This window comes from Stenotrophomonas sp. STEN033, assembly GCF_056856655.1.
Window position 1 is genome coordinate 1 of the sequence record NZ_JBXFWM010000009.1, and the last position, 102,592, is coordinate 102,592.

Here is a 102,592-nt window from a genome sequence, read left to right on the forward strand (position 1 = left end):
TTTGGGGGGCTGGTTTTTTACGGGGCTGGCCCTAGCCGAGTTTGGTTGGGCTCTACACGGCGCACTGGGGGCTGACCTCGTCAACACCGGGCATAAAAAAAGCCCCGCTATGCGGGGCTTTTTCTCAGCGCGCCATCGCGCGAGTCTGTTCCAGCTCCACCTGCAGGGTGGACGCCAGTTCGTCCCGGGCCACTTCGAACTGCTGCTCGCGCAGCAGGTCCTTGACCGCCACCACGCCACGCGCAAGCTCATCCTCACCGGCAAGCACCACGAAACGGATGCCCGCCTTGGCGGCGTACTGGAACTGCTTGCCGATCTTCTTCGGCTCCATCTGCACTTCGGTATTGATACCGCCAGCACGCAGACGACGGGCGATGTCCAGCGACTGCGGCATCGACACCTCGTCCATCAACGCCACCATCGCGTGTACGCTGCTCTCGGCAATGCCGTCAATCAGGTTGGCTTCGCGCAACTGCCAGAACAGGCGGGTCAGGCCGATCGAGATGCCCACGCCCGGCAGCTTGGACTTGGTGTAATGGCTGGCCAGGTCCTCATAGCGACCGCCCGAGCAGATCGAGCCGATCTGCGGGTGATCCACCAGGCTGGTCTCATAGACGGTGCCAGTGTAGTAATCCAGGCCACGGGCAATAGAGAAATTCAGGCAGTAAGCGGTCTCCGGCACACCCAACGCCTTGACCAGTTCCAGCACCTCGCGCAGCTCGGCGGCACCGGTACGCAGCGATTCGCTGGCCGACTCGCCGGCCGCAGCCAGCACCGCGTCAATCTGCGCCAGCGCTTCGGCATGCGAGCTGGAACGCACCTCAACGAAGGACAGGATGCGCTCAACCGCGTCGGCGGGCAGGCCGAAATCCGGTCCAACCAAAGTCTCACGCACGTAGTCAGGCCCACGCTTGTCGAGCTTGTCGACCTCGCGCAACACCAGCGCCTGCTGGCCGGCATCAACCACGCCCTGCGCCTCGAAGAAGCCACGCATCAGCTTGCGGTTGTTCAGCTGTACGGCGAAATTGCCGATCCGCAGTTCCGAGAACACCGCATAGATTACCGCCAGCACCTCAGCGTCATAGCGGATGCTCAGGGTGTCCTTGCCGATCACATCGACATCACACTGGTAGAACTCGCGGAAACGGCCGCGCTGGGCACGCTCGCCACGGTAGACGCGCTGCATCTGGTAACGACGGAACGGGAAGGTCAGGTCGTGCTCATGTTCAGCCACATAGCGCGCCAGCGGCACCGTCAGGTCGAAGCGCAGCGCCATTTCCGGCAACCCACCCTTGTCTGCCGATTCAGCGGCATTGGCCAATGCACCGGTGGACTGCACGAAGTACACCTGACGCTCGGTCTCACCACCGGACTTGGTCAGCAGCACGTCCGACAGCTCGAACACCGGGGTTTCCACCGGCAGGAACCCGAAGCGCTCGTAATTGCGGCGGATGACGTCCAGCATGCGCTGGAACGCGATCTGCTCGCGCGGCAACAATTCCATGATGCCGGGCGGGGTACGGGGCTTGATCACGGGCAAAACTCCTGCAACTCAAAGGGGAAACGGTCGCCAATTCTAGCCGCACACCGCCCGTCTGGCCGCATGAAGTATAATTTAGGACACTATTCCCCCTGTCCCAGACATGTCCCGGCCAGCCCAAGGCACCGAGCAATCCCCCGTTTCGTCCGTTGCGGCAGAAAGCAATGGCGTGCGCGAGTGCCTGCAGTGCTCGGTCCGCCACCTGTCCGTCTGCTCGGCCCTGTCCTGCGACGAAGTGCACGCGCTGGAGCAGATCACCGTCTCCACCCCGGTCGCGATGGGCAGCACGTTGGCCCGCGCCGGTGAGCCGCGCACTTATGTCTATACAGTGACCGAAGGCGCGCTGCGCCTGGTCCGCACCCTGGCCGACGGCCGTCGCCAGGTGAACGGCTTCGTGCTGCCGGGTGATTACCTGGGGCTGAGTGGCAGCGACCACCACCGTTACGACATCGAGGCCATCGCCGACAGTCGCGTCTGCCGGGTCCCGACCACACAGATGCGCGATCTGCGCCAGCGTTACCCGCACTTGGAGCGCAAGCTGTTGCAACGCGCCTGCCAGGAGCTGGACGCGGCCCAGGACAATGCCCTGGCATTGGCACGTCTGCAGCCACCAGAACGGCTGGCCGACTTCCTGCTCCGCCTGGCCGCCCGCGAGGCGACCATGAACGGACGCAGCAGCAACCGGGTCTCGTTGCCGATGGGCCGCGGCGACATCGCCGACCATCTGGGCCTGACTATGGAGACGGTGAGCCGCACCTTCACCAAACTGCGCCAGCAAGGCCTGATCGCCTTGCCGCATCTGAATGTGGTGGAGATCCTGGATTTTGCCGAGCTGCAGAAGCTGGCCAACGACGAGTTCTAAGGCCTCACCTGTAGAGCCGAGCCGTGCTCGGCCGAGACGTACAGGAAGCCTCTGCCGAGCATGGCTCGGCACTACATGAGCAGCCTACACCGCCTTGTAGGAGCGCCGTTAGCCGCGAAGCTCGTAAATCTCCAGATCACGGAGATTGGTCGCCGTAAAACGTCCCCGGCTTCGCAGCCTATGCCACTCCTACAACTGGGTTTATCAGTTGCACCTCTGCCGAGCATGGCTCGGCACTACCTCAACGAAGCAGCTTTTCGCGCAACACGGCGTAATCCGGGGCGCAGGGTTCGGCATGGGCTGGACGCTTGAGCAGTTCGGCCAAAGCTGGCGGCACTTCGACTTCGCGCCCAATCAATGGCTCGACCACCGATTCGAACTTTGCAGGGTGCGCGGTAGCCGCCACTGCCCAGTGCTGGTCCGATGCTGCGCTGCCACTGGCACGCAGTTGCTCGAGCACATGTACCGCCGTAGCCGTATGCGGGCAGAACACTTCGTCGTACTCACCATGGCGGTGAGCGATGGTCTGGCGGATGCTTGCATCGTCCACTGCCTGCGAAGTGAACGCGTCACGCAACGCAGCATCATTGCCCCTGTACAGCCAGCGCAAGCGCTCGAAGTTACTTGGCGCACCGACGTCCATGGCGTTGGCAAGGGTCGCCAGGCTGGCCTTCGGCTTGTATTCGCCACCGTTGAAATAGTCAGGCAATACGCGGTTGGCATTGGTCGCAAGCACGATGCGCCCCAACGGGACCCCCAATGCGCGCGCCAAGACGGCGGCCATCGCATTGCCAAGGTTGCCGGTGGGAATGACGAAATTCAGCAGCGAACCGTGCGCCGCCTGATGACTCAGCGCGGCATGGGCGTAATAGCTCATCTGCGGCAGCAAGCGACCCAGGCTGATGCTGTTGGCCGAGCTCAGCGGCACCTGCGCCTGCAGGTCGCTATCGTTCAGTGCCTGCTTGGCCATGGCCTGGCAGTCATCGAACGAGCCAGATACACGGAGCGCGCGGATATTGCCGCCCAGGCAGCCAAGCTGATGCGCCTGACGCGGCGATACGCGCCCATCCGGGTACAGCACCACGACCTGGAGATTGGGCTGGTTGTGGAAAGCGGCAGCCACCGCAGCACCCGTGTCGCCAGAAGTTGCAACAACAATAGTCAGAGGACGCTCCTGCCCTGCGCGCAACCGTGACAGGCTGGCAGCAAGGAAGCGCGCGCCGAAATCCTTGAAGGCTGCGGTGGGGCCGTGGAACAGCTCAAGCACATGATCGTTGCGGGTCGCCAAGGCCTGCAGAGGCGCGGGGAAATCAAAGGCCTCGTCGCATATCGTCGGCAACTCGGCCGCCAAGGCATCATCTGCGAAGAATGGTTGCAACAGCTCGTTGGCGGTCGCCGCGAGCGTATCGCCCAGCCGCAAGGTGCGCGCTAACGGCATTGTTTCGGGCACGTACAAGCCACCATCAGGCGCCAAACCGGCGGCGATGGCCTGGCTGAGGGTGGCGGGAGGGGAAGCGTTGCGGGTGGAGATGAAATTCATTTTGAAATCCGCGAAATGGTTGGTGTGCTGCTCTGGACTCGAGACCCCCGCAAGGGCCCCCTCACCCCAATCCCTCTCCGATGGGAGAGGGGCTATCAGGCTTAGAGCAATCTGGCGCCGGGGCTGTTGATCGGGCTTACCCAGCTTTGGCTGTCGAAACCCGCTGCTGCAAAGGCTGCCTGCACCTTGGGCGCAGCAGCCAACGCAGCATCACGGTCCTCAAACCAGGCAAAAACACTGGGACCTGCGCCTGAGATGCTGGCACCCATCGCGCCGGCAGCAAGCGCAGCGGCCTTGGCCACATCGAAACCGCCAATCAGAGGCGCGCGACGCGGCTCGACCAGCACATCGACCAGGCCTGCCCGCACCAAGCCCGCATCACCCGCATGGCAACCGGCCAGCACCAGGGCCAGATTGCTGCTCTGGGCGACAAACTCCTTCAACGCATAGCTACCCTGCAGCGCCTCGCGTGCGCGGCGCGTCTCCAGCACTGCATCCGGATGCACAAGCAGGCTATGCCAATGCGCTGGCACCGGCACCGGCACCAACCGCTCCAGCGTGGAGAGCACCAGCCCCCCCAGGAACATTGGGCCCAGGTTATCGCCATGACGACTGCCGCTGGCCACTGCTTCGCCTTCCAGCGAATACCTGTATAGCTGCTCGCGACTCAGCGGCACATCCAGCAACGCGTTGGCCGCGACCAGCGCTGCCACGCAGGAAGCAGCCGACCCGCCCATGCCCGAACTCAGCGGAATACCCTTGTCGATCTCCACCTCGAAGCCGAACGGTAGTGCCAAGGCCTGGCGCAACGCGATCAGCGCTGCGCCGGCGGTATTGCTGGGCGCGTCCAGCGGCAACTCAACCGCTGTACCGCGAATGGCTACGATCCGTACTTCCGGCGCATCGATGCGACGCACCGTCACCGTATCGCCAACATCGGGCACGGCATAACCCAGCAGGTCAAAACCGACCGCCACATTGGCCACCGATGCCGGCGAAAATGCCCGCGCCTGGCGTGCCGCGGAATCCATCAAGCCGTCACTCACAATCGCGCCCCCTCGCCTGCCGCCACCCGCAACACGTCGGCAAACACACCGGCCGCGGTCACTTCCGGCCCTGCGCCCGGTCCCTGCACCACCAACGGATTGTCACAGTATCGACGCGTGGTGAACTGCACCACATTGTCGGTCAGGCGCAGATTGGCAAAAGCATGATCAGCGGGCAGCTCAACCAAGCCGACACTGGGCTGCTGGCCTGGCTTGAACTGGGCGACATAGCGCAGCACGTTGCCACGGGCGCGCGCGTCAGTCAGGCGCTGGGCGAAGCCGGCGTCGACTTCGTGCAGGCGCGCCATGAAATCCTCCACACTTGCCCCCTGCAGGGCCGCAGGCACCAGGCTCTCCACCGCCACATCTTCCAGGCTCAGCTCATAGCCCGCTTCGCGGGCAAGAATCACCAGCTTGCGGGCCACGTCGACGCCGGACAGGTCATCGCGCGGATCCGGCTCGGTGTACCCCATTCCGCGCGCCTGCGTGACCAGCTCAGAGAACGCTACGCTGCCATCGTATTTGTTGAACAACCAGGCCAGGGTGCCCGAGAAAATGCCGGCGATCGCGGTTACCTCGTCACCGGTATCAACCAGGTCACGCAACGTCGTTATCACCGGCAAGCCCGCACCTACCGTCGCTTCGTAACGGAAACGCGCACCCGTGGAAGCAGCCGCCTCGCGGATCGCCTGATAGCGGGCGAGCGGGCCCGAGCCTGCTTGCTTGTTTGGCGTCACCACGTGGATGCCGGCCGCCAGCCAGCCCGCATATCGGTCAGCCACCTCGGCACTGCCGCTGCAATCGATGATCAAGGTATGCGGCAGCCGCGCCGACAGCAGGTGCTCGGTGAACAGATCAAGATCGTTCGGCAGCGCCGCGGAATCAAACGCGGCCTTCCAGTTGCCATGGATGCCGCGCTGATCGAGCACCATGCGATTGCGCGATGCTACTGCCCGCAGGCGCAGATCGAGCTTGGCCCTGGCCAGCAATGCAGATTCGGAGGCATACAGTTGCTCAAGCAGGGCTGCACCGACATTGCCCGGTCCGATCAGACCCACCGAGAAGGTCTGTGGCGACAACCAGAACCCCGCATGCGCGGCGCGCAGCGCCTTGGTGGCGTCGCAGGCTTCGATGGCAACCGAGATATTACGTTCGGATGAACCCTGCGCGATGGCCAGGATATTGACCTGCGCACGGCCCAATGACTCGAACAGGCGCGCGGCAACGCCGGGCTGGCCAGCCATGCCATCACCGACTGCAGCGAGCACGCTCACCCCGGTGGTGAGTTGCACGCGTTGCACCTGTCCTGCCGCCAGCTCATGGGAGAACGCCTGGGCCAGCGCATCGCGGGCAAACTCCGCTTCGGCCTGCTTCACCACGCAACAGATCGAATGCTCGGAGGAACCCTGCGAAATCATCACCACCGATACATGCGCATTGCGCAGGGCCGAGAACACGCGCTCGGCCGTACCCGGCACGCCGATCAGACCGGTGCCTTCGACATTGAGCACGGCCAGATCCGGGCTGAGCGTCAGCCCCTTGATTGGACCATTGCTGGAACTCTCCGCGGTGATGCGGGTACCCGGATGATCCGGATGGAAGGTGTTGCGGATGATGATCGGCAGCCCGCGCTCGATGGCCGGCGACATGGTCTGCGGATGTACCACCTTGGCACCGAAATAGGCCAGTTCGCAGGCTTCGTCGTAGCTCAGGGCATCCAACTGCACCGCCTCGGGCACCACCCGCGGGTCGGCCGACAGCACGCCATCCACGTCAGTCCAGATGTGCAGCTCATCGGCGGCGAACAGGGCAGCGAAGATCGCGCCCGAGAAATCGCTGCCATTGCGTCCCAGCGTGGTGATATTGCCCTTGCGATCACGGGCCACAAAGCCAGTCACCACCAGGCGCCGCGCCGGATGGGTTTCGCGCCACAAGCCCAACTTGGCGGCACTGGACTTCCAGTCGACATCCACGCCGAGGTCGCCGTGGTTGACCACCAGTACGTCGCGCGCATCGAGCACATCGGCGTCTTCGCCCAGCGCCTGCAGGTGATGACCCAGCAGGTGCGCCGAGAACACCTCGCCCAAGCCCTGCACACGGTCCAGAACTTCCTGCGGCAACTCGCCGATAACTGCCAACGCCGCCAGAATCTCGCGCAGGCGTTCGAACCGCGCATCCAACCACTCGATGGTCACGCCAGACTGCTCGCCCAGCAATGCCGCAGCGGCCCCACGATGGCGCGCCCGCAATTCATGCCAGCGCTCATCCCAGGCCGGATCCGCCGCCGCGGCAGCCTTGGCCAGGCCAATCAAGGCATCGGTCACCCCCTTCATCGCCGATACCACCGTGACCTGCACGGTCTCCTCGCGCGCCAGCAACAGCTGCGCCACATGACGGTAGCGCTCGGCATCGGCAACGGAGGTCCCGCCGAATTTGTGCACAACGGTGCGAACAACAGCGTCCGCGGCAGGATCGGCGGGTAAAACAGCAACTGACGACATCGGAAGAACCTCGGCTGGAGGCCCCGACACGCATCTGGATGGGGTTCCCCCGCATCCTGATCCGGGTGCGGGGCCGTGGTTTTCGGAAGTTACGCGAAGACGACGGGCCGCACCGGGCTAATGGTGGCGGTAATAGTGGTGGTGGTAATGGCGCCGCGAATCCCGGACGCACTCGTCCGACCGTCGAAAGGCGACGTCGAGACAATGGCGCTGGGCTGCGGGCTGTTCATGCCTTTCAAGAGACTACAGCCAGGATCAGGCTGTCAAGTGCTGCATTGCAAAAAAGCAGATCAGCGCAACGTCGCCCAAGCTGCAGCTAAAAGTTGCAAATGTCATCAAGCGTGAACGTCGGACATCTACCCGGCAAGCAGCATCCAACGCTCGGTCGACTGCAATGCAGGTGATTGGCAGCCCCCCTGACCTGCCTACTGCAACCGACAAGCGAAAGATCGGTCACAGCCGGACTTTCGCCACCTGACTGCGCAGAATCCTCAGGCCGAAGCCACCGTCGGCACCTTGGGACGGTGCGCGGCAGCACTCCAGATCACCCCAGCCAGCAAGCAGAGTGCGGCAAGCACTTCGACCGCCACCGGCCAGCGCTGCTGCCACAGGAAGCCGTAGACCAGTCCAAACAAGGTTTCAAACACAATCATCTGCCCGCCCAGGGTCAATGGCAGGGCACGACTGGCCCGATTCCAGCAAGCGTTGCCAAGGATGGAGGCAAACACCGCGACCGCTGCAGCCATCGCCCAGAAGCCCAGCCATTCACGCCCACCATGGCCGGCCCCGCCATCGGCAAACGCCAGGGGAGCAAGCAGCAACGCCAGGCCACCGGTAGCCACGCCCGTCAGCAGCGACCAGTCATGCCCCGATACGTTGGGAACCTTGGCCAGCCAGCGGGTATTTCCCACCGAATAAGCGGTCCACGACAGCAACGCACCCACCCCACACAGCAACCCGATAAACCGTTGCGTGACCGTCGCTTGCACGTGGGTCGAGGCGATGGCCTCGTAACCCATCAGCACCACGCCTGCCACGCACAGCAGCAAGGCAGGCGCCAGCCGCGACAGCGGCACCGCCCCGGGCTCACGCGCGCCCACCACCGCCACCAGCACCGGCACCATGCCGACTATCAGGGCCGCAGCCCCGCCCCCGCTCCATTGCACGCAGATGGACAGCAACACGAAATAGACCAGATTGCCAAGCAGGCTCAGCCAGGTCAGCGCCTTCCAATCCGCCTTGCCAATATGAGCCCGCAGCGCAGGCCAACGCGGCACCAGCAGAATCACCGCAACCAGGCCATAGACCAGGTAACGCGCCGCGGCCAGCTGCAGCGGCGAGAAACTCCCGAGCACGGCCGGCGCAAGGAACACCAGGCCCCAGAGCGCGCCGGAGGCCACGCCATTGCCAATGCCAAACAACATCCGTTCTTTCATCAAACCACCCGACGTTCAGCGACATCGCCAGCATCCAACCGCCGGCCCACCCTGTATTGTCCCAAGCTACGCGACCTTGGACGCAAACTACGCGTCGAAGCCGCGCCGATAGCGCCCCGGGGTGATTCCGTGCGCACGGCGCATAGCCCGGGTAAAGGCACTCTGGTCGGAAAAGCCGGCTTGCTGGGCGATATGCGCCAGCGACTGCCCGCTCTCGGCCAACTGGCGCTGCGCCCATTGCAGGCGCTGCTGTTGCAACCAATGTCCCGGCGTGACGCCATGTTGGCGTCTGAACACCGCATGCAGTGCCGTCAGCCCCATGCCTGCCACCTGCGCCATCCGCGCAAGCGGCCAGTCCTGGCCAGGCGCTGCGCGGATCTGCTCGCACAATCGCTGCAAACCCACACTGTCGCCCGCGGATCGAGCGGGCTCCGCAAACAAACTGTCCAGCAGCAAAGGTAATAGATGTCTGGCGACCGCTGGAGCGACGCTATCGCCTGTGCCGCCGCTCATGTCCACGAATCCGAGCAAGCTACGCACCGCCGTCGAAACAGCCAGAAATGGACGGGTACGCCCGTGATCCAACTGTGACCGCCCCACCATCGCACTGTCGCAATCCACGATCAGAAATCGATTCTGGCCGTTGCCGGCCTGCGCGTGCACCGCCCCCGGAACGATCACCGCGCCGCGCAGGGCATCCAGACGACCACCGCGCCCGTCGATTTCCAGCTCCAGGCTGCCGTGCAGCGGTAGCACCAGCTGCAGATGATCGTGACTGTGCGAATGGCCTGCCGGGCCATAACTACGGAAACTCAGAGCTTCATCGCATTGCATCGGCATGCGCACCGGGACTGGCTGGCCGCCCGCGGCGGTCACCACGGACTGCACGGAAAGATGGTGACCCCGACACGATTCGAACGTGCGACCTGTCCCTTAGGAGGGGACCGCTCTATCCAGCTGAGCTACGGAGTCAAAAGACAAGCGCCAAGATTACAGGCAAGCGCCGCCGCCAGCCAGTATTTCCCGTCAAGAGGAGCGCAGCCAACCATTCACGCTGAACTTGAGTGACGCCAACAGCTATCCTATCTGGAGCCCATACAGACAGATGTAACTCGCGCACCTCAGCCGCGAAGGGGGCCGCCAAAAGATCAATCTTGAGCTTATGGGGCGCATAGGTGGCAGCACCAATATCCTTCTGAAGACCAACGATCATCTCCAAGTCCCCAGCCTAGATCGTAATGAAGACTTCGTTGCCAGCGAGGCCCACCAACCCTGAGCAATGAGCTTTCGAACTAGGCAGATTTCACCGAGCAGAACATTTGATGCAGAGGACCTCCAAAAGCAACGTCATCTTTGTACTTCTCGATACCGGCGAGCCGCGCGGCACTCCAGTAGATGTATGACCCCTGCGAACCAAGTTGCCGACTGTATACGCGATCGCATATCAGTTCGAGTTTTACCCGACAACGTTGTTGCTTATCGGTGCAGTCGGCGACACCCGCTGGAGCCACTTTGTGAACCAGCTACTGCCTTTTGCTGCCGTCATCAGCGATGCGGTTAGTTTTCGCAATTTCCGCATTTCAACTAAAACTCTTCGTCAAGCGCAAAGGCGCACTTGCTAGGCCCCGAAGGCAAACCCTGCCGACGACCGTGATACATGTCTCTGCTAACCACATTGAAAACGCGGCTCTCTTTCGTACTCTATTCGCGCCCTATCCACATAGTCTTTTACGAACTCCATCATCCATGAAACGGATCTCTTCAGGAACAAGATTATGAGGGACATTTTGATCTGCGGCGGCGCAGGCTATATCGGCAGTCATATGGCGCAATGGGCTGCCGCGCACGGTTATACGGTTACCGTGCTCGACAACCTCTCAACCGGGCATGCGGGCGCCGTTCGCTGGGGCGAGCTGATCCAGGCGGACCTACTGGATACCAGCGCCCTTGAGCGTGCCTTCAAGGGGCGCCGCTTCGACGCAGTCATGCATTTCTGTGCCCGCTCGCTCGTTGGCGAATCGGTAAGCAGACCCTACGAGTACTACACCAACAACGTCACTGGCACGTTGAACCTACTGGAGACAATGCGTCGTCATGAGGTGAGCAAACTGGTGTTCTCCTCGACTGCCGCTGTTTTTGGGAACCCCATCCACGATGTCATCGACGAGAACCACCCGAAGGCTCCGATCAATCCCTATGGCGCCAGCAAGTTGATGGCCGAACGCGTCCTCGCCGACGCCGCGCACGCCCATGGACTGCGCTCGGTGGCACTGCGCTACTTCAATGCAGCCGGCGCCCTGCCCGAGCACGGCATCGGCGAGGCGCATGCCTGCGAGACCCACCTCATCCCCAACGTACTACGCAGCGCGCTGACCGATGGCCCGGCGTTGAAAATTTTTGGCGATGACTACCCCACCGGCGATGGCACCTGCGTGCGCGATTATGTTCATGTGCAGGATCTTGCCCAGGCGCATGCGCTGGCCTTGGACTTCATGGGCGAGCATGAGGGCGCACATGCCTTCAACCTGGGCAATGGCCAGGGTTTTTCCGTACATGAAGTAATTGCCGCTGCCGCATCCGTCGTGGGCAAAGCCATTCCTTTCGAAATCGCGCCACAACGGGCGGGCGACCCGCCCAAGCTAGTAGCATCCAGCAGCAAGGCCCGCGAACAACTCGGGTGGCGGCCGCAGTGGACCGCGCTGACTCCCATCCTGGAAAGCGCGTGGCGATGGCACCGTGCGCCCCCCAGCTGGTTCCCCAGCCAGAACTGATCGGCCATTCCGCACCGGGAGACATTGCAGGAGCGCCGTGCGCACCCGCGCAACCGTGGTCATCGCGGGCAGGCGGCAGACAAGTGCACAATGGCGGGATCGGCCGTCTTTCAACGCTGGCCTGCCCGCCCGGACGCGCTACGCGGCAATCGCCTCATCGTGGAACCGACAGCAACCGGCTGCCACATCGGCAGCCGACCGCAGCGCCTTCCCGAATCAGGCGATGTCGAGCACTGGGAACGATTTGACCATATCGTCCAGCGCCTTGATCTGCGCCAGGAACGGCTCCAGCACGTCCAGCGGCAATGCGCTGGGGCCATCGCAGCGCGCGTTGTCCGGGTCCGGGTGCGCTTCCAGGAACAGGCCGGCAATGCCTACTGCCATGCCAGCGCGGGCAAGTTCGACGACCTGGCGACGACGGCCACCGGAGGCTTCGCTGCCGGCGTCACGGCGCTGCAGGCTGTGGGTGACGTCGAAGATCGCCGGCAGGCCTCCAGTGGCTTCGATCATCTCGCGGAAGCCGAGCATGTCCACCACCAGGTTGTCATAACCGAACTGGGCGCCACGCTCGCACAGGATGATCTGCTCGTTGCCCGCCTCACGGATCTTGCTGACGATGTGCTTGATCTGGGTGGGGCTGAGGAACTGCGGCTTCTTGATGTTGACGGCGCGCCCAGTGCGGGCGATGGCGGTGACCAGATCGGTCTGGCGCGCCAGGAAGGCCGGGATCTGCAGCACGTCGACTACTTCCGCCACCGGCGCGGCCTGGGCGACTTCATGCACGTCGGTGATCACCGGCACGCCGAAGCGCTGCTTGACCTGTTCGAAGATGCGCAGCCCTTCTTCCAGGCCAACGCCACGGAAAGAGTTGATCGAGGAGCGGTTGGCCTTGTCGAACGAGGCCTTGAACACGTACGGGATGCCCAGTTTGCCGGTGACCTGCACATAGCGCTCGGCGGCATACAGGGTGGAGTCGAGGTCCTCCAGCACGTTGAGCCCGCCAAACAGCACGAAAGGCAGCGTGTTGCCAACCACTACCCCATCGGAAATCGTCACGTTCATCTGTCTATCCTGTTGAATCCGGGGAAACCCCTGCCAAGGGTGGCGAATATGGCCGAAAAACGCCAAAAGCGACAGCGCTTGCCTGCAGCACAGCCCCGTCCGCACAGCCGCCGGACCCGGCACACGCCGTCCTATCGGCCAGACCAACCCCCGACGAGGCCAATCGGTTCACTCTGATACTATGTAGTACTCATTCCGTCGCCCCACCCGCAGTTTCCGACGGCGCCAAAATCACGTTAAGAAACAGGAGTTTGAATGTCTTCCGAGCTGCTCAAGGCCTTGGCTCTGGATGCCACCAACGCTGGCACCTACATGGGTAACGGGGAATGGTCCGCCGCAACTGGCGCGGGCGTCCTCAAGCCGCAGAACCCGACCACCGGCGAAGTGATCGCCGAGGTCCAGGCCACCACCGAGGCTGATTACGAAACCGTCATCGCCCGTGCGCAGGAAGCCTACAAGGTATGGCGCACCACCCCGGCCCCGCGCCGTGGCGAAGCCGTGCGCCTGTGCGGTGAAGCACTGCGCAAGCACAAGGACGCACTGGGCTCGCTGGTCGCGCTGGAAATGGGCAAGTCCAAGCCGGAAGGCGACGGTGAAGTGCAGGAGATGATCGACATCGCCGACTTCGCGCTGGGCCAGAGCCGCATGCTGTACGGCTACACCATGCATTCCGAACGTCCCGGCCACCGCATGTACGAGCAGTACCACCCGCTGGGTCTGGTCGGCATCATCTCGGCCTTCAACTTCCCGGTCGCGGTGTGGAGCTGGAACGCGTTCCTGGCCGCCATTTGCGGCGACATCTGCATCTGGAAGCCGTCCAACAAGACCCCGCTGACCGCCATTGCCACGATGAAGATCTGCAATGACGCGCTGAAGGACGGCGGCTTCCCGGACCTGTTCTTCCTGATCAACGACGCCGGCACCGCACTGTCGGAGAAGATGGTCGACGATCGCCGCGTGCCGCTGATCTCCTTCACCGGTTCCACCCAGGTCGGCCGCACCGTCAACCAGAAGGTTGCCCAGCGCCTGGGCCGCTGCCTGCTGGAACTGGGCGGCAACAACGCCATCATCATGGACGAGACCGCCGACCAGAAGCTGGCCGTGCCGGGCATCGTGTTCGGCGCCGTCGGTACTGCCGGCCAGCGCTGCACCACCACCCGCCGCCTGATCGTGCATGAATCCATCTACGACAACGTGCTGGCCACGCTGATCAAGGCCTACAAGCAGGTCGAGGGCAAGATCGGTGACCCGACCGACGCCGCCAACCTGATGGGCCCGTTGAACAGCCCGGAAGCCGTGCAGCAGTTCCTGGCCTCGATCGCCAAGGCCAAGGCTGCCGGCGGCACCGTCGAGACCGGCGGCACCGCCATCGACCGCGCCGGCAACTTCGTGCTGCCGGCGATTGTCACCGGTCTGAAGAACAGCGATGAAATCGTCCAGCACGAGACCTTCGCGCCGATCCTGTACGTGATGAAGTACAAGACCCTGGACGAAGCCATCGACATGCAGAACGGCGTGCCGCAGGGCCTGTCCTCGTCGATCTTCACCCAGAACCTGAAGACCGCCGAGAAGTTCCTGTCGGCAGCCGGCAGCGACTGCGGCATTGCCAACATCAACATCGGCACGTCCGGTGCGGAGATCGGTGGCGCCTTCGGTGGCGAGAAGGACACCGGCGGTGGCCGTGAGTCCGGCTCGGATGCGTGGAAGGTCTATATGCGCCGCCAGACCAACACCATCAACTACTCCGACTCGCTGCCGCTGGCCCAGGGCATCAAGTTCGATCTTTGATGATGCCTGCCCCGGCCTTGGTCGGGGCGTTGAAGTGGGAGAGTGCTTAGCTGAAAAGCTTCCCCTCACCCCAACCCCTCTCCCGCGCGCGGGAGAGGGGCTTAATTCGCTGATACGGAGTTCCCGATGAGCATCCCTGCACCTCGCCAGACCAGCAGCTACGCCGTGATCAGCCTGGTCGCCGGCATTCTTGGCTGGACCCTGTTGCCTGCCATCGGCAGCATCTGCGCCATCATCTTCGGCCATATGGCACGTGGCGAAATCCGCCGCAGCAACGGCCAAATGGACGGTGACGGTCTGGCTGTGGCCGGCTTGGTGCTGGGCTGGCTGGCTACTGCGCTGTGGTTGATCGGCATCATCTTCTTCATTGCCATCCTTGTGTTCTTCGGAGGCCTAGCGGGCCTCGCGGCGATGAACTCCTGAGGCTGGCATGGGACAACCCGATTCAACCCAACGTTTCAGCAGCCGGGTAGCGGACTATGTGCGCTATCGACCGGGTTACCCGTCCACGCTGCTGGAGTGGCTGCACCGCGATATCGGCCTGCCCCACTCCGCCCTGGTCGCCGATATCGGCGCTGGCACCGGTATTTCCAGCGCGCCGTTCCTGGCTGCTGGCCATCCGTTGATCGCAGTGGAACCCAATGCCGCAATGCGCGCAGCCGCCGATCAATGGCTGCACCCCCAATACCCCAAGTTCCAATCCGTCGGCGGCACTGCCGAAGCCACTACGCTGGCAGATCACAGTGTCGATCTGGTCGCAGCAGCGCAGGCGTTCCACTGGTTTGACACGTCCGCCGTACGTCGGGAATGGACTCGTATCCTGCGCCCGGGTGGCCTGGCGCTGGTCTACTGGAACTCGCGCCTGCTCGATGCCTCGCCGTTCCTGGCCGGCTATGAGCAACTATTGCTGGACTACGGCACCGACTACACCGAAGTCGCCGAACGCTACCAGGACGACCAGACCATGCGCGACTGGTTTGGTCCGGGCCTGCGCGGTCTGGTGCAGCTGCCGAACGTGCAGCACCTGGACTACGACGGCCTGCGTGGTCGGCTGCTGTCCTCCTCCTACGCGCCGCAAGCCGGCCACGAACGTCACGTCCCGATGCTGGAAGCCCTGCGGCGCCTGTTTGATGCGCATGCGGTCGATGGCAAGGTTGCCTTTGAGTACCAAACCCGCGCCTTTGTTGGCACGCTGAACTGAGCTTATGTATTCCATTGCCCGCCCGTTTTTGTTCACCCTTGATGCCGAGCGCGCGCACGGCCTGGGCCTGTCCGCGCTGGATCTTGCCTGGCGCACCGGTACCACGCCGCTGATCGCCGGCCGCATCAAGCCACTTCCCACCCCGGCGTTTGGCCTGAGCTTCCCCAACCCGGTTGGCTTGGCAGCTGGCCTGGACAAGAACGGCGAACATATCGAAGCCCTGTTTGCATTGGGCTTCGGCTATGTCGAGATCGGCACCATCACCCCGCGCCCGCAGGCCGGCAGCCCCAAGCCGCGCCTGTTCCGCCTGCCGCGGCACAACGCCATCATCAACCGTATGGGTTTCAACAACCTCGGTGTTGATGCGCTGGTGAAGAACGTGGAGGCGGTCAAGCACCGCCCCGGCCCGCTCGGCATCAACATAGGCAAGAACAAGGACACGCCAAATGACGATGCGCTTTCCGACTACCTGATCTGCATGGAAAAGGTCTACCCGCTGGCCGATTACATCACCGTCAACATCTCCTCGCCCAATACCGCCGGCCTGCGCGAACTGCAGGAAGAGCAGGCATTGCGACGCCTTGTAGCCGGCCTGCGTGAAGCACAGGAGCGGCTGGCCGCCAAACATGGCAAGCGCGTGCCGATGCTGGTCAAAGTGGCACCGGACCTGAGCGATCGCGACATCGATGCGGCAGCACGCGTGCTCGGCGAATTGGGCGTGGATGGCGTAATCGCCACCAACACCACCATCGGCCGGCCCACCGTGGAAGCCGATCCACTGTCCAGGGAAATTGGCGGCCTGTCCGGCGCCCCCTTGCTGGGTCAATCCACCCTGGTGCTGCGCCGGCTGCGCGCGCGCCTGCCCGAATCAGTGCCGCTGATCGGCGTTGGCGGCATCAGTTCCGGCGCCGATGCCGTGGCCAAGATGGCGGCTGGTGCTGCGCTGGTGCAGTGCTATAGCGGCCTGATCTTCCAGGGCCCGCGCCTGATCGGCGATTGCGTCGATGCCATCCGCCGCCGTCGCGAGTCACCCTCCGGGGGCGCCGTCGCACCGCTATGACGAATGCCGCAACTGCCTGGTCACTGACCGAGAACGCGTCGCTGCGCCACCTCAACACTTTCCACGTGGATGCCCATGCCCCGCGCATGCTGCGCATCGCCGATCCCAATGCGCTGCCCGAGGCCCTGGCCACCATCGGCGATGCCGACCTGCTGGTACTTGGCAGCGGCAGCAACGTGCTGCTGGCCGGCGATCCCCAGGATGTGGTGCTGGTATTCGACAACCGGGACATAACCGCACTTGAACACCGCGCCGACCACACCATCGTCCGCGCGGGCGCAGGTGTGATCTGGCATGAGCTGGTGATGTGGTCGTTGAACGAAGGCCTGTCCGGGCTCGAGAACCTGGCATTGATCCCCGGCACCGTCGGCGCCGCACCGATCCAGAACATCGGCGCCTACGGTGCCCAGGTCGGCGACTTCATCCAGGTCGTCGAGGCCTGGGACCGGCAGGAGCAGGCCTGGGTGCGCCTGGACCAGGAAGCGTGCCGCTTCAGCTACCGCGACAGCCTGTTCAAGCACGAGGCTGATCGCTACCTGATCGTCGCCGTCGAGTTCCGTCTGCCGTTGCTGCACGAATTGCAGCTGGACTATGCAGGCATCCGCGAGGAGCTGCAGGCCATGGGAATCGAATTGCCGGTCTCGGCCGACGTCGCCAACGCCGTCATCGCGATCCGTCAACGCAAGCTGCCCGACCCCGCCGTGCTCGGCAATGCCGGTAGCTTCTTCAAGAATCCCATCCTGCCGGTTGAACAGATCGATGTGTTGCTGCAGCACTACCCGGCGCTGCCCGTGTTTCCCGGCAACGATGCCAGCAACCGCAAGATATCGGCGGCGTGGATGATCGAGAAGGCCGGCTTCAAGGGCCAGCGCGAAGGGGATGCAGGGGTTTCGCCCAATCATGCGCTGGTACTGGTCAATCACGGCAACGCGACCGGCGCCGAATTGCTGGCATTTGCCCGGCGCGTGTCGGCCGCCGTGCTGGAAAAGTTCGGCGTGCCGATTGAACCCGAACCGAGGCTGGTCGGCGCCCGCTGGTGAATACTGCCTTGGCTGCACCCCGCTCCACCGCCATGCGCGCTGCCCTGCTGATGTTCGGTAGTGCGATGGCTTTTGGTTTGATGGCCGTCGCCATCCGTCTTGCCACCGACTACGTCCCCACCCAGGAAGTAGCGTTCTTCCGCAATGGCTTTGGCCTGCTGGCGCTATTGCCGATGCTGCTGCGGCCCGGCCACGCGCCATTGCGCACCCAGCAGTTGCCACGTTATTTCCTGCGTAGCGTGATTGGCCTGGCCTCGATGCTGTGCGCTTTCTGGGCAATCGGCCATCTGCCACTGTCGCAGGCTATCTCCCTGTCGTACTCAACGCCGCTGTTCGTCACCATCGCTGCGGTGTTGTGGCTGGGTGAGAAGGTCCGTATCCGACGCTGGGCGGCCGTCATCACCGGTTTCATCGGTGTGCTGGTGATCGTGCGCCCGGGCGCGCACAGCTTCGAGCTCGGCAGCCTGGTCGCGGTATTGGCCGCGGTACTCAGCGCTCTGGTCGCCATCCAGATCAAACAGCTGACCCGCGTCGACGGTCCCGATACCGTGGTGCTCTACACCTATGTGTTCTGGGTGCCGCTGTCGTTGATCCCGGCGCTGTTCGTCTGGGTCTGGCCGAACGGCATCGCCTGGCTGTGGCTGGTCGCCACCGGAGTGATGGGAACCCTGGGCCAACTGCTATGGACCCGTGCCCTGAAACTGGGGGAAGTCTCCGCACTCACGCCCATCAGCTTCACCCAGCTGCCACTGGTGGTAACGATGGGCTGGCTGCTGTTCGGCGAGACCCTGGACCGCTGGACCGTGATTGGAGCGCTGATCATCCTCGGCGCCAATGCCTATATCGCCCACCGTGAGGCGGTATTGGCGCGACGCCGCGAGAGCCTGCAGAACGCCCGCGCCGGCGATACCCCCGCCTGAGCGGGCATCGGGGTTTCAGGCCTGCAACAGCAGCACCAGCAACGGCGCCGCGGCGACATTCAACACCCCAGCCATCACCATCACCAGCCCGGCGATCGCGCCCTCGCTCTCGCCCAGTTCGCGCGCCTTGGCCACGCCCATGCCGTGTGCGCCCATGCCAAACAGCGCACCACGCGCCATCGCGCTGCGTATCGGCAGCAGTTTGAGCAGCACCTGCCCACACAGAGCACCGCAGATACCTGTGATGATCACGAACACTGCTGTCAATTCCGGTATGCCACCAATGCGTCCGGACACATCCATCGCAAATGGGGTGGTCACCGAGCGCGGTGCCAGGCTCAACCTGAGTTCCGGTGACAGATGCAACGCCGTCGCCATGAGCCACGCAGAAGCGATCGCCACACCACTGCCAACCAGCACACCTGCCCCCAGCACCTTCCAGTGCCGTGCGATCAGCGTCCGTTGCTGGTGGATGGGCACCGCGAATGCAACCGTCACCGGTCCCAGCATCGCCACCAACCAATGCGTACCACGCAGATAGTCGTGATAGCTCGCATGCAGCAGGAACGCCAACCCCAACAACGCCAGCGGCGCGCTGATCAGTGGGGATGCCCATGCCTTGCCGCTACGTTGATAAAGCCGCTTGGCCAACAGATAGCTGAGCAGAGTGGCCATTGCCCAGAACAACGGCCACAGCAATTGCGTTGCCGGCCGGACCACCATCTCAGTGAGCATCACGTCCACTCCATCGCAACAACAGCTCGACGGTAACGGCAGTGGTCGCCATGACCAACACGGTGCCACCCACCACCACCAGCAGCAGCTTCAGTCCCAGCCAGCCGAACATCTGGCGGTTGTCCAGCAGGATCATTGCCGCGGGGATGAAGAACAACAGCATCTCCGCCAACAACAAGCGCGCACCCCGCGCAAACGACAGCGGCGACCACCAGCGCAGGGCAAACACCAGCAGCAATGCGCCCAACCCGACAATCCCGCCCGGCACGGGCAAACCGAGCTGCCGCACCAATCCCTCTGCCAGCAGCCAGAGCGCCACAAGCGCAGCAATCTGCAGGCACGCACTGCGGCGGAGCCCGCGCCGCAGACCCAGCCGGCAGCGCCGCCAGAACAGCATCAACGTTTCCATGCCTTCTATGTACGCCTGGCCGATCCATAATTAAAATGAATTCACTGCATTCACTGGATTCCTTTTGGGAATGGACATCAGACAACTCTCCATGCTGGTGGAAGTGGTGCGGCAAAATGGCTTCTCGGCCGCGGCCGAGACCCTGTTTGCCACCCAGCCAACGATCAGCAAGGCGATCCGCCAGTTGGAGGACGAAATCGGCGAGGTGCTGCTGGAGCGCTCCCGCCACGGCGTCCGGCTGACGCCAGCCGGACAGATTGTCTACCGGCGCGCCCTGGCCCTGCTCGGCGAACGCCAGGACATGCTGCGCGAGCTTGAAGAACTACGCGGACTGCGCCGCGGCGAGTTGCACCTGGGCCTGGCCTCGTTGGGCAGCGACATCCTGTTTGCGCCGGTGTTCGCCCGCTTCCGCCAACTGCATCCGCAGATCGAACTGCACGTGCTCGAACGCGGCAGCGAAGCATTGGAAGAGAGTCTGCGAGCCGGCGAAATCGAACTGGCGGCCAGCCTGCTCCCGGTCGCCGATGACCTGCAGTGGCAGCCCGTACGCACCGAGCCACTGGTTGCCTTGCTGCCTCGCGATCACAGCTTGGCAAACGCAGCCAGCCTGCAATTGCAGGACCTCGCAGAGGTCCCCTTCGTCCTGTTCGAAAAAGGCTTCCTGCTGAACCGGCATATCATCCGTGCCTGCCAGGCACGTGGTTTCAGCCCCCGCGAAGTCACCCGCAGCGGCCAACCGGATTTCATCGTAGCGCTGGTCGCGGCGGGTCTCGGCGTCGCCCTGTTGCCCCGCATGATCGCCTCCGCCCGCCCGCGCGCGAATGTGGTGATGGTGCCTCTGGATGAGCCTGAGCTGGACTGGAAGATGGTGCTGGCCTGGCGCCGCGGTGGCTATCTGTCCGCAGCGGCGCAGGCATGGTTGCGCCTGGTGCAAGCCGAGCACGGTGATGGACGCTGATATTCAGGCCATCGACACCCGTCGCAACCGCTGCGCTACCTGCGAGGCATTGACAGCTTGGTCGTACAGGAATCCCTGGCCAATCCGATAACCGGCCTCGATCAATATCTGCCGCTGGCTGGCGCTCTCCACGCCCTCCGCCACCAGGTCCAGACGCAGGCTTGGCCCCAACTTGCCGACCGCCTCGACGATGGCGCGTATCGATGGCTCGTCCACCATGCGCGCAACAAAACTACGATCGATCTTGAGCACATCGATCGGGTAGTCGCGCAGATGTGCCAGCGAAGAATGGCCGGTACCAAAATCATCAAGCGCAATGCGCATGCCCGCCTCTTTCAACAGCCCCAACGCACGCGCAACGAAGGCAGAACCACGATCGGTGAGAACCTGCTCGGTGACTTCCAGCTCTATCTGCGTCGGGTCGACGTCAAAGCGTTGCAGTTTCTCCAGCAGGGTCTCAGCGAAATCATCGCGTAGAAATTCCACCGGCGCGGTATTTATCGCTATCGGTGGAACCTGCAGACCCTGTGCCTGCCACGCGCAGATATCGGCCAATACCTGTAGATGCATCAACTCCGCCAGCCGCGAGGCCAGCTCGTAATCGCGAAAGGCCTCGTCGAGCAGGCAGGCTTTTCCCATTGCGTTGTCTTCGGCACTGGGCCAGCGCAGCAGAGCCTCGTACCCCACCACGTGGCCATCCTGCAGGTTCACTTTCGGCTGGTAGTGCGGCACCACGCCACCATCACGAACCAGTTGGCGCGCCTTCAACCGCTGATTCGCCGCAAGCTCGGCGATGGCCATCAATCGCCGGCTGTACAGGCGTACCCCGCCGCGCCCATTGGCCTTGAGGTCATTCAAGGCTGTATCGGCGGCCTTGAGCAATTCCGCCGGTTCCTGCGCGTCACGTGGATACAGCGCGCAACCGATGCTCATTCCGGTACTGATCACCTGCCCCGCGTAGGTGACTGAACTTTCCGCCAACAAGCTGATGCATCCTGCGATCTGCAGCAGTTCGGCTTCGCCGGCAACATCCTCAAGCACCACGGCGAATTCATCCCCCCCCAGTCGCGCCACCGTAGTCGTCCCGCTTACCTGCGCCGCCACCCGCTTGGCCAGCACACGCAACAGATGGTCACCCGCGGGGTGCCCAAGCGTGTCATTGACGTGTTTGAAATGATCAAGGTCGATGATCATCAGGCCCAGCGTTCCGCTGCGCCCACGCTGGCGCTGCAGACTGTTTCGCAGCCTGCGGTTGAACGAACGCCGGTTTGGCAGGCCGGTGAGCTCATCAATCTCACAGGCAATACGCAGACGTTGTTCCGCCTGCTGTTGTCGGCTGACATCACGCGACACGCACAGGACGCCGTTCACGCCTCCATTCCCATCGAACATTGGCGTGAGAATATTGTCCCAGAACTGTGGCTGCGCACCTTCGGCGCCGGTCTGTCCGGCAAAACGCGCAGGTCGTCCGCTGCCCGCCATCGAAAGCGCACGTTGCCCCTTTTTTTGAAACGCAGCGGGCAGCAAGTCCGTCCATTGCATGCCGAAGGTTCGCTCACCCAGCAGCAAACCGGCCACCAGGCAGCCGGAACGATTCATGTGACGCACCGAGCCATCGATGTTTATCACCGCGATGCAATCCAGGCTTGCATCGAGCATGCGATCCTGCAGGTCCAGGCTCTCCTCCAGCGCGTGGCGAAGACTTCGCCTGGCACTGACATCGGTCATGGTCACTGCCTGCAATGGCACCTCCGCGCCGGGGCTGCCCAGGCGCACCTCGAACCAATGCTCGGCACCAAACTCATCCTGCAAACGACACTCGAACGCTGGTGCGTGCCCATGCTGCAGGAACTCTCGCCACGCACCGATCGCCTGACCACGCTCTCCCACGTGGACACGTGCCAGCCATTCGCGTGAACTGCCCAAAGCGGCATCATCGCCAAAGAACTGGCGCCATCGCAGATTGGCCTGCACGGGCACGCCATCGTGGATCATCGCAGCCATCTGCGGCAGCGCGTCCAGCACTGCCTGCAACTGCACATATAGATCCGCCAATCGACCCCTCCCTGGAGACGGTTGAGCACTCTCGTCCCAAAGCATTGCACTTCCCCCTGATGCACTGCCGGCCTGGCCCCAGGCAGCGCGCTCATCATGCAGCACCACGAACGCTTCAGGAGTGAAGAAGGTGTCGTGATCGCCACGCGGGAAAACGATTTCAGCTGCGTGACAGGCTGTAGGTAAACCCCCATCCGCCCCGAGTCCGCGCCTGCGGACGACACCGGCGTTCGGCGTTCACGTTTCGACATTCACTCACACGTCCCGTGCCTGCCGTCTGGCAGTCACACATATTGCGTAGCCGGGGGCATCTGACCACTACATGGCCTTTTGCAGTATCGCTGGCGTGATGCCTGTGTTCGTTTCCGTATTACCCGTCATCGCTGTTTACCCACGCGATCGACAAATTCCCATTACATCGATTTCACACTTTCATACGTGCAGAACGGTGTCCACGCTGCTCATGTCAGCAGCAAATCCGGAAAAGATTGCGGTGCAATCATTCGTGACTCCCTCCCCTTCCCAGCAAAGTATGAATAGGTTGGTGTGCCTACAAGGCCTGCCTACCAATGCGGTCGTACGGTATCCAACGAAGATTGGATCCGGCGGAAAGGCGCGCGTGCAACCAACCGGGCATCGTGGGGAGCTACCGCAGCCATAGGCCTGCGTGCCAGCAATGTGCGCGAAGAGTGGCAAACAAGCCGATGTAGATCATCCACGACCAACACTAATTCCCAACTGCGCCACACACTTTTCGCCGCGGATGCGCTGGGAAATACCTACAGCCAAATCCAATTGGCCGTCCTAATCTTCCCAACCTGATTCGAAGCTGCAAGGCCACACGGAAAACAAACAGGCAACGTGCCCGGAAGCGCAACCGGCGACCCATTACCCCCTCGTCGGCAATCGCGGTTCACGTGCAACCCGCTGGCACCCTGGCATCGCCGATGCATTCGGCTGGCGGCCAACAGCGCAACGCGAGGGTGTCGGAAATCCAACAGTGCAGGTATCACCTTCCACATGCAGCTCACGCACGACCTGCACCACGGAGGGTGAAGCGCCTGTCGCACAGTGACGCTCATGGGCTCCCAGTTCTCCGCGACGCATTGCGCAGCTTCAGAAACAGCGGCTTCACCAACGCGCTCGCTTGCCATACCTGGAGCGGGTCTCCCCAACCGTCATGCCGCAAACAGCATGACCCAACCACCGCCTGCGACATTGAAGTGCGGCTCCTGGCAGAACCGCATGGCTATCAGCCGCAACCTCGACCGGAGCAGTGTCCTGACGCTCTGCGGGCATCGCAGCGGTTCGTCCACACGCCAACGCTTGGCTACGAGAAGTGTCGGCATACATCCCCCAAATGAATAGGAAACCCAGATGATCTCCACCCTTCCCTCCCTCTTCAAAGCCACCGCACTGTCCCTGGCACTTTCCGGCCTGCTCGCTCCGGCTGCACAGGCCGCATCGGGCACGGTCACCTTCAAGGGCGAGATCGTCCAGTCCACCTGTGACGTCAGCACCGCAAGCGCAAACCAGACGGTCACGATCGGCACCTTCCCGACCACCTTGTTCAAGGAAGCCGGCGACGTCTCCGCGCCCAAGAGCTTTGATATCACCATGGAGAACTGCAAAGCAGGCACCTACACGCTTCGCTTTGACGGCACCACGCCAACCGGCCATCCGGAGCTGCTGTCGGTGAGCAAGGCCGGAGGCGTCGGCATCGAGATCCTCGACAACCAGGACAAGGTGTTCCCGATCAACCAGGAACTGGCTGATCCGGCCCTGGTAACCGTCAACGCTGATGGCAAGGCCACCGTCAACCTGAAGGCACGCTACAAGTCCTACGAAAAGGAAGTTCGCGCCGGCGTCGCTGACGCCAACTCGACCTTCTCGATCGAGTACCGCTGATCCATGCCGCAGGGCTGATGACGCACCCAGCGTTGTCGGCCCTGCATTCGGCTAACGCCGTGATCACCTGCACCCACCCGCTATCGAAACCCCAATGACTTCACTGCCCGCCCGCGGCCTTCCGCCAGCGCGATGGTCCTTCTTGTTGCCCCTGCTTTTCATCCTTTCCTTTCCCGCGGCCGTCCATGCGGCAGTGCAGGTGCAGGCCACCCGCGTCATCTATGACGCTAAGTCAGCCTCCGCTGCCGTCACGCTGGCCAACAAGAGTGCATTGCCCTATCTGGTCCAAACATGGCTGGATCAGGGCGAGGACACCCTGCCCATGCGAGACCTGCCGATGGTGATCACGCCGCCGCTGATGCAGTTGGCCGCTGGCGAACAAGCCGTCGTCCGTATGATCTACGCAGGAACCGGTTTGCCCGAGGACCGGGAATCCCTGCTATGGATCAATGTCCAGGAGATTCCGCCGAGCGCGGACACGGAGAACGTCCTGCAGGTGGCCATCCGCACCCGCATCAAGCTGTTCTACCGACCGGCCGACCTGGATACCACGCTGGACCAGGCCAGCCGCGAGCTGCAGTGGCGCATTGATGGCCAGCAACTGCAGGTTCGCAACGATAGTCCGCTGCATATCACTTTCGCGCATCTGCAAGGGCTGAGCACTGCCGGCATTGGCAGTGAAATCGACCTGGACATGATCGCTCCGGGCCAAACGCAGTCGGTGCCCCTGTCAAAGCTCAAGCTGGCCGACGCGCAGATGCTCCGCTTTGGCTACATCAACGACTACGGCGGCATCACCGATGTCACCGATGTCGCCATCCAGCGCTGAACCGCTCTCCGATCCACTTCGCGATTTCCATCATGCTCGGCCCCATCCCTGATACGAAGCGGCGCGCCCGCCGCGTCCCGCGCCTGGCACCCTTGGCTGTCGCCTTCAATGCGCTGGGAATTGGCGGCGCGCTTGCTTCCCCACAGTTCAATCTGGACTTCCTGCGCGGCAACACCGATCAACGCGATGTCGCCGCGCTGTCCAGTCCGGGTGCAATCCTCCCCGGCACCTACCCGTTCGCGGTCTACCTCAACGGCAATGAAGTGGCACGTGAAGATGTCACTTTCACGATGGCCGCGACCGGTCAGGCCGAGCCCTGCCTCAGCCATGCCCAGCTCACCCGCTGGGGGGTGGATCTTGCACACGCCGATGCAGCGGCGGATGCCTGCCAACCACTGGCAACCCGCATCGTGGATGCAGGGCTCAGCTACAACGGCAACCAGCAGCGCCTTGATCTGCGCATACCGCAGGTGAATCTGATCAATCTGCCCCGCGGCCACATCCCTCGTGCATTGCGCGACCAGGGCATCAATGCCTTGCTGATCGACTATGCGCTGAGCGGCGCGCACAACAAACAACGGCAGCAAGGTCGTGACAACTACTTCTTTGCTTCGGTAAACAGCACGCTCAACGCCGGCATGTGGCGGTTCCGCCATACCGCCAGCGCCAACCGCAGCAATGGAAACAAGACCACCCGCTGGAGGAGCCAGGGCTTTCTTGCCGAAACCGACCTGGGTTCCTCGCACAGCCGGTTGGTGCTGGGTGATACCTACACCGCGTATGGTGTATTCGACAGCATCCGCTTTCGCGGTGCGCAGATTTCCAACGACGACGAGATGCTCCCCTACAGCCAGCGCAGCTACGCGCCGGTTGTACGCGGCGTAGCCGCCAGCGCCGCGCGCGTCGAGGTACGCCAGGACGGGCGTCTCATCCACGCGTTGAACGTCGCCCCCGGGGCCTTCCAGATCGACGACATCGTCCCAAACCGCCTCAGCGGCGAACTGGATGTCTCGATCATCGAGGCCGACGGCTCGCGACAACGTTACAAGCAATCGTTTTCTGCCGTGGAGACAATGCTCCGGCCCGGCCTGTTCCATTACGAACTCAGCGCAGGCGAGCTCCGCAATGGCTACGAGCACTACCGGCCGCGCTTTGTGCAGGCGAGTGCCGCCAAGGGCCTGGCCTCGGACATCACCCCGTATGCAGGCCTGCTGTTATCGGAACAATACAGCGCTGTAGCCCTGGGCGCGGCACAAAGCCTTGGCCGGCTTGGATCGGCATCCATCGACATAAGCCATGCCCGCACCCGCCTGGCGCAAGGCGGGACCAGCAGCGGCCAGAGCGTCCGGTTCCTGTATTCAAAATCCTTGAATACGCACGGTACCGAGTTTCGCCTGGTGGGTCATCGCTATTCCACCTCCGGCTATTACGACTTCAGCGATGCCTCGGCGGAACATGCGCAGTGGCAGCATGGCTACTATGAAACCAGTTACGAGGACCCGGTAGCCGCTTCGGATTTTCCCACTGCATGGCAGCAACCCCAGCAACACCCGATCCGTAGCCAGCGCTTCCACAACAAGCGCAACCGCCTTGAGATCGCGTTGAACCAACGCATCTCCGATACCTACTCACTCAGCGCCAGCTACAACAACCAGAACTACTGGGGAACCAACACGCGTGAGCGCGAACTGCAGTTGGGCCTGAACGGGCAAATTGGCGCAGTCAATTTCGGCACCTTCTTCCGTCATAGTCAGGGCCGCTATCGTCACGCCGACCGCTCTTTCGGCCTGACCTTGTCGCTTCCGCTGGATAGGCTGGGGCCGCGCCGCACCAGTGGTTCTGCCTCCTACAGCCATTCCCGTTATGGCGGTGCCAGCTATCAATCCGGCATCAATGGCACCTTGCTGGACCGTGATCGCCTGAGTTACGGCGTCAGCGTTGGCAAAACCGACGCCGGCAATGTTGGTTCGGCCAACCTGCGCTACGCCGGCAGCAAGGGAGTCGCCACCATCGGCGCCACCCATGCATCGGCCTATTCGCAGATCAATTGGGGGCTGCGCGGCGGCTGGGTACTGCACCGCGACGGCCTGACGTTTGCGCAATCACTGCACCGGACCAACGTGCTGGTACACGCACGCGACGGCGCAGGGCTTGGTCTGGAGAACCAATCCGGGGTCCGCCTCGACCGCCGCGGCTACGGCCTGGTCAGCGGCATCAGCGCCTATCGCCTGAATCATGTCGCCCTGCGCACCGATGATCTCGGTGCCGATATCGATGCCAGCAGGATCTCCAGGAACATCGTCCCGACCCGTGGTGCGCTGGCGCGCGTTGACTTTGAAACGCGGCGCGGCCTCAGCGTGATGGTCCACCCCATCCTGATCGAGGACATCCGCGTTCCCTTGGGAGCGACGGTATTCGGCAATGATGGACTTGGCCGTGGCATCGCCGGCCCCAACGGCGAGATCTTCGTCAGTGGCGTGCACCCAGGCGAACGCCTCTCCGTCCGCTGGGGCGTCAAACCTGACCAGCGCTGCGAGATGCAGCTAGGCCCTGCGCAAACCCTGGAAGCTGACAGAACGCTGCCCGGCTACCGCCACATTGAACTGCACTGCCTTCCTCCAGGCCAATCAATCAAAGACTGACGATGAAGAATTTCCTGTTCCGCGCACTGACGGCACTATTGCTCCTGCCTGCGCTGCCCAACCTCGCCTGGGCACTGTCCTGCAAGGACGCCATGACCGAATCGGTCAACCAGGTCATCCCCTTGCTTGATGAGATCACCATTTCAAAGGGCGACGCCGTCCGCGGCCGACTGCTGTGGCGATCGGAGGATTACACCGTAGGTTTCCGTTGCGTGGACGCACAGGGTGCACCGCAAGGTGAGGATGCATTCTTCTACTGGGACCCGGACAGGACGGTTGCCCGAATCCACCCTTCCATCGAGGTTGGCGTGACCATCAAACACGTGGACCACAAGATCGACGGAGGCAACCCGAGAATGCGGGTGGGCAAAGGCACCACGCCACCGGCGAACCGCCAGAACTGCAAGATGTACTGGAACCATTCCAAGGCAAAGAAATGCGCCACGTCATTGATGCTCAATGTCACCTTTTCCGTCTACATCAAGGCAACCGGCAGCCCACCGCCTCCGAGCGGACACATCAATAACCACGGCGTCTACGATCTTTTCCAGGTCGATGGTGAGGGCGGCTTGAACACCTCGCCAAACTCAAATTTCCGCGCCGGCATCTCCGGGCTTGGGCAGATCCACTTCATTGCCTGCAATCCAACCATCTCCGTGATTGGAAACGCGGGAAACACCGTGAACTTCGGCCGCATCCCGGTTGCGGACATCAACAATGGCGCCATCCAGGCACAGGTTCCTTTCCAGATCCAGGTCGACATGACCCAACCCGGGTCCGGCAACGAATGCAGCAATCAGATGCTGGTTGCATCGATCAGCACGCTCAACAGCGTCAAGGACGGCAGCCTGATCCTGCCCAAACTGAATGGTGGATTCGGCATTGCGATATCCCGGGCGGATATGCCGGGACGCTTCATCCAGTTCAAGCAGTCGATGCCACTGGGGCCCGTCAACAACGCCTTGATGAACTACGATTTCCTCGCCTCGTTGATCTGGATAGGCGACAACGCCAAACTCGGGCCATTCTCGGCAACGGCAACCGTCAACGTTACGTTCCGCTGATACCTACCTGGAAACAGCAAGGGCGTCGATCTGCATCAACGCCCTCGCCTGTTCTACGCTGACACCTCAGCGCTGCATCATTCCCACTCGATCATCAACAGCTCACGCAAGTCCGCGTGGTTAAAGGGATTTGCTTTGATCGACATAGGCCGTTACCGTCGCTTTTACCGTCAGAAAAACAGGTCCTTTGCTGGTGCGGGTTTACGCGGCATCGGCTCATCATCAATCAGCGCTTAGGATACCGCAGCAAGTCGCGTGGCGAGCAAGTCGGCCTGCTCGGCAAACTTCTTCGCATCGGTCTTCTGCAACTGCGCCAGGTTGTGCAGCTTCCAGCGGATGCCCGGCAGTTGTTCGAGGTGTGCGATGTCCAGCAATGACCACTCCGGCGTGCCAGCGGCCAGCGACATCAGAAAGCGCCGCTCATCGCTATCCAAACCCTGCTGGATTTCGCGCACCATGCGCTCGCGCACGGCGAGCAGCGCATCGAGCGACACCGGCTCGGTCGTCATGCCCTGGAAGTTGTGCTCGTAGTCGTGCCGGATGTCCCGCAGCGGCGTGAACAACACTTCATGGATCGGCCGATTGCTGCTGGCCAGATAGACCACGAAGGCGCGCCGGATACCGGGCGTGATGCCCTCGTGCGCAAAGAGCTGCATCACGTCGAACAGGTCACGCGGGTGCTGCCGATCGAGCGCCGCCACCAGCTTGCCGCCGTACACATCTTCCAGCGACACCACCGGAATCTCCAGATCAGCCATCAACACGTCACGGGCCATCGGCGTCAGCGAAGCGCGGTGCACCTGATGCACCGTGCCGCGCATGACGAAGTTGACTTCGACCTTGACCTGAGTCGAGCCGCGACGCACCAGCAGCTTGGTCTCCCCTGCCGCCGCCGCTGGCGCGTGTGTCTGGAATCCCCGCTTCTTCAACCGCTCGGCAGCTCGCCGGATCGCCTCGTTGATGCGCGCCAGTGCCTCGTCGCGCGGCAAGGTGTGGTCGGGAAAGACCAAATCCAAATCCACCGACAAGCGCGGCATCTCACGCACGAACAGATTGATCGCCGTACCGCCCTTCAATGCAAAGGTGTCGTCCGCGAACACCAATGGCGCCACCTGCGTCAGTAGCCGCGCGGTATCGAGATAGGTCTGGTTCATGGCTTGAGCACCAGCAGGCCATCGGCCGAGCGGGACACCCAGGGCCGGTCGCTGCCGGTCGGCAGTGTGGCCGGGTCGAGCTTGGCCGCCCAAGGCAGCGACGCCTCGCGGCCGAGTTGCAGGCACAGCCGCACGGTCTTGACGTTCGTGCAGCGTTGCAACAGCTCGCGCAGCACATCCGCGCGCAGGCTATAGGCGCTCTCCACCAGTTCACGGGCTTCCTGCAAAGGCTGGCGCACGCCGACCTCACTCAACAGTTCCAGCAAGGCGCGCTCCGGTGCCGACACCTGCGGTGCCCCGCTGCGCTGCTCGAACTGGCCGACGTGCAGCAAGGCGGCCGGCTGCTCGTCGAACAGCCGTTTGCGGTGGTATTCGGCCGGGAAGCGTTCGGTGAACCATTCCGGCAGACGTGCGGCCTTCCAACCATACAGATGCAGCACCGGCTGCTGCGACACGTACTGGCGCACGCCATACCAGTCCAGCGCCGACTTGCCGCCGACGTGCAGCCCCTCGAATTGGCGCTGCAACAGCAGCAGACTGGGATGGAGCGCCGGGGGATCGTTCGGACGGCAGAACACCCCACGCGCCAAGCGCGTAAGCCACCCTGCCCGGACGTAGTGAACAGCCAAGTCGGCAGAGATGCCCAGCGTCGCCAAATCCTCCGAGGTCAGCGGCGTTCCCGGCGCCAACCGGGTGTAGAGCACATTTAGCTTGCTTGAATTAGTCGTAGCCATGCTACGATATATACATCTTTTCCAATCGATCGTCAATTTGATATGGAGGAACCAATCGTAGACTGGATACGACAATGTAATCTTATCCAAATAATCACCCTTTCGGCATAGCCGTGCGGGAAGAAGGTCGGGTGTCATCTCCCCTGCCCCGCCGGAATCCTCGATCCCCAGCGATAAACGCCTCCAGCATGTGCGGGATCAGCGTCATGGCATCGACCGTCTCGCCATACGCCTGCGCGTGCAGCGAGGCGTAGCGGTCGAGGTCGGCTTTCAGGCTAGCCGGGCAGGCGAAGGTCAGCTTGATGCTCTCGGTCTTGGGCAGCGGCCCGAGCCGCAGCTTCTTGGTTGTGCTCATTGCATCGCCCCCCGTTGGAAGAACATCGGCTGATAAGGTCGGAACACCAAATCGCGGTTGACGATGATGCGCACCGGCAAGCCCGGCCGGGCGGTCAGCGTCGGCTGGATATTCATGTTGCGCCGGGTGATTTCCTGCCCAACTTGATTGATGCTGTCCTGGGCGCTGTCGCGCCCCGCGATGACGATGCGGTTGCCGTCCTGCCGGTTCTCCGGCGCGGCCAGCTCGGCGCCCACACCCAGCAGCGTCGTCAGCACCGCGCCCGCGACGATGCGATTCCAGTGCCAGTTCACGTCATCCTCCAGGCCGGCGTAGCCGGCCGGATCGGTGCCCACTAGGTTGTCGAGCGTCAGCGAAGACGTGTCGGGCAAGATGATCCGGTTCCACACTACTTGCACGCGGCTCTGCCCGTAGCTGACCTGGCTGTTGTAGCGCCCAAGGATGCGCGCCCCCTGCGGAATCAGCAGGAACTTGCCCGTGGCTGTGTCAAAGACCGGCTCTGTCACCGTGGCGATCACGTCGCCCGGCAAGTCCGACTTGATGCCTGTCACCAGCGCGCCCGCGATCACGGTTCCAGCCATCACCTGATAGGGCGACGCCGGCAGCGCCAGATTGCCGGAATTGCGGGTTTCCGTAGAACCGGCTTTCAGGAACGCCTCTTTCTGGTCTTGCCGGTTCTGCACGGCGGTCGGGTCGGCGGGCTGGGCCGCCGTCGAGGCAGGCCCGGCAGCGAGAGGATCGAAGGCCGCGAGCGTGCTTGCAGCACCCGGCGCTGCCTGCGCGACCGTGGCGGCGGTCTGACCTTGGCCGCCCGAGCGGAAGAACACCGACGAGGCCGCCGCCGCGTCCGCCTCCTTGCGCAAGGCATCCTCGGGATCATGGCCTGGCGGCGCATAGGCCGGCGTCACCGGCTGCTGCGAAGCGACGATGGCAGGGCCAAGGTCGCCTGGTAACGGCGGCCCTAATTCCGGCACTTTTGGCGGTAGCTTCGAGTAGTCCGAAGGCAGGCCATCCAACCCTTCGGACTTCGACACACGATCGACGTTGTAAAGCTCGGTCTGTTCATTGGCCCCGCGCCGCTGCGGTTGCAATGACCAGATCGTGGCCCCGAGCACGGCGACCGACAGGCCGCCAACGAGGACGGCCAGCACGCGCCGGTTCAGGCGCATGACGGGGCGTGGCTGGGCGCGCAGCGGCACCGCCTCGGGCGCAACCTTGCCCGCCTGCGGCGTGGCGAGGTCGGTAGTGTCGTCTTGGCTCATGGTCAATTCCTCCGCGCAACGCCGTCCGTGCGCTCGATCCGTACCACGTCGCCCTTGTCACCACCCAGGCGCAGTTCGGCCGCGCCGAACAGCCGATCCACGATGTAGTACGGCGAGCGGAAGCGGTAGTTCACCAGTTGCCCATCACCTTGTGGCCCAATGACGAACAGCGGCGGCAGCTCGCCTTGCGCGATATCAGGCGGGAACTGGATATAGACCTTCTCGCCGTCATCGAAAGCGCGCAGTGGCTTCCACGGCGGATTGCTACCCGAGACGGTGTAGCGGAAACGGATCTTCTCCAGCGACAGCCCGCTATCGACCGGCGCGGCGGCACTGGCCGCCTGCGCCTGGCGCTGCAAGGCCAGCATCTTGTCCTTCGGGTACTCCCAGGACACCGACGCCATCCACGTCTTCTCGGTCGAGGTCAACTCGATCAGGTAGGTGCGTCGGCTGGTCGTGATGACCAGATTGGTCTTCAACCCCGAGCGAATCGGCTTGACCATTACGTTCACGCGCAACGCATCACCGCTGCCGCTCGATGTGTCGCCCACGATCCAACGCACGGTATCGCCGGCGGCGACCGTCACCAGCTCCTCACCCGGCTGGAGCGCGATTACGGTCACGCGACCCACGGCCGCATAGACCTGATACAGCGCACCATCGGTATAGGGCCACACCTGAATCGCATTGACGTAGCCCTCGCGCGTGGGCGCGATGCGTGCCTCGGCGTTGGCCCGAGACACGCGCACGGTCTCGTCCGCCGGCTCCGGCGCGGGCTTGGCAGCCTCGGACTCGGGCAATGGCTTCAACTGCGTTGGCATCGGCAGCACCTCGGGCACGGCCACCATCTCCACCGGCTTGGGCGGCTCCGGCAGCGGCTGGGCCTGCACGGGCTCATCGAGCGAGATGGTCGGCGGCGGCTTGCCCTGTGTGGCGCAGCCCGCCAGGGCCGCAAGCGCCAGCACGGAAACATAAATACGGAAAGACGATTTCATGGTTTGGCTCCTTCGGAAGAATCCAGTTCACGCGCCCAGGACAGGCCGTTGACGTAGATGCCCAAGGGGTTCTTGCGCAGGCGCTGCTCGGTGCGCGGGGTCTGCTGCACGATGGAAATCACGGCGTTCCAGCGTTCAGTCCCTGCGGCAGCGCCGTTGACGAAGCGCTGCTCCGTCCAGCGCACGTTGAAAGACGTGTCGCTGGCGCGAGTCACGCTGGTGATCTGCACCGTCACCGACTCCTTGCCAATGCGTGCGAACGGGTCGCTCACGCGCGCGTAGTCGTTGAGGACGGCCGCGCCTTTGTCGGTCGTGTAGTCGTAGGCATCGAGCCAGTTCTGGCGGACAACGATGGGGTCGATTGACAACGAGCGCACCAGACCGATGAAGCGGCCCAGGTGGTACGCAGTCTGTGCATCGCTGGGCCGGTACGGCGTGGCGGCTTCGCCGACCGCGCGCACCTGGCCGGCGTTGTCCACCTCCACGACGTAGGGTGTCACGATGGACTGCGCCGAACGCCACACCAGGCCGCCGGCCATCAACAGCGCGAGCGTCAGGCAGCCGAAGGCCATCAGCCGCCAGTTCTTCGCCTGCACGCGCGGCGAGCCGATGCGGTCGTCCCACACTTGGCCGGCAGCTTGGTACGGCGTGGCAGGCTGCGGCGTGTCGGCATAGCGCACCTGCGGTTTCTTGAATCGCATGGTCAGCTCTCCTTATGAATCGCTTCAGTCGTCGGAGCCGCGCAGGCTCGGCCCTTGGCCAGAGCCGCCGCCATCGCCACCGCGCAGCGCGTGGGCGGTGGTGGTCGCGGCATGGGTGATTTGTTGGCGGCGGTGCAGCCGCTTGGCCCAGGCAGGTTGTTCCGGTGCCTGGGCCGCAGTGGCACTTGCCGGGGCGGGGCCACCTGACGCTCCCGCATCCCCATTCCAGCCTGCGCGGAAGGGAGCGGCCATGCGTTGCCCGGCAGCGGAGGCTCGGGACGCAGCGCCTCGCCCAGCTGCCTGCGCACCCGTCTTGACGACGCTGCCCAGTCCCCGCCCTAGCGTTGAACGCGGCGATGGCCGTGATCGGCGGCATCGCCGGCTGGATTGCCCATTCCACTGGCCTGCTGGCCGACGCTCTGGACATGCTGTCCGATGCCACCGCCTATGCCATTGGCCTGGTCGCTATCGGGCGCACGGCGCGCTTCAAGGCCAATGCCGCTTGGGTCAGCGGCAGCGTGCTGCTTGTGCTGGGTGTGGGCGTGTTGGTTGAGGTGGGCCGCCGGGTGATGTACGGCGCCGAGCCGGTCAGCGGCTGGATGATTGGCACCGCCCTGCTGTCGCTGGCGGTCAATATGGCGGTGCTGCGCATGCTGGCACCGCTAAAGTCCGGCGAAGTGCATCTGCGAGCGACGTGGCTGTTCACGCGGGCCGATGTGGTCGCCAATGTTGGGGTGATCCTGGCCGGTCTGTTGGTGTGGTGGCTGGCCAGCCCGTACCCGGATTTCGTGATCGGCGCCCTGATCGGCCTGTATGTGATCAAGGAAGCCTTCGAGATTTTAGGTGATGCCCGCCGGGCAGGTGCCGACGCGCGCAAGACGGCTGCATGACCAGGCTTGGCCGACTGAGCTCGGACTCTGGCGGCTGCGCTTGAACCCGGCACTGTCACGTGGCGCAGCTGGCCCCCGACCTAATCCGTCGCAGCTCAATCTGCGTGACCGTGCGGAAGCTCAGGCAAAACGTTAACTTTCTGTTCTTCGGATGCCGGATTCCGTCAATTTCCCGCGCCAGCTTTTGCCTGGCCACCTGACTCGCAGAGGCCACTCGAGCCCGCGAGATTGATGAATAAGCGTCAGCTTGCTGATGAGCGGGACCCAAGGTATCTTTCCGGCCTCAAATGTATCAGTCCTAGCCACACGTGCCTTCCATTGTCATCCATGCCAAGCGCTACGCTCTGGCACTGCTGCTCGCAGTGATGATCATCGTGCCTGTCGTTGATGCTTCGGTCTGCTTCTCTGAGGAGCAGTCACACCAGGAAGTGGCAGGGCCAGGCGATGGCCACCCCGATAAGGCGCATGCCGCTTGTGGTCACGGTCACTGCCACCACAGCAGCACTTTTGTGGCGTCCAACGGTTTCACCAGTGCCGAAGCCGCAGGAAATGAAGGCGGGCACACGTTCTACGAACAGCCCATGACGTCCCACATCCCGGACACGCTGATTAGACCTCCCAGGCTTTGATCGCATAACAGGCGCAACGCGCCTGTCAGTCCTTCTGCGATCACCTTTGTGTAGGTCTTTCCATGAACACATCTTGTTGCTGGGCGCTCCGTGCGCTCGGCCGACGCGTGGCTGCACGTGCAGTCGCCGGCCAGTACTGCGCCGCCTTGAAGAAGGCGACCTGAATGCCCTTCTCAACATCTACCAATCTCCGAACTGCACGCGATCGAGCGGCACTACTGATGGCAACCTCCGTGCTTGCCATCGGCGCATCTCTTGGTGTGCGCGATTTTGGGCCTGTCGACGAACCGAGATTTGCCTTGGTTGCCACCCAAATGGTGGCAACCGGAAGCTCGCTGTTCCCGCGTCGGGGAGCGGAGCTGCACCCAGACAAGCGTCTCTTCATGTGGATCTCGGCTGCACTGCTGTCACTGACCCAAAACCTGCGGACCGCGGTCCTGGCCCCTTCGCTGGTGTCAGGCGTTGCATATGTGTGGATGGCTTTCCATCTAGGAACGCGCAATGGCGGCCGTGTGCGCTAGGGGCGCGCGCGGTGGTCAATAAAAAGGAATCACCAATGCATTACGTGAAAACAGAATTCAACCGAGGCAGTTCGCGCGGGGGCCTAGGCTCAGATCCACTGGGCCGTCTTGGCAAGCCCATCTGCGGCCCGCAGCTGGGCGTCAACACGTTGATTATCATCGTGGCGATGTACTTCACGTTCTTTCTCAACAGCGCGTTCTTCGCAGAAGTAATTGCGAAGAGTGGTGCGGACGGAGCAGCTCGTGCGCTACTTGTTATCTCTACGGGAGCGATCCTCACTGCCTTGAATGTGCTCATTCTCGGATTGCTATGCGTTCGATGGACGGTGAAGCCGGTTCTTGCATTGCTTCTCGTCGTGTCCGCTACTGCTGCCTACTATTCAGACAATTACAGCGTCTACTTCGACGCCAGCATGGTACGAAATGTGCTGAAGACCGACGGCGCTGAAGCCGGAGAGTTGCTGACCTGGGGCTTCTTTCTTGCGGTACTAATTAAAGGCGTCGTGCCAGCTATCGCGGTATGCATGGTAAGGCTCCAACGTTCTTCCAATGTGACGCGGGCGATACTTGCAAGAGTGCTTCTACTTGGCATGGCGGTTGTTGTAATCGTTGGCGCGGCAATTGCGTCATTCGACGACCTCTCATCACTCATACGCAATCACAAGCAAGTCAGATACCTTGCAAACCCTGGAAACTACATCGCTTCCATTGCGAAGGTTGTGCGAGAAGACACCCGTGCGGAGCGCGGTCCGATCCAAGTGGTTGGCCCCGATGCCATGATGACGCCTCATCCGCCAGGCGCGAAGCCCCACTTCTTGGTCATCGTTGTAGGTGAGACGGTTCGTGCGCAGAACTGGGGTTTGAATGGATACGGCAGACAGACAACGCCACAGTTGGCAGCGTTGGACGTCGTCAATTTCTCAGACGTGACCGCCTGCGGGTCAAACACCGAAGTGTCGGTGCCCTGTATGTTCTCTGCGTACGGGAGGCGAGACTACGATCGAGACAAGATCAAAGGTTCGGAGTCGCTTCTGCATGTTTTGGAGCGTGCCGGGGTCAGGACCCTATGGCGTGACAACCAGACTGGATGCAAGGGCGTCTGCTCTGATCTGGCATTTGAATCCTATCGCGTGCCGGTCAAGGATGTTCTGTGCGACGACCAAGCATGCCGTGACGAGATTATGCTGCAAGGTCTGCATGACTCGATCGAGGACAACCCTGGTGATGTCGTTGTCGTTCTACATCAGCTGGGGAACCACGGACCCAGCTACTTCAAGCGATACCCGGAAGATCTGACGAAATTTACTCCCGACTGCCGAAACGCAGACTTGGGCAAGTGCACACGCGGTGAAATCGTCAATGCGTATGACAACGCGGTCCTTGCGACAGATGACTTCCTTGCAAAGACAATTCGCATGCTTGAACAGGACAAGAGTCACGATACCGGGCTGATCTATGTCTCCGACCACGGCGAGTCATTAGGGGAGGCGAACGTCTATCTTCACGGGCTCCCCTACGCTATCGCCCCTGATACTCAGATCAAGGTGCCGATGGTGATGTGGATGTCTGATGGTATGAAGAGCAGCAACAACCTGGACCTTCAATGTGTCCGGGACCGATCAAAGCAGCCGTCCAGCCACGACAACCTCTTCCATTCTGTGCTTGGCCTGATGCAGGTTAGGACGACGGTGCTAGACGAGAGCCTAAATCTGTTCTCAGGCTGTACCAGCAACGCCGGTCACAGCCTATAGCCGACCACGGCGAGTATCGCTGTTGGAAGACCCGTGAGCGTCTCTTGGGCCCAAAAGAAGGAAACATCGAAGTGGCAGATATGTACGGTCATCGTCCGCGGAGCATTGCGCGCGTCTTTGAGGCGCTTCGCTGGTCTCTCCAGGGGCTGAGATCAGCTTGGCTGCATGAATCGTCGTTTCGGTTGGAAGTTGTTATGGCCGCGGTGGCATTACCTACAGCTATCTTTTTCGGCAACTCAGGGGTAGAGCGAGTGCTTCTCATGGGGAGCGTACTGTTCGTTTTGGCATTCGAGCTGCTGAACTCCGCTATCGAGGCAGTGATCGAACGGTATGGCCCAGAAATCCATGAGCTGGCTGGTCGTGCGAAGGACATGGGGTCGGCTGCGGTGTTCGTGGCTCTTTGCAATGTCGCCCTCACATGGGCCGTTATCCTTGTGGGTTGATTCCCTGGGTCCCGACCTGAACGGGGCTAGGGTGCGTTCAAGCACAGCCACCGTAGTGTTTTTATGTAATTGTATCCGTCCAAAAGAGGTTGCTAACCTTTCCCAATGCGTCGCTCTCTGCCTGCTATTCGTATATACCTGATGCTGCTGCTTTTGGCGGCGTTCGTGGTCGTGCCTGTGGCCGAGGCATTGGCGTGCGCGCAAGAAGCGACGGTCAGCGTGGGCGATGTGCACGCCTTGCAAAGTGATTCAGACTCCGAGTCGAGCAAGAGCAAGGATTCGTCCAGTGCCGATGCCTGTGGCCATGGGCATTGCCACCATTCAACGGCAAGCCTCCCAGCTGCCGGTCACGACGATCTGTTCGCCGATGGCCGGATTTCGCTGCACAGTACCGAGCACGGGGACGTCTACGCCCTCCGACTCGACGGACCCATGCGCCCCCCCCGTATCTGATCTGGCTCTGCCCCGCATTTGCGGGTAGTTCGCTCAGATAATTTACGGGAGTTTTTATGTCGATTTTGACGGGTCGGTCGCTTTCAGCGACCGGGTTGGCTGTCGCTGTTCTGCTGGCGTTGGTGCCAACCGGGCATGTAGCTGCTCAAACTGCACCATCTTACGAATCGTTGCTTTCTCGCTTGAACCAGATGCCTGCGACGGTCCAAGGCGTCGCGCTGGCTGAGGCAGCCGAGGCGCGGGTACAACAGGCTCGGGCACTGCCCAATCCGACGGTCTCCATCGAAGCGGAGAACGCCTACGGCACTGGTCCCTACAAAGGTTTCTCAAACGCTGACAGCATTGTCACCCTCTCCCAGCCGCTGGAGATTTGGGGTCAACGAGGGGCCCGAGTGCGCGCCGCGCGTGCGGAGGCTGGGGCTGCAGGCTTGCGGGGTGATCTGATGCGCAGTGACGCAGCGGGTCGCCTGGCTGCGACATACGCCGAAGCAGAGGCTGCGCTGCGCCGATATGAGTTGGCCAGCGAGGCATTGGCCTTGATTGAACAGGACGCCAAGGCGGTAGCTGCGATGGTCAGCGAGGGACGTGAGCCCAACCTGCGCGGTGTGCAGGCACGGAGCGAGGTCGCCAATGCAAAGGCCAGCCTAGATGAGGCCGAGGCCTACCGGGATGCGGCGCTTGCTCGCCTAGCCGGGGTGTCCTTAGTGGACAGCCCGCTGACCGACATCGGCGAAAGCCTGCTTGACCGAGTGCCCTCTCACCCAATTGACAATGAGGCCGCCCCGCTTGCCGTTCGTATCGCCCAAGCCGAAGCGGACGCCTCCGGCCGCCTTATCGATGTTGAGCGCAAGCGTGCGTTGCCACAACTGAGTGCATCCGTGGCTCAGACGCGCTTCCGCCAAGCGGGCGACCAAGCTTACAACGTGGGCATCAGCCTTTCGATCCCCCTATTCGATCGTAACCGCGGTGCGATCCAGGCGGCCTATGCGGAACAACGTGCTGCCGAAGCGGTTCTGGAGGCTCAGAGGCGTGACAGTGAGGCGGCCCGTTTGGGAGCGGTAGCGAGTCTCAAGGCATCCAACAGCCGCGCACGAGCAGCGGATGAAAGCGTACAGGCCGCAGATGAAGCCTATCGGCTGGCCCGCATCGGATTTGAGGCAGGTCGTATATCGCAATTGGAGCTGCGCAGCACGCGATCAACCCTGATCGCTGCGCGTGGCAGTGCTGTGGATGCCCGTCTTAGCCGGGTGGCAGCAGAAATCGACCTCGCCCGCCTTGAAGGGCGCGCACCGTTTGTGGAGGCAAAATGAACAAGTACGGAAACAAGACGCTCATCGGAGCGACGCTGCTGGCTACCTTGATGATGACCGGCGCGCTGACCTCATGCAGTGGCGGGGCGCAGGAGGATGCCAAATCCACCGGTACGGAGGCAGAAAAGCCGGCTGGAAAGGATGATGGTCACGACGATCACGCAGCTGACGCAAAGCCGGGCTCCGCCGAGGCGCACAGTGAAGGTGATGGTGATGGCGAACATGGCGAAGAGGAGTCCGAGGAAGGTGTAGTCAAGCTGACGCCTGACCAGATCAAGGCATCTGGCATCGGCGTGGTGGCTGTCGGCCGCGGCGGTGGCGCATCGACCCGCCTTGCAGGTCGCGTCGAGCCGGCCATCGGGGGGCGTGCTGCCATCGCCTCAACGGTCACCGGCCGCGTTGAGCGCGTGCTTGTTGCGCCGGGTACAGCCGTCAAGAGCAACCAGCCCCTGGTGATCATTGTCAGTGGAGAAGCTGCGACCTTCAAAGCCGCCGCCACTGCCGCTGCGGCGGAGGCCGAAGCCATTCGCCTGGCCTACGGCCGCGACAAGTCTCTTGTCGAGCAGGGCGTAGTGGCTCGCCAGGAGCTGGAGGCCTCGCGCGCGCGCTCTTTGGCCGCTGATGCCGCCGCTAGTGCTGCACGTGCACAGGTAGCGGCCAGTGGATCTCCGGACAGTTCCGGCCGGGTGACAATCTCCAGTCCTGTCGCTGGCGTGGTTGGCAACGTCCAAGTGACGCCCGGTGGTGTCGTCTCAGCTGGAACGCTTGTTGCGGAGGTTTCCAATCCGGACATGAATGAACTCGTATTCACTGCACCGCCAGCACTGGCCACTCTCGCGGTGCCCGGAATGAAGCTGGAAGTGACTGGCCCGGGCGGAAGCTTCGAAGCTGAGGTGATTGCCGCCGCTGCGAATGTGATGCAGCAGGGAGGCACCGCGACCATTCGCGCCAAACCAATTTCGGAGAAGTTGCCACCGGCCGGCTCCCCCGTTTCGGCCGTCATCATCGCCGATAGTGCCGCTGAAGGTATGAGTGTGCCGGCGGATGCGGTCCAAAGCGTTGATGGCAGAAGTGTTGTCTTCGTTGCCGTCCAGGGTGGTTTCCAGGCTACGCCGGTACTCGCTGGTCGTCGTGCAGGTAATCGAATCGAAATCCTTAACGGCCTGACAGGTAGTGAGCGCCTCGTAGGCGCCAATGCCTTCCTGCTCAAAGCCGAACTGGCCAAGGGCGAAGCCGAGCACGGCCACTAAGGGAACTCATACACCATGTTCAAGATCATCATTGAAGCAGCGGTCAAGTTCCGTTGGCTCGTGGTGTTTCTGGCTGCTTCGATTGCCTGCTTTGGCTTGTTCCAACTGAGCAAGCTGCCAGTCGATGCTGTACCAGATATCACCAACCGCCAGGTTCAGATCAATACCATCGCACCTGCCCTTACTCCGGAGCAGATTGAACGCCAGGTCACCTATCCTCTGGAGACGGCCTTGGCCGGCATCCCAGGTCTGAACACCACTCGCTCCCTATCACGCAATGGCTTCTCTCAGGTCACCGCGATCTTCACTGATCAGACCGACATCTATTTCGCCCGCCAGCAGGTGGCAGAGCGGATGCGGGAGGCTGCCGGAGATCTGCCCGAGGGCGTGTCCCCCATGCTCTCCCCGGTTACAACCGGGCTGGGCGAGGTTCTCATGTGGACGGTGGACTTCAAGCCATTCGACCCCAAGAAGCTGGCCAAGCCCGGCCAGGCTGGCTGGCAAGAGGGTGAGGTCTACCTGACACCAGAGGGCGATCGTCTTGGAACCGCCCAGGAGCGCGCAACGTACCTGCGTACTGTCCAGGACTGGATCATCGCACCACAGATGCGCTCCAGCCCCGGCCTGGCCGGTGTTGATACGGTGGGTGGGTACGTCAAGGAATACGGCATCTACCCCGACAGCGCTCGACTGGCGGCATACAACTTGGGTCTGGCCGATCTGGTCCAAGCACTGGAACGCTCCAACGTCCAGGCTGGCGCGGGTTTCGTCCAGCGTGCGGGCGAAGGCCTGGTCGTTAGGGCAGACGGCCTTGCCCTGACGACCGACGACTTGGCTCAGTCGCCGGTGGCCACCAAGGACGGTGTGGTCATCCGGGTGGCCGATGTTGCCGAGGTCGGTATGGGGCGCGCCCCACGGCTTGGTGCAGCTAGCCGAAATGGTCATGAGGCGGTACTGGGCACGGCACTGATGATCGCCGGCGGCAACAGCCGCACCGTCGCTCAAGCTGCAGCTGAGCGCCTGGCACAGGTCAATGAATCTCTGCCCGCCGATATCTTCGCAGAGCCAGTGCTGGACCGTAGTGTGCTGGTTAACTCCACTGTCAAGACTGTCGCCAAGAACCTGACCGAAGGTGCCCTGCTGGTCGTAGTTGTGCTGTTCCTGCTCCTGGGCAACCTGCGTGCGGCAGCCATCACCGCATTGGTCATTCCGCTGTCGTTCCTGTTCGCTGTTATCGGCATGAACAAGTTCGGCATCAGCGGCAACCTCATGAGTTTGGGTGCGCTGGACTTCGGCATCCTTGTGGATGGCGCGGTAATTGTGATCGAGTCCACCCTGCTGATGCTTGGCAAGCGGCGTGCGGAACTCGGCCGACCCCTCAATGCCATGGAGCGACTGCGTGTGGCCGCCGACTCGGCGAGGAAAATGGCGCGCCCTGCAGCCTTCGGCCAGGTGATCATCCTGTTGGTGTTCGCACCGATCCTTACGCTGGAAGGTGTGGAGGGCAAGACGTTCCAACCGATGGCCGCCACCTTCATGCTCGCCCTCGTTGGCGCGTTTATCTTCTCGTTCACCTTTGTACCGGCGATGGCTGCCCTGTTGGTCAGGGAGCCCAAGCTCCACGCGAACAAGGAGGGGCACGAGAGCGACCAAGACGAAGAACATGAGACTGCCATCATCCGCGTCCTGCGCGGCCGTATTGAACCGGCGATCCAAGCGGCGATTCGTAGGCCCAAGGCAGTGTTCGCTGGCGCCATTTTGATGCTCGCGATGGGCGTGGTCGGCTTTACGATGCTGGGTCGAGAGTTCATGCCAACGCTTGATGAGGGAAATCTCGCTATGCAAGCGTTGCGTGTGCCATCGACGTCGCTTGAGCAATCGTTGGCTATGCAATTGGCGCTGGAGAAGGCCATTGCTGCTGAACCAGAGGTTGTGACGGTCTTCTCGCGGACCGGTACTGCAGAAGCAGCTATCGACCCCATGCCGACCAACATCTCCGACAGTGTGATCGTACTTAAACCGAGAAAGGAGTGGCCAGACTCTTCCCTGAGCAAGGAGGATCTGATTGCAAGGTTTGAGAAGATCGCCGCCTCGCAGATAGGCAACAGCTTTGAATTCAGCCAGCCCATCGAGCTGCGCTTCAATGAGCTGATCTCAGGCGTGCGTACGGACCTGGCCGTCATGATCTACGGCGACAACTTCGAGCAACTGCAAGCTGTTGCCGATCAGGTCGCGCTGAAGCTGAGGAATGTCCAGGGCTCAGCGGATGTCCGTGTTGAACAGATTTCCGGCCTGCCCACGCTCAATGTGGCAATCGATCATCTTGCAGCTGCGCAGTATGGCCTCACGGCAGCGGACGTGAGCGACGCGCTTTCAACCGGTATTGGCGGCGCTGCGGCAGGCAAGATCTTCGAGGGCGACCGCCGGTTCGATGTTGTTGTGCGCCTCGGCGACGATGCACGCAATGACCCCGATCAGCTCGCGTCACTGCCGATTGCAACTCCAACTGGGGGCATCGTGCCGCTCTCCTCTGTCGCACGCATTGAGATCAGCGAGGGGCCGAACCAGATCAGTCGAAACAATGGAAGCCGTCGTGTGGTGGTGCAGGCAAATGTTCGCGGTCGTGACTTGGGCGGGTTTGTTGGAGAGGCCCAGGCGGCGGTGAAGGACGTACAGCTTCCGCCGGGCGCCCACATGACGTGGGGAGGTCAGTTCGAGAACTTGCAGCGGGCTGAAAAGCGACTCATGACAGTTGTTCCGATTGTCTTCCTATTGATCGGCAGCCTGCTGTTCATGGCATTGGGCAGCGCAAAGGAGGCGGGCCTGGTGTTCACCTGCGTCCCACTGGCCCTGGTTGGCGGAATTCTCGCGTTGCTGGTGCGTGGTATGCCGTTCTCGGTATCTGCCGCCGTCGGATTCATCGCGGTATCGGGTGTTGCGACCCTGAATGGATTGGTGCTCATGCAAGCCATCAGAGAGAGGCTTGATGCAGGTGACAGTCCATTGATCGCTGCAATGAACGGTGCCGGCAGCCGAATTCGCGCGGTGGTGACCACCGCGCTGGTGGCGATCGTTGGCTTCATTCCAATGGCTATTGCGAGTGGATCTGGTGCTGAGGTGCAGAAGCCTCTCGCCACGGTGGTCATTGGCGGCCTGTTGACCGCAACAGTGCTAACACTTCTTGTGCTGCCGACATTTGCGGGACGCTTGGCCAAGGCAGGCCCGAAAGGGCAACCGGAAACTGTCCACTGAATGATGGAGTGTTTGGGCCCGGCAGAGCATCTGCCTGCCGGACTTCCCGTTCCATTTTTATGACGTTGGAGGGAACAAATGAACCTGACCACAGAACTCGAACTGCCAGTAATACTCCCAGGTGTCTCTCGGGACGACAGCTGCGTCCAGAGGCTGGTCGCTGGTCTTCAGGACATGGAGGGAGTATCGCGCGTGCACATTCGCGAGGGTAGCGACGAAGCTCTCGGAACGCTCTGCATTCATTACGACCCCGAGATCGTCTCGCTTCAGCGAGTGCGAGAGGTGGCGGCATCCGTGGGCATTGAGTTGGGTGATCGGTATGGCCACCTTTTCTTGGAGCTTGGTTCGGCCGTTCACGCACGAAAGGCAAGGACAATTGCGGCGCAAGTGCAGGCCGTACCAGGCGTCATTGAAGCCACCACCAGCCCAGCTGGTGGCATAAGCATCGAGTACGAGAGAGCCAAGACAGGCGAGGCGGAGCTGAGAGCGAAGCTTGAGGCGCTGGGTGTAGCGCAAGAGCCACCGAGTCCGAGGGGAGATTTGAAGGATCAGCACGAAGGACACGATCACAAGGACCGACAGGACCCCGGTCATTCCCACGGGGGCACGCTAGGTGGCAATAGTGAGCTGATCTTCTCACTTGCTTGCGGCCTGCTCCTGATCGTGGGATTTGCGATTGAAAAGCTTGGGTTGACCCAAACGCCCTGGATCCCCACAGCGTTTTACGTAGCAGCCTACGTCTTTGGCGGCTGGTTCACGCTTGGCGAGGCGATCGGGAACATCAAGCTGAAGCGCTTTGAGATCGATACGCTGATGCTGGTTGCAGCGGCAGGCGCAGCCGCGCTCGGCGCATGGGCCGAAGGCGCCTTGCTTCTGTTCCTCTTCAGTCTCGGTCACGCCCTTGAACACTACGCGATGGGCCGGGCTAAACGTGCGATAGAAGCTCTCGCCAAGCTTGCCCCAGAAACTGCCAGGGTGCTGAGGAATGGGCAGGTCGTGGAAGTCCAGGTTGAATCGTTGATACCTGGAGATGTGGTGGTCGTACGTCCCAATGACCGGATGCCGGCGGACGGATTCGTTATCAAAGGGGCTAGCAGCGTTGACCAAGCCCCTGTCACCGGGGAAAGCATCCCGGTTGATAAGCTGGCAGTCAATGACGCTGCTCTAGCACGGGATCGACCTGATTCGGTGGTAATGGAGTCACGTGTTTTCGCCGGCACTATCAATGGCTCCGGCGCCCTGGAGGTTGAAGTCACGCGTCGATCAGGCGAATCGGCACTGGCCCGCGTCGTCAAGATGGTGAGCGAAGCCGAAACCAGGAAATCGCCAACGCAGCGCTTCACAGACAAGTTTGAGAGGGTATTCGTTCCCGCTGTTCTGATCTTGGCCGTGCTGTTACTTTTCTCATGGATCGTGATCGATGAGCCATTCCGCGACAGCTTCTATCGAGCGATGGCGGTACTTGTAGCGGCAAGCCCTTGCGCACTGGCAATCGCGACTCCAAGCGCGGTTCTAGCGGGAATTGCGCGAGCTGCGCGAGGTGGCGTACTCATCAAGGGTGGCGCACCACTGGAGGAGCTGGGCATGGTCCGTGCCATCGCGTTCGACAAGACTGGAACGCTCACTGAAGGCAAGCCGCGAATTACCGACATCAAAGTGATGCAGGGAACGACAGAGCAGGAACTGCTTCACGTTGCCGTCGCCGTCGAGGCTTTAAGTGACCACCCTTTGGCCGCAGCTATCGTTCGAGATGGTAATACTCGCCTGGGCGATGGACCGGTCATGGTAGCGACAGACCTCGCTAACTTCGCTGGAAGAGGCGTTCAGGCGAAGGTGAACGGCATTGACGTGTGGATAGGAAAGGCAGAAATGTTCGGTAACGACGGCATTGGCGCTCTATCCGCGGGTGCGGAGTCTGCCATTGAGGAGCTCCGTAACGCCGGCAGAACCACGATGGCCGTTCGCCTAGGTGATCGCGACCTAGGTGTCATCGGCCTTATGGATACGCCCCGGCCAGAGGCGCGTGAAGCCCTGGACAAGCTAAGGCGCTTGGGCATCCAACGAATGATCATGATCTCTGGCGACCACCAGACTGTAGCTCAAGCCGTGGCAACGGACGTGGGTCTAAACGAGGCATGGGGAAATCTCATGCCTGACGACAAGGTGAAGGCAATACGTCAGTTGAAGGAGACGGAGCGAGTGGCAATGGTCGGCGACGGTGTGAATGACGCACCCGCAATGGCTAGTGCCAGCGTCGGAATTGCAATGGGTGCCGCCTCTTCGGACGTAGCGCTGGAGACTGCCGACGTCGCGCTTATGTCTGAGGATTTGAGACAGGTTGCATTCTCTGTAGCGCTTAGTCGACGCACGAAACGGGTGATCCGTCAGAACGTGTATGTGAGCCTGGGCGTCGTAGCGTTGTTGGTTCCTGCGACCATCCTAGGTCTTGGCATTGGACCGGCTGTGGCAGTGCATGAAGGTTCAACCTTGTTGGTTGTATTCAATGCGCTGAGGCTCCTTGGCTTCCGTCAGTCGTGACATGCGAATTCTAGTGATTGAGCGCGATCGAGAAGTCGCTTTGAAGATTCTGGCCTACTTCGAGGCCCGAGGGCATCAGCTTGATACCATCGGGGACGGCATCGCCGGCCTTCACTTTGCGGCGTCCAATGGTTACGACGCAGTCATTCTTGATTGGATGCTTCCTCGCATGGAAGGCCCGGAGGTTCTGAGAAGGCTGCGGTTGAATCACGGTGTTTCAGTTCCTGTTGTGATGTTGGCTGCAAAGGTTGCGCTCTCGGACAAAATCATCGCTTTCCGCTCCGGTGCAGATGACTATGTGACCAAGCCTTTTGAGCTCCCGGAGCTCGAAGTTCGCCTAGAGGCGTTGGTTTCCCGTACGGAGGGACGCGTAACAAGGAGGCGGCTGCTGATCGGAGAGCTCACGTTGGACCTGAGTACGTTGGAGGCCACACGGGCTGGAAAACGACTGCATCTGTACCCAGCTTGCAGGAAGCTCCTTGAAGCGCTGATGCGGGCAAGTCCTGCCGCTGTGACCAGGCGGCAGCTTGAGCACACTCTCTGGGGTGACGACCTGCCCGACGGGGATCTTCTGCGATCACAGATGTCCAGCCTGCGGCGAAGCATTGATGGTCCGTTTGAGGAAAAGATGATCCAGACGCTGCCGCGGGTTGGGTATCGACTGATACCGCCATCAAGGCCTATGCCCCCCCCCGGGGAAGGGAGGCCCTATGACGGTGAGGCGTAGACATGGCTGCAGAGCCGTCAGTGCAGACCTTGAGCGCCTGACTATTTGGCCACGTATTCTGATCAGAGTATGACCATGTGGAAGCCAGCCGCACTCCCAATTGGCGCGTTCTTGGCCGCAGCGATTTGGGGCGCAGCGGCCATGGTGCCCTTCGCGCCGGCATCAGAAGAGATGATGTTTTGGATACCGGTGTCGATTGCGCTAACGAGTGCGGCTGCTGCATTGGTAGTTGCGATGATGCAAGACATCATTCTGGTCGCGGTAAAGAGATGGCCACTGTTCGTGAAATTCTATCCAACCCTCTGCTTGGAGCCACTCCCCTTTGCATTCCTTCCAATCGTGCTGTCACTCGCCGGAATTGCGGAGTTCGGTCCAGCGATGCTGAGTGCAGCTCTATTGCTGATCGGCTTCTCGTTTGCGGAGACTCTCTTCGCCGCCGCCCTCCACAGAGCCCGGGCGACGCCGACCGCGGTTGTGATCTCGATGCAGTGCGCTGCTCTGGTGTTTGCAGTTTACATGTACAAGAAAGGCATCCAAGCGAACGTCAGTGACATCAGTTGGCCGTGGTTCGCATCGTCTGTCACTGCCATGAGTCTATTCTCCTTCCTAGTCGGAAGGTATTGGGCCAACCTGCTTCGTGATGCTGAGGTGGGGTTCTCTCCCTTACTGAAGTGGGTTCTGGTCACCTTCATAGCTGAAGGATCTACTAGTGAATGGAGCCGGTGGAGATTGAAGCAACCTATTAAGCAACGCAGACCACCGGGGCTTCGGTCCAAGCCTCGCAGGAAATAGGATCCGATCAACCAATCCAAATCATGGAGGCTAATTCTTGACAACTGCGAGCGCGACAAATATGACGCAAGGGCGGATGGGACCACCCGTCGTCAGTCTCGCTCTGTGAGAGGTGGCGCATCGAGATCACGTTTGTGGAGGTCTTCTACCGGCCGGAAGCAATACCCCGAGGTAGGTCCGTGGTGGCGACTTCTGGTTTCAATGCGCCCGAAGCCCACCGGAGCCTCAAAGATGCGCGCTCAGGGTTGCAGCGGTCGCTGGCGACAGTCGTCATCGGCCGGAGCCTGTCCCCCGCCTACCAACCTTGCTGGCAAGGCCGGTGTTTTTTGATTGCAAGATTCAGACCTATCCCGCCTGACAATCACATTCCCTGGAGTCACCGCCAACATGAATGAAGCCGAGCTGGAACAAGTGCGTACGGCGATGTTTACCGACCCCGGCGTGAAAGCGGTGGATGACCTGCGCCTAGTCCCCGCCAAAGAGCGCGGTCGTGCGATCGCGGCCACCATCACCGTCGCTGCGCCCTCGGTCGACCTGGACCTGGTGCATGCGGTGATCGCCCGCGTGCTGGCCGATCAATTTGACATCGATCAGGTCATGCTGTGCTTCAACGACCCGGGTCCGGTGCCACCACAGCCCACAGCGGCGCCCTTGAAGAAAATGTGATCGCCCGTGGCTCTATGCGTCTGCGTTGGCGGGCGCATAGAGCTGATAACCCGGCAACGCGCACGCGCCGGCATACACAAAGGCCACGCTTTGCCGCGCCCGGGTGAAGGCCACGTAGTACTTTGGTGGGGCGGTGATACGCGCTGCATCTGCCGTGCGCAGGTACTGTGTCAGCGGGCCGTTCGGAAAGATGAGGACCCGGCTGTAGGTGCGGCCCTTGCACTGCCCAAAGTTCACGGCCGGTAGTCCGTCGCACGCTTGCCGCCGGTCATGCCGGAGCACGGTGGGCGCAAACTCCTGCATGTACGCTTCAACATCCGCTGGAGCGACGAGGTAGATGCCATCGTGCCCGGTGACCTCGCCATTGCCTGATTGGGTTCGCGGCATCTGCGGATAGAGCGTGTCCGCCATATCGCACAGGGCCTGGACGCAGCGAAGGCTGATGAGGCGGTGATCCAGCTGGCATAAGCCGTCCGCCTCCCAAATCTGAAACAGCGCTGCCAGATTGGGTCCACGATACTGGCTGTGCCTTTGAGCATAGTTGGTGGCATACGTCGCCTGCCGCGTATCACCCACCAACGTGATGGCAATGCCGCTCTTCAACAGCCGCTCGACCAGATCCAGATCAAAGCCGGCGAGGTCCTGAACTTCGTCGATGTAGAGCTCGTCGTACATGGCCGCCAGGCGTGCCATGACCTGACCTTGGGTGAGCTCATCGCAGCGCACAGCGAAATCGGCCGCCCGGTCCGAATACATCCGGTTGCCTGCCAAGTAGTGGCGCGCCACCTGGGTGCGTGGGGCCCTGTTATTGGTGACACCTTCTACGAACAGGATGGTCTCGATGCGAGGCTCAGGGCAAAGCGCTGCCTGGTACGGGCGGATGCACTGGCACAGCAGGAAGCCATACCAGCTGTGCAAAGTGACATGCACGGGGACCGCACCGGCGTGGACCTCAAACGAGCGCCGGATCTCTTCTAGATTCTCCAGCGTGTAGGTGACAATCGCGATGCGACGCCCAGGCCGCTCCAGGGCCTGCCGGACCAGCAAGGTGGTCTTGCCCGAGCCGGCCGCCGAAAGCAGGACCCGGTTAGGTGATGGCGCGCTGGACATAGTCCGGGAACCTGATCGAGTGCGGGCTGTTGAAGATCGCCAGGGCCGTATCGGTCTTATGGCCCTTCATGTACTTGAGCAGCGCCACCTCATCGGCAAACGTCTTGCCCAGCACGGTATTGAGTTCGGCCAGCGAGTTGGCTTTGATCAGCTGCTCTTCCAGCGATGGGGCGCTTTCGTCGGAATCGTAATAGATCGCGTTGATGTGTTCGGCATAGCGCTCCTGCACAACGGCGATATCGCCATCATTGTCGGTGATCACCTTGGCCTGGATTTTCAGCCGATCTGCAATCTGCAAGAAGCGCTTGAATGCCAGCGACTTGACCGAAATGATGTCTACGCCGCGAGCCATCGGCGCCACGCCATGGTGGTCGCTGTAGGCGCGCTGCACGATCAGCTCGTCGGAAGGGCCTTCCACCAGGATCGCCTGCTTGGCCAGGATCAATCGCAGCGTGTCGTGGCCCGGCAGCTTCATGAAATAGTCATGGGTATCGCTCGGCAGCTGGTCCAGCTTCATCTGGCCCTGCGCGCTGAACAGGATCACGTTGTCCACGCCCAGCTTATTCAACACGAAGCTGCTGTGGGTGGCGATGATCACCTGCTGGGCGGTGGAGAGGGCCGCAATCTTGTCGATCAGCTGGGTCATGCTGGAATAGGACAGATGGTTCTCCGGCTCCTCGATCAGCAGCACGTGGGCAGCGCCGGCCGCGTGCATCGCCAGCTTCATCTTCACCGCGCTTTGCTCACCCTTGCCGGCCTGGGTGAACGGGAGCTCATCCAGGTAAGGTGACAAGCTGGTTTCCCATGTTGAGCGCGGCGATGTGTCCACACCCACCGTCAGCGCCCGGTGGCTGATGTCCCCGGTGTGCTCGGTCAGGTACGCATTGATGGCCGCCACGTCCGCCTCTTCGGAAAAACTCTGCCGCATGCGGCGGAAGCTCAACGACAGCGAGACGCGCTGCGCAGGCGTCAGTGCCTGATCGATGATGCCGGCGATATAGCGATCGGCACCGGACAAGGTCTTGATGCCGTGAGTGTCGATGATGGTCGAATCGAACGGAATGCTGCGAGCGGTGACGCCATTGTTGGCGAAGGAATACCAGCGCACCGTGTAGTACTCCACCGGCAGGCTGACCGCACCCTGGTGCTGCTGCAGGTAGGCGTTGAACTCCTCGCGGTAGTCGTCGTTGAGCTCGACCAGCAGCCGGATGCCGGCGGTATCCAAGCGCAGGGAGTTGTTGGTGCCGCGCAACGACGCCAGCGCGACATCTGCGCCCAGATAGGCTTCGATGGAGATCCGTGGCGGCGAAGCCGGCGTGCCTGCAGCAAGGGTCGCCAGATATTCCTGCACCGCGGGCTGGTGGAACAGGTAGGGCGTGAGCTCGTAGGCGAGATTGCGCCCATGCAGTTGCCCGGTGACCACCACGTGGATGGCCTCCAGCAGGGTGGACTTACCGACCTCGTTGTCGCCCACCACCAGGTTCATGTGGGCGTTGAGGGGCAGGTCCAGATGGCGAAACGACTTGAAATTGTCGATGACGATACGTTCGATCGGCATGCACAGTCCTTTGATGGCCAACGAGTTCGGTGGCGGCGCCTGCTTGCACCCCGGCTGGCCTCCTTTCCGCTCTGGGCCAAACTACCCAGGGATCGCCAGCCTTGGGCGGTTTCGTACTGTTTTGACGACTTGAAATGGCCGAAACGCTGGTTACGCGGGATAATTCAATATTATCCCGCCTTTAGATACGACCCGTACTCGGCGAGTAGTGTAACTTGATTGGTATGTAATTACGTGGTATGTAATACATTACGAAATAGTCGGAGAGTGCGATGGCACGCGGCGGCTTGTACAAGAGCGACATCCAGAAGGCCCGCGATGCGCTGCGGGCACAGGGCAAACACCCGTCGGTGGACGCGGTGCGGGTGGCGCTGGGCAACACCGGCTCCAAGACAACCATTCACCGCTACCTGAAGGAGCTGGAAGAAGATGAAGGGCAAGGCCTTGGCGCCAAGGTCGCGGTCAGCGACGCGCTACAGGACCTGGTCGGTCGGCTTGCCGGTCGCCTACACGAGGAGGCCGAGGCTGTAATCGCCGAGGCCCGGCAGCGCTTCGAAGCGCACTTGCAGGAGCGTAGCGAGGCGCTGGAACGCACCCAGCAGGAGGCGTCCACGCTGAGCGCGCAGCTTCAGCGCATTGAAACTGCCTTACGCGAAGAAAAGACGACCCACGCCGCAGCCCAGCAGGCCTTGGCCGAACGGGTCACCGAGGTCGCGCAGCTCGGCGAACGGATCGCGGGACTGACCGCGCGGCTGGCGGAGCACGAGGCGCATGCCCAGTCGCTGGAGCAGAAGCACCAGCATGCTCGCGAGGCGTTGGAGCACTACCGCACCTCGGTCAAGGACCAACGCGAACAGGAACAGCGCCGCCACGAGCACCAGGTGCAGGAACTGCAGGTCGCGCTGCGCCAGGCCAACGAGGCGCTGACCGCCAAGAACCACGAACTGGTTCAGCTCAACCGCGACAACGGGCAGTGGCTGGAACGCCACAGCCGCCTAGAGAGGGAACTGGCGCAGGTGCGGCAAGCTGCGGACGACCAGCGGAAGGAGCTGGACGCGCTGCGGCTTACGGCTGCGGAGTACCAGGCCTTGCTGGCACGCTGGACCCAGGACGCCCAAGCGTTGGAGAGCGCACGGGTCAAGCTGGCCAATGCTCACGCCGACTTGGCCAAGGAGCGAGAACGGCGTGAACAAGCCGAGGCCGAAGCGTTGCGTGCCGGTGTGCGCCAGGACACCTTGGAGCAGTTGCTGGCGCAGTTGCGGCCCGATCGCGCCGACAGTTCAGGTACCAACAAAAATCCGGCAACCAAATGATTTCACGGAAGAAAAAAAAATTCTGGGGGGCATTTTTGCACGTATCTCGGCTTAACCCCACATCCGCCATCCTTATGGGGTTTCCATGGGGGGTGCGCGTGACTTTGTCCGTCGACTCAACACCGACCTTCGCTCGACGCCTCCAACAAGCCCGCCTGCACACGGGTTTGTCGCAGAAGGAGTTGGGCATCCGGGCCGGTCTGGATCCTTACGTGGCCAGCCCCCGAGTCAACCAGTACGAACGTGGCAAGCACGAGCCCAAGCTGGAGACTGCTGAGCGGTTGGCCCAAGCGTTGGGGATCCCCGCCGCCTTCCTTTACACCGACGATGATCTGCTGGCCAAGTTGCTCCTGCGCTGGGGCTCGCTAAGCAAGCAGCAGAAGCGGGAGTTGGTGAAGCTGATCGAGGCCACACCCGAGAAGTAAACCGAACAAGCGCTAGCCCTATGGGCAACCCTTCGCCTCAACCCGCCCATTGGGCGCTCCTGGAGGGAGCTGCAGTGGCCGTGACTAGTGCGACTGACAAGTGGCGGCATCTCAGGCCTACTTGAGATTTTGTTCACGACCGATACACACGCGCCTTGTCTAAAGTGATTTACAATGTCGCCCGTGTCAGCCTCCTCACTTCTACTGCGACTGCTCCTGATCGTCATGCTCGTGCTTAACGGCGCGTGGTCGGCATTTGCGTCGATCAGTATGAACCCGGCCATGGAAGCGCAGGCCAGCGAAGTGGCTGCCGCGGTGCAAGGCGACGAAGACTGCGTCGCCCATCACAGTGCTGAGAATCATCCCGATGCCACCTCGATTGAAAGGGCTGGCACTGGGCATGGCGACCATGCCGGTCCCGACTGTTGCAAGTCTTCTGCGTGCCGGTGCGCCTGCGTACACGCGTGCGCGAGCGCACTTCCGGCGCGCCTGCATGTTTCGGTGCAACTGGCCTTGGGCCTGGATGTCATGCCGCTGCCCCTAGGGCATGCGGCACCTGCCTTGCCTCATCTGATCCGACCACCGATCGGCTAAGCGTCCCTAAGCGCCGCAATGGCGCCGTTGGTGTGGCTTGCATGCCTATTTATAGGCCAGCCGCCCGCTCTGTACCACCGCCCGCCGGTGGCAACACGACGCTTGGAGCATTTTCATGTCGCATGATGATTTTCGTGGTCCACACGGTGGACCGCCGCTGCTACCTTCGCGGCGGCGATTTGTCCAGGGCTTGGCCTTGGGAGGCGCAGTCGCAGGATTAGGTTTCTGGCCCAAAGCCAGTTGGGCGCTCAAGGGCCCGGGACAACCCAACGTACTATCGGGCACCGAGTTTGACCTAACCATCGGCGAGACGCCGATGAACTTCACCGGCAAGACCCGCACCGCGATCACCGTCAATGGGTCCGTTCCGGCGCCGTTGCTGCGTTGGCGGGAAGGCACCACGGTCAACCTGCGTGTCTCCAATGCATTGCCCGCTAACTCCCTCCATGGCGCGGACACCTCCATCCATTGGCACGGCATCATTTTGCCGGCCAACATGGACGGCGTGCCGGGCCTGAGCTTTGACGGTATCGGACGTGGTGAGACCTACCACTACCGGTTCACCCTGCATCAGGGCGGCACCTACTGGTACCACAGCCACTCGGGGTTCCAGGAACAAGCCGGGCTCTATGGCCCGATCATCATCGACCCATTGGAGCCGGAGCCCTTCAGCTTCGATCGCGACTACGTCGTGATGCTGAGCGATTGGACAGACCTGGACCCGACGGCCCTGTTCGATCGTTTGAAGAAGATGCCGGGCCATGACAATTACTACAAGCGCACGGTCGGCGATTTTGCGCGCGATGTGAAGCGCAACGGCCTGTCGGCCACGTTGGAAGATCGCAAGATGTGGGGCGTGATGCGGATGACGCCCACGGATCTGTCCGACGTCAACGCCAACACCTACACCTACCTGATGAACGGCACGACCTCGCTGGGCAACTGGACCGGTTTGTTCCGCAGTGGCGAGAAGGTGCGCCTGCGTTTCATCAATGGCTCTGCCATGACGTACTTCGATGTGCGTATTCCGGGGCTAAAGATGACCGTGGTGGCAGCAGATGGCTTGTATGTCCATCCGGTTTCCGTCGACGAGTTCCGCATCGCGGTAGCAGAAACCTTCGATGTGATCGTGGAGCCCTCCGGGCAGGACGCATTCACCATCTTTGCCCAAGACTCCGGTCGCACCGGCTACGTCAGCGGCACGCTCGCCGTGCGCGAAGGATTACGCGCGCCCGTTCCGTCTGTGGATCCCCGGCCGCTGCTGACGATGGCAGACATGGGCATGGATCATGGATCGATGGATATGTCTGGCGGCAGCAAGGGCATGGAAGGCGGCTGTGGTGCGGCCATGGGCATGCCTGGCATGACCCCACCTGCCAGCGGTAACGCGACCTCGGCCCATGCAGGCCATGCGATGCCCGCCGCCGGCGATGGTGCCATGGCAGGCATGCAGCACGGGGGCATGCAATCACACCCTGCCAGCGAGACCAACAATCCCCTGTTGGACAACCAGGCCATGAGCGTGAGTTCGCGCTTGGATGATCCGGGTAATGGCCTGCGCGATAACGGCCGTCATGTACTGACGTATTCCATGCTCAAGAGCACCTTTGAAGACCCTGACGGACGCGACCCCGGTCGCGAGATCGAGCTGCATCTGACCGGACATATGGAGAAATTCTCCTGGGGCTTCAACGGTCAGAAGTTCTCCGATGTCAAGCCGCTGCGGCTGAACTACGGCGAGCGTATGCGCATCGTATTGGTTAACGACACGATGATGACCCATCCCATCCATTTGCACGGCATGTGGAGTGACGTGGAGGACGACAACGGCAACTTCATGGTGCGCAAGCACACGGTGGATATGCCGCCGGGTAGCCGACGCACGTATCGCGTGCGTGCCGATGCGTTGGGCAGCTGGGCGTTCCATTGCCACCTGCTTTATCACATGGAAGCCGGAATGATGCGCACGGTGAGGGTCGACGAATGAACATCAATAGACGCGATACCACCCTGACTGCGCTGACGCTGGCTATCTCGCTGGCCCTGGCCAATGCGGCCAGCGCCCAATCCATGCAGCACGGCTCCATGCCGATGGAGCAGGGCGCGCAGACCCAGACTCAGGATCACTCTGCACAACAGGCGCCGACATCAAAACCTGCGCCAGCCCAAAAGCCTGCAACACCGGCCAAGCCGAGCGAAGCGACGATCGATCATGCGACGATGGGCCACGCCGCGCCGCAGGCTAAAGCAGCCGAGCCTGCCATGCAGGGCATGGACCATTCGCAAATGGGGCACGTCTCGCCCGCGAGCACACCTGCGGCGCCCACAGCACAGGCGCAGTCGATGCAGGGCATGGATCACAGTCAGATGGCACAGCCCGCTGCAGCCGACACCTCTAGTACGGCCACGCCTGCGATGCAGGGGATGGACCATTCCAAGATGGGGCACGGCGCGCCTCCGAGCACGCCCGCAACGCCCAAAGCGCAGACACAGTCGATGCAGGGCATGGACCACAGTCAGATGGGACACGGGCCTGCAGTGCCAACGCAGCCGCGCACCCCGATACCCGCGGTGACGGACGCGGATCGCAAGGCGGCCATCGCGCCGGAACACGCGCATCCGGTGCATGACAACTCGATCAAGAGCTACGTGCTGCTCAATCGCCTGGAAGCCTGGGATGCCGATCCGGGCACCGGGCTGGGCTGGGAGGGCCAGGCTTGGATCGGTACGGACCTCAATCGCGTCTGGCTCCGCAGTGAAGGCGAACGCACGGATGGTCAGACCGAGTCGGCTGATCTGGAAGTGCTCTACGGCCGCAGTATCTCCACGTGGTGGGATGTGGTGGCCGGTGTGCGTCATGACTTCAAGCCTGGGGCATCTCAAAACTTCGCCGCTATCGGTGTACAGGGCTTGGCGCCGATGAAGTTCGAAGTGTCCGCCACAGCCTATCTCGGCGAAGGGGGCCAGACTGCCGCCAATGTCGAGGCCGAGTACGAATTGCTGCTAACCAACCGGCTGATCTTGCAGCCGCTGGTGGAAGTCACCGCCTATGGCAAGAACGATCCATTGCGCGGGATAGGTTCGGGTCTGAGTACCGCTGAGGCGGGGCTACGACTTCGTTATGAGTTCACCCGAAAGTTCGCTCCCTACATCGGCGTGGTGTACGAGCGCGCGTTTGGCAATACCGCAGACATGCGACGCGAGCATGGCGAGTCCTTTGAAGACACGCGCTTGGTCATCGGCCTTCGTACCTGGTTCTAAGGGGAACTGACAATGAAATCCAACAAAAGGATGTGGGTATGGCTCGGTGCCGGCGTGGGATTGGTTGCGGTCGCGGCAACTGCCACGGTCTCTCTGGGCGTGTACAACGTGGCCGCCGACGATCCGCATAGTCGCCCGGTGTATGCGCTACTTGAAACGGCGCGCGAGCGTTCCATTGAGGTGCGCGCCGCCAAGCTTCAGGTGCCCACGAACCTGGATGATCCTGAGCGTATCCGCCAGGGTGCGGGCAACTACAACGCCATGTGCGTGACCTGCCATCTTTCGCCAGAGGCGGCGGCCACCGAGATGAGCAAGGGCCTGTACCCCGCGCCACCGAACCTAAGCAAACAGTCGGTCGCTCCAGCTGAGGCGTTCTGGGTGATCAAGCACGGCATCAAGGCCAGCGGCATGCCCGCGTGGGGCGGCAGCATGGACGATGAGTTCATCTGGAACATGTCGGCCTTCCTGCAGAAGCTGCCCACGCTGGACAAGGCCGGTTACCAGGCGTTGGTGGCCAGCAGTGATGGTCATTCGCATGGCGGCGGCGAGACGCAAGGCCACCATGACGACGAAAAGGCCGAGGATCACCCTGCCCTATTCGAGCCGGGCAACAACTCCATGCCGCATGCGCACCCGCCGGGCGTGGACGACGATCACCACGGCCCGACACCCAGCGACACGGAAGTCGGGTTGGTGAGCCACGGCCATCCCGACGGCAAGGTGGAGTCGCACCCTGCACCACACACGCCCGTGGCCGATGACGGCCATGCGCACACCCATTGATCTCCTTGGAGCCCACGCAATGAACGCAACAGCAATCTCGTTCACCCTCGCACTGGCACTGGCCGTCGTGTCCCCCGCAATGGCGCAGGCGACACAGCCGCACGCACATCACCCCGCTGCCGCGGCATCTGCGGACGTCGACGTCCCAGTCACTGCAGAGGCCGCGGTCGCCGTAGCGGAGCGTTTCAACAGGGCCCTGTCTAGCGGCGATCTGGCCACGGTCGAAGCCCTGCTCGCTGCCGACGTCCTCATCCTCGAGTCCGGGGGTGCCGAGCGCAGCCGCGAGGAATATCTGGGTCATCACGCAGTCAGCGATGCGGCATTCCTCAAGGGCGCCCATCGCCAGCTGCTCCGTCAGCGTGCACGCACCGCTGGTGAGTTCGCATGGGTCGGAACCGAAAGCGAGCTGCACGCCCAGAAAGACGGTAAGCCACTGACCGTCCAGAGCACCGAGACCATGGTGCTGAAGCAGACCACCGACGGTTGGCGGATCGCCCACATCCACTGGTCTTCGCGGACCAAGCGCTAAGCGGAGAACCAGAAATGAAAACCTGCAGATTGAACCGACTGGCGTGGGCGGCTTTTGCGGTCGCCGGCCTGGGTGCCTGCACCCAAGCGGCTACACCCGCGCAATCCACCATCGCGCCCACTGCACAGGTCGTCCCGGAAACAGCCGACGCGACTCCAGCCGCCCTGCCACGCATGACCGTCCACAAGACCCCGACCTGCGGGTGCTGCGGTAGCTGGATCGACCACGTGAAGAAGGCGGGGTTCACCGTGGATGTGCATGACATGGATGACCTGGGTCCGGTCAAGGAGCGCCTGGGTGTCCCCTATGCAAAGGGCTCCTGCCACACGGCCGAGGTCGACGGATACGTCATCGAAGGCCATGTCCCGGCCGAGGACATCAAGCGCCTCCTCGAAGAAAAGCCGGACGCACGCGGCCTGGTCCTGCCCGGAATGCCGCTCGGTTCGCCGGGCATGGAGGTCCCGGAAGGACGCCAGCAGCCGTATACGGTCGAGCTGGTCCATCACGACGGAACCACCGAACCCTTCGCACAGCATTGATCCGCAAGAGCAACAGGGGGCGGTGTTGCGGGCGCGCCGATTCTCGTCCGCGATGAAGCAGGAGATCCACATGACTCACCATTCCGAAGACCACCGGTCTCAGGCCATGAACGAGTGCATCGACAACTGCACGCAATGCCACGCGATTTGCCTTGAGACCATCAACTATTGCCTGAGCAAAGGAGGTGCCCACGCAGCCCCGGAGCACATCGCCCTGCTGGCGACGTGTGCCGATATCTGCGCCACCAGCGCCGACGCCATGTTGCGTGGCGCCAGCGCTCACTCGGTGGTTTGCAGTGCCTGCGCGGAGATCTGCCGCCAGTGCGCCGAAGCATGCGACGCCATGAACGACCCGGAGATGGCGCGCTGCGCCGAAGTTTGTCGCCGTTGCGCGGAAAGCTGCAGCGCCATGGCGGCTTGACGCGTCGAGGATCCCGCCTGAGCGGCGGGATCCTCATCTCAAATATCAAAAGCCGACCAACCGTGGTTTCGGTGACAGCCCGACACCTAACGCTTGTCGGATCCAACACAGCACGGCGCCGAACGGGGCTTTGCATCACATTCGCAATGAGGATTTATCCCTATGAAATCATCAAACGTCCTTCGCTCCTTCGCGCTCGTCCTCGCGATTGCGGCTGGGCAGTTCTCCCTGCAGATCGCGCACGCCCACGCCGCGCTGCAGCAGTCCACACCGGCGGCAAATGCGGTGGTGGCTTCGCCGGGCCAGATCGATCTCGTGTTCAACGAAACATTGATTCCGCGGGCGTCGCGTCTCAAGTTGCTCATGAAGCACGGCAGTTCCACCATGCCGATCGAGAATTTCACGACCGAGATCGTCAACAACGGTAAGACCCTGCGTGCCAAGTTGCCCCAGCCGCTGACTCCGGGCGTCTATACCGTGGAATACCGCGCCGTCGGTGGTGACAACCACCCCATGCCGGGCAGCTTCAGCTTCACGGTGCGCTGAGGAGTCGCGAATGTTCGACCTGTCGGCTTATGCACTGAGATTCCTGGAATACCTTGTCATCATGGTTCTTTTCGGGGTTCCACTCTTCGGTTGGTACGGGTCGCGTCGATCGGCACTCGCCGACGCCTTGGCCGGGTGGTCACTCATAGGCGTTCTATTGGCGGGTGCCGTAGCCGGTCTCGTGCTCACCGGGCTCGATGTCGTCTTCAAGACCGCGGGCATCATGGGAATGCCGCTTGCCGAGGTTGATCGCGCATCGCTTGGCTGGTATCTGCTCGAGACGTCCGCGGGCCGGGCAGCCATGGCGAGAGGCGCGCTGCTGGTCGCCCTGATGTTCGTGCTCGGATGGCATCGTCGCCGCGGGAAGGTGGAGACCGCCTTCCCGCTGGGGGCGATGCTGGCGGGCGGCGCACTCGCTTCGCTGGCATGGAACGGCCACGCCGCCGCTGGCGAGGGCTTGGCAGGCGCGGTCCGGCTTGCTGCAGGCATCGTCCATCTTCTCGCGGCAGGCGGCTGGATCGCAGCGGTCCTGATGTTCCTTGCCATGCTGCTGCGCGGCAAAGAGACGAACGGCAGCGGGCGTCTGCGATCAACGCATGACTTTCTGCATGGTTTTTCGACGCTGGGAACGATCTTCGTTGGTGCGCTCATCGTGTCCGGCATCGCGCACTACGGGGATCTCACCGCGTGGTCGTTTTCGGCCCTGTTCCAGAGCACCTACGGGAAGTTGCTGCTGTTCAAACTGGCCCTGTTCGCTGGAATGCTGGGTTTGGGAGCGCTGCACCGATGGACGCTGGTGCCGCGCTTGGAACGAGCGCTGACCAGCGGAGATCCCGCGCAGGAGGTGCGGGCTTTGCGGCAGAGTGTTACGGCTGAGGCCGCGCTGGCCATCTTGATCCTGATTGTTGTTTCAGTGCTCGGGACGCTCAGCCCCGAATAGCTGTGTAACCCGCAATGGCACACTGCCTTGGCAGTCCATCCCCACTAAAGCGAGCATCGGCATGAACTCACCGTCGTCCCATGACCATCACCATTCTGCAGGCGCAGCCCCTGTCGAGGCTGCGGATGGACGGGTCACCGATCCGGTCTGTGGCATGCAGGTCGATCCCGCCACGACGCAGCATCATGCGACCCACGCCGACACACCTTTCCACTTCTGCTCGGAGCGATGCCGCGCGAAGTTCGTGGCCGATCCGGAGCGCTATCTGACGCCCCAGGACGAACCCGAGGTGGCACAGCCCCGCGCCATCTACACCTGCCCGATGCACCCGGAAGTCCGGCAACAAGGTCCAGGCAACTGTCCCTTCTGCGGCATGGCGCTGGAGCCGGAAATGCCGAGCCTGGAGGACGATGACAATCCGGAACTTCGCGACTTCTCGCGCCGGTTCTGGTGGACGCTTCCGCTGACTGTGGTGACGCTCGTGCTGGCCATGTTCGGCCAGTACCTCCCGCGTGTCGTGCTGGGCGACGTGCAGATCCTGCCGTTGTCGATCGACGTGCAGACCTGGGTCGAGCTGGTCTTGACCACACCAGTCGTGCTGTGGGCCGGCTGGCCGTTCTTCGAGCGCTGCGTGCAGTCGATCCGCAACCGCAGCCCGAACATGTTCACCCTCATCGGGATTGGCGTTGCGGCCGCCTTTGGCTACAGCCTGGTCGCCACGCTGGCACCCGGCTTGTTCCCACCGTCGTTTACCGAACATGGGCGCGTCGGGGTGTACTACGAGGCGGCGGCGGTGATCGTTTCGCTGACCCTGCTCGGCCAGATGCTGGAACTGCGGGCGCGCTCGAAAACGTCCGCGGCGATCAAGGGCCTGCTTGGCCTGGCGCCGAAGGAAGCCCGGCGGGTCAACGCCGACGGCACCGAGGAAGACATCCCGCTGACCCACGTCCACGTCGGCGACCACCTGCGCGTGCGTCCCGGCGAGAAGGTGCCGGTGGATGGCGAAGTGGTGGAAGGCCGCTCCAGCGTCGACGAGTCGATGCTCACGGGTGAACCGATTCCGGTCGAGAAGACCGCAGGCGACCAGGTCATCGGCGCGACCCAGAACGGCACCGGCGCGCTGGTGATCCGCGCCGCCAAGGTGGGCTCCGACACCGTGCTGTCGCAGATCGTGCAGCTGGTCGCGCAGGCGCAGCGCTCCCGCGCGCCGATGCAGCGGATGGCCGATATCGCGGCCTACTGGTTCGTGCTCGCGGTGCTGGCGATCGCGGTGGCCACCTTCTTTATCTGGGGCTCCTTCGGTCCGGAGCCGGCCTGGACCTTTGCGGTGCTCAACGCGGTCTCGGTACTGATCATCGCCTGCCCCTGCGCGCTGGGCCTGGCGACGCCGATGTCGATCATGGTCGCCACGGGCAAGGCGGCGCAGGTGGGCGTGCTGTTCCGCGACGCCGAGGCCATCGAGCACATGCGCCGCATCGACACCCTGATCGTCGACAAGACCGGCACCCTCACCGAGGGGCGCCCCGCCTTCAAGGAAGTCGTGGCCTTCGAGGGCTTCGACGCCGACCGGGTCTTGCACCTGGCCGCCAGCCTGGACCAGGGCAGCGAGCACCCGCTGGCCGACGCCATCGTCGCCGAGGCTCGACGCCGGAACTTCGAGTTCGACCGCGTGGAGGACTTCGACTCGGTGACCGGCATGGGTGTGCGCGGGTCCGTGGCCGGCCATGCGCTTGCGCTGGGCAATACCGCGCTCATGGACGACCTGGGCGCCAATCCCGCTGCGCACGTCGACGTGGCCGAGCGGATGCGCCGCGAGGGCGCGAGCGCCATGTTCCTGGCCGTGGACGGGCGCCTGGCGGGGCTGGTCGCGGTTGCCGACCCGATCAAGGCGTCGGCCGCGGCGGCCATCAACGAGCTCCACGCCGCCGGGCTGCGCATCATCATGGCCACCGGCGACGGGCTCACCACCGCACGGGCCGTGGCCACCGAGCTGGGCCTGGACGAGGTGCATGGCGAAGTCCGCCCCGAGGACAAGGCCGAGCTGGTGCAGCGCCTCAAGCGCGAAGGCCGGCGGGTGGCGATGGCGGGCGACGGCATCAACGACGCCCCGGCGCTCGCCGCGGCCGACGTCGGCATCGCCATGGGCACGGGCACCGACGTCGCGATGTCCAGTGCCCAGATCACCCTGGTCAAGGGCGACCTGCGGGGCATCCTGCGCGCCCGGAAGATCTCCCAGGCCACCGTGGCCAACATGAAGCAGAACCTCACCTTCGCGTTCCTCTACAACGCGCTGGGGGTGCCGGTCGCGGCCGGGGTGCTCTACCCCGCATTCGGGATCTTGCTGAGCCCGATGGTCGCGGCGCTTGCGATGAGCTTGAGCTCGGTGTCGGTGGTGGCCAACGCCCTTCGCCTTGCCAAGTCGGCCGCCGTACCGTCCTCGCCGACCACATCTGTGCCGCGCCAGCCCCTGGGCCTGGCCAAGGATTGACTTGGATCAATTGCATCGGTTCCAGTAAGAGGTAAGCTCACGCCATGGTCCGCATCCGCCATCGGAACTTGTTCCAGCGCACCGCCCTCCTCGCGATGGTGGCCCTGCTCTGGTCCCAGTTCGCGCTCGCAGGCCATGGCGATTGCCTGGATCTCCCAGTCACGCCGGCGGCGTTTGTCGCTGCCGCCACCGACACCCGACACGACCATGGCCACGGCTGCGATGCCGAGCTCCCCTCAGCGAGCAAGGCAGTGTGCGACGCGCACTGCACCGAGGGTGACATCTCGGCGGACAGTGGGCGCATCCCTTCGATTCCGCCGCTGCTGGCCGAAGCCTGGTTCTCCTGGCTTGCGATCGCCGCGATTGCGGATGCTGCGCCAGGTGTCACGGCTACATGGGTGGATTCGCCGCCCAGACCCGCCTGGCACCGACCTACCGCCCATCCAGCGGCACTCCTGCTGATCTGATGCCTGGACGCTGACTGCTCCGCACGTCTGTGCGGCGCAGTCCTGTGCGTTCGCGCCGTGGCTGCGTCACGGCATGTGTTCCTGCCCTCGTCCGAGCGACCTGCGTCGCGTCGGCCCAAGGACACTGATATGGCATCCCCGTTCGACCGACTGCCGGCCAGGCGCCTGCACCCTCGCCCTCTGTCCCGCCGTCTGCCACCGCTCCGGCACCTTCTTGCCGGCGTGCTTGCCGGCGCCTTGTGGGCCCTGGCGCTGCCGGTGACCGCCACCGAACCCGTCCCGGGGCACAGCCTCGAGTCGATCCGCGCCTGGGTTCTGGAACACAACCCGGAATTGCGGGCCATGGACTTCGAGGCCCAGGCCGCCGAAGCACGGATCCAGCCAGCGGGCGCCCTACCCGACCCGACGGCTTCCCTTGGATTCCGCGGCCTCGATCCGGACAAGCCCTGGCGCTCCGCCGGTGCCGAGCGCGAGGTCAACTACGCGCTGCGCCAGCGCCTCCCGCTTTGGGGCAAGCGCGCCCTGGCGCGGACCGCGGCCAGCCAGGACGCGGTCGCGGTCGGACTCGATCGCCTCACCACTGCGCGCGACTTGCTGGCCGACGCCGAGGCGGCCTACGCACGCTACTGGCATGCCGACCAGGCCGTGGCCGTGCTTGATCGCCGCATCGCCCTGCTCCGCCAGGTGGAAGAGATGGCCGGCGTGCGCTACGCCCTGGGTCGCGCGGCGCAGCAGGATGCCATCCGCGCCCAGGTCGAGCAGACCAGCCTCCAGCGCGAGCGGATCGAACGCCTCGCGACCAAGCAGGAGGCGGCCGCCACCTTGAACGCGGTGCTGGGGCGCCGGTCCGATGCACCGCTGGCGACTCCCGACGAGGCGCCGCGCCTCGCCGTCCACAGAGCCTCGCTTGCCGAGGCACTGGATGACGCCGATGCGCATCCCGCGGTGCGCTCGCAGCAGGCTCGCGCCGAGGCGGCGCGCACGAACGTGGTACTGCAGCGTCGCAACCGCTTTCCCGACATCACCCTGGGCGTGGGTGCGATGCAGTTCGGCAACGGCATCGAGAGCACCGAGCTGATGTTCGAGGTCGAGATCCCGTTCCAGCAGCGTGCCCGCCGCGAGCGCGAGCGCGAATCGCGCCTGCTCGAAGACGCAGCGCTTGCCCGCAGGGACGCCACGCTGCGGGCCGTCGAGGAACGCGGCGCTTCCGCCTGGTCGCAGTGGACCAACGCGCGCGAGCGTCGCGGACTGATCGAGAACACGCTGCTGCCGCAGGCCGACGCCACCTGGCAGTCCGCCCTGGCCAGCTACCAGGTCGGTGAAGTCGACTTCGGGACGCTGCTGGAAGCACTCAATGAATGGCAGGGCGCCGACCTCGCACGGGTCGATGCACTGCGTGACGAACTGTTGGGCGCCGCCGCCGTGCGCGCCATCGAAGGAGAGATCCGATGACCCGTGTCCAGACCCTGTCGCTCGCCATCGGCGTTGCACTCGCCGCCCTCGCCGTCGGCTGGATTGCCGGCCGCGCCACGAACGACTCCCCGACCGCGGGCACGTCGATCGACGGCCCGGCCGCAGAACGCAAGGTGCTCTATTACCGCAATCCCATGGGCTTGGCGGACACGTCGCCGGTGCCGAAGAAGGATTCGATGGGTATGGACTACGTCCCGGTCTATGCCGACGACGCACCGCCGGCGGCACCGGGCACGGTGGTGCTGCCGCCGGACAAGGTGCAGGCGCTGGGCGTGCGCACCGAAGCGGTCAAGCGCGGAGCCCTGTCCGCTACCGTGCGCACCAGCGGCACGGTCGAGGTCGACGAGACCCGGCAGTACGCGATCGCCCCGCGCTTCGAAGGCTGGGTGGAGCGGCTGTACGCGAACCAGACCGGCATGCGGGTCAGCGCCGGGCAGCCGCTGCTCTCCGTCTACAGCCCGCAGCTGGCCGCGGCGCAGCAGGAATACCGGCTGGCCGACGAGACCGCCCGCAGGCTGGCCGGGTCCGATCCCGCGAGCGCGGCGTCGATGGTCCGCCTGCGCGATGCCGCCCGCACCCGCCTGCGCAACTGGGAAATCAGTGACGCGCAGATGGGCAAGACGGGCCTGGTGCTCACCGCGCCCGCGGACGCGGTCGTGATCGAGAAGCCGGTGGTCCAGGGCGCGCGTTTCGAGCCCGGCGAAACCATCCTGCGCCTGGCGGACCTGTCGAAGGTGTGGGTGATCGCCAAGGTGCCGGCGGCGCAGGCCGCGGGTATCCAGCCCGGCCAAACGGCCCGCTTTGAAACCGTGGCCCTGCCGGGCCAGGTGGCCGAGGGCGAGGTCACCTTCGTGCAGCCCGTCATCGATGCGATGACGCGCACCGTGGATGTGCGCATCGCCCTGCCCAACCCCGCTGGCGACCTGCGGCCCGGGCTGTATGGGACGGTGGTGCTGGAGGAGCCGGGGGCTGGACCGGTCCTGACCGTTCCGCGCTCGGCCGTGCTCGACAGCGGCACGCGCCAGGTGGTGCTGGTCGAGACCGGCCCTGGCCGCTTCGCACCGCGCGATGTCAGCCTGGGGCGGCGCGGCGGCGATCGCATCGAGATCCTCGACGGCCTGACCGAGGGCGAGCAGGTCGTGGTCTCCGCCAACTTCCTGATCGACGCCGAAAGCAACCTGCAGTCGGCACTCCAGGGTCTTGAGGGTCACACAGGACACGGCGCGCCTTCGGGCACCGCTGAGGATCCACACGCCGGGCACGGCGAGGACGCCGCCGACCCGCACGCAGGTCATGGTGACGAGGCCTCTGATCCGCACGCCGGTCATTCCATGCCGGCTACCCCGGAAGAGACTCCGCCCGCCCCCACCGGCCACGAGGGGCACTGACATGCTTGGCCGTCTCGTTGAATGGTCGGTGCGCAACGTCTTCCTGGTGCTGCTGATGGCGCTGGCGATTGTCGCCGGTGGCATCTACGCACTGATGAACACGCCGCTGGACGCACAACCGGATCTGTCGGACGTGCAGGTGATCGTGTTCACGGAGTACCCGGGGCAGGCGCCCCAGGTGGTCGAGGACCAGGTCACCTATCCGCTGACCAGCGCCCTGCTCGCGACGCCGAAGTCGAAGGACGTCCGCGGCTTCTCGTTCTTCGGCGCCTCCTTCATCTACGTCATCTTCGAAGAAGGCACGGACCTGTACTGGGCGCGCTCGCGCGTGCTCGAGAACCTCAACGTCGCGTCGAAAAACCTGCCGGCTGGCGTGGCACCGGCACTGGGACCCGACGCGTCCGGCGTGGGCTGGGTCTACCAGTACGTGCTGCAGAGCGACCGCCACTCGCTGGACGAGCTGCGCGCGATGCAGGACTGGTACCTGCGTTACCAGCTCACCACCGCGCCCGGCGTGGCCGAGGTCGCCAGCGTCGGCGGCTTCGTGCGCCAGTACTCGATCACCGTCGATCCGGTCCGGCTGCGCGAGTTCGACATCCCGATTTCACGCGTGTCCGAGGTGATCGCCGAGAGCAACCGCGACGTCGGCGGCCGCGTGATCGAGATGGCCGAGACCGAGTACATGGTGCGGGGCCGCGGCTACCTGCGCGGTATCGAGGATATCGAGAGCCTGGTTCTGCGCGCCGAAGGGGGCGCACCGGTGCTGATCGGCGACGTCGCCCGGGTCGAACTGGTACCCGATGAGCGCCGTGGCATCGTCGACCTGGACGGCGAAGGCGACGTTGTGGGCGGGATCGTCATTGCGCGCTTCGGCGAAAACGCCCTGGCCGTGATCGGGGGGGTGAAGGACAAGATCGCCCAGCTTGCGAGTGGACTCCCCGAGGGCGTCAGCGTCCAGGCGGTCTACGACCGCTCCGATCTCATCGTGCGCGCGATCAAGACGCTACGCACGACGCTGCTCGAGGAGAGCCTGATCGTCGCACTGGTGTGCCTGGTATTCCTGTTCCATGCGCGCAGCGCGCTGGTCGCGATCGTCATGCTGCCCGTCGGCGTGCTGATCGCGGTGATCGCGATGCGCATGCTGGGCATGAACTCCAACATCATGAGCCTGGGCGGCATCGCGATCTCGATTGGCGTGATGGTCGACGCGGCGATCGTGATGATCGAGAACGCGCACAAGCACATCGAGCGCTCCGACGGCTCCCGCAGCCGGACCCAGCTGATCATCGATGCCTGTCGCGAGGTCGGGCCGGCGCTGTTCTTCAGCCTGATGATCATCACCGTCTCGTTCCTGCCCGTGTTCGCCCTGGAGGCTCAGGAAGGTCGCCTGTTCAAGCCGCTGGCCTTCACCAAGACCTTCGCGATGGCCGGTGGCGCGCTGTTGTCGATCACGCTGGTACCGGTACTCATGCTGCTGTTCGTGCGCGGCAAGATCGTGCCCGAGCACAAGAATCCGGTGAACCGGTTCCTGGTTGCGGCCTATCGGCCGGTGATCAACGTCGTTCTGCGGCATCGCATGGCCACAATCATGTTTGCGTTGGCCGCCCTGTTTGCAAGCCTGTGGCCTGCATCGCGGCTGGGCAGCGAGTTCATGCCAACCCTCAACGAAGGCACGCTGCTGTACATGCCCGCGTCGCTTCCGGGCATGTCGGTGACCAAGGCCTCGGAGCTGCTGCAGCAGCAGGACCGGATCATCAAGGGCTTCCCGGAAGTGGAGTCGGTGTTCGGCAAGGCGGGCCGTGCCCTGACGGCCACCGATCCCGCACCGCTGGAGATGTTCGAGACCGTCATCAACCTCAAGCCCGAGGACGAATGGCGGGACGGCATGACCACCGACAAGCTCATCGCCGAGATGGACGCGGCGCTGAAGTTCCCGGGCGTCGCCAACTCCTGGACGATGCCGATCAAGGCGCGCACCGACATGCTGGCCACCGGCATCCGCACGCCCGTGGGCATCAAACTCTTCGGCACGGACCTTGAGCAACTCGACGCGCTGGCCACCGAGATCGAAGCCGTGGTGCGCGAAGTGCCGGGCACGACCAGCGCGTTCGCCGAACGCCTGACCGGCGCCTACTACCTCGACATCACCCCCGACCTTGGCAGCCTGGCCCAGTACGGCGTCACCCTGGGCGAGGTGCAGAACGTGGTGGCCGCCGCGCTGGGCGGCGAGATCGTCACCACCATCCTCCAGGGCCGCGAACGCTTCAGCGCGATCGTGCGCTATCCCCGCGAACTCCGCGACGATCCGCACCGGATAGGCAGCCAAGTCCTTGTGCCGGTGCCCGGCGGCGCCCAGGTGCCGCTGGGCGAACTGGCGCGGATTGAGGTCAGGAAGGGTGCGCCGAGCATCCGCACCGAGAACGCGATGCTGGCGGCGTACATCTACGTCGACACCCGAGAGAGCGATCTCGGCCGCTACGTGAAGGCTGCGCAGGAAGCGGTCACCGAGCAGGTGCAGTTCCCGCCTGGCTACTACGTGACCTGGAGTGGACAGTACGAATACATGCAACGTGCCGCGGAGAAGATGCGTGTCGTCGTTCCGGTGACGCTGGCGCTGATTTTCCTGCTGCTGTACCTCAACTTCCGCCGTGTCACCGAGTCGCTGATCGTGATGCTGTCGGTGCCCTTCGCACTGGTCGGTGGCATCTGGCTGATGTGGATGCTCGACTACAACACCAGCGTCGCGGTGATCGTGGGCTTCATCGCGCTGGCCGGCGTCGCCGCGGAAACCGGCGTGGTGATGCTGATCTACCTCGACCACGCACTTGAAGCGCGTGCCGCGCAGAGGCAGGCCGAAGGCCGGGCACTGGATTCACGGGACCTGCGCGAGGCCATCATCGAAGGCGCGGTCGACCGCGTGCGCCCGAAGATGATGACCGTGGTCGCGATCATGGCGGGCCTGCTGCCCATCATGTGGAGCAGCGGTACTGGCTCGGAAGTCATGCGCCGAATCGCTGCGCCGATGGTAGGTGGCATGGTGTCTTCGACCATCCTCACCCTGGTCGTGATCCCGGCGCTGTACTCGCTGATCAAGCAGCGGCAGCTGGCCAGGAAGCCGCACCCCTCCTCCGCACTACCCAAGGAGAAGTAGTGATGGGGCCGTTCAACGCAGGCAGGGACCGACGGCTCATGCAACTGTGGCCGCGAACATCCGTCCGTCCACGGCCAATTCGCGCGTTACTGGCTTCGCCCACCGCAAGGCCGGTTGACCTGTGTGCGAGACACAGGTCTAGCCTGATCAACACCTCGCCGGGAGCAAGCCGATGACGACCAAGGAAGAAGTGACGCTGCCGCTGATGACGGTCCGCCAGCTGGCACGGCAGGGCGATGTCACGGTGCATGTGGTGCGCAACTACCTGCGGCGCGGTCTGTTGCAAGCGGCCACGCATACCGAGGGCGGCTACCAGTTGTTCTCCACCTCGGAGCTCCTTCGCCTGCACTTCATTCGCACGGCGCAACACCTTGGCTTCACGCTGGGGGAAATCGAGGAAATCATCCACCACAGCCTGCTGCGACATAGTCCCTGTCCGCTTGTGCGGGACATCATTCGGCGCAGGCTCGACGACACCCGCCAACAACTGGACAGGCTGCTCGCCATGCACGGACGAATGGAGCGTGCCATCCACGCCTGGGCGGAGCTTCCGGACTCCATTCCGACTGGCGATGACGTCTGCGCATTGATCGAATCTGTTGCCGCTGCTGAAGGCGGCGGGTTCGTCAAGTCCACCCCCCGGCGACTTCTTGGACGCCGCCCCACAGAGGAGAATTTGCCATGACAGCCTCCAGTCCTGCCCCCTCAGGCTCCCGACGCTGGGTCTTCTGGATCTTCCTGGCGCTGGCCGTGTTCTATCTCGCCGTCGAGCACCGCGCCCACCTTGGGGGGACGCTTCGCTGGTTGCCCCTGGCCATCCTGCTGCTATGTCCCTTGATGCATGTGTTCATGCACAAGGGGCATGGCGGTCATGGAGGTTCCGGAAGTCATGGGCGCGACGGCAATGCCGACGACACACCCCATGGCCAGCATGAGAGCCGTAGCAAGCGGGCACTGAACGACGAAACGTCCGACACCTCGAACGGAGGGCACTGACATGCAGGCACCCGACTCCGGCTACGGTCTTTGGCTCCTCGCCGCCATCAACGCCGCGTTCTTCATCTTCTTCGCCTGGAGCTTCTACAAACCGCTGACCCGTTGGGACTGGCGTGGGTTCGGTATGTTCTCCGCCTTCGTCGTGGCCCTGTTCGCGGAAATGTATGGCTTCCCGCTGACGCTGTACGTCCTGGGCGGCTGGCTCAGCGCCAACTATCCGCAGGTGGACTGGCTGAGCCATGACGCGGGCCATCTGCTCGAGATGTGGTTCGGCTGGCGCGCCAACCCGCATTTCGGCCCATTCCACATCGCAAGCTTCGTCCTGATCGGCGGCGGCTTCTGGCTGCTGTCGGCCGCCTGGCCGGTGCTGTATCGGGCACAGCGTGAAGGCCGGCTCGCCCGCGAGGGCGTGTATGCGCGCATGCGTCACCCGCAGTACGTCGCCTTCCTGCTCGTGCTGACCGGTTTCCTGCTGCAGTGGCCCACGCTGCTCACGCTCGCCAGCTATCCAGTGCTCGTGTGGGCCTATGCCCGCCTGGCGCGTCGTGAGGAAAAAGACTGCTTGAGCCGCTTCGGCGACGACTACGTCCGCTACATGCAGGAAGTGCCGGCCTTCATCCCGCGACGCCGGCGCGGCCCCGCTCCATCCCAAGGAGAAACCCGATGACGCACGTCCACAAACCCACTGTGCGCACGCGCACCTGGCCCATCGGCGACATGGTGAGTGCCGGCTGCGCGCGCACGCTGGAGAAGGCCGTGGCCGCGCTGCCTGGAGTCAACGCCACCAGCGCGAATTTCGCTACCGCGACCCTGCAGGTGTCCTACGACCCGGCCCGCCTGTCGGCGGGCGCGGTCGCCACCGCGATCCGCGACTGCGGCTTCCAATGCAACGCGCCGATGCCCGATGCCGACCCCGCCGCAGGCGCGCACGCCCATGCTGCGCATGCCGGGCACGGACAGGAATTGGCCGCAGAGCGCCCCGCTGACGCCCACGCCGGCCACGGCGATGACGCCACGGATGCCGGGGGCCACGACGCCCATGCGGGCATGAACCACGGCAGCGATCTGCACGCCGCGGCGCGCGACATGGGCCGCCGCTTCCTGGTCGCCCTCGCCTTCGCGATCCCGGTATTCGTGTGGTCGCCCATGGGCGGGCTGATAGAGCCGCCGCCGGTGCCGTTCGGACTGCGCGAGAACGTCTGGTTGTTCCTGCTGGCGACCGGCGCCGTGCTGTATCCGGGCTGGCCATTCTTCAGCGCCGCGATCCGGTCCCTGCGACGGGGTGTGCTGGACATGGCGGTCCTGGTGCTCCTGAGCGTGGGCACAGGTTACGGTTTCAGCATCGCGTCGACGTTCTTCTTCGACGGGCCGAACTTCTACGAGGCCTCGGCCGTCCTGCTGACCTTCGTCCTGCTTGGCCACTGGCTCGAGATGCGGGCTCGCGCCGGCGCCTCGGACGCCATGAAAGCGCTGCTGAAGCTGTCCCCACCCCGCGCGGTCGTCCGGCGCGAGGGGCAGGAGCTCGACATTCCCACCGCTGAAGTGCTGGTCGGCGAGACCGTGATCGTGCGGCCCGGGGCGAAGATCCCGGTCGATGGCATCGTGACGGAAGGCAGCTCTCAGGTCGACGAATCCATGCTGACCGGCGAGTCGATGCCGGTGCGCAAGGATCCCGGAGAGTCCGTCGTCGGCGGATCGATCAACAAGAGCGGCGCATTCGCCTACACCGCCACCAAGATCGGCAGCGACACGGCACTGGCGCAGATCATCAAGCTGGTCCAGACCGCGCAGAACTCCAAGGCGCCCGCGCAGCTGCTCGCCGACCGCGCCTCGCAATGGCTGGTGCTGGCTGCGATCGTGATCGGGCTGCTGACCTTCGCGGTCTGGTTCTGGTGGCTGGGACAGCCGCTGCTGTTCGCGCTCACGCTGACGATCACCGTCTTCGTCATCGCCTGCCCCGATGCACTCGGTTTGGCCACGCCGATGGCGATCATGATCGGCACTGGCCTGGGGGCACGACACGGCATCCTCTTCAAGCATGCCGAATCGATTGAGAAGAGCGCACGCCTGGACGTGGTGATCTTCGACAAGACCGGCACCCTGACGGTCGGCGCCCCCGAGGTGGTCGACATGGCGGTCGCGCCGGGCTGGACGCAGGAGCGGTTGCTGGCCGCGGCCGCCGCGGTCGAGGCGCACTCCGAGCACCCGCTGGCGCAGGCCATCCTGAAGCGTGCCGGTCCGGTAGCCGAGCGCGCTACCGCGTTCACCAACATCGATGGCCAGGGCGCTACCGGCGTGGTTGACGGGGTGCAGGTGGTGCTGGGCAACCGGATCCTGATGGTCGAGCACGGCATCGACCTCTCGGTATTGGAAGCGGAGGCTGCGCGCCTCACCGGTGCCGGTCGCACGGTGATCTATGCCGGGGTGGGTGACCGGCTCGCAGGCTTCTTCGCGATTGCCGACGCGATCCGGGAGACCTCGCGCGCGGCCATCGACGAATTGCACCGGCGCAACATCAAGGTGGCGATGATCACCGGCGACAACCGCCCCACGGCCGAGCGCGTGGCACAGGACCTGGGAATCGACATCGTGCTGGCCGACGTGCTGCCGGGCGGCAAGGCCGATGAGGTCATCAAGCTGCAGTCGCAGGGCCTCAAGGTCGGCATGGTGGGCGACGGCATCAACGACGCACCGGCGCTCACCCAAGCCGACGTTGGGTTCGCGATCGGCGCCGGCACCGACGTCGCCATCGAGAGTGCCGACATCGTGCTCATGCACAGCGACCCTTATGACGTCGTTCGCGCGACCACCATCGCCCACGCCACTCTGCGCAAGATGCATCAGAATCTGGGCTGGGCCGTGGGCTACAACGTGCTGGCCTTTCCGCTGGCGGCCGGTGTGCTCTATCCGTTCGTGCTGTCGCCAGAAATCGCCGCGCTGTCGATGTCGGGCAGTTCGGTGATCGTCGCCCTCAACGCGTTGCTGCTCAAACGCCTTCCACTGGCGGATGCCGCCACCCCTCGCAGCCCATCTAAGGAGTCCACACCATGAATACGGTCACACACGTCGCCCATTCCAGACCCCGAGGTACCAATCGCAGCCATTGGGTCGCCGCACTGGCCCTCGCGCTCGCGTTCGCATTGCCGGGGGTCGTCTCCGCGAACGAGGGTGGGTTCCGCCACAACGTGTTGATGCGCGGCCAGGTGCTGGAAAAGCAGGACGGAACGCTTGTGGTCTGTGTCGGGCAGGCCGACGGTGCCCAGGTCGGGCAGGTGCTGGACGTGATCCGGCACAAGCGCCGTATCCGGCATTCGCGGGCCGGCGGTCCACGCTACCGCCGCGAGAACGTTGGCCAAGTGCGCATCGTCGAACTGTTCGACAGCCACTACGCGGAGGCTGAAGTGATCTCCGGGAGCCCCAAGGTCAACGACACAGTGGAGCTGATCCGCCCCTGACAGGCGCGCGGGCGATGCAGATGCGCCTCGGCCCTCGCCATGCCCTCCGCAATCACTTCCCTTCCAGGACAGGAGCCACACCATGACAGCGTCTTCCAACCCCACCCTGCAATTCCTCGGTGCCGCGGGCACCGTGACCGGCTCGCGCTACCTGGTCGAGGCCAACGGTCAGCGCGTGCTCGTGGACTGCGGCCTGTTCCAGGGCTACAAGCAATTGCGCGAGCGCAACTGGGCTCCGTTTCCCGTCGAGGCGTCATCAATCGACGCGGTGGTCCTGACCCACGCCCACCTGGACCATTCGGGCTACTTGCCCGCACTGGTCAAACAAGGGTTCCGCGGCCGGATCCACTGCACCCATGGCAGCGTGGCCCTGTGCGGCCTGCTGCTTCCCGACAGCGGACACCTGCTCGAAGAGGAGGCCAAGTACGCGGCCCGCAAGGGGTACTCCAAGCACAAGGAACCACGGCCGCTTTATACCGAGGATGACGCCCGCCGCAGCCTGAAGCAGCTCAAGGGGCATGACTATGGTCGCGACATCGAGGTCGCATCAGGCGTCACGATCCGCTTCCATCCTGCCGGCCACATCCTGGGCGCTGCCCATGTCAGCCTTGACGTCCAGGGCCAGCGCCTGCACTTCAGTGGCGACCTGGGACGGCAGCAGGAGTCGCTGATGAATCCGCCGACGCCCCTGCCCGCCTGTGACGTCCTGGTCTGCGAATCCACATATGGCAATCGGGAACACATTCCGATCGACCAAGAAGCCGAGCTGGCACCGATCATCCGCCGCGTTGCCGCCCGCGGGGGCGTGATCGTCATTCCCGCCTTTGCCATCGGCCGCGCCCAGGCGCTCATGCTGCATATCGCCCGGCTGCGTGAGCGCAAGGACATCCCTCGCGTGCCGGTCTACCTCAACAGCCCGATGGCGATCAACGCGACCCGGCACTACCACGACCACCACTCCGAGCACCACGTGTCCGACGAGGACTGCCAGCGGATGTTCGACGTGGCCACCTTCGTCAACACTGTAGAAGAGTCGAAGGCACTCAACCGCCAGCGCGGGCCGATGATCATCATCTCGGCCAGCGGCATGATCACCGGCGGGCGCGTGCTGCACCACATCGAGGCGTTCGGCCCCGATGACCGCAACGCGATCCTGCTCGCGGGCTACCAGGCCGGAGGAACACGCGGTGCCGCGCTGGCGGCAGGCAAGCGCACGTTGCGCATGTTCGGCCGCGAGGTCCCCATCCGCGCCGAGGTGGTGCAGCTGGAGGGCTTCTCCGGCCACGCCGACGCCGGGGAGCTGCTGGACTGGATGCGCACCGCGCCGTCCGCGCCGCGCATGGTCTACCTCACCCACGGCGAGCCCGACGCTGCAGACACGCTGCGCGGGCGCGTGCAGCGTGAACTGGGCTGGCGTGCGCGCGTGCCGGGGCACCTGGAGCAAGTCGGATTGGAGGATGCGAGATGACCACGCAGGCCCCGGGCCACACCCGCCTGCGCGTCACCCGTGCCGGCATCGACACCTACCAGCAGCCGGTGGTCTATATGCACCGCGACTGCGAGGTCTGTCGCTCGGAAGGCTTTGCCGCGTTGACGCGCGTCAGGCTGGACGTGGACGCCCGCACGCTGGTGGCGACGCTGAACGTGGTCATCGACGATCGGCTCGGCCTGGACGAGGTGGCGTTGTCGGAGGCCGCGTGGACGCTCCTCGATCCCGCGCCCGACGCCCTCGCCGGCGTCAGGCACGCGGAACCCGCGGCGTCGGCGGGCGCGCTCCGTGCCAAGGTGTTCGGCGCCCGGTTGGACGACGCGCAGTACTTCGCCCTGGTGCAGGACGTGATGGAAAGCAGGTTGTCGGACCTGGAGCTTGCAGCTTTCGTCACTGCCAGCGCGGGTGACCGCCTGGACCATGCGGAGACGACCGCGCTGACGCGAGCCATGATCTCCGTGGGCCAGCGCCTGGACTGGGGCGAAGGGCCGGTGCTGGACAAACACTGCGTAGGTGGCCTGCCGGGCAATCGCACCACCCCGATCGTGGTGGCCATCGTGGCTGCGCTGGGCTACCGCATCCCGAAGACCTCGTCGCGCGCGATCACGTCGCCCGCGGGCACCGCCGACACCATGGAAGTGATGGCGCCGGTGGCGCTCGACCTGGCGGCGATGCGCCGGGTGGTGGAGCGCGAGGGCGGCTGCATCGTGTGGGGTGGCAACGTGCGCCTGAGCCCGGCCGACGACATCCTGATCCGGGTCCAGCGCCCGCTGGATTTCGACAGCGACGGCCAACTGGTCGCCAGCGTGCTGTCGAAGAAGATAGCCGCGGGCTCCACCCACGTCCTGATCGACATGCCGGTGGGTCCGACGGCCAAGGTGCGAGGTGAGGCCGCGGCCCACAGCCTCGGCACGCGGCTTGCCCACACCGCGGGCGCGCTGGGATTGCAGTTGGGCATCCATCGCTCCGACGGCACCCAGCCGGTGGGTCGGGGAATCGGCCCGGCGCTCGAGGCGCACGACGTGCTCAAGGTGCTGCGCAACGCGGCCGATGCACCCGCCGACCTTCGCGAACGCGCACTTGCGCTGTCCGCGACGCTGCTGGACATGGCAGCGGGCAGCAACGCCGGCACCGGACTGGAGCGCGCGCGCGGCGTGCTGGATTCCGGGGCGGCGCTGGCCAAGTTCCTGGCGATCTGCGAGGCCCAGGGAGGCTTCCGCGAACCGCCACGGGCGGCGTTCACCGCCGACGTCCCGGCGCCTGCATCGGGCCGCATCGCGGCGATCGACAACCGCAGGCTGGCCAAACTGGCCAAGCTGGCCGGCGCCCCGACATCCCCCACCGCCGGCCTCGAAACCGGTCTGCGGATCGGCGATACGGTCGAGCGCGGACAGCCCATGATGACCCTGCATGCGGAGTCGCCGGGAGAACTGGCCTACGCCCTGGAGCACGCCGCGACGCTGCAACCCTTTGTGCTTGGAGAGGTTCCATGACCCGTGTGCTGATGCCCTTCCCGGCCGATGCAGTGTTGGCCGGCACCATCAACCAGCCCCTGCAGGCGCGCATTGCACCCGTGGCCTGGCGGCACTTCCCCGATGGCGAGTCGCTGGTCACCCTGGACGACGCACTGGACGGCGCCGATGTGGCGATCCTGGCCAGCCTGCGCAACGCCGATGCCCTGGCCCTCCCGCTGCGCTTCGCCGCCCGGACCGCGCGCGAGTTCGGGGCTCGTTCGGTCGGCCTCATCGCACCCTACCTGGGGTATATGCGCCAGGACACCCGCTTCCATCGCGGCGAGGCGGTCAGTACACCGCTGTTTGCGCAATTCCTCGAAGAGGCTTTCGACTGGCTGGTGACCGTGGACCCGCACCTGCACCGCGTCGAGCGCCTGCAGTCGCTCTACCGCATTCCGACGGTCCACGTATCGGCGACGCCGGCCGTGGCCCGCTGGATCGCTGAGACCGTCCCCGACGCTGTGCTGATCGGCCCTGACAGCGAGAGCGAGCAGTGGGTAGCGGACATCGCCGCCCTGTCCGGCATGCCCTACCAGGTGCTGGCCAAGGAGCGGCACGGCGACTACGACGTGCGCGTCAGCCTGCCCGACCCGCAGGCCGTGGCGGGCCGGACCCCGGTCCTGATCGACGACATCGTGTCGTCCGGCCACACCATCCTGGAGACCCTCGCACACCTGCGCCGGTTGTCGTTGCCGCCGCCACTGCTGGTCGCCATCCATCCGGTGTTCGCCGGCGATGCCTATGCCCGCCTGCAGGAAGCAGGTCTGGCCCGCATCGTCAGTACCGACACCATTGCCCACCCGTCGAACGCGATCGCGCTCGGCGCGGACCTCGCTGACGCGGCATCGACCCTGATGTCCGCTTCGGCCGACTCCCCGGAGGACCCATGAACCTGCATCTCAACTGCTGCACCGCCGACCAGCTGTCGGCCGCCGAGCGCCAGCGGACCCTTGAACTCGCCGACGCCCACCGGCGGGCCGATCCCGCGTTTGACCATTGGGCGGCCGGCTACGGCGTGATCCGACATGACCCGCTCACCCAGCTCCGGGTCCGCCAGATGGTGCACGAGCTGGTGGCCTTGGGCCGCACGCCCGATGCCGGCACCGCCTGGCAGCGGCTCGCCGCGGCCGATCGCGTCACCAGCGCCGGCATGTGGCTGGTGGCCCACATGACCTACAGCCAGCGGGTCCGCACCGACGGCGCGGCCCTCGAGGCCGATGACTTCAAGGCCACGCCCGAAGGCCACACTGGCGGGTCCCTCAACATGGTGCCGGCCTACGCCGGCTACCTGCTGATGGACGCCCTGGATGGCGTCACCCGCGCATGGATGATGGGCCAGGGGCACTGCGTGGCCGCCATCGACGCGCTGAACGTGCTGGTTGGCAACATGACCGCCCGGCACGCCGAACGTTACGACCGCTCCGACGCGGGGCTGAGCCGGTTCGTCGGCGACTTCTATGCCTACACCCTCAATCCGGACGGAACACCGGCGTCGCCCCTGGGCTCCCACGTCAATGCGCACACCGCCGGGGGCGTGATGGAAGGCGGCTATCTCGGCTTTGCCGAACTGCAGTACGTGCATGCACCGCTCAAGGACGAACGCCTGGTGGCGTTCCTCAGCGACGGTGCGTTCGAGGAACAGCGCGGCAGCGACTGGGCGCCGCGCTGGTGGCGTGCCGAGGACAGCGGGCTGGTCAGCCCGATCATCATCCTCAACGGGCGGCGCATCGAACAGCGCAGCCAGATCGCCCAGCAGGGCGGCGAGCGGTGGCTGGACCGGCACCTGCGATTGAACGGCTTTGATCCGATCGCGCTGGACGGGCGCGATCCGGCCAGCATCGCGTGGGGTATCCATGTGATGGAGTCGCGCCTGCAAGCGGGCGCCGCCGTTCCCGATGCCGACGTGCGGCTGCCCTATGGCATTGCCGAAACCGTGAAGGGCTTCGGATTCCCCGGCGCCGGGACCAACGCCTCGCACAACCTGCCCCTGCCCGGGAATCCGTCGAAGGAGGCCGAGGCACGCGCGCTCTTCAATCAAGGCGCCGCGGCGCTGTTCGTGGCCGCGTCCGAGCTCGAGGAGGCTGTTGCCGCACTCAACAGCCACGACCTCCAGCAGCGCGTGCGCGAGCGCGACCATGCGCTGGCCGATCGCCAGGTGGAACCGCCCCGCGTCCCGGCGATCGCCGACCGCGGCGCCGGCGGCGAGAGCTCGCCGATGACCGCGCTCGACGAGCAGTTCGTCGCCATCGCCGAAGCGAACCCGGGGCTGCGCGTGCGCGTGGGCAATCCTGACGAGCTGCGCAGCAACAAGCTCGATCGCACCCTGGACGCAATGAAGCACCGGGTGCACGAGCCCGAGCCCGGTGTCGCGGAATCGACCACTGGCGCGGTCATCACCGCGCTTAATGAGGAAGCCGTGGTATGCGCCGCGCTCGGCAACAAGGGCGGGCTGAACCTGGTGGTCACCTACGAGGCGTTCGCACCGAAGATGCTTGGCGCCGTGCGCCAGGAATTGATCTTCGCGCGTCACCAGGCACAGGCGGGGCGACCGCCCGGCTGGCTGGGCGTGCCTCTCGTGCTGACCTCGCACACGTGGGAGAACGCGAAGAACGAGCAGTCCCATCAGGATCCGACCATGGCCGAGGCGCTCCTGGGCGAAATGGCCGACATATCGCGCGTGGTGTTTCCCCCGGACGCCAACGGCGCCGCCGCGGCCCTCGCCCACGCCTACGCGCAACGCGGCACGGTCACCACCCTGGTCGTCCCCAAGCGACCGGTGCCGCACGAGCTGACACCGACGCAGGCGCAGGCGCTGGCCACCCAAGGTGCGCTGTGCCTGGCCGGCAACCCGGCGACAGCGGCGATCCTGCTGGTCGCCACCGGTGCTTACCAATTGCAGGAAGTGCGCCACGCGCAGGTGCGCCTCGTTGAACGTGGCGTGTCGGCCGCGATCGTCTATCTCGGCGAGCCCGGCCGGTTCCGCACGCCGCGCGATCCGGACGAGGCGCGGTACGTGCACTCCGACAGCGAGGTCCATGCACTGTTCCCGGCGGAACGGCCGCGCATATTCGTCACGCATACGCGGCCCGAGCCCTTCCTGGGCGCGCTGCGCCGGCTCGACACTGGCCCGGCCACGACCGCGGCGCTCGGCTTCGTCAACCGCGGCGGCACGCTGGACGTGCCGGGACTGCTGTTCGCCAACCGCAGCACCTGGGCGCACGTGGTCGATGCGGCCGCGGGCGTCCTCGGCCAGTCCCGGGGCGGCCTGTTGTCGGAAGCGGAGCTGGCGGCAGTGGATGGTCGGGGCGATCCGGCCACGATCCTGCGTCCTGCAAGTGGGTCGACGCCATGAGTTGTCCAACCGGGAGCGCGCGTTGATGGCGGGCACGGTGCGGCGCGGAGGCCAGATTGCCTGGGCGGGACTCAAGCTCGGCGTCGCCGTGCTGCGCCTGCGCCGACGTGCACCCGACCTGCTTCCGGCATACGTCAGCACCACACTGGTGGGGTTGGGCACCACCTTCGTCAAGCTGGGCCAGGGCTTGAGCCTGCGCTGGGACCTGCTGCCGGCGCCCTATCGCGAGGCGCTGTCGCGATTGCACAGCGATGTGCCCCCCTTCCCGGCGGAGGAGGCCATGCGTATCGTCGAACAGGCGTTTGGCGCGCCGGTCGGCGAACTTTTCGCCAGCTTCGATGACAAGCCCCTGGCCGCGGCTTCAGTGGCCCAGATCCATCCAGCGCGCATGCATGATGGTCGCGATGTGGTCGTCAAGATCACCCGCCCCGGGATCCATGCCCAGGTGCAGGCGGATCTGCTGCTCCTGCGGCGCACGATGCGCGTCGCCCAGTGGATCTGGCCGCCACTGAAACGCCACCGGCCGCTCGAACTGGTGGACGAACTAGGCGCATTCCTGCGTGACGAGATCGACATGCGTCACGAGGCGCAGAACATGCGGCGCATGGCCAAGGTGCTGGATGCCCTGCCCGGCATCACCCAGCCGCACGTCGTCGAGCCGTATGCCACCCGCAACGTGCTTGTGCAGGATCGAAGCCACGGGACCCGTCTGGAGGCCGCGTACGGCACAGCGGCCGCTCCCGCACTGGCAAGGGCGCTGCTCGGTGCCTACGTGCATCAGCTCTTCGGCGCCGGCGTCTTCCATGCCGACCCGCACCCGGGGAATCTGTTCTTCTTTGACGACGGTCGCCTGTGCCTGCATGACTTTGGATCGATCGGCGTGCTCGACCCTGCATCCCGGCTCGCGCTCGGCGGCATGGTCGAGGCCATTGCGGCCGACGACGCCGAGGGCGTGCTGGATGCAGCGATCGCCATGGGCTTCTTCCCGTCGCAGGTCGACCGCCGCTCGCATGTGCGCGAGATCCACCTGATCCTGGCCGAGATGGCCAGCCGTCCGCTGGCGCAGTGGTCCATTGCCGAGGCAATCTGGCGCGTGGCACGCATTGGGCAGGGCGCTGGCTTCCGGCTTCCGGCCCACCTGCTGTCCCTGATCCGGACGCTGTTCCTGGTCGAGAACACGCTGCGGGCGCTGGATCCGAATCTGGACCTGCTGGGGACGCTGTCCGCGCAGGCGGCCGCGATCGCCGACATTGCCGAAGCCAGCCGCCCCAGCGGCAACAGGCCGCTTGCCATGCGGCTGGCCCGCACTGCGCGCCAACTGCCACAGATCGCCACCGACCTGTTGCGGCAGGCGCAACTGAGCGACGGACGACCCGCCTTCTCCGTACACCACCATGGCCTGAGTTCCACGCAGGAGGCAATCGCGCGCACGGGCAACCGGCTGGCGTTGGCCCTGGTCACCTTGGGCCTGTACGTAAGCGGTGCGCTGTTGAGCCTGCATTCCGACGGCCCGCAAGTGTTCGGTCACATGCCTTTCCTGGCTATGGTGGCTTTCGCTGCTGCGGGATTGCTCTCACTGCGGCTGGTGATGGCCATCGCCAGATCGGGACACTTGTAACAGAACACTGATCTATCTCCCCGCTGGTGCCCGGCGCATCAGTGCATCCAGGAAGGCAGACCCATGACGCAACACAATCATCATCATCAAGATCATCAGGCGCACGGCGAGCAACCGCCGCATCCCCGCACGGGTGCTGAAGGTGACGTCCATGCCGGGCACGACAAGCATGCCGGCCACAGCGTGGCGAGCTTCCGCGACAAGTTCTGGCTCACGCTGCTGCTGACCATCCCCACTCTGATCTGGAGCGGGATGATCCAGCATTGGTTCGACTACACCGCACCACAGTTCCCGGGGTCGGCGTACATCCCGGCGGTGTTCGGCACGATCGTGTACTTCTACGGCGGCTCGCCGTTCCTCCGCGGCGGATACCACGAGCTGAGAAATCGCCTGCCGGGCATGATGACGCTGATCTCGCTTGCGATCACCGTCGCCTTCCTTTACAGCGCGTTGGTCACGCTCGGCGTTGTCGAGGGCTTGGACCTGTGGTGGGAGCTGGCGACGCTGGTGGCGATCATGTTGCTCGGCCACTGGATCGAGATGCGTTCGATCAACCAGGCACAGGGCGCTCTCAAGGAACTCGCGAAGCTGCTGCCTGATATGGCGGTGCGGTTGGATGAGGCCGGTACCGCGAAGGAAGTCCCTGTCGCGGAACTGAAGCGCGGCGACCTGCTGCTCATCAGGCCCGGCGCGAGCATTCCCGCCGACGGCGTCGTGAAGGAAGGGACCAGCGCCGTCAACGAAGCGATGATCACCGGCGAGTCCAAGCCGATGGACAAGTCGACGGGCGACCGGGTGATCGCCGGCACCGTCAACGGACAGGGCTCGTTGCGTGTCGAGGTGACGGGAACCGGCGACGAGACCGCGCTCGCGGGTATCATGCGGCTCGTCGAGCAGGCCCAGACGTCGCGCTCGCGCGCCCAGGCCCTGGCGGACCGGGCGGCGTTCTACCTCACGATCATCGCCATCGTCTCCGCCGCGGTTACCGCCATTGTCTGGCCACTCCTCGGTCGACCGTGGAGCTTCACGATCGAGCGCGTAGTGACCGTGCTCGTGATCGCCTGTCCCCATGCGCTGGGTTTGGCCATCCCGCTGGTGACCGCCATCTCGACCACGATTGGCGCACGGAACGGCCTGCTCGTGCGCGATCGACGCGGCCTGGAAGAGGCCCGTTTGCTGAACACGGTCGTGTTCGACAAGACAGGCACGCTCACGCTCGGTTCGCACCGCGTCGTGAAGACCACTGCCGCCGATGGACTCACCGACGACGAGGTGCTTCGCGTGGCCGCGTCGGTCCAGCGCGACGCTGAACATCCGATCGCGCAGGCGCTGATGACCAGCGCCAAGGAACATGGCATCGACGTTCCGATGTCGCAGGACTTCGAGTCCATGCCGGGACGCGGCGTGCGCGCAGTCGTCGAGGAGCGCTCGCTTCACGTTGGCGGGCCGGGTCTGTTGAGAATGCTCGCGGTCGAACCGCCGGAGACGCTTCGGCGGGCTGCCGAATCAGCGGCAGCCGATGGTCAATCTGCAACCTACCTGGTGGAAGGCGACCGGGTGCTCGCCGTATTTGCGATCGCGGATGCCATCCGTCCCGAATCGTTCGACGCGGTCAAGCGGCTGCACGACGAAGGACTGGAGGTTGTCCTGCTGACGGGTGATTCCACGGCGGTCGCAAACGCGGTCGCGAAGGAACTCAACATCGACACCGTCTTCGCCGAGGTATTGCCCGAGGACAAGGTGGCAAAGATCGAGGAGCTGCAGGCCCAGGGCAAGCGCGTCGCGATGGTGGGTGACGGTGTCAATGACGCTCCGGCGCTGCTCACGTCCGACGTCGGCATCGCCATCGGCACAGGGACGGACGTCGCGGTCGAGGCCGGCGACGTCGTACTCGTGCGCAGCGACCCGCGCGACGTGCCAGCGATCATCGAATTGAGCAAGGCCACCTATCGCAAGATGATCCAGAACCTGTGGTGGGCCGCCGGCTACAACATCGTCGCCATCCCTCTCGCCGCTGGCGTTCTCGCCGCATGGGGGATCCTGCTGCAACCTGCGCTTGGGGCAGTGCTCATGTCGCTGAGCACCGTCGTTGTGGCAATCAATGCGCAGTTGTTGCGCCGGGCGGTGCGGTCCCCATGAACATGATTCGGGGACACCTGTGACCACGCGCCGGCTTCTTGCACTCAACGTTGGCTCGTCCACCCTCAAGGGCGCGTCCTATCTGTTCAACACTGAGGGACACGGCGCGCAGTCTCGTCTGCTCGAGCGCTCCCGGGCCGAAATTCCAGTCGGCGTGGATGCGCAGGAGCGCCTTGCCACCCTGCTCGAGGCATTGTCGGAGCCGTGGCCCAGCCCCGACGTGGTGGTGCACCGAATCGTACATGGCGGTGACCTGCACGACGCCCGCGAGCTCGACGAAACCGTGCTCGCGAAACTGGATGCATTGGTGCCGTTCGCACCCTTGCACCAGCCGGTAGCCCTCGCTTTCGCGCGTGCCGCGCGCATGCGTTGGCCGCACGCGCGCCAAGGCGTGGCCTTCGACACCGACTTCCACGCGTCGCTCGCGCCCTGGAGCCGGCGCTTGCCTGTCCCTGAAGCATGGGATGCGCTGGGCATCCGCCGCTACGGTTTCCATGGACTCGCCTTTGCCTCCGCGCTCCGCATAGTGGCCAGCCACGACGCTGGAATCCTGAAGGGCCGCGCTGTCTTCGCGCATCTGGGGGGTGGCTGCAGCGTCTGCGCCGTCGAGGGCGGCCGCAGCCGCGACACCACCATGGCGCTCACTCCGCTGGGTGGAATCCCGAGCCCTACCCGCTCCGGAGATCTCGATCCCGGCGCGTTGCTGTATCTGCTGAGGCATGAACGCCTGGATGCGCAGGCGCTTGAAAACGGCCTGTACCGCAGTGCAGGCCTTGCCGGAATCGCCGGCCATGGCGACATGCGCGTGTTGCTGACGGATCCCGGCCCGCAGGCCCAGCTTGCCGTGGAGCTCTTTGCAGTCCGGATTGCGCAGTCCATCGCGGCCATGGCCACGGCAATTGGCGGTCTCGACCATGTCGTCTTTTCCGGCGGCATCGGCCATCGCGCGCCGGTTTTGCGGGCTCGCATCGTCGCGCGACTGGCCTGGCTCGGCCTGGCGCTGGCACCTGACGTCAACGATGCTGGAGCCACGCGGATCGACCGCGGGGGCGGGCCGAGCATATGGAACGTCGCGATCGATGAGGAGCGCGAACTGGCTGAATCGGCACTCGCCTGGCTGTAGCCACGACACGCCCCAAGGGTCGGCTCCGGTGGGGAATCACTCCTCGATCCGTGACGACGTGAGCACCGCTGCGAATCCACCACCGGGGGTGCGCATGTTCGTGGTCTGGCCCTGGTACAGCCTGGCCGCGAACAACAGGACACCCGCCTCGGACGCGAAGCAGCGCACATCCGCCTTGAGGGACTGGCCCCCATGCACGATCCGCATGCTCGGTGGCGCGAAGGCCTGTGCGATGTAGGTCGCCGACGCCATAGACGCCCAAGTCCGCCGGGTCAACTTGTCGCCCCGATAACTCCCACGGCTGCCAAACCCTGCTGCAGGCTTGAAGAAATATCCGTTGCGCACTGCCCACAACGCATCCCGGTTCGCGGGCACGAGTTCGACCGTGGGCGGGATCACCTGGCCCAGCAGTGCCGTCGAACCCGCATCGACCCCGAACCCGCCGAGCAGAGCCGGGTCCCCGAGCACCGCAAGGTTGCGCTTGTCGGCAAACAGCGCGTGTGCTCGGGGATGCGGCATCAGCGCGACGTCCCCTGCCAGGTAAGCCTCACGAATGTCTGCATGCGAGGCATCCTCGAGCGCGAAATCGGTCAACCGGTTGTAGACAGTGTCGATTCGACCGTGGGCATCCTCAAGCCCGTCCGAACCAAACGACAAATCCTCGGGAGCGCTGATCACGCAGTCCACGCCATGGTCCCGAAACGCGTTCGCGTACAGCACAAACTCGGGGTAAAGGAACTGCGCTCGCGGAGTGCTGTCCACGATGGCCAGGCGCGACGGCGTGCGCCCGGATTGCTGCCGAGCATCCTCCATCCAGGCCGTGACGGCCGCATCACGCGCTTGGGCCGCGTTGGTCCAGGTGGCCCATGCTGGCGGCGCGCAAGACCGCACGGCATCGAGCAACAAGGCATTGAGGAGCAGACCGCCTGGATTGGTGTTGACCTCGATCAGCCGCGGGCCATCGACCGTCAGGTGAAAGTCCAGACCCAGGACGCCCCCCGCCGAACCCGGATCATGGGTTGCAATGTCAGGGGCCCATTGCAGGACCCGTTGGCTATATCCCGGGTTTCCTGCGACGTCGAAGACCGCCGCCGCGACTCGTCCCATGGCCTCCAACGCGGGCCGATCAACGAACAAGGCATAGGGTGAAAATAAGTGCGCGTGTACGGCGGGATCAGTCGTGAACTCCGGAAAGGCACCCCGGATCGACTCGTGCAGACGGAGGATGTCGACCACTTCGCATGCACACCGCTGGTTGAGCGGCGCGCTTTCCAGGGTGGCACAGTCGATCTCGCAGCCTGTCTGTCCAACTATTATCGGAGTCCGCGGTTCAACCACAACAGGGATTGTTCTGTTGGATCGGTGGACATGGCACTGTTCCGAACGAGCAGAACACACAGCAGTCGCCTTGATGCGGACGCAAAACCGCTCCACAGCCCGTGCACTCATAGAAGAATTGACACGCTGTGATGGGCATTGTCTCGGTCGCCCGATGGCCGCACTCCGGGCAGGTCAAGACGCTTTCCAGCTTGACGTCACTCACCGCCAGTCCGCACCTTGGCCGGGAAGCCTGCTTCCGTGACTGCACGCGCGATTCCGGCTGCATCCGTCTGGCTCGATTCGAACGTCACCGTGACTGTTTCAGCCCGGGTGTCCACCTTCACATCGGCCACGCCCGGCACCTTCTCCAGCGCCTTCCTGATGGTGATGCCGCAGGCGGGACAGGTCATGTTCTCAGCATCGAGCATCACTACGGTTGCGGGCGTCGCAAGAGCGGCACCGACCGACAGAGCAGCCACCAGGGCCAGTATCCACTTGTGCATCGCGCCTCCTACAGAATCCAGACGATGTAATAGGGAAACAGCAGCAACAGGACGATGAGGGCTGTCGCCAACCAGAGCCAACGTCGCCTGCGTCGCAGAGCGTCCGGGGCGATGCAACTGCCATCCACACCGCACCGTGCCGCCGGTCGATACAGCATCCAAAACGCCACGGCCAAGGACAGTACGGCGGCGGCGCTGAACCAGGGCCTCAAGGGATCGAGAGCTGTCAGGGTGCCGATCCAGGCGCCACTGATGCCCAGCAGGACCAGCACCAGCGGCACGACGCAGCAGACCGATGCGCCAATGGCGGCGATGCTCGCGCCAACGATGGCTGGAACAGACGATTTGGCCGGGGTTGTTTGCATCAGAGCATACTAGCCTCTGTACCTAGGTACGGAGTCAAGCCGTGCGTCCGAACACGTTTACGATCAGCCGGCTGGCGGCGGCGGCCGATGTGCACGTCGAAACCGTGCGCTACTACCAGCGGCGTAGGCTGCTGCGTCAACCCGAGCGACCCATAGGAGGCGTGCGTCGTTACGACGAAAACGATGTCAATCGGCTTCAGTTCATCCGGCGCGCTCAGATGATGGGATTCAGCCTCGACGAGATCGCTGGCCTGCTAGAGATCACAGGCGAAGGTTCTTGCGAGCAGACCCGTCAGCTGACCGAGCGAAAGCTCGTCGATGTCCGTCTACGAATCCGCGAGCTGCGACAGCTGGAGAGGGATCTCGAACAGAAAATAGCGCGGTGCGCCCAAGTGCCGGCGGGAGAGTGCTGCCCAACCCTCGATTTTCTGGAGCGGCCAATAAAGCCAGCTGCGACAGGCAGTTAGCTCACTTTCGGCCCGTTTTTACACGAATCCCTGCCGACCCTCAAATTGTTTTCGCCGGACGGTTGCAGCCATGAAGCCCGAGGCGCAGCCGTGCCACCGCCAGGATTCACAACGAGACAAGGACGCCTTGGGCCGAACCGCTCCGAAAGGAGATGGGGCCGACTCGGCATCCCCGCCCGAAGGCTTCTCCAGCTCGCTCACTGACGCGGGCCAGGTCAACCACCAAATGAAAGGCGAGAAAGCCCCGGCCGCACCTTGCGGCGCCGGTCTTGAGGCGTGGCGTGGAAGCTCCATAGCGATGCCGGGCGGGTTGTCCGTGAACCGTCCTTCGTGACGTGATGGGCAGGAACCGCCAGCGTTGAGGGCAGCACGCATCCGTGCAACCTGCTGCAGCAAGGGCCAGCGTGTTCGCCAGCACCCCGTCCATCGCAGCGTAGCGCTGGCCGCGCCGATCCGGCGCAGCCGGTTCGGCCGCATCGAGGGGCGCCAAGCATCGCGCGGCGGGGATAGCCCGCAGGGCTTTCCCCTGGAGGCAAGCGAAGCGCGCAGCGCCAAAGGCGCGAAGGCGCGAGGAATTGAAGCCGAATGGCCGTGACAGCGAAGTTGACACGGGGCGCAGCCCGAAAGCCCGGCGGGGCGAAGCGCCGACACGCCCAGGCCGTTCTATATTTTCAGGAAAGAATCCAAGAGCAGTCCATGACCATCCAGCTACGACACGAAACACCTGACGACATGGCCGCCATCGAGGCCGTCACGGTCGCCGCCTTCGCCGATGCACCGCACACCAGCCACACCGAGCAGTTCATCGTGCGCGCCCTGCGCGCCGCCGACGAACTGACGCTTTCCATCGTGGCCGAGGAACACGGCCAGGTCGTCGGCCATGTGGCCCTGTCGCCCGTGACCATCACCGATCGCAACGGCCACAAGGCCGAAGGCTGGTACGGCTTGGGGCCGATCTCCGTCCTGCCGCAAAGGCAAGGGCACGGCATCGGCTCGCGCCTGATGGAACAGGCGCTGTCTGAACTGCGTGACATGCAGGCCGCGGGCTGCGTGCTGCTGGGCGATCCCGCGTATTACGCGCGTTTTGGTTTTCAGGCCCGTGCGGGCCTGCAACTGCCGGGCGTGCCGCCCGGCTACTTCATGGCACTGGCCTTCGATGGGCCGGTGCCCGAAGGCATCGCACACTACAGCGATGCTTTCAACGCCGCCGCCTGAGCCAGCGCGAAGGCGGCGGCGTTCTGAATCGGCTGCTGGCCTTGAACACCGCGCGCGGCCACTACCGCGACCGGATTTGCATTTCACCGCGCCCAGGACGGAACGGCCTGGGCGCGGTGCTGATCGCGGTTATTCCTTCGTCTCGATGAGCCACCACAAGGCGCGCGGCAAGGCGCGGCCCGTGATGGGATGAATGTCGGTGAGGTCGGCGCGGGCCGACCAGCCCGAGGGCAGGCGATAGCCGCGTACGTCGCCTGCGCCGTGCCAGCGGCGGGCGCGTACTGTGCCGGGGGCGTAGATCGCCGCCATGCGCCGGCGGCTGGTGGCGGTGTGGATCATGGAGCTTCTCCTTCCAGCGAAGCGCCCCGGTCGAGGCCGGGGCGCTTGCCTTCGGCGCGGGTCAAGCGGCCAGCACCTCGGCGGGTTCATCCGCCATTGCTTCGGCATCCTCCGAGGCGTCCTGCTCCGGGCTTTCCTCCTGCGCGGCATCCTGCGGATCTGCGGCCTTGAAGATGGCGGGCATCCAGCCCGTGCCATCGGCCAGCCGCTCGGCTTCGCTGGCAATGTCGGCCTTCTTGAGCTTCGCCAGCCGGTTGATTTGCTCGGGCGCGTACTCGCCCACGGCATCCAGAATCACGGCCTTGGAAACGTGCTTGAAGTAGCCTTCTGCGGTCGGCTTCCACCATGCGGCCATGTCGAGGCCCACGGCCTGCGCCAGTTCTTCGCCGCGATGGTGCGTCGTGGCGCGGGGCGTCACCACGTCCACCGTGGAAGCCACGCACACGGCCAGCAGTCGCACCAGTTCGTCTTGCGGCTTCGCCAGCAGCGCGGCGAACAGTTCGGCGCTGTCCTCCGGCAAGGCTTCACCGGCCACCTGTTGCAGTTCGCGCAGCGCCACGGCGGCGGGCGATTCCGGCCAGTCCGGTGCCATGCCTTCCAGCCGGTATTGCGCCGTGAGGCGCACGCCGAGCGGCAGGCCATCGCCGTAGGCGTCGGGCTGCAAGACGGTCTGCACCATGCCATGCACCAGTGCGGCCAGCGCGACATGCGGATGCCGGGCGACTTCGATTTGCAGCGCCGCCGTGCGGTGGGCGCTCAACCGCTGCGCCAGCCGGTCGGACAGGCTCGCGGCCTTGGGTGCGTCGTCGGCGTCCTCGTGCTCGTCGTTGGCGACTTCGCCTTCGGTGTTGCCGAAACCGCGCCGCAGCTTTTCCAGCGTGCGCAGCGCCTTGGCCTCGGCTTCGCGCAGCAGGCCGCGATGAATGGCGGCTTCGCCGTTGCGGTCGATGGTGACGATGACACCGGCCACCTCGCGCACTTCGGGGGCATAGCCCTGTAAGGCGTCCTCCGCGTCTTGCAGTTCGCCGATCACCTGATCGCGCCGCCGTTCCAGCTTCTCGGCCTTGGCCTCGTCCTCGGCGTCGCAGGCTTCTTCCAGTTCGGCGTCGATCTTTTCGAGGCGGGTTTCCAGCGAGGCGATGCGGCGGGCCTCGCGGGTGGTCGGCTCGCGGCGATGGCGCGGGGCGTTCTGGAACGCCTGCCGTTCCTCGTAGGCCAGATGCGGCACGGCCTCCACCCACGCCCAGCCCTCGGCGCGCACGTCCTCGGCCAGCGTTGCCAGCTTGTCGCGCACCAGCGTTTCCAGCACTGCGGTATCGGTGAGGTAGGTTCCGGCATCGCCTTCTGCGAACAGGTCGCGGCGGATGCCGCCGCCTGCCTGCCGGTAGGTGTCCAGCCCGACGAAGCGCACCAGCGCGTGCGCGGCGTCGATTTCGCGCTCGGTCAGGCGCTCGCGCAGCTTGGACGGGCTGCGCTGCCATTCCGGCGCACCATAGAACGCGGCTTCCTGCGCTGCGTGGTCGTCGGTGATGGTCAAGGCCATCAACTGTTCCAGCGTGACGGTTCCAGCGCGGTAGTCGTTCATCAGGCGCGGCGAGACGTTCGCCAGCTTCAAGCGGCGCTGCACCACCAGCGGGGACACGCCGAAGTCGGCGGCAATGTCTTCGACGGGCCGGCCTTCCTTGACCAGCGCGGCGAAGGCCGCGAACTGGTCGGCGGGGTGCATGTTCTCGCGCTGCACGTTCTCCGCGAGGCTGACGGTACGGGCGGACGCATCGGCCACCAGCAGGCACGGCACTTCATAGTCGGCGGGGATGCGCTTCTTCTTCGCCAGCAGCTTCAAGGCGGTCAGGCGGCGATCACCGGCCACCACCTCGTAAGCCTCGCCGTCCGCGGAAAGGATGACGATCAGGTTTTGCAGCAGGCCGATGCGGGCAATGCTCGCGGCCAGTTCGGGGATGGACTGGCGCGGGGTCGTGCGGACGTTGCGCCTGGAGCGGCGCGGCAACAGTTGCGACAGCGGAACCAAGATCAGGTTCTTGGTCGGGTCTGCCGCTTCCAGCGGCGCGGCGGCTTCGATGGCGACGGTTTCGGTTTTGAGTACGGCGTTCATGGTGATAACTCCTTGCGGTTAGGGATGCAGCAGCGAGAGAAGCGGCAAGGGCTGCTGCCTGCCCCTGCCGCGTAGGGATTCAGGCTTTCAACTGGCGCAGGCCATCGGCCAGCAGCCACAGGGAGCGGTTCAGGCGCACGTTTTGGTCAATGCCTTGAACGGGGCGGGTTTGCTGGCGGCGTCCGTTGGCGCTTCGCCCGGACAGTCCGCCCTTGGTCAAGTTCTCCTGCGTGCGGTTGAACACACTCCACAGGTCGCGGCGGTCGTCGTCATGGCGGCGCGGCATCAGGATTTGCGATTCCGTGATGGGCGCGGGCTTGTTCTCGTCGTACTTCAACGCCAGCGCAGCGCGGGCGAACACTTCCGATTCCCCTGCGTCCAGCGTGATAGCGCGCATGGCATCGCGGGATTCCTGCGCCCGGTCGAAGCCGTGCAGGACTTCGTATGCGCCTTCGATCACCTGTCCAGCCACGTCGCCTTTGTGAGGCACGCGCACGTCGGCCACGGTATCGCCGCAGACAAGGCCATTGCTGCAAACGAAACGAAACATCCCGGCCAGCATCTGATAGCTGCTGGTGCCGTCATGGGAGTTCAGTAGGATGATTTCGTTGGCCTCGCGGCCGTTGATCTGGCTGGCGTGGCGCAGCCGGATCATGTGCTTGGTGTAGTCGCGGCGGTCGTCGTGGCGCACGCGGGTTTGCGTCACCATGAAAGGCTCGAAACCTTCCCCGCGCAGTTCTTGCAGCACGGTCGCGGTGGGGATGTAGCTGTATCGCTCGGAGCGGCTTTCGTGCGGGGCGTCCGCGAAGATGGACGGGGCCACGGCCCGGATTTGGTCGTCGGACAAGGGACGTTCCGAACGCAGCACCGGGGAACGGGAAGCGAAGCGGGATGCGAGTTGCATGGCATTTCTCCTGACAAAGAAAAAAGGGTTTGCTGTTCACACCGCACACCGGATTCCTAGATTCGGAAGCCCAGCCTTTCGGCTGTTCGGTGCGGTCGGCACGAGGAACCCGGTTGGCCCTGTTGCCACCGTCTTTCCTGAGTTCATCGCCCGCGACGGTCAGGAGCGCGCGAACGGGTGCCGTCAAGGAGGCAAGCGCAGGGTTGGTGCGGCCCGCAGGCGCAGCCGAGGACACGGCCCTGCGCGCCTTGACGGCACACGGGCGCGGGCTACAGTCGCGGTGAAGGTGATGAAGTCAGGGGAGACGGCTGGACATGGCAACGGCCCCTCGACACGCCGACCGCACGGCAAGCGAAGCGCGCAGGCCCGGATCTAGGAATCAGGGCCGGCGGCGTCAGCCGAGCGGAGCGAGGGAACGATGGAAGCCCATCAGGGGCGAGACGCCGCAGGCGGTTCAATGCGAAGCACGACAGCGCGACCGGCCATGTCTGCTTGGCCGGGGACGCACGACCGTCCTACCATCCCTCCATGGAAGAAACCATCCTCAACAACGACGATCCTTTGGAGCACATGCTTCACCGCTCCAATGCCTTGCACGAACGGCTGGATGAATTGCTGGGCAATGCCGAGTTCGATGGATCGCCCCGTGGCGAATCAGCCCTCGGCATGTGCTTGGTGGCTATGGAACATGCGGCGGCAATGCGAGCGTTGATGTCGCTGCGACTGCCCACGTCTGCCGTCGGCCTCATGCGCCTGCAGTTCGAGGCCCTGACACGGGCAATTTGGCTGCTCTACGCAGCTAGCGACACAGCGATCGACAAGTTGCTGGCGCCACTGACGCAGCAGAGCGAACAGGCAGCCAAGAACTTGCCTGGCGCCAGCGAAATGATTGAGCAGATCGGCAAGCGAGTCGGACAAGGCGTGCCGGCAGCCGCGCACCAGATGCTCTCGCACTTCAAGGATGTGACCTGGCACGGCATGAACTCATTCGTGCATGGCGGCATTCATCCGCTGCGGCGTAGTGCCGACGGCTTCCCGGTCGATCTTGCCCTGCAAGTGCTGCGCAGCTCGAACGGTCTGACGACCATGACCGGCATGACGATGGCTGTCCTCACCGGCGATGAAGCCGTGGCCAAGCCGGTGAGCAAGATCCAGCCGGCATTCGCCGACTGCCTGCCGGATCTGCTGAGACCTTGAACGGGGCTTCTTGCGACGCCCCGCGCAAATCATTGGACGATTCGCCCAGCCAGGCGCGCATCACGCGCATAGGCGCTCAACCGCTTTTCGGCCCGGAAAGACAGGTCACGTTCGATTGGCAGGCCCAGCCCGCCGCGCACGGTCGCCAGTTCGCCCAGGCTGACCCAGCCGATTTCCGGCATCCCCAGGCCCAGGTCGCAAAGACCAAAGGCGTGGTCGTGGTCGTCGGGATCAATCTCGGTCAGCAGCCAGGTCGCGCCGGCATCCGGCGTGAACAGCTTGACCACGGGCGCCGGATCGAAGTCCGGGTTCTCCAGTGATTTGCAGCCATTGGCCAGCAGCACGACGCGCTGCTCGTCAGTGATGAGTGCGTTGTTCATGGTGAACTCCTGAAAGGTTGCCGGGCGGAGTTGCCCGACCCTTCCGGGGCACGGCGCAGCGCAAGCAGTCAGGGGTCAACGACGGCCGCCAGGACGCAAGCGCCATCGGCGCGCAGCCCTTGACGGCGAGCACGCCGTGGCACGATGAAGGGAACAGCAAGACCGCCTCCCTTGCACCTTCACGTTCCCCGGTTCTCGGCAAGCGAAGCGCGCAGGCCCGCGCAGACCCGCGCGGGCCGGAGTTGCGCCACCGGACGCAGCAAAAAGGGGGCCGAAGCCCCCTTGGTCAGATCAGGCCGCGTTCGGCGAATGATGTGGTGTTGCCGCCCGCGACGATGATGTGATCCAGAATGCGAACGTCCACAAGTGCCAGCGCCTCCTTGAGCCGCTGGGTCAGTGCCCTGTCGGCCGCGCTCGGCTCAGGATTCCCGCTCGGGTGGTTGTGCGAAACGATGACCGCCGCCGCATTGAGCCGCAGCGCCTGCTTGACCACTTCGCGCGGATACACCGATGCGCTATCGATGGTGCCTCGAAACATCTCGGCATATTCGATCAAGTAATGGTGCGTATCCAGGAACAGCACGGCGAACACCTCGTGCTCGAACCCAGCCAGCTTGGCGCGCAGGTACTCCTTGACCGCCACCGGCGAACTGAATGACGCACCGCGCTGCATCTTGTGCTCGATAGCCTGGCGCGCGGCCTCCAGAATCTGGTCAGTCGTCGCCAGCAGGTAGCGGCCCTGCGCATCACGCACCATCAGTGAGGTATCGAACGAGGAAAAAGACAGTTGCGACATGATCGTGCTCCGGTTGCTTGGGCGGAATTGCCCGGAACCGTCGCCAGCACGGCGCAGCGCAAGCAGTCAGGGGTCGCAGACGGCCGCCAGGACGCAAGCGCGCACAAGCGCGCGCCGCCCTTGACGGCGAGAACGCCGTGATATGGTGAAGGGAACAGCAAGACCGCCCACACCCCGCCCACTGCACACACCCGCCGTTGAGCAAGCGCAGCGCGCAGGCCCAACAGGGCCGAAGGCGTCAGGGATCAAAGCCGGATGGCCGCGATTCGGCACGAAGCGCGGGGCGCAGCCCGCGAACCCGACGGCGGTACGCCGGGACGCAACATCCAAGTACCACATCGAACCCGCTCCACTACGCCGCAGCAAGTTGTCCCGATAGGTATTGAACTTCACCATGTCTCCATGCAGCAGAACCATGGAGTCCGAGGTGGAACAGCTATCGCAAGCCCCCAATACCGCCGGCACCGATGTCGGCCTCCCCTTGCCAGGCACGGATGCCTACGAGGCTTTGCCGCAATTTCCAACGCGCAGTGTCCTTCCCTTCCGTCGCACCATTCGCCGGCAGGAACTGCGGCAGATCGTTCCCCTCGCCGAAACGACGATCTACGAAATGGAGCGTCGCGGTGAGTTCCCACGTCGCTTCAACCTGACGCCACGCTGCGTGGTATGGGACTTGGCAGAAGTGGAAGCCTGGGTCGAAGAACGAAAGCAGGCTCCGCGCGCCGGCGTATCGAAACCGGATGTCCACTTACGAAAAACCCGCCCTGTCCGGGCGGGTTCGAGCGAGGCATAAGGCCAAGCAGCGGCGCTCATCCAATCAAAACCTCCAGTGCCTTGGATGTCGAGCGCGGCAATCGCTGCCCCTCCTTCGCCACGTTGACCTGCAAGGCCACTCGCGCCACCTCAAACACGTCTTTGGCCAGCGAGTAGCTGCCCTTGGCCTGCAACCACGCCAATACGTCCGCCAAATGCCAGATCGACGCGCTGCCTTCATGCACCGGCGCCGGAAAGCTGCCCGGATGCGCCAGCATCAGCTTGCGCATGTTCTGCCGCGACACGCCAACAATGTCGGCCACGTCAGTCAGACCCACCAGATCCGGCGCTACTTCGATCAATCGCGCGGTCGGCGCGGCGCCGCGCACATCGGCCAGCGCGCTACGCACGGCCTCGTCCGCATCCGCTGCCTCGCGGGTGAACTCTAGCGCCAACCGACCCGGCTGCCCAATGCCGATCAAGGCATCGTCGCAGCCGGCTTCGCCCAGGCGCTCCACCAGTGCATCCGTATCGCGGTCGTCGTCGGCGAGCTGGTATTTCAGGGTGAAGGTGTATTCCATCGCGCTACTCCTTGGCACCATCATCAGCGTCGCGCTGCGGCCGGTGCGTGATGCAGTTGTCCACGACGCGCCGCAAGGCGCGCGCGTGGTTGCCGGGATTTTTCGGCGTGCTCCATACGCTGGTGATGCAGAACTCGCCGCAGCGACATTCTTCATCGTTGTAAGGGCAATACATCCGCCCCCAAGCGTGGCTGCCGCCGACTTCGACGCGCCAGCCCTGCCCTTCGGCATGCCTGAGAGCTTCCTCGACATCTTTCTTCGGATGAGGGGAACGAGCCATCAATGATCTCCAGTATGGGGATGAGTTGCTTGGTTGTCAAGTGACAACCAAGCAACTGTTTCAGGCTATCGCGCTCAACGCCGGCACCACCACGTTCGCCGGTAACAGCTTCGGCACGTACGTCTGCCCACCGCCCCAGGCATCGACGAGGTTGGCCCACTCTTGCAGCATGTGGCGCCGCTGCTCGGCGTACTCGGCCTTGTTGTAAACCGAGCGCGAGGAACGCCCGTCCTCGTGCGCCAGGCACTTCTCGATCCAGTCTCGGTTGAAGCCGATTTCGTTCAACAGCGTCGAGCCGGTCCGGCGCAGGTCATGGACGGTGAAGGGTTGCAGCGGCAGTCCCTTGGTCTTTGCCGCCTCCACCACGAGCCCCGTGACGCGATTCAAAGTGGCGTTGGACATGCACCGCTCTGCGTCATAGCGAGACGGAAAAACGAACCTTGATCCCGCCGCGCAAGCGTGCAACGTCACGAAGATGTCGAGCGTCTGGCGCGATAGATAGACCATGTGCGGGTTGCGCCCCTTCATCCGCTGCTTAGGAATCGTCCAGGTCTTGCTCTCGAAATCGACCTCATCCCAGGTGGCGTGGATCAGTTCGCTCTTGCGTACCAGCGTCAGCAGGATCAAGCGCAGCGCCAGCTTGATGGTCGGATAGGTCGCCACCGATTCCATCTGCTGCATGAACAACCGGATCTCCAGCGGAGACAAGGCACGATCTTTCGGCACAAAGGTGGCGATCGAGGCCGCGCCCACGCTGTCGGCGGGGTTATCCACCTTCTCACCGTGGGCGATGGCGTAGATGTAGACCTGCTTCACGATGTCCCGAATCTGTACCGCCGTCGCCGGCGCCCCACGCTCCTTGACCTTGTTGCACAAGGCCCGCAGGTCTTCGGCCTGGATTTCGGTCAGCAGGCGATTCTGGAAGACCGGCAGGATGTCCCGGTCGATGATGTGCTTGCGCATGGCGCGGGTGCTGTCGGCCAGCCTTGCGTTGGCCAGCCACGTCTCCATCGCCGCGCCGAAGGTCTTGATGGCGACCACCCGGCGTTTCTCACGCTGCTTTTCCAGCGCGGGCGAGACACCCTTGAGAACGGCTTTGCGCGCGTCCAGCAGCAGTTCGCGCGCCATTGCCAGCGAGATGCCACCAGGGCCATAGCGTCCGAGGGTCAGTGTCTCGCGGCGGCCGTGGAGCCGGTAGTCGTAGCGGAACGTGATCGTTCCGCCAGGCGATACCGTCACGTACATCCCGTCTCGGTCAGAAGTCTTATAAATCTTGGACTTAGGCTTGAAATTACGTAGTGCGGCGTCGGTCAGCATCGAGGTTTCCTCCGGCATGTGACGGATTTACCGTCAGGTTTTACCGTCAGGGACCTGGAGACCTGCTGATGCCCGGAAAGCCCCATGAAACAAGCTTTCCCGAGAAGGCTTTTACCGTCAAAGACGGTAAAAGTCTGAATAGTGAACGAGAGTGTCTTAATCCGGCCTCGATTTTTACCGTCAGCTCTACCGTCAACTTTTTCTGCTGGCCGGCGATAGCTACCGATAGCTGTTGCGACGTATTTTCTTCTAAATCAACACGTTACGTCAGTTTTTCGATAGCTGGCGATAGTCCTCGAAGGACGTCAATTCACTCCCACTCGATCGTCGCCGGCGGCTTGCCGGAGATGTCGTAAACCACGCGCGAGACGCCACGCAATTCGTTGATGATGCGGTTGGAAACGCGGCCGAGGAAGTCGTACGGCAGGTGCGCCCAATGCGCGGTCATGAAGTCGATGGTCTCGACCGCACGCAGTGCGATCACCCACTCATAGGCACGTGCATCGCCCACCACACCCACAGACTTGACCGGCAGGAACACGGCGAAGGCCTGGCTGGTCTTGTCGTACAGATCGGCGGCACGCAGCTCTTCGATGAAGATCGCATCGGCCTTGCCCAGCAGCTCGGCGTACTCGCGCTTCACTTCGCCGAGGATGCGCACGCCCAGGCCCGGGCCCGGGAACGGATGCCGGTAAACCATGGTGCGCGGCAGGCCGAGCTCGACGCCGAGGCGACGCACTTCGTCCTTGAACAGCTCGCGCAGCGGCTCGACCAGCTTGAGCTTCATGTCTTCCGGCAGGCCGCCCACATTGTGGTGGCTCTTGATGACGTGGGCCTTGCCGGTCTTGCTGCCGGCCGACTCGATCACGTCCGGATAGATGGTGCCCTGCGCCAGCCACTTGGCATTGCTGAGCTTGTTCGACTCTTCGTCGAAAATCTCGACGAACAGGTTGCCGATGATCTTGCGCTTGGCTTCCGGATCGCTGACACCTTCCAGTGCCTTGAAGTAACGGTCGGCCGCATTCACGCGCACGACCTTGACGCCCATGTTCTCGGCCATCATCTGCATGACCTGGTCGCCCTCCTGGAAGCGCAGCAGGCCGGTGTCGACGAACACGCAGGTCAGCTGGGTGCCGATGGCCTTGTGCAGCAGCGCTGCGACCACCGAGGAATCAACGCCGCCGGACAGGCCCAGGATCACCTCATCGCTGCCAACCTGCTCACGCACGCGGGCGATCTGGTCGTCGATGATGTTGGCCGCGGTCCACAGCGTGGCGCAGCCGCAGATCTCGGTGACGAAGCGCTTCAGCAGCGCCGAGCCCTGCTTGGTGTGGGTCACTTCCGGATGGAACTGCACGCCGTACCAACGCTTGTCTTCGTTGGCCATCGCGGCCACCGGGATGCGGTCGGTCACGGCAGTGATGGCGAAGCCCGGCGGCACGTGGGTGACGTGGTCGCCGTGGCTCATCCACACGTCCAGGCGCGGCTCGCCGTTGTGGTCGGACAGGCCGCCCAGCAATGCGTCGTTGCCGAGCAGCTTCACTTCGGCATGGCCGAACTCGCGCTGGTCAGCGGCTTCGGTGCCGCCACCCAACTGCTTGGCCATGGTCTGCAGGCCGTAGCAGATGCCCAGCAGCGGCAGGCCGCTGTCGTACACTTCCTGCGGCGCAGCCGGCGCGCCAGGCAGCGTGGTGGTTTCCGGGCCGCCGGACAGGATGATGCCCTTGGCACCAAAGGCGGCGATCTCGGCCGGATCGTGGTCCCATGCCCAGATCTCGCAGTACACACCGAACTCGCGGATGCGGCGCGCGATCAGCTGCGTGTACTGTGCGCCGAAATCGAGGATGAGGATCTTGTCGTTATGGATGTTGGTCATGTGCGAGAAGTGAGTAGACAGGAGTGACAAGTGAGAAAATGCGGCAGCGCCGGCGCTATATAGAAGAAGAGGAGCTCGGAGCTTGTTCTTGCTCCTCACTCCTCTTCACTCACTCCCGCTTCAAGCGCGGTAGTTCGGCGGCTCTTTGGTGATCTGCACGTCGTGGACGTGGCTCTCACGTTGGCCGGCACCGCTGATCTTGACGAAGTTCGGCTTGGTGCGCATTTCTTCGATGGTGGCGCAGCCCACATAACCCATGGTCGCGCGCAGGCCACCGATGAGCTGGTGGATGATGCCGCCAACCGGACCGCGGTACGGCACGCGGCCTTCGATGCCTTCCGGCACCAGCTTGTCGGCGGTGGCGGCGTCCTGGAAGTAGCGGTCCTTGGAACCCTTCTCCATCGCAGCCAGCGAACCCATGCCACGGTAGCTCTTGTAGGAGCGGCCCTGGAACAATTCGGTTTCGCCCGGCGACTCTTCGGTACCTGCGAGCAGGCCACCGATCATCACCGTTGACGCGCCAGCGGCCAGCGCCTTGCCGATGTCGCCGGAGTAACGGATGCCACCGTCGGCGATCAGCGGAATGCGATCCTGCAGCGCTTCGGCAACCAGGTCGATCGCGGTGACCTGCGGCACGCCAACACCCGCGACAACGCGCGTGGTGCAGATCGAGCCGGGGCCGATGCCAACCTTGACCGCATCGGCGCCGCTGTCGAGCAGGGCCAGCGCGGCCTCGCCGGTGCAGATGTTGCCGCCGATGACCTGTACGTTCGGGAAGTTCTTCTTTACCCAGCGCACGCGATCCAGAACGCCCTGCGAATGGCCGTGCGCGGTGTCCACCACCAGCACGTCAACGCCGGCAGCAACCAGCGCTTCGACGCGGCGGTCGGTATCACCACCAACGCCAACCGCGGCGCCAACCAGCAGGCGCGTTGCGGCGTCCTTGGCAGCGTTGGGGTTGTCGGTCTTCTTCTGGATGTCCTTGACCGTGATCAGGCCGCGTAGTTCAAACGCGTCGTTGACCACCAGGACTTTTTCGATGCGGTTCTTGTGCAGCAGCGACAGGACTTCGTCCGAGGCCGCGCCTTCCTTCACCGTGACCAGGCGATCCTTCTTGGTCATGATGTGGCGAACCGGATCGTCCAGCTCGGTCTCGAAGCGCATGTCACGGTGGGTAACGATGCCGGCCAGCAGGCCGTCGCTGCCAACCACCGGCACGCCGGAGATGTTGTGCGCCTGGGTCAGGGCCAGCACGTCACGGATCGTGGTTTCCGGACCAACGGTGATCGGGTCGCGGATGACGCCGGATTCGAACTTCTTGACCTTCGCCACTTCGGCAGCTTGCTGCTCGACGGTCAGGTTCTTGTGCAGGATGCCGATGCCGCCGATCTGGGCCATGGCGATCGCCAGGCGGGCTTCAGTGACGGTATCCATGGCCGCCGAGACGATCGGCAACTTCAACCGCAGGTCGCGCGTCAGCCGCGTGCCGAGGTCAACGTCCTTAGGCAGAACGATGGAGTGAGCGGGGACGAGGGAAACGTCATCGTACGTTAGTGCTTCAGCCTGGATGCGCAGCATCGGCGTGCCCGGTAGATGTGGGGAAGCGCGACATTTTACCCTTATTTGCCCGCCGATGTCAGGGGGCAAGTGCGACGCAGTGTCGCGCTGGCGGGGAGGTGTTCAGGGACTGTCTCTTATACACATCTGACGCAGCCGACGACGGA

At 63.9% G+C, this 102,592-nt stretch carries 90 protein-coding genes, 1 tRNA gene and 2 pseudogenes; 58 read left to right on the forward strand and 35 right to left on the reverse strand.

Going from position 1 to position 102,592, the window contains the following annotated elements; translation table 11 throughout:
- Positions 1-124: 124 nt before the first annotated feature.
- Positions 125-1,534: a histidine--tRNA ligase gene (hisS, locus tag AC1VXC_RS04975; RefSeq protein ID WP_313171736.1), complete on the reverse strand. Its 1,410-nt coding sequence runs from the start codon at positions 1,532-1,534 to the stop codon at positions 125-127.
- 109 nt (positions 1,535-1,643) lie between these two features.
- Between hisS and AC1VXC_RS04980 the strand changes: the two genes are divergently transcribed.
- Positions 1,644-2,402, forward strand: coding sequence for a Crp/Fnr family transcriptional regulator (locus tag AC1VXC_RS04980; RefSeq protein ID WP_313171735.1), 759 nt, complete (start codon positions 1,644-1,646; stop codon positions 2,400-2,402).
- Between the two features lie 241 nt (positions 2,403-2,643).
- Here AC1VXC_RS04980 and thrC read toward each other — a convergent pair whose 3' ends face one another.
- The 7 genes from thrC to AC1VXC_RS05015 form a co-directional block, all read right to left on the reverse strand.
- Entirely contained in the window at positions 2,644-3,942 is a 1,299-nt protein-coding gene (gene thrC / locus AC1VXC_RS04985) for a threonine synthase (RefSeq protein ID WP_481538662.1), read from the reverse strand.
- A 101-nt stretch (positions 3,943-4,043) separates the two neighbouring features.
- The gene (locus AC1VXC_RS04990) at positions 4,044-4,973 is read right to left on the reverse strand and encodes a homoserine kinase (protein ID WP_481528487.1); all 930 of its coding nucleotides are present in this window, start codon (positions 4,971-4,973) and stop codon (positions 4,044-4,046) included.
- Between the two features lie 11 nt (positions 4,974-4,984).
- Positions 4,985-7,489, reverse strand: a complete 2,505-nt coding sequence (gene thrA / locus AC1VXC_RS04995; RefSeq protein WP_313171732.1) for a bifunctional aspartate kinase/homoserine dehydrogenase I — start codon at positions 7,487-7,489, stop codon at positions 4,985-4,987.
- Positions 7,490-7,980: 491 nt separating this feature from the next.
- Entirely contained in the window at positions 7,981-8,925 is a 945-nt protein-coding gene (locus AC1VXC_RS05000) for a DMT family transporter (protein WP_481538663.1), read from the reverse strand.
- Positions 8,926-9,012: 87 nt separating this feature from the next.
- Positions 9,013-9,759, reverse strand: coding sequence for a helix-turn-helix domain-containing protein (locus AC1VXC_RS05005; RefSeq protein ID WP_482995010.1), 747 nt, complete (start codon positions 9,757-9,759; stop codon positions 9,013-9,015).
- Positions 9,760-9,820: 61 nt separating this feature from the next.
- Positions 9,821-9,897: transfer RNA gene (locus AC1VXC_RS05010), tRNA-Arg, on the reverse strand.
- On the reverse strand, positions 9,896-10,144 hold the full coding sequence (locus tag AC1VXC_RS05015) for a hypothetical protein (protein WP_482995011.1): 249 nt from the start codon (positions 10,142-10,144) through the stop codon (positions 9,896-9,898). Before AC1VXC_RS05015 ends, AC1VXC_RS05010 begins: the two co-directional genes overlap by 2 nt.
- 556 nt (positions 10,145-10,700) lie before the next feature.
- On the opposite strand from AC1VXC_RS05015, the gene galE reads away from it, so the two are divergent.
- Positions 10,701-11,696: a UDP-glucose 4-epimerase GalE gene (galE, locus tag AC1VXC_RS05020; protein WP_481538665.1), complete on the forward strand. Its 996-nt coding sequence runs from the start codon at positions 10,701-10,703 to the stop codon at positions 11,694-11,696.
- A 216-nt stretch (positions 11,697-11,912) separates the two neighbouring features.
- Here the strand turns inward: galE and kdsA are convergent, their stop codons facing one another.
- Entirely contained in the window at positions 11,913-12,758 is an 846-nt protein-coding gene (kdsA, locus tag AC1VXC_RS05025) for a 3-deoxy-8-phosphooctulonate synthase (protein ID WP_313171696.1), read from the reverse strand.
- Positions 12,759-13,013: 255 nt separating this feature from the next.
- On the opposite strand from kdsA, the gene amaB reads away from it, so the two are divergent.
- The 6 genes from amaB (at position 13,014) to AC1VXC_RS05055 (ending at position 18,767) form a co-directional block, all read left to right on the forward strand.
- The gene (amaB, locus tag AC1VXC_RS05030; RefSeq protein ID WP_313492664.1) at positions 13,014-14,546 is read left to right on the forward strand and encodes an L-piperidine-6-carboxylate dehydrogenase; all 1,533 of its coding nucleotides are present in this window, start codon (positions 13,014-13,016) and stop codon (positions 14,544-14,546) included.
- A 126-nt stretch (positions 14,547-14,672) separates the two neighbouring features.
- The gene (locus AC1VXC_RS05035; RefSeq protein WP_313171694.1) at positions 14,673-14,969 is read left to right on the forward strand and encodes a DUF4190 domain-containing protein; all 297 of its coding nucleotides are present in this window, start codon (positions 14,673-14,675) and stop codon (positions 14,967-14,969) included.
- Between the two features lie 7 nt (positions 14,970-14,976).
- Positions 14,977-15,747 carry a class I SAM-dependent methyltransferase gene (locus AC1VXC_RS05040; RefSeq protein WP_481538666.1) on the forward strand — a complete coding sequence of 257 codons (771 nt, stop codon included), beginning with the start codon at positions 14,977-14,979 and terminating at the stop codon, positions 15,745-15,747.
- 4 nt (positions 15,748-15,751) lie between these two features.
- Positions 15,752-16,807, forward strand: a complete 1,056-nt coding sequence (locus tag AC1VXC_RS05045) for a quinone-dependent dihydroorotate dehydrogenase (protein ID WP_313171692.1) — start codon at positions 15,752-15,754, stop codon at positions 16,805-16,807.
- Positions 16,804-17,847, forward strand: a complete 1,044-nt coding sequence (gene murB / locus AC1VXC_RS05050; protein WP_313171690.1) for a UDP-N-acetylmuramate dehydrogenase — start codon at positions 16,804-16,806, stop codon at positions 17,845-17,847. The genes AC1VXC_RS05045 and murB overlap by 4 nt, the downstream gene beginning before the upstream one ends.
- Positions 17,848-17,879: 32 nt before the next feature.
- Complete coding sequence (locus AC1VXC_RS05055; protein ID WP_313492768.1) at positions 17,880-18,767, forward strand: DMT family transporter; 888 nt, start codon at positions 17,880-17,882, stop codon at positions 18,765-18,767.
- A 15-nt stretch (positions 18,768-18,782) separates the two neighbouring features.
- Here the strand turns inward: AC1VXC_RS05055 and AC1VXC_RS05060 are convergent, their stop codons facing one another.
- Positions 18,783-19,502 (reverse strand): LrgB family protein, encoded by a 720-nt coding sequence (locus tag AC1VXC_RS05060; RefSeq protein WP_313492661.1) that lies wholly within the window; start codon positions 19,500-19,502, stop codon positions 18,783-18,785.
- Positions 19,492-19,899, reverse strand: a complete 408-nt coding sequence (locus AC1VXC_RS05065; protein WP_482995012.1) for a CidA/LrgA family protein — start codon at positions 19,897-19,899, stop codon at positions 19,492-19,494. Before AC1VXC_RS05065 ends, AC1VXC_RS05060 begins: the two co-directional genes overlap by 11 nt.
- Positions 19,900-19,981: 82 nt before the next feature.
- On the opposite strand from AC1VXC_RS05065, the gene AC1VXC_RS05070 reads away from it, so the two are divergent.
- Positions 19,982-20,869: a LysR family transcriptional regulator gene (locus AC1VXC_RS05070; RefSeq protein ID WP_313492659.1), complete on the forward strand. Its 888-nt coding sequence runs from the start codon at positions 19,982-19,984 to the stop codon at positions 20,867-20,869.
- Between the two features lie 3 nt (positions 20,870-20,872).
- Here AC1VXC_RS05070 and AC1VXC_RS05075 read toward each other — a convergent pair whose 3' ends face one another.
- On the reverse strand, positions 20,873-22,924 hold the full coding sequence (locus AC1VXC_RS05075) for a putative bifunctional diguanylate cyclase/phosphodiesterase (protein WP_313492657.1): 2,052 nt from the start codon (positions 22,922-22,924) through the stop codon (positions 20,873-20,875).
- A gap of 1,377 nt (positions 22,925-24,301) precedes the next feature.
- Between AC1VXC_RS05075 and AC1VXC_RS05080 the strand changes: the two genes are divergently transcribed.
- The 4 genes from AC1VXC_RS05080 to AC1VXC_RS05095 all read left to right on the forward strand — a co-directional run bounded on the left by AC1VXC_RS05080 (position 24,302) and on the right by AC1VXC_RS05095 (position 29,367).
- Positions 24,302-24,832 carry a fimbrial protein gene (locus tag AC1VXC_RS05080; protein WP_313492655.1) on the forward strand — a complete coding sequence of 177 codons (531 nt, stop codon included), beginning with the start codon at positions 24,302-24,304 and terminating at the stop codon, positions 24,830-24,832.
- Between the two features lie 145 nt (positions 24,833-24,977).
- A complete protein-coding gene (locus tag AC1VXC_RS05085; protein WP_313171680.1) occupies positions 24,978-25,661 on the forward strand; it encodes a fimbrial biogenesis chaperone in 684 nt (227 codons plus the stop codon).
- A gap of 32 nt (positions 25,662-25,693) precedes the next feature.
- Positions 25,694-28,303, forward strand: coding sequence for a fimbria/pilus outer membrane usher protein (locus tag AC1VXC_RS05090; RefSeq protein ID WP_481538668.1), 2,610 nt, complete (start codon positions 25,694-25,696; stop codon positions 28,301-28,303).
- A gap of 2 nt (positions 28,304-28,305) precedes the next feature.
- Complete coding sequence (locus AC1VXC_RS05095; RefSeq protein ID WP_481538669.1) at positions 28,306-29,367, forward strand: fimbrial protein; 1,062 nt, start codon at positions 28,306-28,308, stop codon at positions 29,365-29,367.
- Positions 29,368-29,600: 233 nt separating this feature from the next.
- Here the strand turns inward: AC1VXC_RS05095 and AC1VXC_RS05100 are convergent, their stop codons facing one another.
- The 7 genes and pseudogenes from AC1VXC_RS05100 to AC1VXC_RS05130 form a co-directional block, all read right to left on the reverse strand.
- Positions 29,601-30,521, reverse strand: a complete 921-nt coding sequence (locus AC1VXC_RS05100) for a nucleotidyl transferase AbiEii/AbiGii toxin family protein (RefSeq protein ID WP_154352421.1) — start codon at positions 30,519-30,521, stop codon at positions 29,601-29,603.
- Positions 30,518-31,393 carry a type IV toxin-antitoxin system AbiEi family antitoxin domain-containing protein gene (locus AC1VXC_RS05105; RefSeq protein WP_343238142.1) on the reverse strand — a complete coding sequence of 292 codons (876 nt, stop codon included), beginning with the start codon at positions 31,391-31,393 and terminating at the stop codon, positions 30,518-30,520. Before AC1VXC_RS05105 ends, AC1VXC_RS05100 begins: the two co-directional genes overlap by 4 nt.
- Positions 31,350-31,610 carry a DUF2274 domain-containing protein gene (locus AC1VXC_RS05110; protein WP_154352420.1) on the reverse strand — a complete coding sequence of 87 codons (261 nt, stop codon included), beginning with the start codon at positions 31,608-31,610 and terminating at the stop codon, positions 31,350-31,352. The genes AC1VXC_RS05105 and AC1VXC_RS05110 overlap by 44 nt, the downstream gene beginning before the upstream one ends.
- Positions 31,607-32,872, reverse strand: coding sequence for a TraB/TrbI/VirB10 family type IV secretion system protein (locus AC1VXC_RS05115; RefSeq protein WP_154352419.1), 1,266 nt, complete (start codon positions 32,870-32,872; stop codon positions 31,607-31,609). The genes AC1VXC_RS05110 and AC1VXC_RS05115 overlap by 4 nt, the downstream gene beginning before the upstream one ends.
- Before the next feature lie 2 nt (positions 32,873-32,874).
- Positions 32,875-33,867 carry a P-type conjugative transfer protein TrbG gene (gene trbG, locus AC1VXC_RS05120; RefSeq protein ID WP_154352418.1) on the reverse strand — a complete coding sequence of 331 codons (993 nt, stop codon included), beginning with the start codon at positions 33,865-33,867 and terminating at the stop codon, positions 32,875-32,877.
- Positions 33,864-34,568 (reverse strand): conjugal transfer protein TrbF, encoded by a 705-nt coding sequence (trbF, locus tag AC1VXC_RS05125; RefSeq protein WP_099605284.1) that lies wholly within the window; start codon positions 34,566-34,568, stop codon positions 33,864-33,866. Before trbF ends, trbG begins: the two co-directional genes overlap by 4 nt.
- Positions 34,569-34,592: 24 nt before the next feature.
- A pseudogene (locus AC1VXC_RS05130) lies at positions 34,593-34,901 on the reverse strand (P-type conjugative transfer protein TrbL); the annotation flags it as partial.
- Between the two features lie 11 nt (positions 34,902-34,912).
- On the opposite strand from AC1VXC_RS05130, the gene AC1VXC_RS05135 reads away from it, so the two are divergent.
- From AC1VXC_RS05135 to AC1VXC_RS05195, 13 genes and pseudogenes are all read left to right on the forward strand, one after another.
- A complete protein-coding gene (locus AC1VXC_RS05135) occupies positions 34,913-35,458 on the forward strand; it encodes a cation efflux transmembrane domain-containing protein (RefSeq protein WP_481538670.1) in 546 nt (181 codons plus the stop codon).
- 308 nt (positions 35,459-35,766) lie between these two features.
- Entirely contained in the window at positions 35,767-36,087 is a 321-nt protein-coding gene (locus AC1VXC_RS05140) for a hypothetical protein (protein ID WP_481538671.1), read from the forward strand.
- A 164-nt stretch (positions 36,088-36,251) separates the two neighbouring features.
- Positions 36,252-36,485 (forward strand): annotated as a pseudogene (locus tag AC1VXC_RS05145) (dolichyl-phosphate-mannose--protein mannosyltransferase); the annotation flags it as partial.
- Between the two features lie 158 nt (positions 36,486-36,643).
- Entirely contained in the window at positions 36,644-38,359 is a 1,716-nt protein-coding gene (locus tag AC1VXC_RS05150) for a phosphoethanolamine transferase (protein WP_055765228.1), read from the forward strand.
- A 71-nt stretch (positions 38,360-38,430) separates the two neighbouring features.
- Positions 38,431-38,802 carry a diacylglycerol kinase gene (locus AC1VXC_RS05155; RefSeq protein ID WP_027080084.1) on the forward strand — a complete coding sequence of 124 codons (372 nt, stop codon included), beginning with the start codon at positions 38,431-38,433 and terminating at the stop codon, positions 38,800-38,802.
- A 141-nt stretch (positions 38,803-38,943) separates the two neighbouring features.
- Positions 38,944-39,255 (forward strand): hypothetical protein, encoded by a 312-nt coding sequence (locus tag AC1VXC_RS05160; protein WP_126941536.1) that lies wholly within the window; start codon positions 38,944-38,946, stop codon positions 39,253-39,255.
- Positions 39,256-39,311: 56 nt separating this feature from the next.
- Entirely contained in the window at positions 39,312-40,565 is a 1,254-nt protein-coding gene (locus AC1VXC_RS05165) for a TolC family protein (RefSeq protein ID WP_062167469.1), read from the forward strand.
- On the forward strand, positions 40,562-41,815 hold the full coding sequence (locus tag AC1VXC_RS05170) for an efflux RND transporter periplasmic adaptor subunit (RefSeq protein WP_062171269.1): 1,254 nt from the start codon (positions 40,562-40,564) through the stop codon (positions 41,813-41,815). The genes AC1VXC_RS05165 and AC1VXC_RS05170 overlap by 4 nt, the downstream gene beginning before the upstream one ends.
- Before the next feature lie 15 nt (positions 41,816-41,830).
- On the forward strand, positions 41,831-45,067 hold the full coding sequence (locus AC1VXC_RS05175; protein ID WP_027080081.1) for an efflux RND transporter permease subunit: 3,237 nt from the start codon (positions 41,831-41,833) through the stop codon (positions 45,065-45,067).
- 78 nt (positions 45,068-45,145) lie between these two features.
- Positions 45,146-47,605, forward strand: coding sequence for a heavy metal translocating P-type ATPase (locus AC1VXC_RS05180; protein WP_027080080.1), 2,460 nt, complete (start codon positions 45,146-45,148; stop codon positions 47,603-47,605).
- Between the two features lies 1 nt (position 47,606).
- On the forward strand, positions 47,607-48,332 hold the full coding sequence (locus AC1VXC_RS05185) for a response regulator transcription factor (protein ID WP_051176182.1): 726 nt from the start codon (positions 47,607-47,609) through the stop codon (positions 48,330-48,332).
- A gap of 69 nt (positions 48,333-48,401) precedes the next feature.
- Positions 48,402-49,124: a hypothetical protein gene (locus AC1VXC_RS05190; protein WP_017354992.1), complete on the forward strand. Its 723-nt coding sequence runs from the start codon at positions 48,402-48,404 to the stop codon at positions 49,122-49,124.
- A gap of 387 nt (positions 49,125-49,511) precedes the next feature.
- Positions 49,512-49,790 (forward strand): hypothetical protein, encoded by a 279-nt coding sequence (locus AC1VXC_RS05195; RefSeq protein ID WP_027080079.1) that lies wholly within the window; start codon positions 49,512-49,514, stop codon positions 49,788-49,790.
- A 12-nt stretch (positions 49,791-49,802) separates the two neighbouring features.
- Here the strand turns inward: AC1VXC_RS05195 and AC1VXC_RS05200 are convergent, their stop codons facing one another.
- Together AC1VXC_RS05200 and AC1VXC_RS05205 are read right to left on the reverse strand one after the other, a co-directional pair.
- Positions 49,803-50,900 (reverse strand): UvrD-helicase domain-containing protein, encoded by a 1,098-nt coding sequence (locus tag AC1VXC_RS05200; protein WP_017354990.1) that lies wholly within the window; start codon positions 50,898-50,900, stop codon positions 49,803-49,805.
- The gene (locus AC1VXC_RS05205) at positions 50,878-52,458 is read right to left on the reverse strand and encodes an ATP-dependent nuclease (protein WP_017354989.1); all 1,581 of its coding nucleotides are present in this window, start codon (positions 52,456-52,458) and stop codon (positions 50,878-50,880) included. Before AC1VXC_RS05205 ends, AC1VXC_RS05200 begins: the two co-directional genes overlap by 23 nt.
- A gap of 272 nt (positions 52,459-52,730) precedes the next feature.
- Between AC1VXC_RS05205 and AC1VXC_RS05210 the strand changes: the two genes are divergently transcribed.
- The 28 genes from AC1VXC_RS05210 (at position 52,731) to AC1VXC_RS05345 (ending at position 86,462) form a co-directional block, all read left to right on the forward strand.
- On the forward strand, positions 52,731-53,771 hold the full coding sequence (locus AC1VXC_RS05210) for a DNA-binding protein (RefSeq protein ID WP_017354988.1): 1,041 nt from the start codon (positions 52,731-52,733) through the stop codon (positions 53,769-53,771).
- A gap of 74 nt (positions 53,772-53,845) precedes the next feature.
- Positions 53,846-54,196, forward strand: a complete 351-nt coding sequence (locus AC1VXC_RS05215; protein WP_049404629.1) for a helix-turn-helix domain-containing protein — start codon at positions 53,846-53,848, stop codon at positions 54,194-54,196.
- A 174-nt stretch (positions 54,197-54,370) separates the two neighbouring features.
- On the forward strand, positions 54,371-54,790 hold the full coding sequence (locus AC1VXC_RS05220) for a CopL family metal-binding regulatory protein (RefSeq protein WP_080354476.1): 420 nt from the start codon (positions 54,371-54,373) through the stop codon (positions 54,788-54,790).
- 115 nt (positions 54,791-54,905) lie between these two features.
- Positions 54,906-56,777 carry a copper resistance system multicopper oxidase gene (locus AC1VXC_RS05225; protein WP_017354985.1) on the forward strand — a complete coding sequence of 624 codons (1,872 nt, stop codon included), beginning with the start codon at positions 54,906-54,908 and terminating at the stop codon, positions 56,775-56,777.
- Entirely contained in the window at positions 56,774-58,051 is a 1,278-nt protein-coding gene (locus AC1VXC_RS05230) for a copper resistance protein B (RefSeq protein ID WP_017354984.1), read from the forward strand. Before AC1VXC_RS05225 ends, AC1VXC_RS05230 begins: the two co-directional genes overlap by 4 nt.
- 12 nt (positions 58,052-58,063) lie before the next feature.
- Positions 58,064-58,834, forward strand: coding sequence for a c-type cytochrome (locus tag AC1VXC_RS05235; protein WP_026070603.1), 771 nt, complete (start codon positions 58,064-58,066; stop codon positions 58,832-58,834).
- 19 nt (positions 58,835-58,853) lie between these two features.
- Positions 58,854-59,363 (forward strand): nuclear transport factor 2 family protein, encoded by a 510-nt coding sequence (locus AC1VXC_RS05240; RefSeq protein WP_026070602.1) that lies wholly within the window; start codon positions 58,854-58,856, stop codon positions 59,361-59,363.
- 14 nt (positions 59,364-59,377) lie between these two features.
- Positions 59,378-59,902 (forward strand): DUF411 domain-containing protein, encoded by a 525-nt coding sequence (locus tag AC1VXC_RS05245; RefSeq protein WP_229301210.1) that lies wholly within the window; start codon positions 59,378-59,380, stop codon positions 59,900-59,902.
- Between the two features lie 70 nt (positions 59,903-59,972).
- Positions 59,973-60,323 (forward strand): four-helix bundle copper-binding protein, encoded by a 351-nt coding sequence (locus AC1VXC_RS05250; RefSeq protein ID WP_026070601.1) that lies wholly within the window; start codon positions 59,973-59,975, stop codon positions 60,321-60,323.
- Between the two features lie 162 nt (positions 60,324-60,485).
- A complete protein-coding gene (gene copC, locus AC1VXC_RS05255) occupies positions 60,486-60,869 on the forward strand; it encodes a copper homeostasis periplasmic binding protein CopC (RefSeq protein WP_017354979.1) in 384 nt (127 codons plus the stop codon).
- A 10-nt stretch (positions 60,870-60,879) separates the two neighbouring features.
- Positions 60,880-61,809 (forward strand): copper homeostasis membrane protein CopD, encoded by a 930-nt coding sequence (copD, locus tag AC1VXC_RS05260; RefSeq protein ID WP_182267825.1) that lies wholly within the window; start codon positions 60,880-60,882, stop codon positions 61,807-61,809.
- A gap of 61 nt (positions 61,810-61,870) precedes the next feature.
- Positions 61,871-64,297 (forward strand): heavy metal translocating P-type ATPase, encoded by a 2,427-nt coding sequence (locus AC1VXC_RS05265; RefSeq protein WP_154352391.1) that lies wholly within the window; start codon positions 61,871-61,873, stop codon positions 64,295-64,297.
- 44 nt (positions 64,298-64,341) lie between these two features.
- Positions 64,342-64,764 carry a hypothetical protein gene (locus tag AC1VXC_RS05270; RefSeq protein ID WP_049404632.1) on the forward strand — a complete coding sequence of 141 codons (423 nt, stop codon included), beginning with the start codon at positions 64,342-64,344 and terminating at the stop codon, positions 64,762-64,764.
- A 258-nt stretch (positions 64,765-65,022) separates the two neighbouring features.
- Positions 65,023-66,216 (forward strand): TolC family protein, encoded by a 1,194-nt coding sequence (locus AC1VXC_RS05275; protein WP_482995013.1) that lies wholly within the window; start codon positions 65,023-65,025, stop codon positions 66,214-66,216.
- Positions 66,213-67,625, forward strand: a complete 1,413-nt coding sequence (locus AC1VXC_RS05280; protein ID WP_017357198.1) for an efflux RND transporter periplasmic adaptor subunit — start codon at positions 66,213-66,215, stop codon at positions 67,623-67,625. The genes AC1VXC_RS05275 and AC1VXC_RS05280 overlap by 4 nt, the downstream gene beginning before the upstream one ends.
- 1 nt (position 67,626) lies before the next feature.
- Positions 67,627-70,776: an efflux RND transporter permease subunit gene (locus AC1VXC_RS05285; protein WP_049404640.1), complete on the forward strand. Its 3,150-nt coding sequence runs from the start codon at positions 67,627-67,629 to the stop codon at positions 70,774-70,776.
- Positions 70,777-70,948: 172 nt separating this feature from the next.
- Complete coding sequence (locus AC1VXC_RS05290; RefSeq protein WP_017357196.1) at positions 70,949-71,461, forward strand: MerR family transcriptional regulator; 513 nt, start codon at positions 70,949-70,951, stop codon at positions 71,459-71,461.
- Entirely contained in the window at positions 71,458-71,772 is a 315-nt protein-coding gene (locus tag AC1VXC_RS05295) for a DUF2933 domain-containing protein (RefSeq protein ID WP_065427866.1), read from the forward strand. Before AC1VXC_RS05290 ends, AC1VXC_RS05295 begins: the two co-directional genes overlap by 4 nt.
- 1 nt (position 71,773) lies before the next feature.
- A complete protein-coding gene (locus AC1VXC_RS05300) occupies positions 71,774-72,439 on the forward strand; it encodes a methyltransferase family protein (RefSeq protein WP_017357195.1) in 666 nt (221 codons plus the stop codon).
- Positions 72,436-74,823: a heavy metal translocating P-type ATPase gene (locus AC1VXC_RS05305; protein WP_049404642.1), complete on the forward strand. Its 2,388-nt coding sequence runs from the start codon at positions 72,436-72,438 to the stop codon at positions 74,821-74,823. Before AC1VXC_RS05300 ends, AC1VXC_RS05305 begins: the two co-directional genes overlap by 4 nt.
- Positions 74,820-75,227 carry a hypothetical protein gene (locus AC1VXC_RS05310; protein WP_049436410.1) on the forward strand — a complete coding sequence of 136 codons (408 nt, stop codon included), beginning with the start codon at positions 74,820-74,822 and terminating at the stop codon, positions 75,225-75,227. Before AC1VXC_RS05305 ends, AC1VXC_RS05310 begins: the two co-directional genes overlap by 4 nt.
- An 82-nt stretch (positions 75,228-75,309) precedes the next feature.
- Positions 75,310-76,695 (forward strand): MBL fold metallo-hydrolase RNA specificity domain-containing protein, encoded by a 1,386-nt coding sequence (locus AC1VXC_RS05315; protein ID WP_017357192.1) that lies wholly within the window; start codon positions 75,310-75,312, stop codon positions 76,693-76,695.
- Positions 76,692-78,209: a thymidine phosphorylase family protein gene (locus AC1VXC_RS05320; RefSeq protein ID WP_481538881.1), complete on the forward strand. Its 1,518-nt coding sequence runs from the start codon at positions 76,692-76,694 to the stop codon at positions 78,207-78,209. Before AC1VXC_RS05315 ends, AC1VXC_RS05320 begins: the two co-directional genes overlap by 4 nt.
- A complete protein-coding gene (locus tag AC1VXC_RS05325; protein WP_017355176.1) occupies positions 78,206-79,120 on the forward strand; it encodes a ribose-phosphate diphosphokinase in 915 nt (304 codons plus the stop codon). The genes AC1VXC_RS05320 and AC1VXC_RS05325 overlap by 4 nt, the downstream gene beginning before the upstream one ends.
- On the forward strand, positions 79,117-81,582 hold the full coding sequence (locus AC1VXC_RS05330; protein WP_017355175.1) for a phosphoketolase family protein: 2,466 nt from the start codon (positions 79,117-79,119) through the stop codon (positions 81,580-81,582). The genes AC1VXC_RS05325 and AC1VXC_RS05330 overlap by 4 nt, the downstream gene beginning before the upstream one ends.
- A 25-nt stretch (positions 81,583-81,607) precedes the next feature.
- Positions 81,608-83,200: an ABC1 kinase family protein gene (locus AC1VXC_RS05335; RefSeq protein ID WP_017355174.1), complete on the forward strand. Its 1,593-nt coding sequence runs from the start codon at positions 81,608-81,610 to the stop codon at positions 83,198-83,200.
- Between the two features lie 63 nt (positions 83,201-83,263).
- The gene (locus AC1VXC_RS05340; protein ID WP_082316348.1) at positions 83,264-85,339 is read left to right on the forward strand and encodes a heavy metal translocating P-type ATPase; all 2,076 of its coding nucleotides are present in this window, start codon (positions 83,264-83,266) and stop codon (positions 85,337-85,339) included.
- A 19-nt stretch (positions 85,340-85,358) separates the two neighbouring features.
- Positions 85,359-86,462 (forward strand): acetate/propionate family kinase, encoded by a 1,104-nt coding sequence (locus AC1VXC_RS05345; protein ID WP_036196077.1) that lies wholly within the window; start codon positions 85,359-85,361, stop codon positions 86,460-86,462.
- Positions 86,463-86,498: 36 nt separating this feature from the next.
- Here AC1VXC_RS05345 and AC1VXC_RS05350 read toward each other — a convergent pair whose 3' ends face one another.
- The 4 genes from AC1VXC_RS05350 to AC1VXC_RS05365 all read right to left on the reverse strand — a co-directional run bounded on the left by AC1VXC_RS05350 (position 86,499) and on the right by AC1VXC_RS05365 (position 88,650).
- Complete coding sequence (locus AC1VXC_RS05350) at positions 86,499-87,698, reverse strand: hypothetical protein (RefSeq protein WP_017355170.1); 1,200 nt, start codon at positions 87,696-87,698, stop codon at positions 86,499-86,501.
- Positions 87,699-87,792: 94 nt separating this feature from the next.
- Complete coding sequence (locus AC1VXC_RS05355) at positions 87,793-88,068, reverse strand: GDCCVxC domain-containing (seleno)protein (protein WP_255683533.1); 276 nt, start codon at positions 88,066-88,068, stop codon at positions 87,793-87,795.
- The gene (locus tag AC1VXC_RS05360; protein WP_017355169.1) at positions 87,998-88,285 is read right to left on the reverse strand and encodes a heavy-metal-associated domain-containing protein; all 288 of its coding nucleotides are present in this window, start codon (positions 88,283-88,285) and stop codon (positions 87,998-88,000) included. The genes AC1VXC_RS05355 and AC1VXC_RS05360 overlap by 71 nt, the downstream gene beginning before the upstream one ends.
- An 8-nt stretch (positions 88,286-88,293) precedes the next feature.
- A complete protein-coding gene (locus tag AC1VXC_RS05365) occupies positions 88,294-88,650 on the reverse strand; it encodes a mercuric transporter MerT family protein (protein ID WP_017355168.1) in 357 nt (118 codons plus the stop codon).
- Between the two features lie 41 nt (positions 88,651-88,691).
- Between AC1VXC_RS05365 and AC1VXC_RS05370 the strand changes: the two genes are divergently transcribed.
- Together AC1VXC_RS05370 and AC1VXC_RS05375 are read left to right on the forward strand one after the other, a co-directional pair.
- Positions 88,692-89,117, forward strand: coding sequence for a MerR family transcriptional regulator (locus AC1VXC_RS05370; RefSeq protein ID WP_017355167.1), 426 nt, complete (start codon positions 88,692-88,694; stop codon positions 89,115-89,117).
- Positions 89,118-89,813: 696 nt separating this feature from the next.
- Positions 89,814-90,332 carry a GNAT family N-acetyltransferase gene (locus tag AC1VXC_RS05375; protein WP_154353609.1) on the forward strand — a complete coding sequence of 173 codons (519 nt, stop codon included), beginning with the start codon at positions 89,814-89,816 and terminating at the stop codon, positions 90,330-90,332.
- Between the two features lie 129 nt (positions 90,333-90,461).
- Here AC1VXC_RS05375 and AC1VXC_RS05380 read toward each other — a convergent pair whose 3' ends face one another.
- The 3 genes from AC1VXC_RS05380 to AC1VXC_RS05390 all read right to left on the reverse strand — a co-directional run bounded on the left by AC1VXC_RS05380 (position 90,462) and on the right by AC1VXC_RS05390 (position 93,688).
- On the reverse strand, positions 90,462-90,671 hold the full coding sequence (locus tag AC1VXC_RS05380; protein WP_154352389.1) for a hypothetical protein: 210 nt from the start codon (positions 90,669-90,671) through the stop codon (positions 90,462-90,464).
- A 61-nt stretch (positions 90,672-90,732) separates the two neighbouring features.
- Complete coding sequence (locus tag AC1VXC_RS05385; RefSeq protein WP_154352388.1) at positions 90,733-92,784, reverse strand: ParB/RepB/Spo0J family partition protein; 2,052 nt, start codon at positions 92,782-92,784, stop codon at positions 90,733-90,735.
- Positions 92,785-92,863: 79 nt separating this feature from the next.
- On the reverse strand, positions 92,864-93,688 hold the full coding sequence (locus tag AC1VXC_RS05390; RefSeq protein ID WP_154352387.1) for a DUF932 domain-containing protein: 825 nt from the start codon (positions 93,686-93,688) through the stop codon (positions 92,864-92,866).
- A 528-nt stretch (positions 93,689-94,216) separates the two neighbouring features.
- Between AC1VXC_RS05390 and AC1VXC_RS05395 the strand changes: the two genes are divergently transcribed.
- Positions 94,217-94,885: a DUF6988 family protein gene (locus tag AC1VXC_RS05395; RefSeq protein WP_154352386.1), complete on the forward strand. Its 669-nt coding sequence runs from the start codon at positions 94,217-94,219 to the stop codon at positions 94,883-94,885.
- 29 nt (positions 94,886-94,914) lie between these two features.
- Here AC1VXC_RS05395 and AC1VXC_RS05400 read toward each other — a convergent pair whose 3' ends face one another.
- Complete coding sequence (locus tag AC1VXC_RS05400; RefSeq protein ID WP_154352385.1) at positions 94,915-95,265, reverse strand: DUF2958 domain-containing protein; 351 nt, start codon at positions 95,263-95,265, stop codon at positions 94,915-94,917.
- Between the two features lie 286 nt (positions 95,266-95,551).
- The gene (gene radC, locus AC1VXC_RS05405) at positions 95,552-96,061 is read right to left on the reverse strand and encodes a RadC family protein (RefSeq protein ID WP_154352384.1); all 510 of its coding nucleotides are present in this window, start codon (positions 96,059-96,061) and stop codon (positions 95,552-95,554) included.
- Positions 96,062-96,476: 415 nt separating this feature from the next.
- On the opposite strand from radC, the gene AC1VXC_RS05410 reads away from it, so the two are divergent.
- Positions 96,477-96,854 (forward strand): helix-turn-helix transcriptional regulator, encoded by a 378-nt coding sequence (locus tag AC1VXC_RS05410; protein ID WP_150359710.1) that lies wholly within the window; start codon positions 96,477-96,479, stop codon positions 96,852-96,854.
- A gap of 16 nt (positions 96,855-96,870) precedes the next feature.
- Here the strand turns inward: AC1VXC_RS05410 and AC1VXC_RS05415 are convergent, their stop codons facing one another.
- From AC1VXC_RS05415 to guaB, 5 genes are all read right to left on the reverse strand, one after another.
- Positions 96,871-97,395 (reverse strand): helix-turn-helix transcriptional regulator, encoded by a 525-nt coding sequence (locus tag AC1VXC_RS05415; protein WP_154352383.1) that lies wholly within the window; start codon positions 97,393-97,395, stop codon positions 96,871-96,873.
- Positions 97,396-97,399: 4 nt separating this feature from the next.
- Positions 97,400-97,675, reverse strand: a complete 276-nt coding sequence (locus AC1VXC_RS05420) for a hypothetical protein (protein ID WP_150359708.1) — start codon at positions 97,673-97,675, stop codon at positions 97,400-97,402.
- A 60-nt stretch (positions 97,676-97,735) separates the two neighbouring features.
- Entirely contained in the window at positions 97,736-98,992 is a 1,257-nt protein-coding gene (locus AC1VXC_RS05425) for a tyrosine-type recombinase/integrase (protein WP_150359707.1), read from the reverse strand.
- A gap of 310 nt (positions 98,993-99,302) precedes the next feature.
- Positions 99,303-100,868 (reverse strand): glutamine-hydrolyzing GMP synthase, encoded by a 1,566-nt coding sequence (guaA, locus tag AC1VXC_RS05430; protein ID WP_481539760.1) that lies wholly within the window; start codon positions 100,866-100,868, stop codon positions 99,303-99,305.
- Positions 100,869-100,988: 120 nt separating this feature from the next.
- Positions 100,989-102,446 (reverse strand): IMP dehydrogenase, encoded by a 1,458-nt coding sequence (guaB, locus tag AC1VXC_RS05435; protein WP_313171672.1) that lies wholly within the window; start codon positions 102,444-102,446, stop codon positions 100,989-100,991.
- Positions 102,447-102,592: the final 146 nt, after the last annotated feature.

Bases quoted from the DNA above. Each gene is read 5' to 3' on its own strand.
- AC1VXC_RS04980 (WP_313171735.1), top strand. From the start codon at position 1,644: ATGTCCCGGCCAGCCCAAGGCACCGAGCAATCCCCCGTTTCGTCCGTT.
- thrC (WP_481538662.1), bottom strand. From the start codon at position 3,942: ATGAATTTCATCTCCACCCGCAACGCTTCCCCTCCCGCCACCCTCAGC.
- AC1VXC_RS04990 (WP_481528487.1), bottom strand. From the start codon at position 4,973: ATGGATTCCGCGGCACGCCAGGCGCGGGCATTTTCGCCGGCATCGGTG.
- thrA (WP_313171732.1), bottom strand. From the start codon at position 7,489: ATGTCGTCAGTTGCTGTTTTACCCGCCGATCCTGCCGCGGACGCTGTT.
- AC1VXC_RS05000 (WP_481538663.1), bottom strand. From the start codon at position 8,925: ATGAAAGAACGGATGTTGTTTGGCATTGGCAATGGCGTGGCCTCCGGC.
- AC1VXC_RS05005 (WP_482995010.1), bottom strand. From the start codon at position 9,759: ATGCAATGCGATGAAGCTCTGAGTTTCCGTAGTTATGGCCCGGCAGGC.
- galE (WP_481538665.1), top strand. From the start codon at position 10,701: ATGAGGGACATTTTGATCTGCGGCGGCGCAGGCTATATCGGCAGTCAT.
- kdsA (WP_313171696.1), bottom strand. From the start codon at position 12,758: ATGAACGTGACGATTTCCGATGGGGTAGTGGTTGGCAACACGCTGCCT.
- amaB (WP_313492664.1), top strand. From the start codon at position 13,014: ATGTCTTCCGAGCTGCTCAAGGCCTTGGCTCTGGATGCCACCAACGCT.
- AC1VXC_RS05035 (WP_313171694.1), top strand. From the start codon at position 14,673: ATGAGCATCCCTGCACCTCGCCAGACCAGCAGCTACGCCGTGATCAGC.
- AC1VXC_RS05040 (WP_481538666.1), top strand. From the start codon at position 14,977: ATGGGACAACCCGATTCAACCCAACGTTTCAGCAGCCGGGTAGCGGAC.
- AC1VXC_RS05045 (WP_313171692.1), top strand. From the start codon at position 15,752: ATGTATTCCATTGCCCGCCCGTTTTTGTTCACCCTTGATGCCGAGCGC.
- murB (WP_313171690.1), top strand. From the start codon at position 16,804: ATGACGAATGCCGCAACTGCCTGGTCACTGACCGAGAACGCGTCGCTG.
- AC1VXC_RS05055 (WP_313492768.1), top strand. From the start codon at position 17,880: ATGCGCGCTGCCCTGCTGATGTTCGGTAGTGCGATGGCTTTTGGTTTG.
- AC1VXC_RS05060 (WP_313492661.1), bottom strand. From the start codon at position 19,502: ATGCTCACTGAGATGGTGGTCCGGCCGGCAACGCAATTGCTGTGGCCG.
- AC1VXC_RS05065 (WP_482995012.1), bottom strand. From the start codon at position 19,899: ATGCTGTTCTGGCGGCGCTGCCGGCTGGGTCTGCGGCGCGGGCTCCGC.
- AC1VXC_RS05070 (WP_313492659.1), top strand. From the start codon at position 19,982: ATGGACATCAGACAACTCTCCATGCTGGTGGAAGTGGTGCGGCAAAAT.
- AC1VXC_RS05080 (WP_313492655.1), top strand. From the start codon at position 24,302: ATGATCTCCACCCTTCCCTCCCTCTTCAAAGCCACCGCACTGTCCCTG.
- AC1VXC_RS05090 (WP_481538668.1), top strand. From the start codon at position 25,694: ATGCTCGGCCCCATCCCTGATACGAAGCGGCGCGCCCGCCGCGTCCCG.
- AC1VXC_RS05095 (WP_481538669.1), top strand. From the start codon at position 28,306: ATGAAGAATTTCCTGTTCCGCGCACTGACGGCACTATTGCTCCTGCCT.
- AC1VXC_RS05100 (WP_154352421.1), bottom strand. From the start codon at position 30,521: ATGAACCAGACCTATCTCGATACCGCGCGGCTACTGACGCAGGTGGCG.
- AC1VXC_RS05105 (WP_343238142.1), bottom strand. From the start codon at position 31,393: ATGACACCCGACCTTCTTCCCGCACGGCTATGCCGAAAGGGTGATTAT.
- AC1VXC_RS05110 (WP_154352420.1), bottom strand. From the start codon at position 31,610: ATGAGCACAACCAAGAAGCTGCGGCTCGGGCCGCTGCCCAAGACCGAG.
- AC1VXC_RS05115 (WP_154352419.1), bottom strand. From the start codon at position 32,872: ATGAGCCAAGACGACACTACCGACCTCGCCACGCCGCAGGCGGGCAAG.
- trbG (WP_154352418.1), bottom strand. From the start codon at position 33,867: ATGAAATCGTCTTTCCGTATTTATGTTTCCGTGCTGGCGCTTGCGGCC.
- trbF (WP_099605284.1), bottom strand. From the start codon at position 34,568: ATGCGATTCAAGAAACCGCAGGTGCGCTATGCCGACACGCCGCAGCCT.
- AC1VXC_RS05150 (WP_055765228.1), top strand. From the start codon at position 36,644: ATGCATTACGTGAAAACAGAATTCAACCGAGGCAGTTCGCGCGGGGGC.
- AC1VXC_RS05160 (WP_126941536.1), top strand. From the start codon at position 38,944: ATGCTGCTGCTTTTGGCGGCGTTCGTGGTCGTGCCTGTGGCCGAGGCA.
- AC1VXC_RS05165 (WP_062167469.1), top strand. From the start codon at position 39,312: ATGTCGATTTTGACGGGTCGGTCGCTTTCAGCGACCGGGTTGGCTGTC.
- AC1VXC_RS05170 (WP_062171269.1), top strand. From the start codon at position 40,562: ATGAACAAGTACGGAAACAAGACGCTCATCGGAGCGACGCTGCTGGCT.
- AC1VXC_RS05175 (WP_027080081.1), top strand. From the start codon at position 41,831: ATGTTCAAGATCATCATTGAAGCAGCGGTCAAGTTCCGTTGGCTCGTG.
- AC1VXC_RS05180 (WP_027080080.1), top strand. From the start codon at position 45,146: ATGAACCTGACCACAGAACTCGAACTGCCAGTAATACTCCCAGGTGTC.
- AC1VXC_RS05185 (WP_051176182.1), top strand. From the start codon at position 47,607: ATGCGAATTCTAGTGATTGAGCGCGATCGAGAAGTCGCTTTGAAGATT.
- AC1VXC_RS05190 (WP_017354992.1), top strand. From the start codon at position 48,402: ATGACCATGTGGAAGCCAGCCGCACTCCCAATTGGCGCGTTCTTGGCC.
- AC1VXC_RS05195 (WP_027080079.1), top strand. From the start codon at position 49,512: ATGAATGAAGCCGAGCTGGAACAAGTGCGTACGGCGATGTTTACCGAC.
- AC1VXC_RS05200 (WP_017354990.1), bottom strand. From the start codon at position 50,900: ATGTCCAGCGCGCCATCACCTAACCGGGTCCTGCTTTCGGCGGCCGGC.
- AC1VXC_RS05205 (WP_017354989.1), bottom strand. From the start codon at position 52,458: ATGCCGATCGAACGTATCGTCATCGACAATTTCAAGTCGTTTCGCCAT.
- AC1VXC_RS05210 (WP_017354988.1), top strand. From the start codon at position 52,731: ATGGCACGCGGCGGCTTGTACAAGAGCGACATCCAGAAGGCCCGCGAT.
- AC1VXC_RS05215 (WP_049404629.1), top strand. From the start codon at position 53,846: ATGGGGTTTCCATGGGGGGTGCGCGTGACTTTGTCCGTCGACTCAACA.
- AC1VXC_RS05220 (WP_080354476.1), top strand. From the start codon at position 54,371: ATGTCGCCCGTGTCAGCCTCCTCACTTCTACTGCGACTGCTCCTGATC.
- AC1VXC_RS05225 (WP_017354985.1), top strand. From the start codon at position 54,906: ATGTCGCATGATGATTTTCGTGGTCCACACGGTGGACCGCCGCTGCTA.
- AC1VXC_RS05230 (WP_017354984.1), top strand. From the start codon at position 56,774: ATGAACATCAATAGACGCGATACCACCCTGACTGCGCTGACGCTGGCT.
- AC1VXC_RS05235 (WP_026070603.1), top strand. From the start codon at position 58,064: ATGAAATCCAACAAAAGGATGTGGGTATGGCTCGGTGCCGGCGTGGGA.
- AC1VXC_RS05240 (WP_026070602.1), top strand. From the start codon at position 58,854: ATGAACGCAACAGCAATCTCGTTCACCCTCGCACTGGCACTGGCCGTC.
- AC1VXC_RS05245 (WP_229301210.1), top strand. From the start codon at position 59,378: ATGAAAACCTGCAGATTGAACCGACTGGCGTGGGCGGCTTTTGCGGTC.
- AC1VXC_RS05250 (WP_026070601.1), top strand. From the start codon at position 59,973: ATGACTCACCATTCCGAAGACCACCGGTCTCAGGCCATGAACGAGTGC.
- copC (WP_017354979.1), top strand. From the start codon at position 60,486: ATGAAATCATCAAACGTCCTTCGCTCCTTCGCGCTCGTCCTCGCGATT.
- copD (WP_182267825.1), top strand. From the start codon at position 60,880: ATGTTCGACCTGTCGGCTTATGCACTGAGATTCCTGGAATACCTTGTC.
- AC1VXC_RS05265 (WP_154352391.1), top strand. From the start codon at position 61,871: ATGAACTCACCGTCGTCCCATGACCATCACCATTCTGCAGGCGCAGCC.
- AC1VXC_RS05270 (WP_049404632.1), top strand. From the start codon at position 64,342: ATGGTCCGCATCCGCCATCGGAACTTGTTCCAGCGCACCGCCCTCCTC.
- AC1VXC_RS05280 (WP_017357198.1), top strand. From the start codon at position 66,213: ATGACCCGTGTCCAGACCCTGTCGCTCGCCATCGGCGTTGCACTCGCC.
- AC1VXC_RS05285 (WP_049404640.1), top strand. From the start codon at position 67,627: ATGCTTGGCCGTCTCGTTGAATGGTCGGTGCGCAACGTCTTCCTGGTG.
- AC1VXC_RS05290 (WP_017357196.1), top strand. From the start codon at position 70,949: ATGACGACCAAGGAAGAAGTGACGCTGCCGCTGATGACGGTCCGCCAG.
- AC1VXC_RS05295 (WP_065427866.1), top strand. From the start codon at position 71,458: ATGACAGCCTCCAGTCCTGCCCCCTCAGGCTCCCGACGCTGGGTCTTC.
- AC1VXC_RS05300 (WP_017357195.1), top strand. From the start codon at position 71,774: ATGCAGGCACCCGACTCCGGCTACGGTCTTTGGCTCCTCGCCGCCATC.
- AC1VXC_RS05305 (WP_049404642.1), top strand. From the start codon at position 72,436: ATGACGCACGTCCACAAACCCACTGTGCGCACGCGCACCTGGCCCATC.
- AC1VXC_RS05310 (WP_049436410.1), top strand. From the start codon at position 74,820: ATGAATACGGTCACACACGTCGCCCATTCCAGACCCCGAGGTACCAAT.
- AC1VXC_RS05315 (WP_017357192.1), top strand. From the start codon at position 75,310: ATGACAGCGTCTTCCAACCCCACCCTGCAATTCCTCGGTGCCGCGGGC.
- AC1VXC_RS05320 (WP_481538881.1), top strand. From the start codon at position 76,692: ATGACCACGCAGGCCCCGGGCCACACCCGCCTGCGCGTCACCCGTGCC.
- AC1VXC_RS05325 (WP_017355176.1), top strand. From the start codon at position 78,206: ATGACCCGTGTGCTGATGCCCTTCCCGGCCGATGCAGTGTTGGCCGGC.
- AC1VXC_RS05330 (WP_017355175.1), top strand. From the start codon at position 79,117: ATGAACCTGCATCTCAACTGCTGCACCGCCGACCAGCTGTCGGCCGCC.
- AC1VXC_RS05335 (WP_017355174.1), top strand. From the start codon at position 81,608: ATGGCGGGCACGGTGCGGCGCGGAGGCCAGATTGCCTGGGCGGGACTC.
- AC1VXC_RS05340 (WP_082316348.1), top strand. From the start codon at position 83,264: ATGACGCAACACAATCATCATCATCAAGATCATCAGGCGCACGGCGAG.
- AC1VXC_RS05355 (WP_255683533.1), bottom strand. From the start codon at position 88,068: ATGCAGCCGGAATCGCGCGTGCAGTCACGGAAGCAGGCTTCCCGGCCA.
- AC1VXC_RS05360 (WP_017355169.1), bottom strand. From the start codon at position 88,285: ATGCACAAGTGGATACTGGCCCTGGTGGCTGCTCTGTCGGTCGGTGCC.
- AC1VXC_RS05365 (WP_017355168.1), bottom strand. From the start codon at position 88,650: ATGCAAACAACCCCGGCCAAATCGTCTGTTCCAGCCATCGTTGGCGCG.
- AC1VXC_RS05375 (WP_154353609.1), top strand. From the start codon at position 89,814: ATGACCATCCAGCTACGACACGAAACACCTGACGACATGGCCGCCATC.
- AC1VXC_RS05380 (WP_154352389.1), bottom strand. From the start codon at position 90,671: ATGATCCACACCGCCACCAGCCGCCGGCGCATGGCGGCGATCTACGCC.
- AC1VXC_RS05385 (WP_154352388.1), bottom strand. From the start codon at position 92,784: ATGAACGCCGTACTCAAAACCGAAACCGTCGCCATCGAAGCCGCCGCG.
- AC1VXC_RS05390 (WP_154352387.1), bottom strand. From the start codon at position 93,688: ATGCAACTCGCATCCCGCTTCGCTTCCCGTTCCCCGGTGCTGCGTTCG.
- AC1VXC_RS05395 (WP_154352386.1), top strand. From the start codon at position 94,217: ATGGAAGAAACCATCCTCAACAACGACGATCCTTTGGAGCACATGCTT.
- AC1VXC_RS05400 (WP_154352385.1), bottom strand. From the start codon at position 95,265: ATGAACAACGCACTCATCACTGACGAGCAGCGCGTCGTGCTGCTGGCC.
- radC (WP_154352384.1), bottom strand. From the start codon at position 96,061: ATGTCGCAACTGTCTTTTTCCTCGTTCGATACCTCACTGATGGTGCGT.
- AC1VXC_RS05410 (WP_150359710.1), top strand. From the start codon at position 96,477: ATGGAGTCCGAGGTGGAACAGCTATCGCAAGCCCCCAATACCGCCGGC.
- AC1VXC_RS05415 (WP_154352383.1), bottom strand. From the start codon at position 97,395: ATGGAATACACCTTCACCCTGAAATACCAGCTCGCCGACGACGACCGC.
- AC1VXC_RS05420 (WP_150359708.1), bottom strand. From the start codon at position 97,675: ATGGCTCGTTCCCCTCATCCGAAGAAAGATGTCGAGGAAGCTCTCAGG.
- AC1VXC_RS05425 (WP_150359707.1), bottom strand. From the start codon at position 98,992: ATGCTGACCGACGCCGCACTACGTAATTTCAAGCCTAAGTCCAAGATT.
- guaA (WP_481539760.1), bottom strand. From the start codon at position 100,868: ATGACCAACATCCATAACGACAAGATCCTCATCCTCGATTTCGGCGCA.
- guaB (WP_313171672.1), bottom strand. From the start codon at position 102,446: ATGCTGCGCATCCAGGCTGAAGCACTAACGTACGATGACGTTTCCCTC.